The 113,198-nt window shown below is 65.9% G+C and carries 103 protein-coding genes, 2 tRNA genes and 1 pseudogene (2 of these 106 running past the window's edge); 56 read left to right on the top strand and 50 right to left on the bottom strand.

Going from position 1 to position 113,198, the window contains the following annotated elements:
• Both queF and WKB25_RS03320 read right to left on the bottom strand, forming a co-directional pair.
• Positions 1-780: the 5' portion of an NADPH-dependent 7-cyano-7-deazaguanine reductase QueF gene (queF, locus tag WKB25_RS03325; RefSeq protein ID WP_340568729.1), read on the bottom strand. It extends 39 nt beyond the left edge of the window; 780 of the gene's 819 nt are visible here — the first part of the coding sequence; its start codon is at positions 778-780; its stop codon lies off the left edge, out of view.
• A 601-nt stretch (positions 781-1,381) separates the two neighbouring features.
• On the bottom strand, positions 1,382-2,701 hold the full coding sequence (locus tag WKB25_RS03320; RefSeq protein ID WP_025874644.1) for a M20 family metallopeptidase: 1,320 nt from the start codon (positions 2,699-2,701) through the stop codon (positions 1,382-1,384).
• 186 nt (positions 2,702-2,887) lie between these two features.
• On the opposite strand from WKB25_RS03320, the gene WKB25_RS03315 reads away from it, so the two are divergent.
• The 10 genes from WKB25_RS03315 to WKB25_RS03270 all read left to right on the top strand — a co-directional run bounded on the left by WKB25_RS03315 (position 2,888) and on the right by WKB25_RS03270 (position 19,418).
• Complete coding sequence (locus tag WKB25_RS03315) at positions 2,888-4,126, top strand: efflux RND transporter periplasmic adaptor subunit (protein ID WP_340568728.1); 1,239 nt, start codon at positions 2,888-2,890, stop codon at positions 4,124-4,126.
• A gap of 74 nt (positions 4,127-4,200) precedes the next feature.
• Positions 4,201-7,434, top strand: a complete 3,234-nt coding sequence (locus WKB25_RS03310; protein ID WP_340568727.1) for an efflux RND transporter permease subunit — start codon at positions 4,201-4,203, stop codon at positions 7,432-7,434.
• Positions 7,435-7,465: 31 nt separating this feature from the next.
• Entirely contained in the window at positions 7,466-10,588 is a 3,123-nt protein-coding gene (locus WKB25_RS03305; RefSeq protein WP_340568726.1) for an efflux RND transporter permease subunit, read from the top strand.
• Positions 10,589-10,819: 231 nt separating this feature from the next.
• Entirely contained in the window at positions 10,820-12,877 is a 2,058-nt protein-coding gene (locus tag WKB25_RS03300; protein WP_340568725.1) for a TonB-dependent receptor, read from the top strand.
• A gap of 109 nt (positions 12,878-12,986) precedes the next feature.
• Positions 12,987-15,164, top strand: a complete 2,178-nt coding sequence (yccS, locus tag WKB25_RS03295; RefSeq protein WP_340568724.1) for a YccS family putative transporter — start codon at positions 12,987-12,989, stop codon at positions 15,162-15,164.
• Between the two features lie 161 nt (positions 15,165-15,325).
• Positions 15,326-16,123 (top strand): SDR family oxidoreductase, encoded by a 798-nt coding sequence (locus tag WKB25_RS03290; RefSeq protein ID WP_340568723.1) that lies wholly within the window; start codon positions 15,326-15,328, stop codon positions 16,121-16,123.
• A 136-nt stretch (positions 16,124-16,259) separates the two neighbouring features.
• A complete protein-coding gene (locus WKB25_RS03285; RefSeq protein ID WP_340568722.1) occupies positions 16,260-18,149 on the top strand; it encodes an MFS transporter in 1,890 nt (629 codons plus the stop codon).
• Positions 18,150-18,343: 194 nt separating this feature from the next.
• Positions 18,344-18,631 carry a CD225/dispanin family protein gene (locus WKB25_RS03280; RefSeq protein WP_049466559.1) on the top strand — a complete coding sequence of 96 codons (288 nt, stop codon included), beginning with the start codon at positions 18,344-18,346 and terminating at the stop codon, positions 18,629-18,631.
• 33 nt (positions 18,632-18,664) lie between these two features.
• Positions 18,665-18,949 carry a CD225/dispanin family protein gene (locus WKB25_RS03275; RefSeq protein ID WP_049466561.1) on the top strand — a complete coding sequence of 95 codons (285 nt, stop codon included), beginning with the start codon at positions 18,665-18,667 and terminating at the stop codon, positions 18,947-18,949.
• Between the two features lie 43 nt (positions 18,950-18,992).
• Positions 18,993-19,418, top strand: a complete 426-nt coding sequence (locus WKB25_RS03270) for a DUF2752 domain-containing protein (RefSeq protein ID WP_340568721.1) — start codon at positions 18,993-18,995, stop codon at positions 19,416-19,418.
• A gap of 466 nt (positions 19,419-19,884) precedes the next feature.
• Here WKB25_RS03270 and ampE read toward each other — a convergent pair whose 3' ends face one another.
• The 5 genes from ampE to WKB25_RS03245 form a co-directional block, all read right to left on the bottom strand.
• Positions 19,885-20,772 carry a regulatory signaling modulator protein AmpE gene (ampE, locus tag WKB25_RS03265; protein ID WP_340568720.1) on the bottom strand — a complete coding sequence of 296 codons (888 nt, stop codon included), beginning with the start codon at positions 20,770-20,772 and terminating at the stop codon, positions 19,885-19,887.
• 94 nt (positions 20,773-20,866) lie between these two features.
• Positions 20,867-21,799, bottom strand: a complete 933-nt coding sequence (nudC, locus tag WKB25_RS03260) for an NAD(+) diphosphatase (protein ID WP_340568719.1) — start codon at positions 21,797-21,799, stop codon at positions 20,867-20,869.
• 143 nt (positions 21,800-21,942) lie between these two features.
• Positions 21,943-22,335: an iron-sulfur cluster insertion protein ErpA gene (gene erpA / locus WKB25_RS03255; RefSeq protein WP_025874631.1), complete on the bottom strand. Its 393-nt coding sequence runs from the start codon at positions 22,333-22,335 to the stop codon at positions 21,943-21,945.
• Positions 22,336-22,366: 31 nt separating this feature from the next.
• Positions 22,367-22,831, bottom strand: a complete 465-nt coding sequence (locus WKB25_RS03250) for a polymer-forming cytoskeletal protein (protein WP_340568718.1) — start codon at positions 22,829-22,831, stop codon at positions 22,367-22,369.
• A 4-nt stretch (positions 22,832-22,835) separates the two neighbouring features.
• Positions 22,836-23,579 carry a DUF6776 family protein gene (locus WKB25_RS03245; RefSeq protein ID WP_340568717.1) on the bottom strand — a complete coding sequence of 248 codons (744 nt, stop codon included), beginning with the start codon at positions 23,577-23,579 and terminating at the stop codon, positions 22,836-22,838.
• A gap of 178 nt (positions 23,580-23,757) precedes the next feature.
• Here WKB25_RS03245 and WKB25_RS03240 point away from each other — a divergent pair, with 178 nt between their 5' ends.
• Genes WKB25_RS03240 through WKB25_RS03230 form a run of 3 tightly spaced genes read left to right on the top strand, consistent with a single transcriptional unit; the run spans position 23,758 to position 28,523 of the window.
• On the top strand, positions 23,758-24,375 hold the full coding sequence (locus WKB25_RS03240) for a DUF4126 domain-containing protein (protein ID WP_340568716.1): 618 nt from the start codon (positions 23,758-23,760) through the stop codon (positions 24,373-24,375).
• 44 nt (positions 24,376-24,419) lie between these two features.
• Positions 24,420-26,318: an EAL domain-containing protein gene (locus tag WKB25_RS03235; RefSeq protein ID WP_340568715.1), complete on the top strand. Its 1,899-nt coding sequence runs from the start codon at positions 24,420-24,422 to the stop codon at positions 26,316-26,318.
• A 36-nt stretch (positions 26,319-26,354) separates the two neighbouring features.
• Complete coding sequence (locus tag WKB25_RS03230) at positions 26,355-28,523, top strand: ATP-binding protein (protein ID WP_340568846.1); 2,169 nt, start codon at positions 26,355-26,357, stop codon at positions 28,521-28,523.
• Between the two features lies 1 nt (position 28,524).
• On the opposite strand, the gene bfr is transcribed toward WKB25_RS03230, so the two are convergent.
• From bfr to WKB25_RS03210, 4 genes are all read right to left on the bottom strand, one after another.
• Entirely contained in the window at positions 28,525-28,995 is a 471-nt protein-coding gene (gene bfr, locus WKB25_RS03225; protein ID WP_025874625.1) for a bacterioferritin, read from the bottom strand.
• A 140-nt stretch (positions 28,996-29,135) separates the two neighbouring features.
• The gene (locus WKB25_RS03220) at positions 29,136-29,345 is read right to left on the bottom strand and encodes a bacterioferritin-associated ferredoxin (protein WP_089237360.1); all 210 of its coding nucleotides are present in this window, start codon (positions 29,343-29,345) and stop codon (positions 29,136-29,138) included.
• Between the two features lie 135 nt (positions 29,346-29,480).
• Positions 29,481-29,705, bottom strand: a complete 225-nt coding sequence (locus tag WKB25_RS03215; protein WP_340568714.1) for a hypothetical protein — start codon at positions 29,703-29,705, stop codon at positions 29,481-29,483.
• Positions 29,702-30,325, bottom strand: a complete 624-nt coding sequence (locus WKB25_RS03210) for an RNA pyrophosphohydrolase (RefSeq protein ID WP_025874624.1) — start codon at positions 30,323-30,325, stop codon at positions 29,702-29,704. The genes WKB25_RS03215 and WKB25_RS03210 overlap by 4 nt, the downstream gene beginning before the upstream one ends.
• Positions 30,326-30,446: 121 nt before the next feature.
• Here WKB25_RS03210 and WKB25_RS03205 point away from each other — a divergent pair.
• Together WKB25_RS03205 and WKB25_RS03200 are read left to right on the top strand one after the other, a co-directional pair.
• Positions 30,447-30,523, top strand: a tRNA-Met gene (locus WKB25_RS03205).
• Between the two features lie 49 nt (positions 30,524-30,572).
• Positions 30,573-30,647: transfer RNA gene (locus tag WKB25_RS03200), tRNA-Gln, on the top strand.
• Positions 30,648-30,929: 282 nt separating this feature from the next.
• On the opposite strand, the gene rpsI is transcribed toward WKB25_RS03200, so the two are convergent.
• Positions 30,930-31,322 carry a 30S ribosomal protein S9 gene (gene rpsI, locus WKB25_RS03195; RefSeq protein ID WP_005411311.1) on the bottom strand — a complete coding sequence of 131 codons (393 nt, stop codon included), beginning with the start codon at positions 31,320-31,322 and terminating at the stop codon, positions 30,930-30,932.
• Positions 31,323-31,324: 2 nt separating this feature from the next.
• Positions 31,325-31,753: a 50S ribosomal protein L13 gene (gene rplM / locus WKB25_RS03190; RefSeq protein WP_025874623.1), complete on the bottom strand. Its 429-nt coding sequence runs from the start codon at positions 31,751-31,753 to the stop codon at positions 31,325-31,327.
• 197 nt (positions 31,754-31,950) lie between these two features.
• On the opposite strand from rplM, the gene coq7 reads away from it, so the two are divergent.
• Positions 31,951-32,595 (top strand): 2-polyprenyl-3-methyl-6-methoxy-1,4-benzoquinone monooxygenase, encoded by a 645-nt coding sequence (gene coq7, locus WKB25_RS03185; protein ID WP_340568713.1) that lies wholly within the window; start codon positions 31,951-31,953, stop codon positions 32,593-32,595.
• Positions 32,596-32,649: 54 nt separating this feature from the next.
• On the opposite strand, the gene sugE is transcribed toward coq7, so the two are convergent.
• The gene (sugE, locus tag WKB25_RS03180) at positions 32,650-32,970 is read right to left on the bottom strand and encodes a quaternary ammonium compound efflux SMR transporter SugE (protein WP_340568712.1); all 321 of its coding nucleotides are present in this window, start codon (positions 32,968-32,970) and stop codon (positions 32,650-32,652) included.
• A 166-nt stretch (positions 32,971-33,136) separates the two neighbouring features.
• Positions 33,137-33,931 carry an adenosylmethionine decarboxylase gene (gene speD, locus WKB25_RS03175; RefSeq protein ID WP_025874620.1) on the bottom strand — a complete coding sequence of 265 codons (795 nt, stop codon included), beginning with the start codon at positions 33,929-33,931 and terminating at the stop codon, positions 33,137-33,139.
• Positions 33,932-34,081: 150 nt separating this feature from the next.
• Between speD and crp the strand changes: the two genes are divergently transcribed.
• The gene (crp, locus tag WKB25_RS03170) at positions 34,082-34,771 is read left to right on the top strand and encodes a cAMP-activated global transcriptional regulator CRP (protein WP_025874619.1); all 690 of its coding nucleotides are present in this window, start codon (positions 34,082-34,084) and stop codon (positions 34,769-34,771) included.
• Positions 34,772-34,825: 54 nt separating this feature from the next.
• Positions 34,826-35,587, top strand: a complete 762-nt coding sequence (locus tag WKB25_RS03165; RefSeq protein ID WP_340568711.1) for a sulfite exporter TauE/SafE family protein — start codon at positions 34,826-34,828, stop codon at positions 35,585-35,587.
• 60 nt (positions 35,588-35,647) lie between these two features.
• Here WKB25_RS03165 and WKB25_RS03160 read toward each other — a convergent pair whose 3' ends face one another.
• The 7 genes from WKB25_RS03160 to WKB25_RS03130 form a co-directional block, all read right to left on the bottom strand.
• Positions 35,648-36,364 (bottom strand): haloacid dehalogenase-like hydrolase, encoded by a 717-nt coding sequence (locus WKB25_RS03160; RefSeq protein ID WP_099819691.1) that lies wholly within the window; start codon positions 36,362-36,364, stop codon positions 35,648-35,650.
• Positions 36,361-37,155, bottom strand: coding sequence for an indole-3-glycerol phosphate synthase TrpC (gene trpC / locus WKB25_RS03155; protein ID WP_340568710.1), 795 nt, complete (start codon positions 37,153-37,155; stop codon positions 36,361-36,363). The genes WKB25_RS03160 and trpC overlap by 4 nt, the downstream gene beginning before the upstream one ends.
• A gap of 74 nt (positions 37,156-37,229) precedes the next feature.
• Entirely contained in the window at positions 37,230-38,261 is a 1,032-nt protein-coding gene (trpD, locus tag WKB25_RS03150) for an anthranilate phosphoribosyltransferase (RefSeq protein WP_340568709.1), read from the bottom strand.
• Positions 38,262-38,277: 16 nt separating this feature from the next.
• Positions 38,278-38,865: an aminodeoxychorismate/anthranilate synthase component II gene (locus WKB25_RS03145; protein WP_088101793.1), complete on the bottom strand. Its 588-nt coding sequence runs from the start codon at positions 38,863-38,865 to the stop codon at positions 38,278-38,280.
• A 2-nt stretch (positions 38,866-38,867) separates the two neighbouring features.
• Positions 38,868-39,647: an SIMPL domain-containing protein gene (locus WKB25_RS03140; RefSeq protein ID WP_340568708.1), complete on the bottom strand. Its 780-nt coding sequence runs from the start codon at positions 39,645-39,647 to the stop codon at positions 38,868-38,870.
• Positions 39,648-39,714: 67 nt separating this feature from the next.
• A complete protein-coding gene (gene trpE / locus WKB25_RS03135) occupies positions 39,715-41,190 on the bottom strand; it encodes an anthranilate synthase component I (protein ID WP_180165224.1) in 1,476 nt (491 codons plus the stop codon).
• 177 nt (positions 41,191-41,367) lie between these two features.
• Positions 41,368-43,749, bottom strand: coding sequence for an XVIPCD domain-containing protein (locus WKB25_RS03130; protein ID WP_340568707.1), 2,382 nt, complete (start codon positions 43,747-43,749; stop codon positions 41,368-41,370).
• A gap of 39 nt (positions 43,750-43,788) precedes the next feature.
• On the opposite strand from WKB25_RS03130, the gene WKB25_RS03125 reads away from it, so the two are divergent.
• Positions 43,789-44,712: an ankyrin repeat domain-containing protein gene (locus WKB25_RS03125; RefSeq protein WP_340568706.1), complete on the top strand. Its 924-nt coding sequence runs from the start codon at positions 43,789-43,791 to the stop codon at positions 44,710-44,712.
• Positions 44,713-44,720: 8 nt separating this feature from the next.
• Here WKB25_RS03125 and yegS read toward each other — a convergent pair whose 3' ends face one another.
• The 4 genes from yegS to WKB25_RS03105 all read right to left on the bottom strand — a co-directional run bounded on the left by yegS (position 44,721) and on the right by WKB25_RS03105 (position 47,534).
• Positions 44,721-45,653 carry a lipid kinase YegS gene (yegS, locus tag WKB25_RS03120; RefSeq protein ID WP_340568705.1) on the bottom strand — a complete coding sequence of 311 codons (933 nt, stop codon included), beginning with the start codon at positions 45,651-45,653 and terminating at the stop codon, positions 44,721-44,723.
• A gap of 321 nt (positions 45,654-45,974) precedes the next feature.
• Entirely contained in the window at positions 45,975-46,457 is a 483-nt protein-coding gene (locus WKB25_RS03115; protein WP_340568845.1) for a GNAT family N-acetyltransferase, read from the bottom strand.
• Between the two features lie 12 nt (positions 46,458-46,469).
• Positions 46,470-47,147, bottom strand: a complete 678-nt coding sequence (gene rpe, locus WKB25_RS03110; RefSeq protein ID WP_180165218.1) for a ribulose-phosphate 3-epimerase — start codon at positions 47,145-47,147, stop codon at positions 46,470-46,472.
• Between the two features lie 57 nt (positions 47,148-47,204).
• Positions 47,205-47,534 carry a DnaJ domain-containing protein gene (locus tag WKB25_RS03105; protein WP_340568703.1) on the bottom strand — a complete coding sequence of 110 codons (330 nt, stop codon included), beginning with the start codon at positions 47,532-47,534 and terminating at the stop codon, positions 47,205-47,207.
• Positions 47,535-47,675: 141 nt separating this feature from the next.
• On the opposite strand from WKB25_RS03105, the gene WKB25_RS03100 reads away from it, so the two are divergent.
• The 8 genes from WKB25_RS03100 to WKB25_RS03065 all read left to right on the top strand — a co-directional run bounded on the left by WKB25_RS03100 (position 47,676) and on the right by WKB25_RS03065 (position 55,509).
• The gene (locus WKB25_RS03100) at positions 47,676-48,602 is read left to right on the top strand and encodes a phosphoribosylaminoimidazolesuccinocarboxamide synthase (protein WP_162291998.1); all 927 of its coding nucleotides are present in this window, start codon (positions 47,676-47,678) and stop codon (positions 48,600-48,602) included.
• 185 nt (positions 48,603-48,787) lie between these two features.
• Positions 48,788-49,273 carry an Mpo1-like protein gene (locus WKB25_RS03095; protein WP_049467559.1) on the top strand — a complete coding sequence of 162 codons (486 nt, stop codon included), beginning with the start codon at positions 48,788-48,790 and terminating at the stop codon, positions 49,271-49,273.
• Between the two features lie 331 nt (positions 49,274-49,604).
• Complete coding sequence (locus tag WKB25_RS03090; RefSeq protein ID WP_340568702.1) at positions 49,605-52,433, top strand: monovalent cation/H+ antiporter subunit A; 2,829 nt, start codon at positions 49,605-49,607, stop codon at positions 52,431-52,433.
• Positions 52,433-52,810, top strand: a complete 378-nt coding sequence (locus tag WKB25_RS03085) for a Na+/H+ antiporter subunit C (RefSeq protein WP_340568701.1) — start codon at positions 52,433-52,435, stop codon at positions 52,808-52,810. The genes WKB25_RS03090 and WKB25_RS03085 overlap by 1 nt, the downstream gene beginning before the upstream one ends.
• Positions 52,807-54,342: a monovalent cation/H+ antiporter subunit D gene (locus tag WKB25_RS03080; RefSeq protein WP_340568700.1), complete on the top strand. Its 1,536-nt coding sequence runs from the start codon at positions 52,807-52,809 to the stop codon at positions 54,340-54,342. The genes WKB25_RS03085 and WKB25_RS03080 overlap by 4 nt, the downstream gene beginning before the upstream one ends.
• On the top strand, positions 54,339-54,845 hold the full coding sequence (locus WKB25_RS03075; RefSeq protein ID WP_340568699.1) for a Na+/H+ antiporter subunit E: 507 nt from the start codon (positions 54,339-54,341) through the stop codon (positions 54,843-54,845). The genes WKB25_RS03080 and WKB25_RS03075 overlap by 4 nt, the downstream gene beginning before the upstream one ends.
• Complete coding sequence (locus WKB25_RS03070) at positions 54,842-55,126, top strand: K+/H+ antiporter subunit F (protein WP_025874598.1); 285 nt, start codon at positions 54,842-54,844, stop codon at positions 55,124-55,126. Before WKB25_RS03075 ends, WKB25_RS03070 begins: the two co-directional genes overlap by 4 nt.
• Positions 55,123-55,509 (top strand): Na+/H+ antiporter subunit G, encoded by a 387-nt coding sequence (locus WKB25_RS03065; RefSeq protein WP_089237394.1) that lies wholly within the window; start codon positions 55,123-55,125, stop codon positions 55,507-55,509. Before WKB25_RS03070 ends, WKB25_RS03065 begins: the two co-directional genes overlap by 4 nt.
• Before the next feature lie 110 nt (positions 55,510-55,619).
• Here WKB25_RS03065 and WKB25_RS03060 read toward each other — a convergent pair whose 3' ends face one another.
• Positions 55,620-56,579, bottom strand: a complete 960-nt coding sequence (locus WKB25_RS03060; protein ID WP_340568698.1) for a sodium:calcium antiporter — start codon at positions 56,577-56,579, stop codon at positions 55,620-55,622.
• Between the two features lie 73 nt (positions 56,580-56,652).
• Complete coding sequence (locus WKB25_RS03055) at positions 56,653-57,297, bottom strand: hypothetical protein (RefSeq protein WP_340568697.1); 645 nt, start codon at positions 57,295-57,297, stop codon at positions 56,653-56,655.
• A gap of 124 nt (positions 57,298-57,421) precedes the next feature.
• Between WKB25_RS03055 and WKB25_RS03050 the strand changes: the two genes are divergently transcribed.
• Positions 57,422-57,958: a hypothetical protein gene (locus WKB25_RS03050; RefSeq protein WP_340568696.1), complete on the top strand. Its 537-nt coding sequence runs from the start codon at positions 57,422-57,424 to the stop codon at positions 57,956-57,958.
• A gap of 200 nt (positions 57,959-58,158) precedes the next feature.
• On the opposite strand, the gene hmgA is transcribed toward WKB25_RS03050, so the two are convergent.
• On the bottom strand, positions 58,159-59,457 hold the full coding sequence (gene hmgA / locus WKB25_RS03045) for a homogentisate 1,2-dioxygenase (protein ID WP_340568695.1): 1,299 nt from the start codon (positions 59,455-59,457) through the stop codon (positions 58,159-58,161).
• Between the two features lie 78 nt (positions 59,458-59,535).
• On the bottom strand, positions 59,536-60,648 hold the full coding sequence (gene hppD, locus WKB25_RS03040) for a 4-hydroxyphenylpyruvate dioxygenase (RefSeq protein ID WP_251474013.1): 1,113 nt from the start codon (positions 60,646-60,648) through the stop codon (positions 59,536-59,538).
• A 129-nt stretch (positions 60,649-60,777) separates the two neighbouring features.
• Here hppD and WKB25_RS03035 point away from each other — a divergent pair, with 129 nt between their 5' ends.
• From WKB25_RS03035 to WKB25_RS03025, 3 genes are all read left to right on the top strand, one after another.
• On the top strand, positions 60,778-61,272 hold the full coding sequence (locus WKB25_RS03035) for a MarR family winged helix-turn-helix transcriptional regulator (protein ID WP_050815698.1): 495 nt from the start codon (positions 60,778-60,780) through the stop codon (positions 61,270-61,272).
• 541 nt (positions 61,273-61,813) lie between these two features.
• A complete protein-coding gene (locus tag WKB25_RS03030; RefSeq protein ID WP_340568694.1) occupies positions 61,814-62,041 on the top strand; it encodes a hypothetical protein in 228 nt (75 codons plus the stop codon).
• 19 nt (positions 62,042-62,060) lie between these two features.
• Positions 62,061-63,122: a PDDEXK nuclease domain-containing protein gene (locus tag WKB25_RS03025; protein WP_340568693.1), complete on the top strand. Its 1,062-nt coding sequence runs from the start codon at positions 62,061-62,063 to the stop codon at positions 63,120-63,122.
• A gap of 41 nt (positions 63,123-63,163) precedes the next feature.
• Here WKB25_RS03025 and WKB25_RS03020 read toward each other — a convergent pair whose 3' ends face one another.
• The 4 genes from WKB25_RS03020 to WKB25_RS03005 all read right to left on the bottom strand — a co-directional run bounded on the left by WKB25_RS03020 (position 63,164) and on the right by WKB25_RS03005 (position 67,650).
• Entirely contained in the window at positions 63,164-64,303 is a 1,140-nt protein-coding gene (locus tag WKB25_RS03020) for a hypothetical protein (protein ID WP_340568692.1), read from the bottom strand.
• A gap of 170 nt (positions 64,304-64,473) precedes the next feature.
• Positions 64,474-65,076 (bottom strand): thioredoxin family protein, encoded by a 603-nt coding sequence (locus tag WKB25_RS03015; RefSeq protein WP_340568691.1) that lies wholly within the window; start codon positions 65,074-65,076, stop codon positions 64,474-64,476.
• 19 nt (positions 65,077-65,095) lie between these two features.
• Positions 65,096-66,595: an oligopeptide:H+ symporter gene (locus WKB25_RS03010; protein ID WP_340568690.1), complete on the bottom strand. Its 1,500-nt coding sequence runs from the start codon at positions 66,593-66,595 to the stop codon at positions 65,096-65,098.
• A gap of 179 nt (positions 66,596-66,774) precedes the next feature.
• The gene (locus WKB25_RS03005; protein ID WP_340568689.1) at positions 66,775-67,650 is read right to left on the bottom strand and encodes a tryptophan 2,3-dioxygenase family protein; all 876 of its coding nucleotides are present in this window, start codon (positions 67,648-67,650) and stop codon (positions 66,775-66,777) included.
• Between the two features lie 325 nt (positions 67,651-67,975).
• Between WKB25_RS03005 and pdhA the strand changes: the two genes are divergently transcribed.
• Genes pdhA through WKB25_RS02985 form a run of 4 tightly spaced genes read left to right on the top strand, consistent with a single transcriptional unit; the run spans position 67,976 to position 71,864 of the window.
• Entirely contained in the window at positions 67,976-69,058 is a 1,083-nt protein-coding gene (pdhA, locus tag WKB25_RS03000; RefSeq protein ID WP_089237414.1) for a pyruvate dehydrogenase (acetyl-transferring) E1 component subunit alpha, read from the top strand.
• Entirely contained in the window at positions 69,051-70,118 is a 1,068-nt protein-coding gene (locus tag WKB25_RS02995) for an alpha-ketoacid dehydrogenase subunit beta (protein WP_089237416.1), read from the top strand. Before pdhA ends, WKB25_RS02995 begins: the two co-directional genes overlap by 8 nt.
• Before the next feature lies 1 nt (position 70,119).
• Entirely contained in the window at positions 70,120-70,473 is a 354-nt protein-coding gene (locus WKB25_RS02990) for an SH3 domain-containing protein (RefSeq protein ID WP_025874583.1), read from the top strand.
• Positions 70,470-71,864 carry a dihydrolipoamide acetyltransferase family protein gene (locus WKB25_RS02985; protein ID WP_089237418.1) on the top strand — a complete coding sequence of 465 codons (1,395 nt, stop codon included), beginning with the start codon at positions 70,470-70,472 and terminating at the stop codon, positions 71,862-71,864. The genes WKB25_RS02990 and WKB25_RS02985 overlap by 4 nt, the downstream gene beginning before the upstream one ends.
• 122 nt (positions 71,865-71,986) lie before the next feature.
• Here WKB25_RS02985 and WKB25_RS02980 read toward each other — a convergent pair whose 3' ends face one another.
• Positions 71,987-72,373: a VOC family protein gene (locus tag WKB25_RS02980; RefSeq protein ID WP_340568687.1), complete on the bottom strand. Its 387-nt coding sequence runs from the start codon at positions 72,371-72,373 to the stop codon at positions 71,987-71,989.
• A 355-nt stretch (positions 72,374-72,728) separates the two neighbouring features.
• Between WKB25_RS02980 and WKB25_RS02975 the strand changes: the two genes are divergently transcribed.
• Complete coding sequence (locus WKB25_RS02975; protein WP_340568686.1) at positions 72,729-74,201, top strand: S1 family peptidase; 1,473 nt, start codon at positions 72,729-72,731, stop codon at positions 74,199-74,201.
• A gap of 55 nt (positions 74,202-74,256) precedes the next feature.
• Here WKB25_RS02975 and WKB25_RS02970 read toward each other — a convergent pair whose 3' ends face one another.
• Complete coding sequence (locus tag WKB25_RS02970) at positions 74,257-74,964, bottom strand: YafY family protein (protein WP_340568685.1); 708 nt, start codon at positions 74,962-74,964, stop codon at positions 74,257-74,259.
• A complete protein-coding gene (locus WKB25_RS02965; protein WP_340568684.1) occupies positions 74,964-75,599 on the bottom strand; it encodes an NAD-dependent dehydratase in 636 nt (211 codons plus the stop codon). Before WKB25_RS02965 ends, WKB25_RS02970 begins: the two co-directional genes overlap by 1 nt.
• Before the next feature lie 105 nt (positions 75,600-75,704).
• Between WKB25_RS02965 and WKB25_RS02960 the strand changes: the two genes are divergently transcribed.
• Complete coding sequence (locus WKB25_RS02960) at positions 75,705-77,243, top strand: diguanylate cyclase (protein WP_340568683.1); 1,539 nt, start codon at positions 75,705-75,707, stop codon at positions 77,241-77,243.
• 95 nt (positions 77,244-77,338) lie between these two features.
• Here WKB25_RS02960 and WKB25_RS02955 read toward each other — a convergent pair whose 3' ends face one another.
• Entirely contained in the window at positions 77,339-78,265 is a 927-nt protein-coding gene (locus WKB25_RS02955) for a DUF808 domain-containing protein (protein ID WP_340568682.1), read from the bottom strand.
• Positions 78,266-78,465: 200 nt separating this feature from the next.
• On the opposite strand from WKB25_RS02955, the gene WKB25_RS02950 reads away from it, so the two are divergent.
• The gene (locus WKB25_RS02950; RefSeq protein ID WP_340568681.1) at positions 78,466-80,157 is read left to right on the top strand and encodes an AarF/UbiB family protein; all 1,692 of its coding nucleotides are present in this window, start codon (positions 78,466-78,468) and stop codon (positions 80,155-80,157) included.
• Between the two features lie 271 nt (positions 80,158-80,428).
• A complete protein-coding gene (locus WKB25_RS02945; RefSeq protein ID WP_340568680.1) occupies positions 80,429-82,534 on the top strand; it encodes a phosphoglycerol transferase I in 2,106 nt (701 codons plus the stop codon).
• A 566-nt stretch (positions 82,535-83,100) separates the two neighbouring features.
• Here the strand turns inward: WKB25_RS02945 and WKB25_RS02940 are convergent.
• Together WKB25_RS02940 and WKB25_RS02935 are read right to left on the bottom strand one after the other, a co-directional pair.
• The gene (locus WKB25_RS02940; protein WP_340568679.1) at positions 83,101-85,530 is read right to left on the bottom strand and encodes a DUF3772 domain-containing protein; all 2,430 of its coding nucleotides are present in this window, start codon (positions 85,528-85,530) and stop codon (positions 83,101-83,103) included.
• Between the two features lie 90 nt (positions 85,531-85,620).
• On the bottom strand, positions 85,621-85,869 hold the full coding sequence (locus WKB25_RS02935) for a hypothetical protein (RefSeq protein ID WP_089237451.1): 249 nt from the start codon (positions 85,867-85,869) through the stop codon (positions 85,621-85,623).
• Between the two features lie 182 nt (positions 85,870-86,051).
• Here WKB25_RS02935 and WKB25_RS02930 point away from each other — a divergent pair, with 182 nt between their 5' ends.
• The 3 genes from WKB25_RS02930 to WKB25_RS02920 all read left to right on the top strand — a co-directional run bounded on the left by WKB25_RS02930 (position 86,052) and on the right by WKB25_RS02920 (position 88,384).
• On the top strand, positions 86,052-86,546 hold the full coding sequence (locus tag WKB25_RS02930) for a lipocalin family protein (protein WP_340568678.1): 495 nt from the start codon (positions 86,052-86,054) through the stop codon (positions 86,544-86,546).
• 12 nt (positions 86,547-86,558) lie between these two features.
• Positions 86,559-87,767 carry an FAD-dependent oxidoreductase gene (locus WKB25_RS02925; protein ID WP_340568677.1) on the top strand — a complete coding sequence of 403 codons (1,209 nt, stop codon included), beginning with the start codon at positions 86,559-86,561 and terminating at the stop codon, positions 87,765-87,767.
• Between the two features lie 125 nt (positions 87,768-87,892).
• Positions 87,893-88,384 carry a hypothetical protein gene (locus WKB25_RS02920; RefSeq protein WP_340568676.1) on the top strand — a complete coding sequence of 164 codons (492 nt, stop codon included), beginning with the start codon at positions 87,893-87,895 and terminating at the stop codon, positions 88,382-88,384.
• 645 nt (positions 88,385-89,029) lie between these two features.
• Here the strand turns inward: WKB25_RS02920 and WKB25_RS02915 are convergent.
• Complete coding sequence (locus WKB25_RS02915; protein WP_340568675.1) at positions 89,030-89,212, bottom strand: hypothetical protein; 183 nt, start codon at positions 89,210-89,212, stop codon at positions 89,030-89,032.
• Positions 89,212-89,646 carry a PepSY domain-containing protein gene (locus WKB25_RS02910; RefSeq protein ID WP_312704628.1) on the bottom strand — a complete coding sequence of 145 codons (435 nt, stop codon included), beginning with the start codon at positions 89,644-89,646 and terminating at the stop codon, positions 89,212-89,214. The genes WKB25_RS02915 and WKB25_RS02910 overlap by 1 nt, the downstream gene beginning before the upstream one ends.
• A 148-nt stretch (positions 89,647-89,794) precedes the next feature.
• Between WKB25_RS02910 and WKB25_RS02905 the strand changes: the two genes are divergently transcribed.
• The 3 genes from WKB25_RS02905 to WKB25_RS02895 are packed head-to-tail and all read left to right on the top strand — an operon-like array spanning position 89,795 to position 92,060.
• A complete protein-coding gene (locus WKB25_RS02905) occupies positions 89,795-90,085 on the top strand; it encodes a PepSY domain-containing protein (protein ID WP_340568844.1) in 291 nt (96 codons plus the stop codon).
• On the top strand, positions 90,085-90,744 hold the full coding sequence (locus tag WKB25_RS02900) for a response regulator transcription factor (protein ID WP_340568673.1): 660 nt from the start codon (positions 90,085-90,087) through the stop codon (positions 90,742-90,744). Before WKB25_RS02905 ends, WKB25_RS02900 begins: the two co-directional genes overlap by 1 nt.
• Positions 90,741-92,060, top strand: coding sequence for a HAMP domain-containing sensor histidine kinase (locus tag WKB25_RS02895; RefSeq protein WP_340568672.1), 1,320 nt, complete (start codon positions 90,741-90,743; stop codon positions 92,058-92,060). The genes WKB25_RS02900 and WKB25_RS02895 overlap by 4 nt, the downstream gene beginning before the upstream one ends.
• A gap of 118 nt (positions 92,061-92,178) precedes the next feature.
• On the opposite strand, the gene WKB25_RS02890 is transcribed toward WKB25_RS02895, so the two are convergent.
• Both WKB25_RS02890 and speA read right to left on the bottom strand, forming a co-directional pair.
• Entirely contained in the window at positions 92,179-92,499 is a 321-nt protein-coding gene (locus WKB25_RS02890) for a DUF6122 family protein (protein WP_033832425.1), read from the bottom strand.
• 43 nt (positions 92,500-92,542) lie between these two features.
• Positions 92,543-94,432, bottom strand: a complete 1,890-nt coding sequence (speA, locus tag WKB25_RS02885; RefSeq protein ID WP_340568670.1) for an arginine decarboxylase — start codon at positions 94,430-94,432, stop codon at positions 92,543-92,545.
• A gap of 179 nt (positions 94,433-94,611) precedes the next feature.
• Between speA and speE the strand changes: the two genes are divergently transcribed.
• A complete protein-coding gene (speE, locus tag WKB25_RS02880; protein WP_191077689.1) occupies positions 94,612-95,466 on the top strand; it encodes a polyamine aminopropyltransferase in 855 nt (284 codons plus the stop codon).
• A 205-nt stretch (positions 95,467-95,671) separates the two neighbouring features.
• On the opposite strand, the gene WKB25_RS02875 is transcribed toward speE, so the two are convergent.
• On the bottom strand, positions 95,672-96,577 hold the full coding sequence (locus tag WKB25_RS02875) for an aspartyl/asparaginyl beta-hydroxylase domain-containing protein (protein WP_049465655.1): 906 nt from the start codon (positions 96,575-96,577) through the stop codon (positions 95,672-95,674).
• Positions 96,578-97,017: 440 nt separating this feature from the next.
• On the opposite strand from WKB25_RS02875, the gene WKB25_RS02870 reads away from it, so the two are divergent.
• Entirely contained in the window at positions 97,018-97,677 is a 660-nt protein-coding gene (locus tag WKB25_RS02870; RefSeq protein WP_340568669.1) for an RIO1 family regulatory kinase/ATPase, read from the top strand.
• A 113-nt stretch (positions 97,678-97,790) separates the two neighbouring features.
• On the opposite strand, the gene WKB25_RS02865 is transcribed toward WKB25_RS02870, so the two are convergent.
• Positions 97,791-98,129 (bottom strand): P-II family nitrogen regulator, encoded by a 339-nt coding sequence (locus tag WKB25_RS02865; RefSeq protein ID WP_032977217.1) that lies wholly within the window; start codon positions 98,127-98,129, stop codon positions 97,791-97,793.
• 158 nt (positions 98,130-98,287) lie between these two features.
• Here WKB25_RS02865 and WKB25_RS02860 point away from each other — a divergent pair, with 158 nt between their 5' ends.
• From WKB25_RS02860 to WKB25_RS02840, 5 genes are all read left to right on the top strand, one after another.
• Positions 98,288-98,539 (top strand): accessory factor UbiK family protein, encoded by a 252-nt coding sequence (locus WKB25_RS02860; RefSeq protein WP_180165170.1) that lies wholly within the window; start codon positions 98,288-98,290, stop codon positions 98,537-98,539.
• A gap of 125 nt (positions 98,540-98,664) precedes the next feature.
• The gene (gene arr, locus WKB25_RS02855; protein ID WP_340568667.1) at positions 98,665-99,099 is read left to right on the top strand and encodes an NAD(+)--rifampin ADP-ribosyltransferase; all 435 of its coding nucleotides are present in this window, start codon (positions 98,665-98,667) and stop codon (positions 99,097-99,099) included.
• A 169-nt stretch (positions 99,100-99,268) separates the two neighbouring features.
• Complete coding sequence (locus tag WKB25_RS02850; protein ID WP_340568666.1) at positions 99,269-100,960, top strand: hypothetical protein; 1,692 nt, start codon at positions 99,269-99,271, stop codon at positions 100,958-100,960.
• 593 nt (positions 100,961-101,553) lie between these two features.
• A complete protein-coding gene (locus tag WKB25_RS02845) occupies positions 101,554-101,910 on the top strand; it encodes a hypothetical protein (protein WP_033832433.1) in 357 nt (118 codons plus the stop codon).
• A 46-nt stretch (positions 101,911-101,956) separates the two neighbouring features.
• The gene (locus WKB25_RS02840) at positions 101,957-102,433 is read left to right on the top strand and encodes a cold-shock protein (RefSeq protein ID WP_340568665.1); all 477 of its coding nucleotides are present in this window, start codon (positions 101,957-101,959) and stop codon (positions 102,431-102,433) included.
• Positions 102,434-102,554: 121 nt separating this feature from the next.
• Here the strand turns inward: WKB25_RS02840 and WKB25_RS02835 are convergent, their stop codons facing one another.
• A complete protein-coding gene (locus WKB25_RS02835; RefSeq protein ID WP_340568664.1) occupies positions 102,555-102,995 on the bottom strand; it encodes a hypothetical protein in 441 nt (146 codons plus the stop codon).
• 365 nt (positions 102,996-103,360) lie between these two features.
• On the opposite strand from WKB25_RS02835, the pseudogene WKB25_RS02830 reads away from it, so the two are divergent.
• Positions 103,361-104,098, top strand: a pseudogene (locus tag WKB25_RS02830) (magnesium chelatase domain-containing protein); the annotation flags it as partial.
• Positions 104,099-104,160: 62 nt separating this feature from the next.
• On the opposite strand, the gene WKB25_RS02825 reads toward WKB25_RS02830, so the two are convergent.
• Positions 104,161-104,877, bottom strand: coding sequence for a hypothetical protein (locus tag WKB25_RS02825; RefSeq protein ID WP_340568662.1), 717 nt, complete (start codon positions 104,875-104,877; stop codon positions 104,161-104,163).
• Between the two features lie 130 nt (positions 104,878-105,007).
• Between WKB25_RS02825 and WKB25_RS02820 the strand changes: the two genes are divergently transcribed.
• From WKB25_RS02820 to WKB25_RS02810, 3 genes are all read left to right on the top strand, one after another.
• Complete coding sequence (locus tag WKB25_RS02820; protein WP_340568661.1) at positions 105,008-106,513, top strand: YifB family Mg chelatase-like AAA ATPase; 1,506 nt, start codon at positions 105,008-105,010, stop codon at positions 106,511-106,513.
• 183 nt (positions 106,514-106,696) lie between these two features.
• Positions 106,697-107,065 carry a hypothetical protein gene (locus WKB25_RS02815; protein WP_340568660.1) on the top strand — a complete coding sequence of 123 codons (369 nt, stop codon included), beginning with the start codon at positions 106,697-106,699 and terminating at the stop codon, positions 107,063-107,065.
• A gap of 36 nt (positions 107,066-107,101) precedes the next feature.
• Positions 107,102-111,445 carry an AAA domain-containing protein gene (locus tag WKB25_RS02810; RefSeq protein WP_340568659.1) on the top strand — a complete coding sequence of 1,448 codons (4,344 nt, stop codon included), beginning with the start codon at positions 107,102-107,104 and terminating at the stop codon, positions 111,443-111,445.
• On the opposite strand, the gene WKB25_RS02805 is transcribed toward WKB25_RS02810, so the two are convergent.
• Together WKB25_RS02805 and WKB25_RS02800 are read right to left on the bottom strand one after the other, a co-directional pair.
• Complete coding sequence (locus WKB25_RS02805) at positions 111,442-111,744, bottom strand: hypothetical protein (RefSeq protein ID WP_340568658.1); 303 nt, start codon at positions 111,742-111,744, stop codon at positions 111,442-111,444. The two genes, WKB25_RS02810 and WKB25_RS02805, sit on opposite strands and share 4 nt — an antisense overlap.
• Before the next feature lie 248 nt (positions 111,745-111,992).
• Positions 111,993-113,198: the 3' portion of a TonB-dependent receptor gene (locus WKB25_RS02800; RefSeq protein WP_340568657.1), read on the bottom strand. It continues 1,113 nt past the right edge of the window; the window shows 1,206 of its 2,319 coding nt (coding positions 1,114-2,319); the start codon falls outside the window, past its right edge; it ends in the stop codon at positions 111,993-111,995.

The following is a 113,198-nucleotide window of genomic DNA, read 5'->3' as shown; positions in this document are numbered from 1 at the left end:
GATGCCGTGGCTGGCGCGCCACGGGTTGATGTCCAGGCCACCGCGGCGGGTATAGCGGGCCTCCACTTCCAGCCACTGCGGCCGGCAGCGCGCGGACACCTCGCTGAAGATGCGCTCGACGCACTGCTCATGGAACTCGGCGTGCTCGCGGTAGCTGACCAGGTAGCGCAGCAGGCCCGCACGATCAATCCGCGGGCCGCGATAGCGCAGGCTGACGGTGGCCCAGTCCGGCTGACCGGTAACCGGGCAGTTGGACTTCAGCAGGGCCGAGACCAGGGTCTCCTCCACCAGCGCATCGGCGTTGGCCGACAGGTAGTCCGCCTGCGGCGGGCCATAGCAGTCGATGTCCACATCAAGGCCGTCGATCAACTCGCCCAGCGGCGACTCGCGCAGCGCCGGCAGCCCGAACGTGACCTGGACCGGGGCACCGGCGCAGGCCGACAGGTCGGCGATGAGGCGCTCGCGCAGGGCGTCGGCACTGTCCAAGCGGGTGCTGTTGAGCGAGTTCAGGTACAGCTTGAACGACTTCGACTCGATCAGCCGCGGCGAGGTGCACGGCACCTGCACGGTGGCGACGGCAACCTGCGGTTTGCCACGCGGGTCGAGCCAGCTCAGCTCGAAGGCGTGCCAGCGGTCGTGGCCGACGAACGGCAGCGCGGCCTCGTCCAGACCGATCTCGGCGCGGGCGCCGACGCGGGGGATGGGAAACAGCAGGCCGGGATCGTACTGCGACGGGTAACTGACCTCGCGACCGAGGCTGGAATCCTGTGGGGTGTTCATGGTGCCTATTGTATCGCGCGTGGAGCGGGCCTTCGGCCGGGTCGGCCAACGGCGGAGCCCCTCCGTGGTGGGTGGGTGGGTCGCGTACAGCCGGGATTCTGGGGTTGGCCGGGCGGGGAGGCTGGGCAGGGGGCGCTGCAAGTACGTCCATGCAAGCTCGGTCGCCGCATCCATGCGGCTCACGCCCCTGCCCAGCCTCCCCACCCGGCCTCTGACAGTTTCCTGCGCGCGGCCGCCACCACGGGAAAGATCAGGAAAATCAAAAGCAGGATCGAAAGCCGATCCTTCAGACATTCACTGTGTCTGCCATCCACGCATGGCGTGGATCTACTGTGTCGACCAAGGTCCACACCTACCAACAGCCGCGTGGTCGACACCCACCAGAAGCAGCACAGAACGCCGTTCCGACAGATCGCGGAAATCTGTCGAAGGCGGGGTGGGTCCGGTTGCGGGGGTGTCCGCGGCATGGATGCCGCGGCCAAGCCTCCATGGACGGATTCACGGCGTCCCCCGCAACCGGACCCACCCCGCCATCCCTCGGATAGCCAGCTTTTGACGTTGACGTTAGCGGGTGCAGGGCTGCAAGCCCTGCCGGTAACCCTCACCCCGCCGGGGTGCCGGCGCCATGCAGGTAATCCAGGCTCACCTGCAGCAGCGCGCGGAATCCGACATCCAGCGCCTTCTCATCCAGCAGGAATTTCGGCGAATGGTTGGCCGGCGCCGTCGCCGGGTCGATGCCCACGCTGGTCGAGCCGACAAAGAAGAACATGCCCGGCACTTCCTTGGCGTACAACGAGAAATCCTCCGCACCCATCTGCAGCGGCGGCTCATACACGTTGTCCTTGCCCACCACCGCCTGCAGGCTCGGCAGCATCTTCGCGGTCAGCGCCGGGTCGTTCACCGTGGCCGGGTTGCCTTCCGATTCGTAGATGTCGGTTACCGCCTTGGCGCCATGCGCGGCAGCGGTGTGATCGGCCACGTTGCGCAGATCGGCGAAGATCTGCTGGCGCATGCCTTCATCGAAGGTGCGGATGGTGCCGACCATCTCCACTTCATCGGGAATGATGTTGTAACGGATGCCGCCGTTGATCGCGCCGAAGGTCAGCACTGCCGGCTGCTTGGAGAGGTTGGCGCGGCGGCTGACGATGGTCTGTGCGGTGCCGATCAGATCGGCAGTAGCCACAATCGGGTCGACGCCATTCCACGGTGCCGAGCCATGCGTCTGCCGGCCGATCACCTTGATGCCGAAACGATCGGACGCGGCCATCAGCGGGCCACCGCGCACCGCGATCTGCCCTGCCTGCACGCTGGAGAACACATGCAGGCCGAACACGGCTTCCGGCTTGAAGTCAGCAAACAGGCCTTCCTTCAGCATCAGCGCGGCACCGCCCTCTTCCGGCGGCGGCGCACCTTCCTCGGAGGGCTGGAAGATCAGCATCACCTGGCCCGGCAGGTCCTTCTTCATCGCCACCAGCGCTTCGGCCACGCCCAGCAGGGTGGCCGTGTGTGCGTCATGGCCACACGCATGCATCACGCCTACGGTCTGTCCGCGGTACTGCGCGGTGGCCTTGGAGGCGAACGGCAGGCCGGTCTGCTCGGTCACCGGCAGTGCGTCCATGTCCGCGCGCAGGGCGATCTTCGGGCCGGGCTTGCCGCCTTCGATGATCGCCACCACGCCGTGGTGGGCGATGCCGGTCTTCGGCTTCAGGCCCATCGCACGCAGGCGCTTGGCGACCTCGGCGGAGGTGCGCTCCTCGCGGTTGGACAGTTCCGGGTGCTGGTGGAAATCGCGCCGCCATTCAACCACCTTGGCCTGCAGGCGCTGTGCGGCAGCGGTCACTTCCGGGCGCTGCGCGTCCTCGGCGTGGGCAAGGGCCGGCAGGGCCAGCAGCAGGGCGGACAGCAGCAACGAACGGCGCATCTCGATCTCCACGGAAGGGGTCTGCACCTGAATGTAGGACAACCTTGGCGTTACGGGAACCTCCAGCGTCGTCCATCTGTCTGAGCGCCCGTCCCATCCGTCATGCAGGAAACCCGGTGGGCCACAGGTATGCTTTGCGCATTGCCACCCGGGGTGCCACCCCGTCCAGCCCTCTTGGAGTCTTGAATGTCACGTGTTTGGAAGATCGTGCTGCTGGTCGTGGCGGTACTGGTGCTGGCCGTGGTCGGCGTGCGCGTACTCGGTGGCGGCAAGGACAAGGCTGCCGGGCAGCAAGCAGGCGCCGGCCAGGGGGGTGAAGATCCCGATGCGGGCCCGGTACCGGTGACCGTGGTCGATGCCACGCGCCAGGACGTGCCGGTGTATGCCAGCGCACTGGGCACGGTGACCGCGATGAACACCGTGACGGTCAGCCCGCAGGTGGGCGGCCAGCTGATGAGCCTCAATTTCCGCGAAGGCCAGGAAGTGAAGAAGGGCGACGTGCTGGCGGTGATCGACCCGCGCACTGCCCAGGCCAGCTATGACCAGGCCGTTGCATCCAAGCGCCAGAACGAAGCCCTGCTGGCCACCGCGCGCTCGAACTACCAGCGTTCGAACGCGCCGGAGTACCGCCAGTTCGTGGCCAAGACCGATCTGGATACACAACGAAACCAGGTGGCACAGTACGAAAGCGCGGTCGCCGCCAATGAAGCCAGCATGCGCTCGGCGCAGGTGCAGCTGCAGTACACCAGGGTCACCGCACCGATCACCGGTATCGCCGGCATCCGGGCGGTCGACGCCGGCAATGTGGTCAACGCCGGTACCGCACTGGTCACCCTGACCCAGATCCATCCGATCCACGTGCTGTTCAACCTGCCCGAGCGCCAGCTCGGCGACGTGCGCCAGGCGCAGGCTGCCGGCAGCGTGCCGGTCGCCGCGCTGGACCGCGCCGATTCGCACGTGCTGAGCGGCGACGGCAAGCTGGACGTGGTCGACAACCTGATCAGCGCCGACAGCGGCACCTTCAAGGCGCGCGCGGTGTTCGACAACACCGACAACGGCCTGTGGCCGGGCCAGTTCGTCAATGTGCGCATGCAGTTGCGCACCATCGGCGGCGGCGTGGTGATCCCGACCCAGGCGGTGCTGCGTGGCCCGGACGGCGAGTACGTCTATGTCGTGCAGGGCGACAACACGGTGAAGATGCAGACCGTGCGCAGTGGCGTGGAAGTGGGCGACAGCCAGGTGCAGATCGCCGAAGGCCTGAAAGGCGGCGAGCGTGTGGTCAGCGAAGGCCAGTTCCGCCTGAAGCCGGGCAGCAAGGTGACCGCGCTGAAGCCGGGCGAAACGCCGGCCGCACCGACCGAGGCCGAACTGAAGGCCGCCGAACAGAAGAGTGGCGGCGGTCGCCGCGGTGGTGGCCCGCGCTGAGCGCAGGCCCCTGCTCTTCCCCGCGCCGGCGATCCCGCCGGCGCTGCCATTGAAGTGCCAGCAAGGATCAGTCCGTGGGCTTTTCGACGATCTTCATCCGCCGCCCGATTGCCACCTCGCTGTTGATGGCGGGCTTGTTGCTGCTGGGCATCCTCGGTTACCGCAAGCTGCCGGTGTCGGCGCTGCCGGAAATCGATGCGCCCAGCCTGGTGGTGACTACCCAGTACCCCGGTGCCAACGCCACCACCATGGCCTCGCTGGTGACCACGCCGCTGGAGCGCCAGTTCGGGCAGATCTCCGGGCTGGAACTGATGACCTCCGATTCCTCGGCAGGGTTATCCACGATCATCCTGCAGTTCTCGATGGACCGCGACATCGACATCGCCGCACAGGACGTGCAGGCGGCGATCCGCCAGGCCACCCTGCCCTCGTCGCTGCCGTACCAGCCGGTCTACAACAGGGTGAATCCGGCCGACGCGGCCATCGTCACCCTGAAGCTGACCTCTGATACGCGGCCGCTGCGAGACGTCAACAACTACGCTGACTCGATCCTCGCCCAGCGCCTGTCGCAGGTGCAGGGCGTGGGCCTGGTGTCGATCGCCGGCAACGTGCGTCCTGCCGTGCGCATCCAGGTCAATCCGGCGCAGCTGTCCAACATGGGCCTGACCCTGGAAGAGCTGCGCAGCGCGCTCACCCAGGCCAACGTCAACGCGCCGAAGGGCTCGCTGAACGGCAAGACCCAGTCCTACAGCATCGGCACCAACGACCAGCTGGCCAGCGCCGCCGAGTACCGCGACACCATCATCAGCTACAGGAACGGCCGCCCGGTGCGGCTGTCCGACGTGGCCGAAGTGATCGATGGCGTGGAGAACGACCAGCTGGCCGCATGGGCCGATGGCAAGCCGGCGGTGCTGCTGGAAGTGCGCCGCCAGCCCGGCGCCAACATCGTGCAGACCGTCGAGCGCATCCGCGCACTGCTGCCGCAACTGCAGGGCGTGCTGCCGGCCGACGTGCACCTGGAAGTGTTCTCCGACCGCACCGAAACCATCCGCGCGTCGGTGCACGAAGTGCAGTTCACCCTGATCCTGACCATCGGCCTGGTGGTAGCGGTGATCTTCGTGTTCCTGCGCCGGTTCTGGGCCACCATCATTCCCTCGGTGGCGGTGCCGTTGTCGCTGGCCGGCACCTTCGCAGTGATGGCCTTTACCGGCATGTCGCTGGACAACCTTTCGCTGATGGCGCTGGTGGTGGCCACCGGCTTCGTGGTCGACGATGCGATCGTGATGATCGAGAACATCGTGCGCTACATCGAACAAGGCAAGAGCGGCAAGGAAGCGGCGGAGATCGGTGCGCGCCAGATCGGCTTTACCGTGCTGTCGCTGACGGTTTCGCTGGTGGCGGTGTTCCTGCCGCTGCTGCTGATGCCCGGCGTCACTGGCCGCTTGTTCCACGAGTTCGCCTGGGTGCTGAGCATCGCGGTGGTGCTGTCGATGCTGATCTCGCTGACGCTCACCCCGATGATGTGTGCCTACCTGCTCAAGCCCGATGCGCTGCCCGAAGGCGAGGACGCGCACGAGCGTGCGGCCGCGGCCGGCAAGCAGAACCTGTGGACGCGCACCGTCGGCCTGTACGAGCGCAGCCTGGACTGGGTACTGGAACACCAGCCCCTCACCCTGGCCGTGGCCGCTGCCGCGCTGGTACTGACCGTGCTGTTGTACGTGTTGATTCCCAAGGGCCTGCTGCCCGAACAGGACACCGGCCTGATCACCGCCGTGGTCCAGGCCGACCAGAACATCGCGTTCCCGCAGATGGAGCAGCGCACCAAGCAGGTGGCCGAGGCGCTGCGCAAGGACCCGGACGTGACCGGCGTGTCGGCCTTCATCGGCGCCGGCAGCATGAATCCCACGCTCAACCAGGGCCAGCTGTCGATCGTGCTGAAAGAGCGCGGCGAGCGCGATGGACTGGATGAGATCCTGCCGCGCCTGCAGAAATCCGTCGCCGGCATTCCCGGCGTGGCGCTGTACCTGAAGCCGGTACAGGACGTGACCCTGGACACCCGCGTGGCCGCCACCGAGTACCAGTACTCGCTGTCGGACGTGGACAGCGCGGAGGTTGCACTGCAGGCCAATCGCCTTACCCAGGCGCTGCGCCAGCGCCCGGAACTGGCCGACGTCGACAACAACCTGTCCAACCAGGGCCGCGCGCTTGAACTGAACATCGACCGCGACAAGGCCAGCGTGCTGGGCGTGCCGATGCAGACCATCGATGACACGCTCTACGATGCGTTCGGCCAGCGCCAGATCTCGACCATCTTCACCGAGCTCAACCAGTACCGCGTTGTGCTGGAAGTGGCGCCGCAGTTCCGCACCAGCACTGCGCTGATGGAGCAGCTGGCGGTCGCCTCCAATGGCGCCGGCGCACTGACCGGCACCAATGCGACCAGCTTCGGCCAGGTCACCTCCTCCAACTCGTCCACCGCCACCGGTATCGGTGCGCAGAATACCGGCATCACCGTCGGTGCGGGCAGCATCATCCCGCTGTCGGCGCTGGCCGAGGCCAAGGTGTCCAGCGCGCCGCTGCTGGTGAGCCACCAGCAGCAGCTGCCTGCGGTGACGGTGTCGTTCAACGTCGCCCCGGGCTATTCGCTGTCCGATGCGGTCAAGGCCATCGAAGAGACCAAGGCCAGCCTGGACATGCCGGCGCACGTGCATGCGCAGTTCATCGGCAAGGCCGCCGAGTTCACCGGCAGCCAGACCGACGTGGTGTGGCTGCTGCTGGCCTCGCTGGTGGTGATCTACATCGTGCTCGGCGTGCTCTACGAGAGCTACATCCACCCGATCACGATCATCTCGACCCTGCCGCCGGCCGGCGTCGGCGCGCTGCTGGCACTGATGGTCTGTGGCCTAAGCCTGTCGGTGGATGGCATCGTCGGCATCGTGCTGCTGATCGGCATCGTCAAGAAGAACGGCATCATGATGGTCGACTTCGCCATCGAGGCGCGGCGCACCGGCGCCAACGCGCGCGAGGCCATCCGCCGCGCCTGCCTGCTGCGCTTCCGCCCGATCATGATGACCACCGCGGCGGCCATGCTCGGCGCGTTGCCGCTGGCGCTGGGCACCGGCATCGGCTCGGAACTGCGTCGCCCGCTGGGCATCGCCATCGTCGGCGGCCTGCTGCTGTCACAGCTGGTGACGCTGTACACCACGCCGGTGATCTACCTGTACATGGAGCGCTTCTCGGAATGGCTTGCCCGTCGCCGTGAACAGCGCGCGCTGCGCGATGGCACGGTGCAGGAGCCGCAGGCATGACCCTGGCCCCGCACCTCCGGGGGTCTGCACGATGAACCTGTCCGGCCCCTTCATCCGCCGCCCGATCGGCACCGCGCTGCTGGCCATCGGCTTGTTCATGGTCGGCGTGATCTGTTACCTGCGGCTCGGCGTGTCGGCACTGCCGAACATCGAGATCCCGGTGATCTTCGTGCACGCCAGCCAGTCCGGTGCGGACGCGGCAACCATGGCCTCCACGGTGACCGCGCCGCTGGAGCGCCACCTCGGCCAGCTGCCGGGCATCGACCGCATGCGCTCGTCGAGCTCGGAAGGCAGCTCGCTGGTGTTCATGATCTTCCAGACCGACCGCGACATCGATTCGGCCGCGCTGGACGTACAGACGGCGATCAATTCGGCGCAGGCCGACCTGCCCTCGGGCATGGGCTCGCCGATGTACCAGAAGGCGAACCCGAACGACGACCCGGTGATCGCCATCGCGCTGACGTCGCAGACGCAGTCCGCCGATGAGCTGTACAACGTCGCCGACTCGCTGCTGGCCCAGCGCATCCGCCAGATCGGTGGTGTCGCCTCGGTGGACATCGCCGGTGCCTCGACGCCGGCGGTGCGCGTGGACGTCAACCTGCGCCTGATGAACGCGCTGGGACTGACCGCTGACGACCTGCGCAATGCCGTGCGCGCAGCCAACGTGACCTCGCCCACCGGCTTCCTCAGCGATGGCAACACCACCACTGCGATCATCGCCAACGATTCGGTAGCCCGCGCCGCCGACTTCGCCGACCTGGTGGTCAAGACCCAGGGCGATGGCCGGGTGATCCGCCTGAAGGACATCGCCAACGTCTACGACGGCCAGCAGGACGCTTACCAGGCCGCGTGGTTCGACCACAAACCGGCCGTGGTGATGTATGTGTTCACCCGTGCCGGCGCCAACATCGTGGAAACCGTGGACCGGGTGAAAGCGCAGATTCCCGCGTTGCGCGATTACCTGCAGCCGGGCACCACGATGACGCCCTACTTCGACCGCACCCCGACCATCCGTTCGTCGCTGCATGAAGTGCAGATCACCCTGCTGATCAGCCTGGCGATGGTGGTGCTGACGATGGCGCTGTTCCTGCGCCGGTTGGCGCCGACACTGATCGCTGCGGTCACCGTACCGCTGTCGCTGGCCGGTGCCGCGCTGGTGATGTACGTGATGGGCTTCACCCTGAACAACCTGAGCCTGCTGGCGCTAGTGATCGCGATCGGCTTCGTGGTGGACGATGCGATCGTGGTGATCGAGAACATCATGCGCCACCTCGACGAGGGCATGCCGCGGATGCAGGCGGCCTTCGCCGGCGCGCGCGAAATCGGCTTCACCATCGTCTCGATCACCGCCTCGCTGGTGGCGGTGTTCATCCCGCTGCTGTTCGCCAGCGGCATGATGGGCGCATTCTTCCGCGAGTTCACCGTGACCCTGGTGGCGGCCATCGTGGTGTCGATGATCGTTTCGCTGACGCTGACCCCGGCGCTGTGCAGCCGCTTCCTCAGCGCACACGACCACAAGGCGGCGCCGTCGCGCTTCGGCCGCTGGCTCGATGCCGGTCACGAGCGGATGCTGCGCGTCTACACCGTGTTTCTTGATTTCTCGCTGCGCCATGCGCTGCTGCTATCGTTGACGCCGTTGATCCTGATCGGCGCCACCATCTTCCTCTTCGGCGCGGTGAAGAAGGGGGCGTTCCCGCCGCAGGACACCGGCCTGATCTGGGGCCGCGCCAACTCCAGTGCGACGGTGTCCTTCGAGGACATGGTCAGCCGCCAGCGGCGCATCACCGACATGCTGATGGCCGACCCGGCGGTGAAGACCGTGGGCGTACGCCTGGGCAGTGGCCGCCAGGGCTCCAGCGCACAGTTCAACGTCGAACTGAAGTCGCGCAAGGAAGGCCGCCGCGAAACCACCGCACACGCACTGGCACGGCTGAGTGCGAAGGCCGACCGCTACCCGGACCTGCAGCTGCGCCTGCGCGCGATCCAGGACCTGCCCAGCAATGATGGTGGTGGCAACAGCCAGGGCGCGCAGTACCGCGTCTCGCTGCAGGGCAACGATCTGGCCGCGCTGCAGGAATGGCTGCCCAAGCTGCAGGCGGCATTGAAGAAGAACCCGAAGCTGCGTGATGTCGGCACCGACGTCGACAACGCCGGACTGCGCCAGAACATCGAGATCGACCGCGCCAAGGCCGCGCGCCTGGGCATTTCGGTCGGCGCCATCGACGGTGCGCTGTACGGCGCCTTCGGCCAGCGCCAGATCTCCACCATCTACTCGGACATCAACCAGTACAGCGTGGTGGTCAATGCGCTGCCGTCGCAGACCGCTACGCCTGCGGCGCTGGACGAAGTGCATGTGCGCGCACGTAACGGCGAGATGGTGCCGATCACGGCGGTGGCCAGGCAGGCGCCGGGCCTGGCGCCCTCGCAGATCACCCATGAAAACCAGTACACGACGATGGACCTGAGCTACAACCTCGCCCCCGGCGTCAGCATGGGCGAGGCCAAGGCCATCATCGACAGCACCGTGGCCGGCATGCGCATGCCCGGCGACATCCGCCTGGCCGACGACGCGGGCTTCGGCTTCAATTCCGACCCCAGCGACATGCTGATCCTGGTGCTGGCGGCGATCCTCACCGTCTATCTGGTACTGGGCATCCTCTACGAAAGCCTGATCCACCCGGTGACGATCCTGTCCACCTTGCCGGCGGCCGGCGTGGGTGCGTTGCTGGCGTTGTTCGGCACCAACACCGAACTATCGGTGATCTCGATGATCGCGCTGGTGCTGCTGATCGGCATCGTCAAGAAGAACGCGATCATGATGATCGACTTCGCCCTGGTGGCGCAGCGCGAACATGGACTGACCCCGCGCGATGCTGCCCGCGAAGCCAGCATCGTGCGTTTCCGCCCGATCATGATGACCACGATGGTGGCGATCCTGGCGGCGGTGCCGCTGGCGATCGGGCTGGGCGAAGGGTCGGAACTGCGCCGCCCGTTGGGCATCGCGATGATCGGCGGCCTGCTGTTCTCGCAGAGCCTGACCCTGCTCAGCACGCCGGCGCTGTATGTGATCTTCTCGTGCCTGGCCGAGCGCTGGAAAGCGCGGCGTGCACGCAGGCGTGAGGCAAAGCTGCTCAGGCGCGCGCAGCGGGCGTAGCAAGACCCATCCACGCATGGCGTGGAACTACCGGGTGCGGACCGTTGGTCCGCACGCCGATGGCATTTGACGCGCTGTAACGAAAAGAGAACAATTCTCATCCAGCCATGGTCCTGCGCCCCCTTGCGGCGCCCCGCTGCCGTTGCCGGCACGCCTGTGTGATCCCAGCCACCGACCTTTCCCCCCTGCATGGGCGGATGGCCCGTGGCCGCCCGCCGAGGATCTCCATCGATGTTGCCCATCCGCTCCCCCCGCCTGGCCGCGCTGGCCGTCGCGCTGTCCGCCGCCTGCACTGCCCACGCCGAAGCCCCCGGCGACGCCCGTAGTGCCACCGATCTGGACGCGGTCAAGGTCATCGCCGAGCGTACCCACACCGAGGCCGGCGCCCTCGGCGACCGCGCCCTGCGTGATACCCCGTTTGCGATCACCGCGGTCGGCCGTGAGCAGATCGAACAGCGCCAGGTCGTATCGCTGGGCGAGGCCTTCCTGCTCGATCCTTCGGTCACCACGCAGGTAAGCGCCTATGCCAGCGGCTGGAGCTCGCCGATCCGCAACCGCGGCATCGACCTGAACTTCGACAGCTACCGGGTCAACGGCCTGCAGGTCTCGTCCTGGGGTACCGAATGGCCGCTGGAAGTGATGGAACAGGTCGACCTGCTGAAGGGCCCCGGTGGGTTCCTGTACGGCTTCGGCGCGCCGGGCGGCATCGTCAACTACATCACCAGGAAGCCGACCGAGGTACCGACCTTCTCCGCCCAGCTCGGCTGGCGTGAGCAGGGCATCGTCAGCGGCGGCATCGACGTCGGCGGCCGCTTCGGCAACGAGCAGATGTTCGGCTACCGCTTCAACGCCTTCCAGGAAAAGGGTGAAACCTTCAACGGCGGCCATGTCGATCGCAAGGTCGGCGCGCTGTCGCTGGACGCGCGCCTGAGTGATGCGCTCACCTGGACCTTCGACGGCGTGTTCCAGTCGCGCGACCTGCGAGAGGAATCACCGCAATACTACTTCCGTGGCCTGACGTCGCTGCCGCGGCCGATCGCCGGTGATGTCGACAACAGCGTGCCCGGCACCTACTACGACACCCGTTCCAGCCTGCTGTCCACCGCACTGGACTGGCAGATCAACAGCGACTGGAAGGCCAGCCTGAGCTATGGCGTCACCACCTCGTGGAACGACGTCAACAAGATCTTCGCCTACATTGACGACCTCAACGGCGACTACGCCGTCAACGTCTACGAACTCGGCGGCAAGAGCGAGTGGAAGCTGGCGCAGGCCCTGGTGCAGGGCAGCTTCGGCACCGGCCCGCTGCGGCACCAGCTGGTGGCCGGCGTCAGCCACCAGACCGGGCTGGGCTGGGACCGTCCTTACGAGTTCAGCCTGATCGGCCGCGCCAACCTGTACCAGCGCCATGACATCCGCCACGACGCAGTCGGTTCGCGGGTGATGAGCCGTGGCAGCGAAACCGTGCAGAAGGCCGTGTTCGCCAGCGATACCGTCGACCTCGGCCATGGCTGGTCGGTGCTGGCCGGTTGGCGCTACAACGATTTCGAGACCAAGGGCGCCTACCACACCTATCCGGTCACCCCGACCTATGCGGTGATGTTCAAGCCCAGCGAGGCCGTCACCCTGTATGCCAGCTACATCGAGTCGCTGGAAGCCGGCGGCCGCGTGGGCAACAGCTACGTCAATGCCGGCGATGTGCTCGATCCCACCATCAGCAGGCAGTACGAGATCGGCGCCAAGGTTGAAGCCGATCGCTGGAACGCGAACGTCGCTGCGTTCCGCCTGGAGCGCGGCGCCAACATCGATCAGCTGACCGATGCAGGCAAGCGCCTGGTGCAGGATGGCATCACCCTGTACGAAGGCATCGAGGCCAGCGCCGACCTGCACCTGAGCGACGCGCTGACCGTCGGCGGTGGCGTGACCTGGCTGGACCCGACCTACGACAAGCTGTCCCCGGGCAACGCGGCGCAGGAAGGCAACCGCACCGTCGGTGCTGCACGCTGGAGCGGCGTGCTGCATGCCACCTACCAGCTGCCGTGGGTGGACGGGCTGGAGACCTATGCCGCCGTGCGCTACTACGGCGATGTCTGGTATGACGCCGACAACACCCTGAAGCTGCCTGACTACACCCTCGTCAACGCGGGCATCGGCTACCGCCTGCTGGCCTCCGGCCACCCGGTGACCCTGCGTGCCAGCGTGGAGAACCTGGCCAACCGCAGGTACTGGTCGAATGCCGGCGTCGGCCTGCCGCGCACCTTCGCGCTGAGCGTGCGGTTCGACATGTAAGCGGCCGGCACTACCGGGTATCGAGCGGAAAACCATCCACGCATGGCATGGATCTACCATTTCACGCGCGGCCCGCAATAATGGTGGTCGATCCTTCCGCCGAGCCTGCATGTCCGCACGCGAATCCCGCCTCAGCCGCCTGTGGGCCCACGAGAAGGCCAGCTATGGCCTGCGGGTGTTCATTGCCCTGACCGCAGCGCTGGCGGTGTGCTGGCAGCTGGATGCGCTCACCGCGCTGCCCGGCGTGTTCCTCGGCATCATCGCCAGCGCGATTGCCGAGACCGATGACAACTGGTGGGGCCGGACCAAGGCCGTGCTGCTGTCGCTGCTGTGCTTCTGCCTGGCGGCCGCTTCGGTGATATGGCTGTTCCCCTGGCCGTGGATCTTCATCACGGCCCTGGCGCTGTCCACGTTCGGCTTGACACTGCTCGGTGCACTCGGCGAGCGCTACGCGTCCATCGCCCAGGCCACCGTCACCCTGGCCATCTACACCATGATCGGCCTGGAACAGCATGGTGCCCACGACCTGCACAGTGCGCTGGACGCGGTCAGCCACCTGCTGGCGGGCGCGGTCTGGTACGGGCTGCTGTCGATTCTGTGGACCACGTTGTTCGCCAACCGGCCGGTGCGCGAGCGCGTGGCCCGCCTGTACGTGGAACTGGGCCGTTACCTGCAGCTCAAGGCCGCACTGTTCGAACCCGTGCGCGAGGCGGACCTGCAGCGCCGCCAGCTCGACCTGGCCGAACAGAACCGCCGCGTGGTCGGCGCGCTGAACGAGGCGAAGACGGCGATCCTGGCGCGTTTTGGCCGCTCCGGCCGGCCCGGCGTCAACTCCGGCCTGTACCTGCGCCTGTATTACATGGCACAGGATTTCCATGAGCGCGCCAGCTCCTCCCACTATCCGTACGGCGCGCTGGTCGATGCGTTCTTCCACAGCGACGTGCTGTACCGCTGCCAGCGCCTGCTCGACCTGCAGGGCCAGGCCTGTGCACGGCTGGGCGAAGCGATCCGGCTGCGCCGCCCGTTCGTCTACGGCGAGAGCAACCAGCAGGCCGGGCGCGATCTGGCCGATGCGCTGGCCTACCTGCGCGACCAGCAACGTCCGCAATGGCAGCGCCTGCTCGGCTCGCTGGACCTGCTGGTACACAACCTGCGCAGCATCGAGCGCCGCCTGCTCGATGCCGAACGTTCCGAAGCCAGCCTGGACAATGTCGACACCCGCCTGCGCGACAGCAACCCGCACACCCTGCGCGAAATGGGCGTGCGCCTTCGCCAGCAGCTCACCCCCGGCTCGGTACTGTTCCGCCATGGCCTGCGCATGGCGCTGGCACTGATCGCCGGTTTCGTTGCCATCCGTCTATTCAACGCACAGAACGGCTCGTGGGTGCTGCTGACCATCGTGTTCGTGTGCCGGCCCAACTTCGGCGCCACCCGCCAGCGCCTGGCCCAGCGCATCGTCGGTACGCTGGCCGGCCTGGTGCTGACCTGGGCGCTGCTGCAGCTGTTCCCCCGGCTGGAGATCCAGCTGCTGATCGCGCTGTTGTCGGCGCTGCTGTTCTTCTTCACCCGTACCGACCGCTATCTGGTCGCCTCGGCCGCCATCACGGTGATGGCGCTGACCTGCTTCAACCTGATCGGCGACGGCTTCGTACTGATCGTGCCGCGCATGGTCGATACGATCCTCGGCTGCGCGATCGCAGCCGCCGCCGCGTTCCTGATCCTGCCGGACTGGCAAGGCCGACAGTTGCACCGCGTGCTGGCGCGGGTCCTGGATACCGCCGCCCGTTATCTGGAATCGGTGCTGGGCCAGTACCGCAGCGGCATGCGCGACGATCTGGCTTACCGCATCGCCCGCCGCGACATGCACAACGCCGATGCCGCGCTATCCACCGCCCTGTCGAACATGCTGCGCGAACCGGGCCACGTGCGCCGCAACCTCGATTCGGGCTTCCACTTCCTGGCGTTGTCCAACACCCTGCTTGGGCACTTGTCGGCGTTGGGTGCGCACCGCGACCAGGTCGACAGCTACGCGGGCGATCCATTGGCGCTGGCCGCTGGCGAGCGGGTGCGCAAAGCGTTGCAGCAGCTGGCGTCTGCATTGACTGCGCAGCAACCGGTGTCTGAGGAAGACAACGACGCCGATCGTGCGGTGGCCGCAGAACTTGAGCAGCTCGATGAGACGATGCCGCCGAAACTGCAGTTGATCCGCACGCAGATGGCGCTGGTGCTGCGGATGCTGCCGAAGGTGAGAGCGGCGGCGAATGGCGCGGTGCGTGGTTTGAGCTGACGGCATCCACGCATGGCGTGGATCTACTGGAAGGGCTTCCACGCGTGGCGTGGATCTACTTGGGCGGCTGTCGGCCGTGCAACATCGTGTTGCGTCCACGAGGGCATTCCGATCACGCCCGGGCGCCGATACTGCCGTGTCGCCCTCGCAGAATCTCCCCCATGAAGATCGAACTCAACGACCGCACCGCGCTGGTCACTGCCTCCACCGCCGGCATCGGCCAGGCCATCGCACAGGGGCTGGCTGCGGCCGGCGCGCAGGTCATCCTCAACGGCCGCAGTGCCGACAGCGTGGAACGTGCGCGCCAGCGCCTGCTGGCTGCCATCCCCGCGGCCAAGGTGCTGGGCGTGGCCGCCGACCTGTCCGACGCCAGCGGCGTCGACACCCTGCTGGCCGGCCTGCCGGGGAAGGTCGACATCCTGGTCAACAATGCCGGCATCTTCGGCCCGCAGGATTTCTTCGAAACCGACGATGCCACCTGGGAGCGGTACTGGCAGACCAACGTCATGTCCGGCGTGCGCCTGTCGCGCGCCCTGCTGCCGGCGATGGTCGAGGCCGGCTGGGGCCGCGTGTTGTTCATCTCCTCGGAATCGGCACGCAACATTCCGGCCGACATGATCCATTACGGCGTCAGCAAGACCGCGCAGCTGTCGCTGTCGCGCGGCCTGGCCAAGCGCGTGGCCGGCAGCGGCGTCACCGTCAATGCGGTACTGCCCGGCCCTACGTTGTCCGACGGCTTTGCAACGATGTTCGAAGAAGAACGCGCGCGTACCGGCAAGCCGCTGGAACAGATCGGCCGTGAGTTCGTGATGGCCCATCGTCCTGCGTCGGTGATCCAGCGCGCGGCCACGGTCGAGGAAGTGGCCAACATGGTGGTCTACCTTGCCTCGCCACAGGCGTCGGCCACCTCCGGCGCGGCGTTGCGGGTCGATGGCGGCGTGGTCGACGATATCGTCTGAGGTGCTCAGGTGTGCGGACCAACGGTCCGCACCCACCCATGGGGTCTGAGTAGATCCACGCCATGCGTGGATGCATGCCGCCACGGTCCCGACAGATGGGCAGGAATGCTAGGCTGCGCCGGTCCAAGGAGGTTCCATGTCCGGTCACAACCAGTTCGCCCTGCTGCGCCAGCGCCGTTTCCTGCCGTTCTTCATCGTGCAGGGGTTGGGTGCCTTCAACGACAACGTGTACCGGCAGGCGATCATCGGCCTGCTGTTCTACCTCGGCGTGGCCGAGAGCGAGCGCACGCTCTACACCAACCTCGCGCCGGCGCTGTTCATCCTGCCTTACTTCCTGTTCTCTGCCCTGGCCGGGCAGATCGCGGAAAAGCTGGAGAAGTCGCGACTGATCGTGATCACCACCACCATGGAGATCGTGATCATGACACTGGCGGCGGTGGGCTTTCTCACCGAGAGCCTGCCGGTGCTGCTGGTGGCCCTGTTCTGCACGGGCCTGCAATCCACCCTGTTCGGCCCGGTGAAGTACTCGGTGCTGCCATCGGTACTGCGCCCGGAAGAACTGACCGGTGGCAATGGCCTGGTCGAGATGGGCACGTCGATGTCGATCCTGACCGGCATGATCGTCGGCGGCCTGGTGTTCACCCTGGCGGGCACCCATGGCCCCATCGTGGCCGCCACGGCGGTCATCGCGCTGGCGATCTGCGGCAACCTCGCCGCGCGCATGATCCCCAAGGTCGATGCCGGCGCGCCGGATCTGAAGATCAACTGGAACCCGATCCCCGAATCGCTGGCCGTGCTGCGCATGGCCAGGAAGCAGAAATCGGTACGCAACGCCATCCTCGGCGTGTCCTGGTTCTGGTTCGTCGGCACCATCCTCACCGCGCAGCTGCCGTCCTATGCGGTCACCAACCTCGGTGGCGAGCCCACCCTGTACATCTTCGCGCTGGCGCTGTTTTCGGTAGGCACCGGCGTCGGTTCGCTGCTGTGCGAAAAGCTGTCGGCGCGCACCGTGGAGATCGGCCTGGTGCCACTGGGCGCGTTCGGCATGACGGCGTTCCTGCTGGACCTGTACTTCGCACGCGCCGGTGAAGCCACCGCGCAGGGCCTGTCGGTCACCCAGTTCGTGCACCAGGCCGGCAGCATCCGCATCATCGTCGACCTGCTCGGCATCGGCCTGTTCACCGGCTTCTTCGTGGTGCCGCTGTTTGCGTTGATCCAGAGCCGCACGCCGAAATCGGAGATGTCGCGCGTGTTCGCCGCGCTGAACATCCAGAACTCCGGCTTCATCGTCGCTGCGGCGGTACTCGGCCTGCTCACCCAGCGCCTGCTCGGCTGGACCATCCCGCAGCTGTTCCTGGCATTGGCCATCGCCAACGCGGTGGTGGCGATCTACATCTTCACCATCGTCCCCGAATTCCTGATGCGTTTCCTCAGCTGGGTGATGGTGCGCACGCTGTATCGCCTGCGTCCGCATGGCATCGAGGACAACGTGCCCGATGAAGGTGCCGCGCTGCTGGTCTGCAACCACGTCAGCTACATGGACGCGCTGATCCTGTCGGCGACCATTCCGCGCCCGGTGCGCTTCGTCATGTACTACAAGATCTTCAACATCCCGGTGATGCGCTGGATCTTCCGCACCGCCAAGGCGATTCCGATCGCCGGTGCGCGCGAAGACCCGGCCTTGATGCAGCGTGCGTTCGATGAGGTCGATGCCGCACTTGCAGAAGGAGAGCTGGTGTGCATTTTCCCGGAAGGCGCACTGACCCGCGACGGCACGATGGCACCGTTCAAATCCGGCGTCGAGAAGATCCTTGAACGGCGCCCGGTACCGGTGGTGCCGATGGCACTGCGTGGCATGTGGTCGAGCATGTGGAGCCGCCGCGATACCCGTCTGGGCCGCATGCGCGTGCCGCGCCGGTTCCGGGCGACAGTGGAGGTGGTCGCCGCGCCCTCGGTGGATGGCCATTCAACCGATGCCGCCGCCCTGGAAGCGCAGGTCCGCAGCCTGCGTGGCGACCTCGCCTGACGCGCGGATCAAGCCGTAGCGAGCCCCGACAGCCGGCGCCCAGCGCCGGCCTCTTCTTGCCCCGTCAAGCGCCATAAGCGACGGGATCTGACTGTAACCGCATACATGCACCGCAGGTTGCGGTAGATTACGCACCCACAGGGGGGAGGTTCGGCCCGTTCGCACGGCCGGCCACCAAGGAATGGAGTCTTGCTTTGAATCAACCGCCACCGCTCAGCCGTCCGGTCTACATCCCCAACCATCTGGTCTGGGCGATCCTGACGACGCTGTTCTGCTGCCTGCCGTTGGGCGTGGTGTCGATCGTGTATGCCGCCCAGGTCGATGGTCGCAACGCGGCCGGTGACCTGCCGGGGGCCTATAGCGCGTCGCGCAAGGCGGGCTGGTGGGCGGTGGCTTCGGCCGTCGCTCTGCCGGTCCTGTTGCTGTTGTGGTTCGGGCTGTTCGGCGGCTTGGCCGCGCTGGGCGCTCTATCCGACCTTTGATTCACCACCACCACCCATCGAGGAGCTTGAACCATGAACACCACCACTGCGCAGGTCCCCAACAATCTGGTCTGGGCCATCCTGTCCACCCTGTTCTGCTGCCTGCCGGCCGGCATCGTGTCGATCGTCTACGCCGCCCAGGTCAACGGCAAGCTGGCTGCTGGCGACGTCGCCGGTGCCCGTGAGTCGGCCGACAAGGCCAAGAAGTGGGCCATCTGGTCGGCCATCGCCGCCGTCGTCGTCATGGTGCTGTACGTCATCGTGATCATGGCCGTTGGCGGCCTGGGCGCCCTGAGCGGCGGCAACGGCAGCTACTGATGCCCGCGACGGGATCCGGCCACGCGCCGGATCCCGCCTCCGCATGTCCGCACTTCCCGCTCGTTCCCGACTCACCCGCTGGGCTCCGCTGCTGGCCGCGTCCGGTCTGGCTGCGGGTGCCGCCGTGGTCCTGCGCCACGTCAATCCGTATGTCTCCGGCAATCCGCTGCCGGGCTGTCCACTGTACGCACTGACCGGCTTCTACTGCCCCGGCTGCGGCAGCACGCGCTGCCTGTATTCGCTGGTCCACTTCGACCTGCCTGGCGCGATGGCGATGAACCCGTTGCTGGTCGTCAGCCTGCCCTTCCTGTTCCTGATGCTGCTCAACACAGCTGGCGTGCGCCCGCGCGTGCTCGATCCGCTGATGCGGGTACTGGCCAGCCCCACGTTCTGGCTGTGGCTGCTGCCGGGCTATGCCGTGCTGCGCAACCTGCCGTGGGCGCCGTTCACCGCGCTGGCTCCGGTGTAGTTTCCCGCCAACGGCGCAGCCCCTCGTGGTGGTCGTTGAAGGCAGAAGCCATGGGGGTTGGCCGGGCGGGTGGGCTGCGTAGGGGCGTGAGCCGCATGGATGCGGCGACCGAGCTTACATGGACGTACTTGCAGCGGCCCCTGCGCAGCCCACCCGCCCGGCCACGGACAATTTCCGTGCGCGTTCACCACGGAAAAGAAAGAAAAGATCAAAAGCGGAAGCGGATCGCTTCGCTCTGCATCCACGCATGGCGTGGATCTACCGTGTCGACCAAGGTCGACACCTACCAACAGCCGTCGGAATCTGTCGGGGGTGGGGCGGTGTGGGGCTGCAGGACCGTTGGCGCCATGGGCCCGAGGCATGCCTCGGGCGGGTTGGGCAGGACGCCCAACCCTCAGCAACCCAGAGCCGCTTTGGCTTTGGCTTTGGCCTCTGCAGGTGCAGGGCTGCAAGCCCTGCAAAGCAGCTACGTCACCCAGCCCGCGATCACCAGCAGAGCCAGCACCGCCAGCCACAGCAGCAGCATCCGCCACACCAGGCTCATCGCATCGCGCAGATCCGGCAGACGCTGCCACACCGGCAGCAGGCCCGCTTCGGTGTAATCGTGCGCATCTTCGCGCAACTCGGCATTGACGCTGGCACGCGCCACCGCGCCCAGGAAACCAATGCCGCCGGCCAAGCGCTCACCATGCGCCTGCCGCCATGCCTTCCAGGCCGTGTCGAAGTTGCCGACCAGGGCCATCGAGAACGCCATCAACTGGGCAACGGGCCATTCAATCCAGCCCAGCAACCGCTGCGCCAGCGCCAGTGGCTCCACCGGCACGCGCGCGCGCATCGGGCTTTCCGCCATCAGTGCCAGCAGGCGATAGCCGAGGGCGCCCACCGGGCCCAGCAGCAGGAACCAGAACAGCACCGCGAACCAGCGCCGCAGTGCGTTGAGCACGGTCGCCTCGACCAGCGAAGGAACATCCTCGCGCAGGCTGCCACCGGCCGACTGCAGGTTGCGTACCGCCGCCTGCCGGGTCGGTGCATCGTCGGCATCGATGATCGCTTCAATGTCACGGTCCAGATCCCGCGGGCCCCAGCACCAGGCCAGCACGGCCACGCCCAGCAGCAGCGCCGGAAGGCCGAACAGCACCCCGCGCAGCAGCCAGGCGACCAACGCCATCAGCAGCAGTGGCGGTACGATCGCCAGCGCCACGCCGGCGGCCCCCTGCCAGGCCCGACCACCGTGCGCGTCCAGCCAGCCCAGCCAGCGCCGGAAGCCGTCGAAACGGCGCAGCGACGCGGCAGCGGCCGGGGCGACATGGCCGAGGGCCAGTGCCACCAACACGGCGACCAGGGTGGTGAACATGGCAGGTCTCCCTACGAGCAAGCGTTCGGCGTCGCTACCTTACCTGTCGCAGCGTCGCCGTCAGCGGTGAACCGTACTGTAACCGGCAGCGTGTTCAGGTGGCGGCAATGCTGGCGCCGCCGGACGCCGGTTGCTGGCGGTACCAATGCTCGATCAAGCCCCGCGAAATGGAGATCGGCGGTGACAGACGGATGCCTTCACCATCGTCCTCGACGTCACGTGCGAGGGCCGCGCCAACTTCCTCGGCGCTGAACCAGCGCGCGTCTTCCAGCTCACCGTCCACGGTCGGCACGTCGTCCTGTGCCTGCGCACGGAAACCGACCATCAACGCACCGGGGAACGGCCAGGGCTGCGAGCCCAGGTACTGACAGGCGGTCACCCGCACCTTGCTCTCTTCGTGCACTTCGCGCGCTACGGTCTGCTCGAAGGTCTCGCCCGGCTCGACAAAGCCGGCCAGCACCGAATAGCGGCGCGGCGCCCAGTTGGACTGGCGGCCCAGCAACAGCCGGCCCTGGTTTTCCACGGCGACAATCACTGCCGGATCGACGCGCGGGTAGTGCTCGGTCGCGCACTGCGGGCAGCGGCCGACGAAGCCGCCACGGGCGAACGCCACGGCCGTGCCGCAGACGCCGCAGAAGCGGGTGCGCGATTGCCAGTAGGACATGCCGCGGGCGTAGCTGAAGGCGGTCGCATCGGCCACGGTCCACAGCAGTGCGGCCTGGCGCAGATCGAGCCGGCGTGGCGCGGTGACGGTCACGCTGGCAGCTTCCACCGAGAACCACGCCTGCTCGCCACGCAGGCCGAGGAAGATCGCGACCCCGGGCCCGCCACCGACATCAGCGCCGGTCAGCGCCAGCGGCTGGTCGTCATCACCGGTGAAGGCAGTGCCATCCTGGTCCAGGACAAGAATGCGCGCATCGGGCCACAGGCGCGCCAGAGCATCGGCATCCTCGCGCATGGCATCGGCGCGCTCCAACGGTTCACCCACGAAGGCAAAACCGGAAAGCGGCGAAGGAGAAGTGAGCATCCAGCTAGCCTGCCGCCAATCGATGCGGGTGGCAAGGTCGGCACTGTGCGCAATCTGCTGTTGTGGTTGCAGGACAGGCCATCCACGCGTGGCGTGGATCTACCGGAGGCACCGCGCGGGGCGGATGCTGCCCCACGCCCTGCTTACATGCTGAAACTGCTGCCGCAGCCGCAGGTGGTCTTGGCGTTCGGATTGCGGATCACGAACTGCGCACCGGTCAGGCTCTCGGTGTAATCCACCTCGGCGCCCATCAGGTACTGCAGGCTGAGCGGATCGACCAGCAGGGTGACCCCGCTGGTCTGCACCGCCAGGTCATCGCCGGCACGGTTCTCGTCGAACTCGAACCCGTACTGGAAGCCCGAACAGCCACCACCCTCGATGTACACCCGCAACGACAGGTCGGGGTTGCCCTCGTCCTGGATCAGTTCCTTGACCTTGGCCGCAGCGGCCTCGGTGAAGTTCAGCGGCCGATCCAGCGACTGGTAGTCGGGCGCGGCAGCCGGCGTGGCGCCGGGGAGGGAGACGAGCGTGTTCATGGGCTCAGCATGGGGGCGCCGGCGATGGCTTTCAAGCCATCGCCTCGGCCAGCTTGCGGCGTGCCGCGGTGTCGCCCTTGCCGTCACCGGCTTCCCCGCTCTCCGGCGATGGCAGGGCCTGCATCGGGGCGCTGGCATGGATCAGCCGGCCGTTCAGCTGGGCGCCCGCGTTCATTTCCACTACCTGGTAATGAACGTTGCCGTTGACCCGGGCGCTCGGGGTCAGTTCGACCTTCTCGGTGGCATGCACGTCGCCGTCCAGGCGGCCACTGATGACCACCACCTGTGCACGGATCTCACCCTCGATCACGCCATGCTCGGCGAGGGTCAGGGTCGCCGCGCTGGCGCCTTCCTGGGCGATCACCTTGCCGTGGATGCGACCTTCCACGTACAGGCCACCACTGAATTCCACATCGCCGCGGATCACCACCTGGTTGCCGATCAGGGCATCCACCACCAGTTGGCCATCACGGCTGGATTTGCTGCTTCCGAACATCTGCCTACTCCCCTTTGCTGGCCGGTGCGCCGGCCTGTTTCCAGTCGAATACCTGCGTGGTGCCCCCCGCACCACTCCCCAATGTCACCTTCACCCGTTGCGGGGTGAAGTCAGCCGGCAGCATCACGCTGCCAGTGAGCTGCTGGAAGTACCGGAACGAGTAATCCTGTCCCGGCACCTTGCTGCGCTGGTGCAGCTCGTCCCAGCTGATGGTGGCCAGCTTGCCGTTCTTCACGCCTTCCACCGTGAAACGCATCTGCCCCTGGCTGATCGCGCCCCGGTTGAGGTTCTGGGTCAGCACCACGCTGTACTGCCAGGTGCCGGCCGATTCCGGGCTGAATTCAATCGAATGGGTGTTCAGGCCCTTGCGCTGGCTGGTCGAGCCCACCAGGCGTTCGTAGAAGGCGACGTCAGCGCGCAGGCCGGCGATCTCTTCATCGCGCTCGGCCAGCGAAGACTGCACTTCGTTGTTGGCGGCACGGCTGATGCGGTCCGACGCTTCCAGCGTGGCCTGCTTCTGCTGCAACTCGGTCAGCTGGGTCTGCAGGGTATCGGCGCGCTTCTCGGCCACCTGCACGCGCTGGCCCTGTTCACCGCGCGGCGCACCCAGCCAGCAGCCACCCAGCACCGCAAGCACCAGGCTGAGCAGCCAGATGCCGGCGATCATCAGCAGGCGACGGCGGTCGGCAGGTGGTTGCGGGGCACCGGGAAGGCGGACCTGCACACGCATGGGAGGGCGGTTGTTCATGGGTAGTCTCCGTGGCATCGCAGTGGCGACGCCAGTACGGCCCCTGGGGCAAACGACGGGCTAGTGTATGACAGGAACGGCAGGTTTCCCCCGTGCCGGCCGGCACCGGGCGGTGGCATTCAGCCACTCCATCGTCGATAGTGTGGCACCCCGCACAGTTCCGCCGCCGGAGCCCGCCATGACCGAAGCCCACCTGTTCGTGATCGGCATCCTGCTGGCCTGGCTGGCCGGCATCCGCGTCTACCTCACCGTATTCGGCGTCGGCATCGCCGGCCTGCTCGGCTGGGTCGACCTGCCACCGGCACTGCAGGCCACCGAATCGTGGTGGGTGCTGGGCACGTCGGCGGTGCTGGCCATCGCCGAATTCTTCGCGGACAAGATTCCCGGCGTCGATTCAGCCTGGGACCTGGTGCAGACCCTGGCGCGCGTACCCGCCGGTGCCTTCCTGGCAGCAGCGACATTGTCACCCGATGGCGACCTGGGCACCGGTGCACTGGTGGCCGGCGCGGGCGTTGCACTGGCCAGCCACGGCCTGAAGGCCGGCACCCGCGCCCTGCTCAACACATCGCCGGAGCCGGCCAGCAACTGGGTCGCCTCGGCGGCCGAAGATACCGTGGTGATCGGCGGGCTGGCGCTCGCGCTGGCGCATCCATGGATCGCGCTGGTAGTGGTGCTGGCCTGCAGTCTGGCCGGTGCATTGCTGGTCTGGCTGGTCTGGCGCACTTTGTGGAAGAGCGTGCGCTGGCTGGCACGTGGCGGCAGCGACGACGGACAACGGCAATCCGGTACCGGCTGATCGGCGGGCTTGTCGCATAATGGCGGCGAACACCAGGAGCATCGATGGCCGCAAACGAATCCGCCACGGGCCCCCGCCCGGGACGCGCTGAAACCCCTCCGGCCGATCATTGGCAACGTTGGGCCGCACCCTTGGCTGCGGCGGCGCCTGCCGAGGCACCGTCGTCAACGACTGTGCAGGTGCCGGCCTCGTCAGCACCCAGCGACAGTGCCCGACTGACCGCTCCGCCGCCGCTGCCCTCCGCCGCAGCACTGCCAGAGGCGGGCAACAGTGACATGCCGCCTGTCGACGCCGACTCGCCCTACCGCGTGCTGATCGTCGAAGACGACCGTGCCCAGGCGCTGTTCGCGCAGAGCGTGCTGCATGGCGCCGGCATGCAGGCGATCGTGCTCGGCGACGCCGATGGCGTGCAGCAGGCCATCCGCGAGCAACGCCCGGACCTGATCCTGATGGATCTGCACCTGCCCGGGCTGGACGGCATGCGGCTGACCGCGATGATCCGCCAGCAGCCCGGCATGCAGTTGCTGCCGATCGTGTTCCTCAGCGGCGACCCGGACCCGGAGCGCCAGTTCGAAGTGCTCGACTGCGGCGCCGACGATTACCTGAGCAAGCCGATCCGGCCGCGCCACCTGATCGCCGCAGTGGCCAACCGTATCCGCCGCGCACGCGCGCAGGCCGCGACCCTGCCGGGTGCCAACGGCGCACCGGCGACCAGCAACCCGGAAACCGGGCTGCCCACGCGCCACCACGTGCTGCAGCAGCTCAACACAACGCTTGCCCAGCACGAACGCGGAGGCGTGTTCTTCGTGGAAATCTCCAGCGCACTGGGCCTGCGCGAGCGCTACGGCTATGCGGCCTTCGAGCGGCTGATGGTGCAGGCCGGGCAGCGTCTTGCCGAGGCTGGCCATCCACACCTGCTGGCGCGCCTGAACGACAACAGCTTCCTGCTGCTGGCGCGCAACGCCGATGAGGAGAGCCTGGAAGCGATTGCCGGCACCCTGCGCGAGCAGTTGTCCGCGCGCGCCTTCGTGATCCGCGACGACGAGTCGGTGCACCTGCGTGGTGTGGTCGGCTACGCGCCGCTGTCGCCGGGTTTCGACGATGCCAGCAGCGCCCTGGAAGCGGTCGAACGCACCACCCTGCAGGCGCGCCTGCTCAGTGCCGGCGTGGCCGGCCATGTGCATCGCCAGATCACGACCGAACAGGAGCACCTGGCGCTGCTGGAAGGCCAGCTGGAGCTCGCTTACCAGCCGATCGTCGCCGTCGCCGGTGGCAGCAGCGCGCAGTACCAGCTGCTGCTGCGCCTGCGCCGGGCTGATGGCAGCGTGCTGACCGCCGGCCAGGTGATCCCGGCCGCCGAAGCCGCCGGGCGCATCGCCGACCTCGACCAGCAGGTGCTGGAGCATGCGATGGGCCTGCTCGACCTGTATCGCCACGCGACCCAGCCGCTGAACCTGTTCGTCTCGCAGTCGCTGCGTACCCTGCAGCGCGATGCCTTCGCCGACTGGCTGCTGGAATCGCTGCAGCAACGTCGCCTGCCCGGCAGCGCGCTGGTGATCGACGTGCGCCTGCCCGATGCGCTGATCCACACCGTGCCGTTGCAGCAGTTCTGCCAACGCATGGCCAGCGTCGGCGTGCGCTTCTGCCTGAGCCAGTTCGAACCGGGCAGCGAAGCCCTTGCCCTGCTCACCCAGCTGCCGCTGTCGTTCGTGCGCATGGCCGCACGTTTTTCCAGCAGCCACTCCAACCCGGATACGCGCGAAGAACTGCGCCGATCGATCGAGCAGGCGCATGCCGCCGGCCTGCAGATCATCGGCCAGCAGATCGAGGATCCGCAGGCAGCGGCCGCGATGTGGGTCGGCGGTGTCGATTACATCCAGGGCAACATGGTGCAGTCGGCCGGCAGCGACCTGAACTTCGACTTCCACAACGCGGTGCTCTGAGTGTCAACGACGGTCGCGCTGCTGGCGGTGCTGGCCATGGCCATCATCGCCCTGCTGGTACTGGGCCTGCGATTGCGTTCGCGTAGTCACGCGCTGGCGGCACTGCAGCGCGACCGCATCACCCTGATCAGCGAGCGCGACCAGCTGCGGCGCACCACCGAGCGCCAGGGGCAGCTGGAACATCAGCTGCTGCAGGCCAAGCAGGCGGCCGAAGCGGCCGTGCTGGCCAAGGGCGAGTTCCTGGCCACCATGAGCCATGAGATCCGCACGCCGCTCAACGGCATCCTGCCGATGCTGGAGCTGATCGCCCGTGGTCCACTCGGCGAGGACCAGCGGCAGATGCTGGCCACTGCCTCGGCCAGCTCGCAGCAGCTGCTGCGCATCGTCGATGACATCCTCGATTACTCGCGACTGGAAGCACAGGCACTGGAACTGGAAATCACCAGCTTCAACCTGCGCGAACTGCTCGACGGCGTGGTGCAGCTGCTGCAGCGTGCTGCCGAAGCCAAGGGCCTGACGCTGAGCCTGCAACTGGATCCGGCCGTGCGCCTGCCGGTACGCGGCGACCCGGTGCGCCTGCGCCAGGTACTGGGCAACCTGCTGGCCAATGCCATCAAGTTCACCGCACGTGGCCAGGTGCAGCTGCGCGTGCAGCGGCTGGGCGAAGGTCCCGCCCAGCACCAGCTGCGTTTCGAAGTGGTCGACACCGGCATCGGCATCGATGAGGCCCAGCAGGCGCGGCTGTTCCAGTCCTTCAGCCAGGCCGACGCGTCCACCACACGCATCTACGGTGGCACCGGCCTGGGCCTGGCCATCTGCAAGCGCATCACCGACCTGATGCATGGCGACATCGGCGTGCGGTCCACCCCGGGACAGGGTGCAACCTTCTGGTTCGAAATACCGCTGCTGAAGGTCCCCGGCGATCTGCCGGCGCTGGCACGCTCGCCGGCAGCGCTGCTGCTGTACACCGCCGATACCCAGCTGCAGCCACGCGTCGAACGCATCGCCGCGCACCACGGCCTGCAGGTACAGCTGCTGACCAGTATCGATGAGGCAATGGAACGCCTGCGCGCAGCACCACGCCCGGGCCAGAGCACACCGGCATGGCTGCTGATCGACGCGCGCCACCGCCGCAATGGCGAGGCGGCCCTGCAGCGCGCCTTGGCCGAGCGCGATGCCGACGACGCACTGCAGGTGCTGTGGCTGCAGGATGATCCGGTTGCAGCACGGCCGCGCCAGCAGCAGCTGCACAGCACATTCAACGATGCCGACCTGCACGCCCTGCTGGCACAACCAACCGCCACTGCACGTCCGGCAGCCCTGCTGGCCAGCGCCGAAGACGCCAGGCCGGCCGCCGCGCTGCCGCCACTGGATCTGCATGTGCTGCTGGTCGAAGACAACACGGTCAACCGGATGGTGGCCGAGCACCTGCTGCGGGTCTTCCAGTGCCGGGTGCGCAATGCCACCGACGGCGAGCAGGCCCTCGCACTGCTGCGCGAAGGTGGAATAGACGTCGTGCTGATGGACTGCCAGATGCCGGTGCTCGACGGCTACGGCGCAACACAGCGCTGGCGCGAGGAAGAAGCCGATGCGGGGCGCACGCGGCTGCCGATCATCGCGATGACTGCGAATGCCATGGCGGGGGATCGCGAACGCTGCCTGCAGGCAGGCATGGACGACTATCTGTCCAAGCCGATCGCGCGGGAGGCGCTGCATGCGTTGCTGCAACGTTGGGGCCGGGCATCCGCGGATCGCGCACATGCAGCGCTGCCGGAACCTGTGCAATTGCCCGCAGCGCCGAGCGCGCCCGACGGCGAAGGCCCGCGCGATGAACGAGCACGCTCGATCCCGATTCCACAGCCGGTGCTTGATCGCAGCGTGCTGGATGAACTGCATGCGGTGATCGGTGATGCCGCTGCGCAGATCGTGACGGTGTTCCTGGAAGACGCACCGCAGCTGGTGCAGCAGTTGCAGCAGGCAGCGCAGGGCAACGATATCGAACGCCTGCAGGCGCTGTCGCACAGCCTGAAATCCTCCAGCGCCAACGTCGGCGCGTTGTCGCTGTCAGCAGTGGCGCGGCGGATCGAACACGAAGCCCGCAGTGGCAGCCTGCAGCGCCCTGCCGTGGCAGTGGCGCTGCTGGTGGCGGAGTTCGCCCGCGCGCGCGTGGCGCTGACCGGCTACCTCGCCGGCCAGGCCCGCTGAATCACTCTTCGAGCTTGCTCAGCAGGTACTTCGGCTCACCGATGCGCTCGATCAGCTCCAGCTGGGTTTCCAGCCAGTCGATGTGCTCTTCTTCGGAGTCGAGGATCTTCACGAACAGCTGGCGGCTGACGTAGTCGCCGACCGAATCGGCGTAGGCCACGGCCTCGCGCAGGGTGACCACGCCATCGCGTTCCAGCGACAGATCGCACTGCAGGATCTCGGTCGGGTTCTCACCGATGCGCAGCTTGCCCAGCGCCTGGAAGTTCGGCAGGCCTTCGAGGAACAGGATGCGATCGGCGAGCATGTCGGCATGCTTCATTTCCTCGATCGATTCCTTGTACTCGTGTTCGGCCAGTTCCTTGATGCCCCAGTTCTTCAGCATCTTGGCGTGCAGGAAGTACTGGTTGATCGCGGTCAGCTCGTTGTAGAGGACCTTGTTGAGGAATTCGATGACCTTGGTGTCGCCCTTCATGGGGATGCTCCTGCACGCTGAAATCGCGGGCACTGTAACGCCTTGCGCGAGCACGTGAAGGAACGCGAATCGTGCGCATTGGCCAGTGCAGCCAGCAATGAAGACCAGGAGAGCGCGGCGTCAACGCGCCGCGAAACGACTCAGGCGACCTGCGCCAGACCCAGTACCGGCAGCGGCAGATCGTGGGTGGCACGCGCCTTGGCCAGCAGGTCGCCTGCCATGTCCAGGCAGGAACCGCAGGTCGCGCCGCATCCGGTACGCATGGTCAGCTCGGCCACCGACGTGACGCCATGGCTGGCGGCTTCGCGGATCTGGTGGTCGGTAACACCGTTGCAGATGCAGACGTACACAGGCGGGAACCAGGGCAACAGGCCAGTAGCGGCCTGATCGCTATTCCAATAGAAACGAGAATGGTTGTCAATCAGAGACCTGAACCATTCTCGATACGGTTCAGCGTCCAGCCGAACCCGCCCACCATAAGGGGGCTACAGACGCAGCAGGTAGTCCGCCAGCAACAGCGCCCCTGCACAGGTCGCGAAGGCGAGGCACGCCCCCGGCGCAAGCGGCATCCATGCGATGTCGCCGAGAACCACCACGCTCAACAACAGCCAGGGGAGGCTTGCCAAGCGGACAACCAGTCCTTGCCGGAAATAGCCGGCAGCGCTGCGTTGCGATCGATCGACCCGCTCGTTGCGCAGCCTGCGCGTCAAACCGCCCCCGGTTCACCCTTGGCTTTCCGCGGCCAGTACCCGCCGCGCATGGGTGTGCGCTTCCTGGGCCTGTCATGGCCGGCGGCGTGGCCTGGCATCCAGGCCTCGGCAGCGCTCTTGGGCATGGCACTGATGCCCTGCCCCGCCACCCCCTGGGCCAACGGCGCCAGATGTCGCAGCGCGCGCGCATAGACCCCACGCTTGAACACCACCACATGCTCCACCGGGTACCAGAAGTCCACCCAACGCCAATGATCGAACTCGGGCGAGTCGGTATGGTCCAGGCTGACGTGCGCCTCGTCACCGGTCAGGCGCAGCAGGAACCAGACCTGCTTCTGGCCGATGCAGACCTGGCGTTCATTGCGGCGGATGGCCCGCGCCGGCAGCTTGTAACGCAGCCAGCCCGGTGTCGCCCCAAGCACTTCAACGTGCTCCGGCAACAGCCCGGTCTCTTCCTGCAGTTCACGATACATGGCCTCGACAGGCGTCTCGTCGGTGTTCATGCCACCCTGCGGGAACTGCCAGCCATCCCGGCGCACACGTCGTGCCCAGAACACCTGCCCGTCCTGCCGCATCAGCACGATGCCGACGTTCGGTCGATAGCCGTCCGGATCGATCACGATGCGGACTCCTAAGAAAATCTACTGGTTGGGACTATCCCATGCCGTCTGTCGGGCCACAAGCACGATACAAAGGTGTTGACAGTCCTTGTACACATCAGCAGAATAGCGGGCTCACCAAGGCTATGTAGCTCAGCCGGTTAGAGCACAGCACTCATAATGCTGGGGTCGGTGGTTCGAGTCCACCCATAGCCACCACGTTGAAGTTGTTTTTCAATGTGAAAAGTGAGAAAATAGTTACACGTTTTGCCCCGTCGCCAAGCGGTAAGGCACCTGACTCTGACTCAGGCATTCGGTGGTTCGAATCCATCCGGGGCAGCCAAATTAAACGCAAAAGGCCAGATCGAAAGATCTGGCCTTTTGCGTTTAATTTGGTTACGCATTCCACCTTATCCCCGCGCCTTTCGGCGCACCCCCTTGAACATCAAAGGGGCTCTCCTCCAGACAGAACTCCGGGGTCGGGTATGCGGAACCACGAGGAGTGCCGGCCGCTGGCCGGCAACCTCGAAATGCACGCCCCCAGAACGACAAAAGCCCGGCCGAAGCCGGGCTTTTGCTTTTCCAACCAGCAGACCCCCGAAGGAGCCCGGCCAGGCGCAGTAAATCAGCGCTTGGAGAACTGGGTGGCGCGGCGGGCCTTGTGCAGACCGACCTTCTTGCGTTCGACTTCGCGGGCGTCGCGGGTCATGAAGCCAGCCTTGCGCAGCTCGGACTTCAGGGTCTCGTCGTACTCGACCAGAGCACGGGCGATGCCCAGACGGATCGCACCGGCCTGGCCGGTGGTGCCGCCGCCAGCGGCGGTGACCAGGATGTCGAAGCTCTCGGTGTTCTTGGTCAGCTCGAGCGGCTGGCGCACGATCATGCGAGCGGTCTCACGGCCGAAGAACTCGTCCAGCGGACGGCCATTGACGGTGATGTTGCCCGAACCCTTGCGCAGGAACACGCGAGCGGTGGAGGATTTGCGGCGGCCAGTGCCGTAGTTTTGAGTGATAGCCATGATTAGATATCCAGAACCTGCGGCTGCTGTGCGGCGTGCGGATGCTCAGTGCCGGCGTAGACCTTGAGCTTGCGGTACATCTGGCGACCCAGCGTGCCCTTCGGCAGCATGCCCTTGACGGCGGTCTCGATCACGCGCTCCGGGTGGCGCTCAAGCGCCTGGGCGAGGGATTCGGTCTTCAGGTTGCCGATGTAACCGGTGAAACGGTGATACATCTTGTCCTGCAGCTTCTTGCCGGTGACGACAATCTTTTCTGCATTGATGACGACCAGGTAGTCGCCGGTATCAACGTGCGGGGTGTAGACCGGCTTGTGCTTGCCACGCAGACGGCGGGCCAGCTCGGTGCAGAGACGGCCCAGGGTCTTGCCCTCGGCGTCGACGAGGTACCAGTCGCGCTGGACGGTCTCGTTCTTGGCAGTGAAAGTGCTCATGAAGAACTCTTGGTTAGGTCGGGCTCATTGCGGCGAAGGACTCGCCGGAACTCTGCCACGCGTTGTGAAAGGTGGAGCGTAAGGGGCGGCATTGTACGCAGCTTGGCTGGCGGGTGCAAGCCGGCCTCCGCCCCGGGTTGGCAGGGGGCCGGGGCCGGGCGAGAATCGGGGCCTCCCCCGCTCCACGCCGTGCCGCCATGACCGTGCTTCGCCAGACCACCCCGCTGGACCACCTGCTGACCGAGGCGCAGCGCGCCCTGGACACGGTGTTCGGCAACCCGCCGGCCAGCCGCCCCTATCCGGCCACGGACACCGGCGAGCCCGGCATGGACAGCGCGCAGCGTCGCCACGCGGCCGGGCTGATGCGGATCAACCATGTCGGTGAGGTCTGCGCCCAGGGCCTGTACTTCGGCCAGGCCGCGGTGGCGCGCGACCCGGCAACCCGCGAACATCTGCTGGAAGCGGCCCAGGAAGAGACCGACCATCTGGCCTGGTGCGCCACCCGCCTGGGCGAGCTGGACAGCCGCCCGAGCCTGTTCAATCCGCTCTGGTACGCCGGCAGCTACACCATCGGCACCCTGGCCGGGCTGCGCGGCGACGGCTGGAACCTGGGTTTCGTGGTCGAGACCGAGCGCCAGGTGGAAGCCCATCTGGACGAACACCTGGTCGACCTGCCGGCCGGCGATCTGCGCAGCCGCGCGGTCATCCGGGTGATGAAGGAAGATGAGGCCCGGCATGCCGAGCATGCGGAGCAGGCCGGCGCACGCCGCCTGCCATTCCCGGTTCCCGGCGCGATGGCGCTGGCCTCCAGGGTGATGAAGACCATTGCCTACCGGCTGTAAGACCGCCTGCCGGGCTTGATGGGGCTGCCGGCCAGCGGCCGGCACTACCCGGGCTTAGTTGGGTGACACCAGCTTCAGGCCGATGACGCCGGCCACGACCAGGCCCACGCAGGCCAGCCGCGCCGGCGAGGCGCTGTCGTTGAACAGATGGATGCCCAGCACCGTCACGCCCATGGCGCCGATGCCGGTCCAGATCGCATAGGCCGTACCGACCGGGATGCTCTTCATCGCCTGGCTCATCAGGTACAGGCTGATCAGGGCCGACACCACCGTCAGGGCGGTCGGCACGGGTTTGCTGAAACCTTCGGAGTACTTCATTCCAAGGGCGAATCCGATCTCGAACAGACCGGCCAGCAGCAGATAGATCCAGGGCATGGGTGGGGGCTCCTTACCTTTTTTGAGAAAAACGAAACGGCCCGGTGTTTTCACACCGGGCCGTAGGTCGGTACATCGCCGTGGAACTGAAGATTGCGCCAAGCGCAGGCTCCACGGGGCGGGGCGTCCCGCCTGGGTGGCGATGCCTGACGGCATCGCGCATGGGTCACTCAGCCAGGTTGCGGCCGTGGAACAGCTCTTCGATCTCACGACGCAGCAGCGCTTCGATCTTCATGCGTTCCTTGAACGAGATGTTCTTGGCCTTCTCCTCGAACAGGTACTGGTCCAGGTCGAAGTCCTTCAGGTGCATCTTCGTGTGGAAGATGTTTTCCTGGTAGACGTTGACGTCGAACATCTCGTAACGCGACTTGATGTTCTTGGCCAGGAAGTTCTGGATCGAGTTGATCTTGTGATCGATGTAGTGCTTCTTGCCCTTCACATCACGCGTGAAGCCACGGACACGGTAGTCCATGATCACGATGTCCGATTCCAGGCTCTCGATCAGGTAGTTCAGCGCCTTCAACGGCGAAATGACGCCGCAGGTAGCCACGTCGATATCGGCGCGGAAGGTGGCAATGCCTTCCTGCGGGTGCGTTTCCGGATAGGTGTGCACGGTGATGTGCGACTTGTCCATGTGCGCGACCACGGCATCGGAAATCAACTCCTTGCCGGCCTGCTTCTTGTCGATCACCGGCTCTTCGGAGATCAGGATCGTCACCGAGGCACCCTGCGGATCGTAATCCTGGCGCGCCACGTTGAGGATGTTGGCGCCGATGATCTCAGCGACATCGGTCAAGATTTGAGTAAGCCTGTCGGCGTTGTACTCTTCATCGATGTATTCAATGTAACGCTGACGCTCCTCTTCGGTGCGCGCGTAACACACGTCATAGATGTTGAAGCTCAGCGCCTTGGTGAGGTTGTTGAAACCCTGCAACCTCAGGCGAGGCAACGGCTTGACCACGGCGGTCGATTCCTGTGTAAGAAGGGAAAGGGGGAATTATGCGGCATAAGTGTCTCCAGGGGGAACGTGAAGACGCTCAGGTTCTGGCACACTGTTTGCCCTTAACAATTGCGCTGGTTAAGCTCCGCTATCGACCCCGTGAATCCGTTCATGCGCAGAGGGAGCGCCCCTATCGTGTCAACCGTGCGCCTAGCTAGCAGCCCATTGGCCTTGGACATCGCAACAATCGACCGCTTTCTGGCCCACAGCCACAGGCGGCGCTATCCCACCCGTACCGACGTCTTCCGACCCGGTGACCCGGCTGGCACCCTGTATTACGTCATCAGCGGCTCGGTTTCGATCATGGCCGAGGAGGAGGAGGACCGTGAGCTGGTGCTGGGCTATTTCGGCGCTGGCGAGTTCGTCGGCGAGATGGGCCTGTTCGTGGAGTCGGACCGCCGCGAGGTGATCCTGCGCACCCGGACTGCCTGTGAGCTGGCCGAAATCAGCTACGAACGGCTGCATCAACTGTTCCTCGGCCCGCTGTCGGCCGATGCCCCGCGCCTGCTGTACGCGCTGGGCCAGCAGATCTCCAAGCGCCTGCTGGACACCAGCCGCAAGGCCAGCCGCCTGGCCTTCCTGGATGTCACCGACCGTATCGTGCGCACCCTGCACGATCTGGCGCAGGAGCCGGAGTCGATGAGTCACCCGCAAGGCAGCCAACTGCGCGTCTCACGCCAGGAACTGGCCCGTCTGGTCGGCTGCTCGCGCGAAATGGCCGGCCGGGTGCTGAAGAAGCTGCAGACCGACGGCCTGCTGCACGCCCGCGGCAAGACCGTGGTGCTGTACGGCACCCGTTGACCACCGGTGGGTGCGGACCTTGGTCCGCACTCGTTCGCGCGCTAGGCTCGCCCCATGGAGCTGAGCAGCGAATTCTGGTGGTTCATCCTTATCGGCCTCGGCGCCCAGCTGGTTGATGGCGCGCTGGGCATGGCATTCGGGCTGGTTTCCTCGTCGGTGCTGCTCAGCATGGGGCTGCCTCCCGCACAGGTCAGCGCCAGCGTGCATACCGCTGAAGTGTTCACCACCGGGGCCTCCGGCGTGTCGCATCTGGTCGCCGGCAATGTCGACAAACGCCTGTTCTTCCGCCTCGCCCTTCCCGGCGCACTGGGCGGTGCACTCGGCGCGTACGTCCTGACACAGGTCCCTGGCGACCTGATCCGCCCGCTGATCTACCTGTACCTGCTGGTGCTGGCCATCATCATCCTGGCCCGCGCGGCCGGCCGCTGGATGCCCACGGGCGAGATCCGCCGGGTGCCGGTACTGGGATTCTTTGCCGGCCTGCTCGATGCCAGCGGCGGCGGCGGCTGGGGCCCGGTGGCGACCTCCACCCTGCTCGCCCGTGGCGGCCTGGCACGGACCACGATCGGCACGGTGAACGCTGCGGAATTCGTGGTCACGCTGACGGTATCAGCGACCTTCCTGCTGTCGATGGGGGTGCAGCACCTGCAGATCGTCGCCGGCCTGCTGATCGGCGGCATGATGGCCGCGCCGGTGGCGGCGGTGCTGGTGAAGCGGGTGAAGGAACGCTGGGTGCTGGTCGCGGTGGGCGTGCTGGTGCTGGGCATCAGCCTGTTCCAGGTGGGCCATGCACTGTTCGGGTATCTGTACCGCTGAGCGCTCGCCGGGCATGGCCCGGCGCTACCCGCGTGGGACCCGGTAGGCAGGCGGGATCGATTACGCCTTGTCGCCGCCGCGGTCTACGCAACCCCAGTTGAGGATGCGGGTGCCGGCCGGCAGCACGCGGCGGAAGAATTCCACCTTGGCAGGCTTCGGGTTGACCACCACCGGCGCTTTCGCCGCCAGCAGCAGCGGCAGGTCGGCAGTGCTGTCGGAGTAAGCGATATCGATGTCGCCGTAGCCGCGCTCGCGCAGCATGCGCATCTTCTCTTCGTTGTGGCAGTGGCGGGTCGGCCCTACCCCGCCCAGCCGCGGCCCCACTTCGGTGCCGATCACCGGCACGTCCTGGTGGGCGACGAAGGCCAGGATCGCGCGGGCAAGTTCCGGCGGTGCACCGGTGGCCACCACCACGCGATCGCCCTTGGCACGGTGCGCGGCGAACACCTCCAGCGCCTGTGGCAGCAGCTTGGCGCGCATCTGCGCCTCGTTGCGCAGCACGTAGGCATCGATCACCTTGTTGAACTCGCGCGCGCGATGCAGGCCGAAGCTGCCGATCCAGACGTAGACCGAGATACCGGCACGGCGGGTCGGCAGCATCGCCACCATCGGCCCGGCAATCGGGGTGACCAGCAACGCAGCCAGCATCCGCAGCGGGTTGCGCTTGATCAGCGAGGCGAACAGGTGGGTACCCGAATCGCCGTCATACAGGGTGTGGTCGAAGTCGAAGACCACCAGCGGCGCATCCTCGCGCGGCGTTGGATAGTACGTTTTCATGCTGCGAAGAATAGCTGACGCAGACCCTCACCCGGCTCTTCCACGCGCATGAAGGCCTCCCCCACCAGGAACGAGTGGATGCCGGCATCGCGCATCAGCGCCACATCCTGCGGGCCGAGAATGCCACTCTCGGTGACCAGCAGGCGGTCGCGCGGCACGGCCAGCCGCATGTCCAGCGTGGTCTGCAGCGACACCTCGAAGGTGCGCAGATTGCGGTTGTTGATGCCGATCATCGGCGCCGGAACCTGCAGCGCTCGCTCCAGCTCGTCGATGTCATGCACTTCCACCAGCACGTCCATGCCCAGCGACATCGCCAGTTCGGACAGCGTGGCCAGCTGCGTGTCGTCCAGCGCGGCGACGATCAGCAGGATGCAGTCGGCGCCGAGCACGCGCGCCTCAACCACCTGGTAGGCGTCGATCACGAAGTCCTTGCGCAGCACCGGCAGCGTGCAGGCTTCGCGCGCCTGCTGCAGGTAGGTGTCGGCACCCTGGAAGAAGTCGACGTCGGTCAGCACCGACAGGCAGCTGGCGCCGCCGAACTCGTAGCTGACCGCGATGTCGGCCGGGCGGAAGTCGGAACGGATCACGCCCTTGGACGGGCTGGCCTTCTTCACTTCGGCAATCACCGCTGGATCGCCATTGGCGACGGCAGCCTGCAGCGCGCGCACGAAGCCGCGCACCGGTGGCGCATCGGCCAGCGCGGCCTGCAGCTCCTCAAGCGGGCGCTGGGCGCGGCGCTGGGCTACTTCTTCGGCCTTGCGGGCCAGGATCGTCTGCAGGATATCGCTCATCGTCGTCGGGTCGGTGCTGGGGCGGTGAGGACGACCATTATCGGCCATCGGGTGGGTCAGGCTGAACCGCGCGCTCAGGCAACCAGCGCGCGAGTGGTATCGACATACTGCTGCAGGCGGGCACGGGCGCTGCCATCGGCGATGACGGCACGGGCACGGGCCAGGCCGTCGCCGATATCGCTGGCCACGCCGGCCACGTACAACGCCGCGCCCGCATTCAGGGCGACGATGTCCAGCGCCGGCCCCGGCTCGTTGTCGAGCACCGCGCGCAGCATGGCGATGGATTGCTCCGGGCCGTCCACGCGCAGGTTGCGGCTGGCTGACATGGAGATGCCGAAGTCTTCCGGATGGATCTCGTACTCGCGCACCTTGCCGTCGCGCAGCTCACCCACCAGGGTGCCGGCGCCCAGCGAGATCTCATCCATGTTGTCGCGGCCCCACACCACCATCGCGCGCTCGGCACCCAGTTCGCGCAGCACGCGCGCCTGGATGCCCACCAGATCGGGATGGAACACGCCCATCAGCACCGACGGCGCATTGGCCGGGTTGGTCAGCGGACCGAGGATGTTGAAGATGGTGCGCACCCCCATCTCGCGACGCACCGGCGCCACCACCTTCATCGACGGGTGGTGGATCGGCGCGAACATGAAGCCGATGCCGGTCTGTTCGATGGCCGCGGCCACCTGAGCAGGCTGCAGCTCGATCGCCGCGCCAAGTGCTTCGACCGCATCGGCGCTGCCGGACTTGGACGACACGCTGCGGTTGCCATGCTTGGCCACGCGCGCGCCGGCGGCAGCGGCAACGAACATCGCGCAGGTGGAAATGTTGAACGTATGCGAGCCATCGCCACCGGTGCCGACGATGTCGACCAGGTGGGTGGTATCGGTGACCGGCACGGCCAGCGCGAATTCGCGCATCACCGTCGCCGCGGCAGCAATTTCGTCGATGGTTTCCTTCTTCACGCGCAGGCCGGTGAGGATGGCGGCGGTCATCATCGGCGAGACATCGCCGCGCATGATCTGCCGCATCAGGTCGACCATTTCGTCGAAGAAGATCTCGCGATGCTCGATGGTGCGTTGCAGGGCTTCCTGGGGGGAGAAGCTCATCGGAATACTCCTTGGATCAGGCAGCCGGGCGCTGCAGGAAATTGCGCAGCAGGGCGTGGCCGTGTTCGGTGAGGATCGATTCGGGGTGGAACTGCACGCCCTCGACCGGGAACTGGCGGTGGCGCAGGCCCATGATCTCTTCGATCGAGCCATCCTCGTTCTCGGTCCACGCGGTCACTTCCAGCGCGTCGGGCAGGCTGTTCTTGTCGACCACCAGCGAGTGGTAGCGAGTGGCCTGGTAACCGTCCGGCAGGCCGGCGAACACGCCCTTGCCTTCATGGCGGATCGGTGAGGTCTTGCCGTGCATGATGTTGCCGGCGCGGATGACCGTGCCGCCGTAGACCTGGCCGATGCCCTGGTGGCCCAGGCACACGCCGAGGATCGGCGTGGTCGGGCCCAGGCGCTGGATCAGCTCCAGCGACACGCCCGCCTCATTGGGCGTGCACGGGCCGGGCGAGATGACGATGCGCTCGGGTTTCTGCGCGGCGATCTCGTCCACGCTCATCGCATCGTTGCGCACCACCTTCACCTCGGCACCCAGCGTCTGCAGGTACTGCACGAGGTTGTAGGTGAAGCTGTCGTAGTTGTCGATCATCCACAACATGGTTAGGTTCCGTCGCTTATCAGGAAAATGGCGTACACATTTTCGGTGTAGGTGATGGGGCCGGCTTCGATGGATTCGCGCGCGCGCGAGCCGGTTGTTTCAATGCTGGTCGGTGCCTGCGGAGCCGGCGGGCTTGGCGGCGTGACCATGTCACCGCTGCGGGGCCAGCTGCCTGCCTGCACGCCGTAGGCGAAGTTCGGGGCCACGTCGGAGATGCTGTAGAGGCCGGTGATGCGCGCGCCATAGGCCGTGGCAAGGTGCTTGGCGGAGGCGCGTGTCTGCGTTGCCGCTTCGGCCTTGAGTTCGCCACGCAGTGCGGCTTCCTTCGAGTAGCCAGGTCGCATGCTGCTGATCTGCAGGTCATCGCTGGCATCGACCGCGCGCAGGAAGGCCTGCAGGTCGCCGGTGGTGCCGAAGCTGCCCTTCAGGCGCCGGCTCACCCGTGTCCCCAGGTATTCCTGCTTGCCCTGCACGCTATAGCGGTAGTCCGGCTGGATGGTCAGGTTGTCGGCCACCACGCTTTCCGGCAGTGCATGGTTGCGCTTGAACGCACCCAGCACCGCATCGACATTGCCCTGCACGCGCGAGCGCGCTGTATCCGGCTGAAGATCGGTGGACTTGACCAGCAGTTCAACCGTGAACCGGTCCGGCATCACCGTTCGCGCGCCCTCGCCCTTCACCAGCAGGTGCGGTTGCGAGGGAATGGTGTTGGCCTGTGCCCATGCATCCGGGGCCATCGTGGCCAGCAGCGACGACCACAGCAGAACGCTCAGCAGCTTCATGCGGTACTCCTTGTCTTGAATGGAAACAGCGAAGGGTGCTGCGGCGCAGGCCACAGCACAGGGAAGCTCACAGGCCCTTGGCGGCCTGGGCGACGGCGCGAAACAGCGCGCGACCCTTGTTCATCGTCTCGTCCCATTCCTTGTCCGGGTCGGAGTCGTAGACGATGCCGGCGCCGGCCTGCACGTACAGGCGGCCGTCCTTGATCACCGCAGTGCGGATCGCGATCGCGGTATCGGCATCGCCGTGCCAGCCGATGTAGCCGATGCTGCCGGCGTAGACATTGCGCTTGATCGGTTCCAGCTCGCGGATCACTTCCAGCGCGCGGATCTTCGGCGCGCCGCTGACCGTACCGGCCGGGAAGGTGGCGCGCAGCACGTCGGCATAGCTCAGGCCCGGCTGCAGCTGCCCGGTCACTTCGCTGACGATGTGCATGACGTGGCTGTAGCGTTCGATCACGAACTGCTCGCCCACTTCGACGGTGCCTGCCTTGGACACGCGGCCGGCGTCATTGCGGCCCAGGTCGATCAGCATCAGGTGCTCGGCGCGTTCCTTTGGATCGGCCAGCAGCTCGACCTCCAGCGCCTGGTCCAGCTCCGGCGTGGCGCCGCGCGGGCGGGTGCCGGCGATCGGGCGCACGGTCACTTCACCGTCCTGCAGACGCACCAGGATTTCCGGCGAGGAGCCGACCACCTGCAGGTCGCCGACATCGAGGAAATACATGTACGGCGACGGGTTCAGTGCACGCAGCGCGCGATACACATCCACCGGGCGCGCCTTGAACGGCACGCTCAGGCGCTGGCTGAGCACCACCTGGAAGATGTCGCCAGCACGGATGTACTCCTTGCTGCGCTGGACCGCGTCGACGAAGCCTTCGCGGGTGAAACCGGAAACGAAATCGGACTCGTCCAGCACGTCGCTGGTCAGCGGTGCCGGATAGCCGGCACCCGGCGCGCGCAGCTTGGCGGTCAGTGCATCCAGGCGGGCCTGGGCCTGCTCGAAGGCGCCTTCGACACGCGGATCGGCATGCACGATCAGGTACAGGCGGCCCTTCAGGTTGTCGAACACCGCCAGCTCATCGGAGTGCAGCAGCAGGATGTCCGGGGTGCCCAGTTCGTCACGGCCGGCCGGCGAGGCCAGGCGCGGCTCGATGTAGCCGATGCATTCGAAGCCGAACCAGCCGACCAGGCCACCGGTGAAGCCCGGCAGGCCTTCCAGCTTGGGCACCGAGTGGGCGCTGCGCAGCGCCTCGACCTCGGCAAACGGGTCGGCCACCTCACGGGTTTCCACCACATCGCCGTGCTCGCGTACGGTCAGGGTGAGGCCGTGGAAGGCGTACACGCGGCGTGCCGGCAGGCCGATGATCGAGTAACGACCAAAGCGCTCGCCGCCTTCGACGGATTCAAACAGGTAGGTATTGGGGCCGTCGGCGAGCTTCAGATAGACCGAAAGCGGCGTGTCCAGGTCGGACAGCACTTCGCGGACAACGGGAATATGGGTGTGGCCTTCAGCGGCCTGCTGCTGAAACTGAGCGTGCGAGATCAAGACGACTTTCCTTCCGGGACACAGCGTTATGGGGACGGACGACGGCAACAGGCCACCATCGCCACCAACGGCGTGCGGAAGAAAGGGTATGCGGGGTCGTCAGGCTGGACACCCAATGACTGTATCGCAGCTTTGGCCGCAGGGAAACCCTTTGGCGACGGGCGGTTTGTCTTCGCCCTAGCCCATCCGCCGCGCCTGTTCCTGGCTCTCCTGCACCTGCTGCTGGGCCAGCGACACCCCCTGCGCCTGCTCGCGACTGGCGTTGATCGCGTCAATCTGGGCGGTGCTCGCGCTGAGCGGCTGGGCCATGCCCGCCGCCACCTCGACGTGGGCATGGCGGCGGTGCGCGGCGTTCAGGTCGGGCGTATCCACCGCGAAGGCGCGGCGGTGATCGTCGCTGAGCACCACGTGGGAAATGGACTCCAGCCCCTCGCGCTTGGCCTGCACGGCCAGTGCACCGGCGAGCTGGTCGCTCTGCAGGTTCGGCACGCGGTTGTGGGCGGCATCCAGGGCGTGCACGCCGGTCTGTGCGCCATTGAACAACCGGTAATCGGTGTGGCCAGGGTCATTGATGCCGGGCCCGCGCGCAGCGGGCTCTGCTGCCACGCCGGCCCGGCGGCCATCTTCCGGATGCTGTATGCGCTGGTGCTGCTCGACCAGCTTGCGGGCGGCGGCTTCCTGCTTGATCAGTTCCGAATCCAGGCTGGGAATGACGGTCTCGGCCATGCCATGGCGGGCCGTTGCCTCGCCAAATGCTGGACCGATGTTACGGATCAATCGCGCGGACTGGGCAAGATTGGAGAGCTTCACCGCATCCAATGGCAGGGCACCGGTGGGTACATGCGTTGCTGCCGCGGTGCCCACCCCCACACTGATGCCCCCGACCGTCGCCATGGCAGCTGGCGCTTGGGCGGTAACGCCCTTTACCTTCGATGCCACCAGGTCATAGCCGCGGTCCACATGAGCGCCGGCGGTGGCAAAACCGTTCTGCAGCTTGCCGGCCACCCACTGCCCGTCATGGCCGATGGCAGTGGCCGTCCGCTCGCCAAAGGCACGCGTTCCCTCGGCATCGGCATGTGCTTGTCGCGATGCATGCACCGCGCGTTGCTCGCCCGTAGTACGTGTCCTTTCGGCCTCTTTGGCCAACCTGTCGGCCGCGTCATCCAAACCGATCCGACCGGCCACCCACGACAGCGCGGATATGCCGTGGGAACTGGCCTGCGATTGCGCCCGATGCAGGGTCGCCTCGATGCTTCCAGTCAACTCGCGCCCGGAGGCGATCAAGGTGGTGGTCGCCCGGGTACCCACCTGGAGGGTAGTCGACCCCATGTTCACGATCTGGCCGACGGCCATGCCCTGGGTCCTCAGGATCTGCTCCGCGCCATCACCCGCCCTGTCCAGCACGTGCGCGCCGGCCGCACCCGCGCGCTCAACCTGTTCACCAATCACACGTCCTCCGCGCATGCCGTAGCCAGTGGCGTGCAGCACCGTGGACAGCGGTCCAGCCAGCTCTGCAACCTGGCTTGGCGCCGCTACCTGCGAACGATTGACGATATTGCCCTGTGCGTCGCGTGTCTTGGCCTCAAGCAGCAGTTCGGCACGGCCAGCGGCCACCGGGATATTGCGCAGAGCTTCCTGCCCCGGCTGTGTCGCCAGTTGTTCGATGAACTGCGCCGCGGACGTCTGCGCACCCGGTGGCATCATCTCGCGCAGCTTGTCGCCCACCAGCTTCTGCATGGCGGGCTCCTTCAGCAACATGCCCATTTCATTGGCAAGCACGCCATAGCCGCGACGCTGCTGCTCGCTCAGGCGCTGCATGCCGTTCTGCACGTCATTCAGCACCTCGCCGGTGGTCTGGTAGGTATGCACGCTTTGTTGCGGGTTGAAGGTGGGCAGACCATTTTCCTTCGCGAAACGTGCCGCAGTTTCCGGATGCAGGCCTGCCGCATTGAAGGTGGTGGCGCGTGCGCCAGTGACGGCCGACGCAGCCGAGGCCATGCCACCGCCGAGGGAGTGGCCGGCGATTTCGAAGTTGTTGCCAATGCGATCATTCAGCTGCGTGGCAAGTGACATGGCGCGATCGTAGTAGTCGCTTCGCATCCCAATGCCTTGCTGCCCATTGTTCAGAAAATCTTCGCCACCAGACTCGCGCCATCCATTCGGTGCAAGAGGGTCGACGATCTTACCGGTAGAGCCCTTGTAGACCACCACCGGCTTTGCGTCTGTACCGAAAAGCTCTTTGTCGGGAATATATATCTCCGCGCGGAATCCAGACTGCGGCGGTTGCAGAAGCTCGCGCAACTCTTCGTCAGACATGTTGATGCCTGCAGCGCGCAGCGCATCCGGATCGGAGCTGCCGCGCGTCCATCCCACGGGAGGCGCACCTTCGTGCTTGGCTGATTGATAGACATCAGCTGCGAGACCAGACATTTCACGTGCGTGATAGGTCTCCTGAAGACGATCAGCCTCTCTGTCATTGCCGCTTTCCCGCAGCTGTTGAACGAGAAGATTCTGCTCCTGGAGGGCGCGCACGCGCGCCTCGATGTCGGTTCCATTCATGGCAAACTCCATTGCGCCGGGCACGGGCTTGAGCACGCGATGCTTATCGATTATCAGAACTTTTTGCTAATGTCACGCTTCAGCCCAATCATCAGGATGATAATGCCCATTCACTTTCACAAACGTGTGCAGAAGGCCCTCCTCTCCGTGGCTTGTCTCACACTTTTGCTGATCAGCGGCTGCGCGGCATCATCGAGTCATGGAGCAGACCAGTACTTTGAAGGAAAGGCTCTGCAGCTGGCCATCGCCACTGAAAGCGGCGATTCAAAGGCTATTCACCGCCTCATCGGTGAAGAAGGGGTCGATCCGGACAAGACGTTCTCGCGCGAAGACGGGATTCCCATGGTCGCCTGGCCTCTACGCGCAGGCAATCTGGACGGCCTCCGCGCACTTCTGGACAACGGTGCAGATCCAAATGCCCGCGCCTACAAGGTCGTGGATGGCCGCAGACTTGGCTACAACAACGCCATGGTCTATGCCTCAAAGCTGGACGACCCGCGATACCTGCAATTGCTGCTTCAGCACGGTGGAGACCCCAACACGCGTAACTCAGCGGGCGAAACGTTGCTGTTTCAAGCCTTCATTGCGGGCAATCAGTGGGAAAACGTGAAACTGCTTATTGAGAATGGAGCGAACATCAATGAATCCAATCGCGGCACCGCCGACACAGTACTGAGCTGGTACACCACCCGGGGTGGATTCGAGCATGCCTATTGGCTGCTGGAACACGGGGCAGACCCTACGGTACTACTGAAATCCTCCATCGGGGCGCCCGATAGAATGCTGATCGCCGAGCACATCTTCTGGGGCATCACTACACCCGACCTTCTGCCATGGCAGAAGAAGTGCCAGCAGTGGCTCGTCACACGCGACATCCCTCGCCCCCCGATGCCGAAAGGCATCCGCGACAAACGTGAAGCCTTCGGCTTCCCCACGAAGGAAGAAGACATCCCCCTGCTGTAGTTCCTGTATCAGCGGCCGGAAAGCAGCACGCAGTCATCCGGCAGGTGCATCCGCACCCTGCCCGGCACGCATTCGATGCGGAAGCTGCGTGCCTGCACCGGTTCGCCGTCCAGGTTCAAGGTCAGCGGCTGCGGTGCGTCGATCTGCAGCCAAGCCAGCTGCGCGCGTGTAGCGACACGCTCGAGCGCCGCTTCCTTGCCACCGGTCAGCATCTGCCCAAGGGTGGCGGCGACTTCACCATCCAGCTCCGGCACCACGGTGACGTCCAGCAGGCCGTCATCGATCAGTGCCTGCGGACACAGCTGCTGACCACCACCCGCTTGGCGGCCGTTGCCGATACCCAGCGCGATGAACCCACCTTCCCACTGGAAATCCGGCCCGCTCAGGCGCGCGGTGATCGGTTCGATGCGCCCGAGCTTGGCGATACCGGTAATGACATACGCCAGACCGCCGAGCATCTTCTTCAAGCCGGCATCGGTTTCCACCGTGACCTGGGTGCCGAAGCCGCCGCTGGCGAGGTTGGCGCACCACCACGGCTTGCCGTCGGCATCAACACGCAGCAGGTCCATCGGATGCGGCGTACCGCTGGCAATCAGTGCGAAGGCCTCCTGCGGCTCCACCGGAATACCGGCAGCGGTAGCGAAATCGTTGGCGGTGCCCATCGGCACCAGCGCCAGCGAGGGCAGCGCCTCAGCCGGCTCGTCACGATGTGCCAGCGTCTCGGCCACCGCGCTCAGCGTGCCGTCGCCGCCGGCCGCCACGATCACGTCCACGCCGTGGTCGATGGCCTCGGCCACGTAGCGCTCGGCGTCACCGTCTTCCCAGGTCACCCGCACTTCCAGGTGCACGCCGCGTTCGCGCCAGTGGCCCACGGCATCGCGCAGGTCATCGTTGCCTGCGGACTTGCCGTTGAGGATCAGGCGCCAGCGCGGTGTGCTCATGCAGTTCTTCCAGGGAAAGGCGGCACAGGCTAGCAATCGGGCGTTCGGGGCCAGTGAAAGACGCTGGCAACCGTTCAGGTCAGGTAGTTGGGCTCGTCAATGCGGGATGTCATGCAGGTGTCATCGGTGGCCCGGAGAATGGAAGGCCATAGCAGGGACGACGGATGGAGGCAGGATCAGCCTCCCACGCATGCAGCAAGGCCACGCCAGTGTTTGGCGTGGTTTTTTTTTGCCTGCCAGGCGCATCCACGCATGGCGTGGATCTACTGTGCCCACGCACTGTCTTCAATAGATCCACGTCATGCGTGGATGCATTCCGCCTCAACCGTTGGCGAAATCGTGCAGCGCCTCACCTTCCAGCCGGTACACCGTCCACTCGTCCTGCGGCTTGGCGCCGGCTGCGGTGTAGAACTCGATGGCCGGCGTGTTCCAGTCCAGCACCGACCACTCGAAGCGGCCGCAACCTTCAGCCACCGCCTGCCGGGCGATGTACTTCAGCAGCGCCTTGCCCGCACCGGAACCACGCTTTTCCGGGCTCACGTACAGGTCTTCGAGGTAGATGCCCTTGCGGCCCAGCCAGGTGGAATAGTTGTAGAAATACACCGCGTAGCCGATGGCTTCGCCGTTCGCCTCGCAGACCAGCGCGCGGGCGGTGGCGTCGGCGCCGAACAGGCTTTCGGCGATGCCGATTTCATCGGTCTGCACCGAATGCTCGGCCTTCTCGTAGATTGCCAGTTCACGGATGAAGCGCAGGATCAGGCCAGCGTCGGCGACGGTGGCCGGGCGGATGTTCAACACGGCCACCGTGCTCATGGCTCAGCCCCGTGCCGCAGCGACGTTGGCGCGCATCTGCGCGATCACGTCCTGGTAGCTGGTCTTGGCGTTGAAGATGGCCGAGCCGGCGACAAAGGTGTCGGCACCTGCGGCAGCGATCTCACCGATGTTGTCGGCCTTCACGCCACCGTCGATCTCCAGGCGGATGTCACGGCCGCTGGCATCGATCTTCTTGCGCACCACGCGCAGCTTGTCCAACGCCGACGGAATGAACGCCTGGCCGCCGAAGCCCGGGTTGACCGACATCAGCAGCACCAGGTCGAGGTCGTCCAGCACCCAGTCGAGGATGTCCACCGGGGTGGCCGGGTTCAGCACGATGCCCGGCTTGCAGCCCAGCGATCGGATCAGCTGGATGGTGCGGTGCACGTGGCGGCTGGCCTCCGGGTGGAAGCTGATGTAGGTGGCGCCGGCCTCGGCGAAGTCCGGGATGATGCGGTCCACCGGCTCGACCATCAGGTGCACGTCGATCGGTGCGGTGACGCCGTGCTTGCGCAGCGCCTGGCAGACCATCGGGCCGATGGTCAGGTTCGGCACGTAGTGGTTGTCCATCACGTCGAAATGGACCCAATCGGCGCCAGCGGCCAGGACGTTGTCGACTTCTTCGCCCAGGCGGGCGAAGTTGGCCGAGAGGATGGAAGGAGCGATGAGGCAGTTGGACATGGCCGGGGCCTTCGGAACGGGGAAAGGGGTCTCCCGCCCGCAGGCGGGACTGTGGGGTCAGCGCTTGCGCAGGGTCTTGATGCGGTCGTAGGCGGCGTTGATGCGCCGCGACTTCTGCTCGGCCTGCTGCCGCAGCTCGGGGGCGGCACCGCCCAGCTTGTCGGGGTGGTACTGGGAGATCAGCTTGCGGTAGGCGCGCTCGACCTCGGCATCGGTAGCCTCGGAGGTCAGCCCCAGCTCGCGGTAGGGGTTCTCCTTGTTCAGGCGGAACCAGTCGCTGTCGAAGGCATGTCCCAGCAACAGGCCGACCACCGCGCCGAACAGCGGATTGGGCCGGAACAGCAGGGCCCCGGCGATGAAACCGAGCAGTTTTCCGTACCAGCGCATGGCGCTCCGGGGTCGGCCGACGAAATGGACGCTCATTTTACGTCACAGCGGGCCCGGACCGCTTTACACTAGGCCGCCCGCTGGTCAGCGGGCCCGCCGGGTCCGTTGGGCAGCCGTATCGACGAAGCCCCAGGAGTGCCCGTGCCAACCACGCTGTTGCAATCCGATCTCCCCGGCCTGCCCTTGCGCCACCGCGGCAAGGTGCGTGATGTGTTCGATATCCCGCGCGAGCGGCTGCCGGCCGGTACCCCGCCGGGGGATTACCTGTTGATGGTCGCCACCGATCGCCTGTCGGCGTTCGACGTGGTTCTGCCCGACCCGATCCCGGGCAAGGGCGAGATGCTCTGCCAGGTGTCCAACTTCTGGTTCGCCAAGACCGCGCACCTGATGCCCAACCACCTGACCGGCATCGATGTAGCCAGCGTGCTGCCCGAGGGCGTGGACGCGGCCCTGTACGCCAAGCGCGCGGTGGTCACCCGCAAGCTGAAGCCGGTACCGGTGGAAGCGATCGCCCGCGGTTACCTGATCGGCAGCGGCTGGAAGGACTACCAGCGCACCGGCAAGGTCAGCGGCATCGACCTGCCCGACGGCCTGCGCCAGGCCGAGCAACTGCCCGAGCCGATCTTCACCCCCTCGACCAAGGCTGCCGTTGGCGACCATGACGAGAACATCGACTTCGACGCGATGGTGAAGACGGTCGGTGCGGAGATGGCCGAGCGCGTGCGCGACGCCACGCTGCGCATCTACAAGTTCGCGGCCGATTACGCACGCGAGCGCGGCATCATCCTGGCCGACACCAAGTTCGAGTTCGGTACCGATGCCGACGGTCGCCTGTACATCATGGACGAGATGCTGACGCCGGATTCCTCGCGCTACTGGCCGGCCGACGAGTACGAAGTGGGCACCAGCCCGCCGAGCTACGACAAGCAGTTCGTGCGTGACTACCTGGAGACGCTGGACTGGGGCAAGACCGCTCCGGGCCCGAGCATCCCGGCCGAAATCATCGAGCGCACCCGCGCCAAGTACGCCGAGGCGCTGCAGCGCCTGGCCGGAATCAGCGTCGACTGATTCCCCTGCGCCCCAGCCGGTCTGGCTGGGGGCGGTTTCCTGCGCCCCCCCCTGCAGCCAGGCATGGCCTGGCTCTACTGTCGGTTGCCTGGGGTAGTGCCGGCCGCTGGCCGGCAACCTCGGCCGACCTGCAGCCAGGCATGGCCTGGCTCTACTGGCGGCCCCGGCCGGGGTATGCTGGCCGCATGCAGACCACCACCCAGCTTGCGCGTCCGATCGACCGCTATTTCGCCAGCTACTCCGACGACCACCGCAATGTGGTCAACCAGCGCATCCACGTGGTGGCGGTGCCGGCGATCCTGTGGTCGGTGGTGGCCCTGCTGTGGTGCGTTCCGCCGCTGATCACCTGGTTCCAATACGGCATCTGGTCGGCGTTCGCGATGTTCAGCGCCTGGTGCTTCTACAACAAGCTGTCGCGCCCGCTGGGCATCGGCATGCTCATCCAGTTTTTCGTGTTCGGCTGCCTGTGCCGGCTGCTGGAAGCGGAAATCGGCTTGCACAACCTGCGCTCGCTGGCCATCGGCGTATTCGTCGTCGCCTGGATCGCGCAGTTCATCGGCCACAAGTTCGAAGGCCGCAAGCCCAGCTTCCTGACCGACCTGACCTACCTGCTGATCGGCCCGGCTTGGGTGATGGCCAAGGCCTATCGCAAGCTCGACTGGCGCTACTGACCGGCGTCGCCGCATCGACGCCTTCGTTTCCTGAACGGGCAGATGCCATCACCCACGGTGGACGGCGCGCCTGCCAGCCTGCTGCGGCGACCTCCTCTCCGTGTCCCGCCCAGCGGCGGCGGTCCCTGTGCGACAGGGGCTGCGGTCTCCCTGCGTGGGCGTAGGGTGGGCCCGCCAACCGGTCATGAGGAGTGATCCGCGCGGCATGCTGCATCGCAGAAAAAATGAATCAGCGCACGTTACATGCAATTGATCGCTGTTCAATGGGTTTCGGCGACATTTGGCGGCCTGTTATGCTCCCTGACCTGCTCGTGAATCATGGATTCCCTGCATGCTCCCCAGCCTGCACCTGCTGCTGGCCCTGCCGTTCCTCATGGCAGTGGCTGTCGCAGCCTTCCCCCGTAGTTCGCGCTCGACTGCTGCCTGGCTGGCGGCGCTGGCGCCGTTGGGCGGGCTGGCGATCCTCGCCTGGCTGACCCCATCGGTGCTCGATGGCCAGGTGGTGCGGACGATGGTGCCGTGGCTGCCGCAGATCGGCCTGGACTTCACCCTGCGCCTGGATGGCCTGGCCTGGATGTTCGCCGGGCTGGTGCTGGGCATCGGTGCGCTGGTGGTGCTGTATGCGCGCTACTACCTGAGCCCGCAGGACAGCGCGCACCGCTTCTATACCTATCTGTTGCTGTTCATGGGCGCCATGCTGGGCATGGTGTTGTCGGGCAACCTGTTGCTGCTGATGATCTTCTGGGAAATGACCAGCATCAGCTCGTTCCTGCTGATCGGTTTCTGGTCACATCGCCAGGACGCCCGCGAGGGCGCGCGGATGGCGCTGGTGATCACCGGCGGCGGCGGCCTGGCCCTGCTGGCCGGCGTGCTGCTGATCGGCCGCATCGTCGGAAGCTTCGATCTGGACGTGGTGCTGGCCGCCGGCGAGCAGATCCGCGCCAGTGCGCTGTACCCCTATGCGTTGTTCCTGGTGCTGGCGGGCATCTTCACCAAGAGCGCGCAGTTCCCGTTCCACTTCTGGCTGCCGCACGCGATGGCCGCGCCCACGCCGGTGTCCGCCTACCTGCACTCGGCCACCATGGTGAAGGCCGGCGTGTTCCTGCTGGCGCGCCTGCATCCGGCGTTGGCCGGCAGCGATCTGTTCTTCTATACGGTCAGCGGCATCGGTGCGCTCACCCTGCTGATCGGCGCCTGGAACGCGATCTTCCAGCATGACCTGAAGGGCCTGCTGGCCTATTCGACGATCTCGCACCTGGGCCTGATCACCCTGCTGTTCGGCCTGTCCACGCCGATGGCGGTGGTCGCCGGCGTGTTCCACATCCTCAACCACGCCACCTTCAAGGCCTCGCTGTTCATGGCGGCCGGCATCATCGACCACGAGACCGGCACCCGTGACATGCGCAAGCTCGGTGGCCTGCGCAGGCTGATGCCGTTCACCAGCGCGCTGGCGATCATCGCCTCGCTGGCGATGGCCGGGATCCCGCTGCTCAATGGCTTCCTGTCCAAGGAAATGCTGTTCGCCGAAGCGCTCTCGGCCGGCGGCACCGACACCATGCGCATGGCGGTGTCGATCGCCGCGCTGCTGGCCGGTGTGTTCGGCGTCGCCTACAGCCTGCGCTTCGTGCACGACACCTTCTTCGGCAAGGGCCCGCATGGCCTGGACCGCGTGCCGCACGAGCCGCCGCGCTGGATGAAGGTGCCGGTAGAGATCCTGGTGGTGATCTGCGTGGCAGTGGGTATCGCCCCGGCACTGACGGTGGCGCCGGTACTGCACGCGGCGGCGGCCTCGATCCTCGGCAGCGCGATGCCCGAGTACAACCTGTCGATCTGGCATGGCTTCAACCTGCCGCTGGCGATGAGCGCCGCGGGCGTGGTCGGTGGCGTGGCCCTCTACTTCGGCCTGCGCAAGCTGATCGACCTGCATGGGATCACCAACACCACGCCGGGGCGCAACGTCTTCCACCACCAGCTGGACCTGCTGTCGGCCGGTGCGCAGCGGTTGACTGCCGGCATCGCAAACGGCAGCCTGCAGCGCATGCTGCTGGGCCTGGTGCTGGTGGCGATCATGGTTGCCGCCGCGCCCTACATCGCCAATCCGGCCTCGCCGGACTGGACCAAGCCGCAGCCGATACCGCTGCTGGGCTGGGCACTGTGGCTGGTGATGATGTCCTGCGCGGTGGCGACCCTGCGCATGTACAAGCAGCGCCTGCTGGCGGTGCTGCTGGTCGGCGGTGTCGGCCTGATGGTGGCACTGACCTTCGTGTTCCTGTCAGCACCGGATCTGGCGCTGACCCAGCTGCTGGTGGAGATGGTGACCTTGGTGCTGATGCTGCTGGGCATGAACTACCTGCCCGCACAGTCGGGCCCGGAGCGGCCGCGCTGGCGCAAGCGCCGTGATGCGCTGATCGCGATCGTGGCCGGTGCCGGCCTCGGCGCGCTGGCCTACAGCGCGATGACGCTGCCGCCGAACACCATGGCCGGCGAACTGCTTGCCCGCGCACTGCCCGAGGCGTACGGCCAGAACGTGGTCAATGTGATCCTGGTCGACTTCCGCGGTTTCGATACCTTCGGCGAGATCACCGTGTTCGGCATCGCCGCACTGGTCGTGCATGCGCTGCTGCGGCGCACGCGGATGGCGCCGGAGCAGATCATGCCCGGCCCGCCGATCAAGCTGCCGGTGCCGGCCGATCTGGCCCAGATCATGTTCCCGCTGACCCTGACGGTCTCCATCTTCCTGTTCCTGCGCGGCCACAACGCGCCGGGCGGGGGCTTCATCGCCGGCCTGGTGCTGGCGGTGCCGCTGCTGATCCAGTACGTGATCCAGGGCACCGCATCGGTGGAGTCGCGCTTCGGCTTCGACTACATCCGCTGCATCGGCACCGGCCTGCTGATCGCCATCCTCAGCGGTGGCGCCTCGATGCTGTTCGGCGTGCCGTTCCTGACCAGTGGTCACCTGGACCTGCACCTGCCGTTGATCGGTGATGTACCGCTGGCCAGCGCGATTGGTTTTGATATCGGCGTGTATCTGGTGGTGTTCGGTGGCGCGATGCTGATGCTGTCGATGATGGCCACCGTCAAACCCTCGCGGACGCGCACCGCGCGCAAGGGCGAGATCGACCTGCAACGCCGCTCGGCACGAACGGGGGAGATGCACTGATGGAACTGGCCCTGGCCTCTGCGATCGGCGTGCTGACCGCCATCGGCGTCTACCTGCTGCTGCGCGCGCGCAGCTTTGATGTGATCCTCGGCATGACCTTCCTGTCCTACGCCACCAACCTGTTGATCTTCGCCGGTGGCCGCGTGGTGCAGGGCAAGGCGCCGGTGCTGCAGGAAGGCGTGGAGAGCCACCTCGGCAACTACACCGATCCGCTGCCGCAGGCACTGGTGCTGACCGCCATCGTGATTGCCTTTGCGATGACCGCCGTCAGCATCGTGCTGGCCATGCGCAGCCGCAGCGACAACCACAGTGACCATGTGGACGCGCATGAGCCGGACGACGATGCACCGCCGCGCCGGGGCGAGGACCGCGCATGAATCATCTGGTGATCCTGCCGATCCTGGTACCACTGCTCGGCGCGGCGCTGTCGCTGTTCGTCGAACACCGCCGCTTTGGGCCGAAGGTGCAGCGTGCCGTGGCGTGGATATCGCTGGCCACGCTGGCGGTGGTGGTCGGCCTGTTGTTTGCCGACACCGCAGGTGGCGACATCCGCGTGTACCTGCTGGGCGACTGGCCGTCGCGGCTGGGCATCGCGCTGGTCGCCGACCAGCTGTCCGCCTGGATGCTGCTGACCACCCTGCTGCTGGCCATTCCCTGCCTGCTGCATGCGTGTTCGGGTTGGGACCGCCGCGCACCGCACTTCCATGCGCTGTTCCAGTTCCAGCTGGTGGGCCTCAACGGTGCTTTCCTGACCGGCGACATCTTCAACCTGTTCGTGTTCTTCGAGGTGATGCTGATCGCCTCCTACGGCCTGCTGCTCAGTGGCGGCCGTGGCCTGCGCATGCGCATCGGCCTGCACTACGTTGTGTTCAACGTCACCGCCTCGACCCTGTTCCTGATCGCGCTGGGCCTGCTGTACGCCTCGCTGGGGTCGTTGAACATGGCCGAGCTGTCGCAGCGCATTGCCGAAGTGCCCCCTGCGCAGCTGACCCTGGTGAAGGCGACGATGGGCCTGTTGCTGCTGGTGTTCTGTGCCAAGGCCGCGCTGATGCCGCTGTACCTGTGGCTGCCCGAATCGTATGCGCGTGCACCGGCGGCGGTAGCGGCGCTGTTCGCGATCATGACCAAGGTGGGCCTGTATGCCGTGCTGCGCATCCAGATGCTGTGGTTCGGCGAAGATGCGGGTGCCATGGCCGGCTATGGCCGCGACTGGCTGCTGTGGGCCGGCGTGGCGACGCTGCTGCTGGGTGGCCTGGGCGTGTTGGCCGCAGCGCGCCTGCGCGTGTTGATTTCGTATCTGGTGATCGTCTCGGCGGCGACGCTGTTCATCGCGTTTTCTGTCGGCACCCCGAAGGTGCTCTCGGCCGGCCTGTATTACCTGCCGCACAGCAGCTTCGTCGCCGCCGCGCTGTTCCTGGTTGCCGACCTGATCCGACGCCGCCGCGGCGGCGCCAGCGACCGCAAGGAAGTGATCGCACCGATGCCCGGCAAGGAGACCCCGGCCGTGCTGTTCCTGATTGCGGCGGTGTCGGTGGCCGGCCTGCCGCCGCTGTCCGGCTTCCTGGCCAAGGCCGCGCTGTTGGCCGGCATGCCCGACCATTACACCGGCGCGGTGTGGACGGCGGTGCTGGTCAGCAGCCTGCTGGTCATCATGGGCCTGACCCGCGGTGGCATCCGCCTGTTCTGGCGCGTGCCGCTGCCCGATCCCGACGCACCGCCACCGCGCAAGGCACCACTGCGCCGTGTCGAGCTGTTTGCCGCGTGCATCCTGCTGGCCTACGGCATCGGTATGACACTGTTCGCTGCCCCGCTGATGCAGCACACCGACGCCATCGCCACCCAGCTGCTGCAGCCGGGCGATTACGTGCAGCAGTTGCGCGCGACCACGCCGGAGATCCGCCAGCCATGACCGCCAAGCGTTCCCCGATTCGCCGCCTGCTGCCCTCGCCCGCGCTGAGCGTGATGGTGGTGGTGTTCTGGCTGCTGATGTCCGACAGCTTCACGCTCGGCCAGTTCCTGCTGGGCATGCTGCTGGGCGTGGTCATTCCGCTGTTCGCTGCGCGCCTGGACCGCGAGTTCGCCCGCATCGGCACGCTGCGGCCGCTGCCGAAGCTGCTGTTTGTGACCCTGTGGGACATCCTGATGTCCAACATCCGCGTGGCCATCCAGGTGCTGGGCCCGGAGAAGAACATCCACCCCGGTTTCATCTGGCTGCCGCTGGACATCGCCAACATCCACGGCATCGCCGCACTGACCAGCATGATCACCCTGACCCCCGGCACGGTGTCGGCCGCACTCAGCGACGACCGGAAGTTCCTGCTGGTGCACGTGCTGCACCTGGAAGACCCGCAGGAGCTGATCGACACGATCAAGCGCCGTTATGAAGCCCCGTTGATGGAGATCTTCCCATGACTGGATTCCAGATCATCCAGACCACCCTGGTGGTGTGCATGCACGTGGTCGGCCTGGCCATGCTGCTGGCCACCTGGCGCCTGCTGCGCGGGCCGACCGTGCCCGACCGCATCCTTGCACTGGATACGCTGTCGGTAACCGCCATCGCCGAGCTGATGCTGTTCGGCATGTACCTCAATTCAGCGATCTACTTCGAGGCGGCGTTGATCATCGCCATGCTCGGCTTCGGCAGCACCGTGGTGCTGAGCAAGTTCGTGCTGCGCCGGGACATCGTCGAATGATCACCTTCATCCAGATCGCGCTGTCGATCCTGCTGCTGTTCGGCTGCTTCTTCATCCTGGTCGGCGCGCTGGGGCTGGTGAAGCTGTCCACCTTCTTCAAGCGTCTGCACGCACCGACCAAGGCCAGCACGCTGGGCGTGGGCTGCGTGCTGGTGTGCTCGGTGTGTTACCACATCTTCCTGGGCCAGGACCCGCAACCGCGCGAGCTGCTGATCACCGTGTTCCTGTTCATCACCGCACCGATCAGCGCGCACCTGATGGCCAAGGCGGCGCTGTCGCTGCTGATGGAAACGCGCCCCACTCTGCCGGGCAACGAGCGTGCGGAAGAAGAACAACTGCCGCCGCCGGAACCGGAGCGGGAAGAGGAAACCACCGCGCGTTGACGGTGGGTGCCGACCGTTGGTCGGCACGACCCCGGATAACCGCCAGTAGAGCCAGGCCATGCCTGGCTGCGGGGGTTTGCCGAGGTTGCCGGCCAGCGGCCGGCACTACCTCAGGCCGCGCTGACCAGCGCGATTTCCAGCCCCAACCAGGCCACGAACGCGCCCAGCAGCACCGCACCTTCGATGCGGCTGATGCGCAGGTCGCCGCGCAGCATCGGGTACAGCACCAATGCGAACGCCAGCAGCGCCGGCAGTTCCAGGCGCACGAACGAAGCCGGCAGCGCCAGCGGCTGCAGCAACCCCATCGCACCGATCACCAGCATCAGGTTGACCACGCTGGAACCGAGCACGTGGCCCAGCACCATGTCGCCGTGACCGCGGCGCGCTGCCGCGACGGCGGCGGCCACCTCCGGCAACGCGGTGCCGATCGCCACCGGCAGCAGACCGACCAGCAGCGGCGTCCAGCCCAGCGCGGTGCCGAAATCAGCGGCGGCACCAACCACCAGGCGAGCGCCCCAGTACAGCGCCACTGCGGCGATCAGCAGGCGCAACACGTTCAACGGCAGGCTGGTGCGGCTCAGTGCCGACTCGGCGATGATCGCCTGTACCTCGGCGCTCTCATGGCGCCCGCGGCGCAGCAGCAGGAACTGCACCACGACGAACCCGGCCACCAGCACGCCAGCCTCCCAGCGCCGCAGGCGGCCATCGAGCCCGAACACGATCAGCAGCAGGCCCGCGGCCAGCAACGCCCACCACAGCACCGTCTGCAGGCGGGCACGCAACAACAGCGGCGCAGCAATGGCAGCCACCGCCAGGGTCAGGCCAAGGTTGACCACGCTGCTGCCGACGGCGTTGCCCAAGGCCAGCTCCGGCTGCCCCACCACCAGCGCGCGGGCATTGACTGCCAGTTCCGGCAGCGAGGTGGCGATGCCCAGCAACAGCAGGCCGGCGGTGAATGCGCTGGCACCGAAGCGCTGCGCCAGGCCGGCAACGGCTTTGACGATGGAGTCCCCGCCCAGGGCCAGCAACAGCAGGCCGAGCAGGAACCAGGCAATGGCAATGGCGATCATCGGGCGCTCCCCAGCGGTCGTGGCGCGATTCTACGCTCGGCCCACCCGCAGCGGGTGAGCCGAGGATGGTGGATCAGCCGCAGCCTTCGGCGTAGTCCACCTGCGGGGTCCTGCCGACCCGCCAGGCGCCGACCTTGCCGTCAGCGCCGAGGGCGAAATCGACGATCGCAGCGCCCTCCTGCGCCGGCCGCACGCGCAGGTGCTGGGCCTTGTCGTCGTACTTGTCCGGGCCGACGTCGGCGCGCTCGGGATACAGCACCTGCAGCTCGCCCAGGGTCATGCCGACCCGTCCACCACCGGGGGCGACGATGGACGGACTGCGTACGTCGTAGCGCACCAGCTTGCGCGCCTCGAACATCAGGCGCGGGTCTTCGGCGTCCTGCGGGCGCAGGAAGTAGCAGCCCTCATTGGCATCGTCGGCAGGCAGCGGCTTGCCAGCGGCATCGGTACCCAGGCCCTGCAAGGGCGTGCCGAAGCCACTGCGGACCTCGGCGATGCCGGCGCCCAGCGTGGCGCCGCCGAAGCCATCCAGGCGTGCCGGGCTGTCGCGGCGCGGGTCCACCGGCGATGCGGTGGCCAGATCGGCGTCGGCGGGAACGGAGGCATCCTTCGCCGGTGCGGTTGCGGCGGCAGGCGCGTCCGCCGCGGCGGTTTCGGGACTACGGTTGCAGGCGGCCAACGACAACAGCAGCAGGCCGGCAATCGGGAGGTGCTTCATTGGTGCGGATCCTTGGCACAGGGTGGGTGCACGCTACCCCAGCGCGCGTGCAGGTGCTGCATTGTCATCGCGGTTTCATCGCCCTCATTCAGGCTGGGCGAGCACCGACTTGGCTGTCCTCCCCATGCAACCGCGCAAGACCGACCTCGCCCGAACCGCGCTGCAGGCCCACCGCGCGCCGCTGGACATGCGCCAGCGACGGCTGCTGATTCTGTGCGATGGCCAGCGCAGCATCCCCGAGCTGACCGCACTGCTGGGGCAGGACGCGGCAGCGATGGTGATCCAGCTGATCCAGGCCGGATATCTGGTGACCGCTGCAGACGCTGCCGCCTCCACGCAACCTGCGCCGAGTGTGGCTGCTGCCCCGCTGGCGCCGTCAACCGCCGCAGCGTCCGCCGCGCCAGTCGAGCGACGCCGCTCACTGGTCGCCGCGCGCATCTATGTGCTGGGAATCCTGGAAATGCAGCGGCACCCCAACGCAGCAGCGTTGTTCCGCGACCTGCAGCAGGCGCGCGCCGAAGGCGAGGTCCTGCGGGTGATGCAATCGGCGCTGCAGGTGCTGCCGGCGCTGACCTCGGAAGGCTACTGCCAGCGCGTGCGGCAGCGGCTGATGGAGGCGCTGCCGGTGGAGCATTGCGACGCGTTCGCGGCCATCGCCTGATCCGGCGAACAGCATCCACGCATGGCGTGGATCTACTGCATCACGTGCCCGGATGGATCCACGCCAAGTGCGATATCGCGCCACCCAGTAGATCCACGCCATGCGTGGATGCAGTATCGCGCCACCCGGTGGTTCCACGCCATGCGTGGATGCAGTATCGCGCTTCCCGGTAGATCCACGCCATGCGTGGATGCGGACGATCAACGGAAATTGTTGCGCAGGCCGTTCCAGCACTGCTGGTAATCGCCCTGCCGGTGGCCCGCAGCCAGCGCCTGCGCGGTCGGGCGGATCACCCCGCGGGTCTCGAACATGAAGGCCATGGTGTCCTTGATCACGTCCGGCTTGGACAAGTCGGCACTGGAGGCCTTGTCGAAGGTCGGGGCATCTGGACCGTGGCCGCTCATGCAGTTGTGCAGCGACGCACCGCCCGGTACGAAGCCTTCGGCCTTGGCGTCGTAGGCACCATGCACCAGGCCCATGAACTCGCTGGCGATGTTGCGGTGGAACCACGGCGGGCGGAACGTGTTCTGCGCCACCAGCCAGCGCGGCGGGAAGATCGCGAAATCCATGTTGCTGGTGCCCGCGGTGTCGCTGGGCGAGTGCAGCACCAGGAAGATCGAGGGATCCGGGTGGTCGTGGCTGATCGAGCCGATGGTGTTGAAGCGGCGCAGGTCGTAGCGGTACGGCGCGTAGTTGCCGTGCCAGGCGACCACGTCCAGCGGCGAATGATCGATCGGGGCACGCCACAGGCGGCTGTCGAACTTGGCAATCAGTTCGAAATCGCCGTCGATGTCTTCGAACGCGGCATGCGGGGTCTCGAAGTCGCGTGGATTGGCCAGGCCGTTGGAGCCGATCGGGCCCAGGTCGGGCAGCTTCAGCAGCGCGCCGTAGTTCTCGCAGATGTAGCCACGGCTTGGGCCGTCAGGCAGCTCGACACGGAAGCGCACGCCGCGCGGAATCACCGCGATCTGCTGCGGTTCGATCTCGATCACGCCCAGCTCGGTCAGCAGCCGCAGGCTGCCCAGCTGCGGCACGATCAGCAGTTCACCGTCGGCGTCGTAGAAGTAGCGGCCGACCATGTCACGGTTGGCCGCGTACAGATGGATACCAACACCGGCATGCGCGTCGGGCGAACCGTTGCCGCCCATCGTGTACAGGCCTTCGACGAAATCGGTCGGCAGCTCCGGCAGCGGCAGCGGGCTCCAGCGCAGTTGGTTCGGCGAAGCGGGCTGCGCACCGAAATCGCACTGCAGCTGCGATTGCGCGAACGGAGTGAACTCACCGTGGGTCACCGCCGGACGGATCCGGTACAGCCAGCTACGGCGGTTGCTGCCGCGCGGTGCGGTGAACGCAGTGCCGGTCAGCTGCTCGGCATACAGGCCATGGGCCACCTTCTGCGGCGAGTTCTGGCCAATGGGCAGTGCACCGGGCACGGCCTCGCTGGCGAACTCGTTGCCGAAACCGGACTGGTAGCCGCGGGCGGTGATGGAGGGGGACATGGGAGTTCCTGGAAGCCTGGGGGAAGCCGCCGGGCATGGCCCGGCGCTACCGGTGAGGAGGGTGCCGCTGTGGAAACCTTACAGCACGCCGCGACGGATCTGATCGCGTTCGATGCTCTCGAACAGCGCGGTGAAGTTGCCTTCGCCGAAGCCTTCGTTGCCCTTGCGCTGGATGATCTCGAAGAAGATCGGGCCGATGCAGTTCTGGGTGAAGATCTGCAGCAGCTTGCGCTGGTGGGTTTCCGGGTCGGCGTCGATCAGGATCTTGTTCTTCGCCAGGCGGGCGACGTCCTCACCGTGGTTCGGCACGCGCTGGTCGATCACGTCGAAGTAGGTCTCCGGCGTGTCGAGGAAATCCACACCCTGCGCGCGCATGGCTTCAACCGTGTCGTAGATGTTCTCGGTGAAGCAGGCGATGTGCTGGATGCCCTCACCCTTGTACGCGTCCAGATACTCGTTGATCTGGCTCTTCGGGTCGGACGACTCGTTCAGCGGAATGCGCACGATGCCGTCCGGCGCGGTCATCGCCTTGGACACCAGGCCGGTCTTCAGGCCCTTGATGTCGAAGTAGCGGATCTCGCGGAAGTTGAACAGGCGCTCGTAGTAGTCGGACCACTGCTGCATGTTGCCGAAGTACAGGTTGTGGGTCAGGTGGTCGATGAAGGTCAGGCCGAAGCCCTTCGGGCGCAGCTCGGCGCCGGCGATCAGCTCGTAGTCGCCATCGAAGATGCTGCCGGCATCGCCGTAGCGATCCACCAGGTACAGCATGCAGTCGCCGATGCCCTTGATGACCGGCGCGTTGACCGCCTTGCTCTCCGGCTTGAAGGCGATGGCTTCAGCGCCATTGCCCAGCGCCGTCTGGTAGACCTCTGCGCCCGGCTTCTTGAAGCGGATGGCGAAGCCGCAGGCACACGGGCCGTGCTTCTCGGCGAAGTCCGCAGCGAACGAATCGGGGTCTTCATTGACCAGGAAGTTGACGTCGCCCTGGCGATAGACGGTAATCGGACGCTGCTTGTGCTTGAGCACCGCGCTGAAGCCCATCTTGCGGAAGTACTCGTGCAGCTCGGCACCACGGCCGGCCGGTGCGGCGAATTCGACGAACTCGAAGCCGTCGATGCCCATCGGGTTTTCGAAGGTGGTGACCTGCATGCCGGGGTTGGGATGCGAGGCGGACGGGACTGCGGTATTCATGGCGTGGCTCCGAATCGGTGCCGCATCGGCACAAACCAGGTGCGGGCGGGGTTGGACCCGGCGAGAATGCAGGGTACGGACCCAACACTTATAGTTACACTTGAAACCACCAGCAAGGTGCACCGCAACATGAGCCCCGCCGATCCCGCTTCCACCCGCCTGCGTGCCTCCCACGTCCTGCTCGACCTGGAACAGTTCCTGCCGTACCGGCTGAGCGTGCTGTCCAACCGGGTCAGCGGCAACATCGCCAAGCTGTACGGCGACCGCTATGGCCTGGCCATCCCGGAGTGGCGGGTGATCACCATCCTGGCGCTGTACCCCGGGTCGTCGGCCAGCGAGGTCTCCGACCGCACGGCGATGGACAAGGTGGCGGTCAGCCGCGCGGTGGCGCGCCTGCTGGAACGCGGTTTCATCAAGCGTGAGACGCATGGCGATGACCGCCGCCGTTCGGTGCTGGCGCTGTCGGCGGCGGGGTTCGAGGTGTACGAGACGATCGCGCCGATGGTGATCGAGATCACCCGCAAGCTGATGTCGGTGCTGAGCGAGGAAGAGGAGCAGGTGCTGGAGAAGCTGATCCTGCGACTGGCCGGCGATGGCCTGGAGCGGATGGGCGAAGGGGTCTGACCCCTTCGGGGCGGCGCCCCCCGCCGCCCTTGGTCGGTGTCGACCTTGGTCGACTCATGGATCCACGCCAGGCGTGGATGATGTCGCGGGCTGCGCTGTGAGGGGTCCGGCGCAGACGATTGATGATGTGCAAGGCGCGTTGTTCATGGCCCGCCGACGAACGGTCTTTCGGCCGGGTTCGACTCGACGTGTCGCGTTTACCACCTGATGTTTCGGCATCGGGCCGGTAGAGTCCTGATCGACAGAGCGGTTGTATCGAAATTCGCGCATCGAATGGCATTGCCTATTGGACGGCCGGTCCCATCGGCCCGAGGGTAGTCGCGCAGCGGAGCACCGCTGCCGGGGTTGAAAGCCCGTCCATCAAACGCGTAACGACGCTGCACCAATGGTGCCCATCTCACGGTGGGCGCCATTCTGCCGCCGGGTCTGCCTTATGGCGGGCGGTGCGTGGGGCCTGGTGCCCACCGTTTTCGCGTTTGAGCGGTCTTTCAACCACGCATCGCCTGCCGCCTTTCCGGCGGCCTCTCCCCGGAGCTTCGCCATGACACGCCCCAATCCCCCCACTACCGACCCCATCGACCGCGAAGCCGACCTGCAGCGCATCGATGAGGCGTTGGCCACGTTGGAAACCGTCACCCAGGCGTGGTTCGAACACCAGCGCCTCAAGGCCTGCCAGCCAGGCCTGCTGCTGTCGTTGAACCGGCTGCTCGACCTGACCAGTCTCGCCAAGGGTTATGCCAGTGCGCTGCGGGTGATTGCCGAACCCTGACCCCGCTGGAAGGCACCTCATGGATGACACATCGCCCCTCACCCTGCCGCATACCCACGATCTGCTGGCTGATATCCGGGAGCTGATATCCACGGCCCGCGCCGGGATGGTGAGGACCGTCAATGCCGAACTGACGCTGCTGTACTGGCGCATAGGACGTCGCATCCATGTCGATCAGATGGATGGACGCCGGGCGCGCTATGGAGAGGTCCTGTTCAAGCGCATCGCCAGGACACTGTCTGCCGAGTTCGGCGGTTCGTTCGGTGAAAAGAGCCTGCGCAGGATGGTGCAGTTCTCCATCGCATTTGCCGACGAGCAGATTGTCGTATCACTGCTACGACAATTGAGCTGGACCCATTTCATCGCGCTGATCCCGCTGTCTGATCCGCTCAAGCGCGACTTCTACGCCCAGATGGCCAGCACGGAAGGCTGGAGCGTCCGCATGTTGCGCCAGCGCATCGACTCGATGCTGTACGAACGTACGGCACTTTCCAGCCAGCCCGAGCAGACCATTGCCAATGAGCTGTCGGCGTTGCGCAGGAACCAGCAGCTCTCCCCGGGTCTGGTCCTGCGCGACCCGTACGTCCTGGATTTTCTCGGGCTGAAGGAATGCTGGGACGAGCAGGAGCTGGAAGGCGCCATCCTGCGTGAGATGCAGGGATTCCTGCTTGAACTCGGGGCAGGCTTCAGTTTCGTCGCCCGCCAGAAACGCATCCAGATCGACGACGATGACTTCCATCTCGACCTGTTGTTCTATAACCGCCGCCTGCGCAGGCTGGTGGCCGTCGAATTGAAGATCGGTGACTTCAAGCCAGCGTACAAGGGCCAGATGGAGCTCTATCTGCGTTGGCTGGATCGGTATGAGCGAGAGGAAGGTGAGGAGGCGCCGCTGGGCATCATCCTTTGCACAGGCAAGAAGGCAGGCCAGATCGAGTTGCTGGAACTGGACCGCTCAGGCATCCATGTGGCGGAGTACCTGACATCCCTTCCCTCCCGGGAAGTCCTCAAGCAACGGCTGCAGGCCGCCACGGAGCGTGCACGGCAGCGCATGGAGTTCACTGCTGCAGAGATCGACCGTTAGGGGGTCAACAGATCCACATCACGCGCGGATGGCCCACGTCCTCAGCTCAGATGCTTGCGCCGTGCATGGATCCACGGCACCGCCAGCGCGCCGATGGCACCGCCGGCAAAGCCCAGCGAGGCGGCAACGGTGGCCGCTTCAACCGCCCCCGGCAGTGCCAGCGCAGCGGTGACCAGCAGCAGCGATGGCAGGCCAACAAACGTCCCAAGGAAGAACGGCCAGCGCGGCGACCAGGTGTTCAACTGCAGCAGGCTGACCGGCTGCCATGCCTCGGATGCAGCGTCTTCGGCGATCTTGGCGACCACTCTGCCCAGATCCACTTCCGGCAGCAGCTTGCCCGGACGCGCGGCGGCAATCGCTTCGGCCACGGCTTCAACGGGCGGGAAGCTGCCCGGCCACGCCACCGGAGCAGGCACGCCATAGGCGGTCAGCAGTGGCACGCTCAGCCACGGCGCAACCAACGGGCGCAACCTGCGCCGGCCATGCACGCACCAGATCTGCGGCTGGCCATGCGCGGTCACGCTGTACAGCGCCAGCTCGCCCGGTGGCGGGTAGCCCAGCATGGTCACCCGCGCCGCCAGGCTGTCCTGGTCCATCGCACGCAGGAAGCCGGGGCGGCTGCGCCCTTCCTGCATCCAGGCCAGGCCCAGCGCGCCGACCAGATAGGCCTCGGCAACATCCTTGCTGCCCGCGTTGGCGCGGTCATCGCTGGCCAAGTACCAGGCCAGTGACTTCGGTTCGGGTACATCGACCAGGCCCCAGCGGCTGTCATCGCCCAGCACATGGCGCACCGGCAGGCGGGCCGGTGCGGTTTCACCACGCTCGCCGGGCTGCAGGAACGGCAGCACGCCCTGCACGAAACTGGACAGGTCGATCGCGCGCACGCCGTTGCCGTGCCATTCCGGCGGCAGCAGACCGGCCAATTGCCCTTCGGCGGCCAGTCGATCCAGCCGCGCCTTCTGTTCCACCAGCTTCTGCACCGCGCCCTTCAGCACCACGTTGTCGGGCAAGGCGATCTGCGGCAACCGATGCCGCGGCGGTGCGAGTTCAAGCGTTGCTGCGCCGGTGCCGGTGTCATCCAGCAGGGCTTCCTGCGGTGGCAGGCTCACGCCATCGCCTGCTCCGCCTTCGGCCAGTTCAGTGGCAGGTTCGTGCAGACGTTCGGCGTGATCGCTGTGCATGGGCGTTCCGGTAGGTTGCATCGACGGGTCGTCGACTGAAGTCCTTGCCGGTAACGGCGTGCGCACGCTGAAGTTGAGATGTGGAGTCGGAGAGTGTGACGGCGCGCGCAGTAGATCCACGCCATGCGTGGATGGCCGGGCAGCGGAGAGGCTGCCGGGCAGGCCCGGTGCTACCGGTCAGGCGCCCACTGCTTGAGGAACGCCATCACGCGTGCGGTCTGCACGGTCTTGCCCTTGTGCATCGCTTCGCTGGGCTGCGGCGCCAGCAGGGTGCCGTCGGCATCGATCACCAGCAGGCGCGGGTACTCGCCTTCGAACGGCGGGAACTGGCCCAGGAAGGCCGCGTTCGGGTTCTCGGCGCTGTCGTTGACCTTCACCCACACGAAGTGGGCATCACGGAAGCGGCGCAGATCGCCATTGCCTTCCACGGCTTCATCCAGCGCATGGCAGGGCTCGCAGGCGGCGTTGCCCACTTCCAGGATGATGCGCTTGTTGCCGCGCTGGGCTTCGACCTTGGCCGTTTCCAGGTCGGCAACGGGATTGCGGGCCGGGTCGAACTGCGCGCCAAGCCCGGCGATGGCGGCGATATCGGCCGCCGCCGGGGTGTTGCCCGAGGCCACCGGTTCGCTGGGGTCAGCGACCGGTGGCTCGGTGGGGCGGGTATCGAGGGGCTGCGTGGGTTCGGGGGCAGCGGGAGGTTGAGGCTGCGAACAGGCGCCGATCAGCGCCGCACACACCACTGCCACCACTGCACCACCGAACGTTGTACGCATGCCCACTACCCTCTCATTACTACTTCACGCCGTGCATCAGCTTGTTGATCAGCGGCGCGACCAGGAACAGGACCACACCCGAACCGATCAAGGCCCAGAAGCCGAAGGTATACCCCTTCAGGGCCGATTCGACCGTCATGCCGCCTTCACCACTGACCGCACCGGCGAAGATGCCCGACAGGTTGTTGCCGATGCCGGTGGACAGGAACCAGCCGCCCATGCCGAAGCCGACCAGGCGCACCGGGGCCAGCTTGGTCACCATCGACAGGCCGATCGGCGACAGGCACAGCTCACCGACCGACTGGATGACGTAGACCATGAACAGGGTCCAGAACGGGATCTTGCCGTCCACGACCATGGTCGACAGGGCGAACATCAGCAGTGCGAAGGCAGCGCCGTTGAACAGCAGGCCGAGGCCGAACTTGCGCGGGATGGACGGATTGGCGCGGCCCAGGGCCACCCAGATCCAGGCGATGATCGGCGCCAGGGTGATGATCGCCACCGAGTTGACCGACTGGAACCACGCGGTCGGGAAGGTCCAATCACCCAGCTGGCGGTTGACGATGTTCTCGGCCAGGAAGGTGAAGGAGCTGCCTGCCTGTTCGAAGAACATCCAGAACATGACGTTGAAGGCGAAGATGATCAGCATGGCGATCACGCGGTCGCGCTGCACCTTGCCCTCGCGGATGCCTTCCACCAGCAGCAGCACGGCCAGCGCGGCAAACATCACGCCGAGGATCCAGGCCAGCGCGGTGGCGCCGGTGGCGAGCAGGAAGTAAGCCACCGGAATGGCGAACAGCGAACCGACCAGCACCATGATGATGCGGCCGAAACCTTCAGCACCGACCGGCGGTGCACCGATGCCCTTCAGGCCGGCACGACCGATGTAGAACCACACCAGCGAGATCAGCATGCCCACGCCGGAGGCGATGAACACGACCTTGTACGACGGCATTTCCGAGGTACCGAAGACCTTGCGGGCCAGGTACTCGGTCAGCACCGGGGCGATCATCGCGCCGATGTTGATGCCCATGTAGAAGATGGTGAAGCCCGAGTCGCGGCGCTCGTCCTTCAGGCCGTACAGCTTGCCGACCATGGTCGAGATGTTCGGCTTGAACAGGCCGTTGCCGACGATGATCGTGGCCAGGCCGAGCTTGAAGATGTGCTCCTGCGGCAGCGAGATCATGAACAGGCCGACGGCCATGATGATCGCGCCGGTCAGGATCGAGCGCTGGTAACCCAGTACCCGGTCGGCCACGTAACCACCGAAGATCGCGGCGGCGTACACCAGCGCCAGGTAGGCGCCGTAGATGCGGCTGGCGTCGCCTTCACCGGCGGCGTTGCCGTTGTAGAACTGGGCAACGATGTACAGCACCAACGCCCAGCGGATGCCGTAGAACGCAAAGCGCTCCCAGAACTCGGTCATGAACAGCATCCACAACGGGCGCGGGTGGCCCATCGTGGTGTTGAAGTCCGGCAGCGCCGGCTCTGGGGTGTTCGCAGTGGCGTTTACGCTCATGCGGAATTCCTGGTTCGGTGGATGGAGGCACGTCCGATGTGCGGTGAAGCAACGCGCGAGGATCACCGACTTCTGGCGTTCACGTCAAATACACGCCGTTTGAGGCAGGTCGCGGCCTGCTCGCTGAACTTGCATCTGAAACGATCCAGCCAGCCGCGGGCGGCCAAGCTGAATGGGGATCAGGCCAGATCCGGCGGGGGCGCGACCTGCAGCGTGGTACGCACCTGGAACAATTCAGGGAAGAAGGTCAGTTCCAGCGCCTTGGCCAGGAAGCCCACGCCGGAGGAGCCGCCGGTGCCGCGCTTGAAGCCGATCACCCGCATCACCGTGCGCATGTGGCGGAACCGCCACAGCTGGAAGGCCGTTTCCAGGTCCACCAGGTCCTCGCACAGCGCGTACTCGCGCCAGTAGCGGTCAGTGTCCTGGTAGATGCGTTCGAAGACCGGCTGCAGTGCATCATCGGCCACATGCGGCTGGGTCCAGTCGTGCGCCTCGTACACCGCCGGCACGGCGTGGCCGAAGCGGGCCAGGTACTTCAGGAACTCCTCGTACAGGCTCGGCGCCTCCAGCACGGTGCGCAGCTGCGCCTGCCCGGCCGTGTCGTGCTCGAACACCTGCAGCATCTGCGCGTTCTTGTTGCCCAGCAGGAACTCGATGTAGCGGTACTGCAGCGACTGGAACCCCGAGGACGGGCCCAGCACGTCGCGGAAGCCCATGTATTCGGACGGGGTGAGGGTTTCCAGCACCGACCACTGTTCGGTCAGCTGGCGCAGCACCTGCTTGCTGCGCGCCAGCACCTTGCGGCACTGCCAGACCTCGTCGCGCTGCAGGAAACCGATCGCCGCACCCAGCTCGTGGCCCAGCAGCTTCAGCCACAGCTCGGAGGTCTGGTGCTGGATGATGAAGAGCATCTCGTCGTGATGCGGCGGATTGGACAGCGGCTGCTGCGCGCTGAGCAGCTGGTCCAGCCGCAGGTAGCCGCCGTAGGTCAGCCGTCCCTGCAGGTCGGTGTGGATACCGGCTTCGAGATCGCGTTGGTTGTTGTCGACGGGCATGGGCGGGACCAGATCGGGGGCGGCAAGGGTAGCGCGTTGCTGCCGCGCTGGCAGCCGTGATGACCGTACCGGGGCGTGTGGCAGGGCTGTGGAGCGATGGTTGCGCGTGGAACCGTTTGCGCCGTTCTACTGGCGCTCAGCCCAAGGCTGTTTGTGATGCTTTGCAGCAATGGCTGAATACGCTGAAGTTATTGGCATCAGGCACCCGGAAGGGGGTACAAAGGCCGGCAGGCCGTGCTGCGCCGCAGGAGAGCTTTTTCGTACGCATTCCTTAACATGGCGATTCATATCATTTGTAACTTCTCTGTCGAAGGTGCAGTACGCAATGACGGTTGCCGCTGAGTTCAAGATCGAATACCTGCAGTATCTGGACACGGACGGCACGCTCGTCCGCGATGACCTGCCCGAAGCCCTGCGCGACCCGCGCGCGTTGCTGCCGATGTTCAAGCAGATGCTGTTCGTGCGCGTGTTCGACGGCAAGTCGATCGCGCTGCAGCGCACCGGCAAGCTGGGTACCTACGCCGCCTGCCTCGGCCACGAAGCCGCGCATGTGGGCATCGGCGCATCGATGCAGAAGGACGATGTGTTCGCACCGTCCTACCGCGAGTACGGCGCCATGTTCATGCGGGGCGTGCGCCCGCACGACGTGCTGATGTACTGGGGCGGTGACGAGCGCGGCAACGACTACGGCGGCAATGCGGCCAAGGACTTCCCGTTCTGCGTGCCGATCTCCACCCAGTGCCTGCACGCCGCAGGCGCAGCGCTGAAGTTCAAGCTCAACAAGGAACAGCAGATCGCGGTGGCCGTGTGCGGCGACGGCGGCAGTTCCAAGACCGACTTCTACGCTGCACTGAATTCGGCCGGTGCCTACAAGCTGCCGCTGATCCTGTGCATCGTCAACAACGGCTGGGCCATCTCGGTCCCGCGTTCGGCCCAGACCGGTGCCGAGACGCTGGCACAGAAGGGCCTGGCTGGCGGCCTGCACTGCCTGCAGGTGGACGGCAACGATCTGATCGCGGTGATGGCCGCCATGCTGCAGGCGCGCGAACGTGCGCTGGCCGGCGACGGCGGCACCGTGCTGGAACTGATGACCTATCGCCTGTCCGACCACACCACCGCCGATGACGCGCGCCGCTACCGCGACGACGCCGAAGTGAAGGATGCCTGGCAGCGCGAGCCGATGCTGCGCCTGCGCAAGTACCTGACCAACGCCGGTGTCTGGAGCGAGGAAGAAGAAGCGGCCTGGACCGCCGAGTGCGGCAAGCGCGTGGACGAGGAAGTGAACCTGTACCTCAACACGCCGGTGCAGCCGGTCGAGGCGATGTTCGATTTCCTCTATGCCGACCCGCCGCAGGACCTGCTGGCCCAGCGCGCCCAGGCGATCGCCCTGGAGCAGCGCCATGGATGAGATCAAGAACGGCGCGTCCAGCGCGCACACCAACGCCGCCGACAGCGCTGCCGTCGCGCGCGGAGAACAGAACATGACCGACACCCCGATCACCCTCATCGAAGCCATCACCCAGGCACTTGCCTGGGAGCTGGAGCACGACAAGTCGGTGCTGGTGCTGGGCGAAGACGTGGGCGTCAACGGCGGCGTGTTCCGCGCTACCGCCGGCCTGCAGCAGCGCTTCGGCGCCGACCGCATCCTCGACACCCCGCTGGATGAAACCACCATCGCCGGCCTCACCATCGGCCTGGCCGCACAGGGCATGAAGCCGGTGGCCGAAGCCCAGTTCGATGGCTTCATGTACCCGATGGTCGACCACATCATCTGCCACGCCGCGCGCCTGCGCTACCGCACCCGTGGCCGCCTGCACTGCCCGATGGTGCTGCGCGTGCCGTGGGGTGGTGGCATCCGTGCACCGGAACACCACAGTGAAGCCAACGAAGCGATCTTCACCAATGTGCCGGGCCTGCGCGTGGTGCTGCCGTCCTCACCGCAGCGCGCCTATGGCCTGCTGCTGGCCGCGATCCGCGAGCCGGATCCGGTGATCTACATGGAGCCCAAGCGCATCTACCGCCAGTACAAGGAAGTGGTCGTCAACGACGGCGAAGCCTTGCCGCTGGACGTGTGCTTCGTGCTGCGCGATGGCACCGACGTGACCCTGGTGACCTGGGGCGCGCAGGTGAAGGAAGCGCTGGAAGCGGCCGACAAGCTGGCCGGCGAAGGCATCAGTGCCGAAGTCATCGACGTGGCCACGCTGCGTCCGCTGGACTTTGCCACCATCGCCGAGTCGGTGGCCAAGACCGGCCGCTGCGTGATCGTGCAGGAGGCCCCGAAGACCGCGGGCTTCGGCGCGGAAATCGCCGCACGCCTGGCCGAGGAATCGCTGTACGACCTGCTGGCTCCGGTCGAGCGCGTTACCGGCTACGACACCCACATTCCGCTGTTCCGCCTGGAGATGAAGTATCTGCCGAGCGTGGAGCGGATCGTGGCGGCGGCCAAGCGCGCGGTGGCGGCAGGCTGACATGCGGGCCCGCCTTCTCGGGGCTTACCGCAGCCAGTATCCCAACCCGCTCCGGTTCCGCACCGGCCAGATCGTCGAAGTAGGCGTACGTGACGAGGAATGGCCGGCGTTTGCCTGGGTGCGCACCAGTGATGGGCGCGCCGGATGGGCACCGGTAGCGTGGTTGCAGCTGTTGGACGATGGTCGCGCAGAAGCCCTGCGCGACTATGACGCCCGCGAGCTGGATGTGGAGAACGGCGAGATGGTCAAGCTTCATCACGAACACGGCGGGTGGTGGTGGTCCGAGCGCGCCAATGGCGCGACGGGCTGGTTGCCTGCCCGCGAACTGGAACTGCTGGAAGAGAACTGCAAATGAGCCAGACCAAGAACTTCAACCTGCCCGACCTGGGCGAAGGCCTGCCGGACGCGACCATCGTCGAGTGGTTCGTCAAGGAAGGCGATGTGATCAAGCTGGACGAGCCGCTGGTCTCGATGGAGACCGCCAAGGCCGTCGTCGAAGTGCCCTCGCCGTTCTCCGGCACGGTGTTGAAGCTGTCCGGCGCTGCCGGCGACATCATCCCGACCGGCGCGGTGCTGGCCAGCTTCGCGCTGGACCCGAACCTGCCACAGCGCGCTGACGGCCAGGACACCGGCCACAGCCACGGCCATGCCGCTCCGGCGGCTCCTGCCGCACCGACGCCGCCGCCGCTGCCGACCGCAGCCGCCCCGGTAGCTGCCGAAGAAGCCAAGCCGGCCGCCGCCGAGCGTGATGACGCCGGCACCGTGGTTGGCGCGATGCAGAGCTCCAACGCGGTGCATGCCGAACAGGCGCTGGCCGTCGGCGGCGTCAAGGCCGTACCGGCCGTGCGTGCCACCGCGCGCAAGCTGGGCGTGGACCTGAGCCGCGTGCGTGCCACCGGCACCGATGGCGCAGTGACCATGGCCGACGTCAAGCAGGCCGCTGCCGATGGCAGCGCGAAGATCGGCGCCGCACCGGCAGCGGTTGCTGCACCGGCTGCTGCCGCACCGGCTCCGGCGCAGGTGGCCGCGCCGGTACAGTCCGACGCACGCACCCCGCTGTCTGCCGCTGGCAAGCCGATGCGCACCCAGCCGCCCGGCGTGGTTGCCAAGGGCCAGCCGGAACCGCTGAAGGGCGTGCGCCGCAACATGGCCCGCGTCATGGCCGATGCGCACAGCAAGGTCGTGCCGACCACGCTGAACGACGACGCCGACATCCACGCCTGGCTGCCGGGCAACGACGTCACCGCGCGCCTGGTGCGCTCGATCGTGGTCGCCGCGCAGAAGGTGCCGGCGATGAACGCCTGGTTCGACGGTGAAGCGCTGACCCGCACCCTGCATGCGCAGGTGGACATCGGCATCGCCGTTGATACCGACGACGGCCTGTTCGTGCCGGCCCTGCGCAACGCCGACATGCTCGACGCCCGTGGCATCCGCGAAGGCGTGAACCGTCTGCGCGAGCAGGTGGAAGCGCGTTCGATCGCAGCGTCGGAACTGAGCGGCTACACCATCTCGCTGTCCAACTTCGGCATGTTCGCCGGCCGCTACGCGACCCCGGTCGTGGTGCCGCCGTGCGTGGCCATCGTCGGTGCCGGCCGCGCCCGCCACCAGATGACCCCGGTGATGGGCGGCGTGGAAGCGCACAAGGTGATCCCGCTGTCGGTGACGTTCGACCACCGTGCTGCTACCGGCGGTGAAGCGGCCCGCTTCCTGCGCGCGATGATGGACGATCTGGCGCTGGCCAGCTGATCGACCACCTGATCGGTGGGTGCCAACCGTTGGTTGGCACATGAACTGGAAAAACGCCGGGCATTGCCCGGCGTTTTTTGTGCGTCTTCATCCACGCATGGCGTGGATCTACTTCGCGCTGATCAATCGCGCGCGACCATGCCCTCGGCGCGGCTGTAGACACGCAGTCGGTGGCCATCGGGATCGACGCCGACGAAGGTGTGGCCAAATTCCAGCGCCACCGGTGCCTGGGTGATCTGCACACCGAGTGCGCGCCAGGCATCGTGCAACTGCTGCACCTCATCAGGATTGGCCACCACCATCGCCAGTTCGGCTGCACCCGCTTCGGCGCTCACCGGCGGCTGCACGTCATCGCGTTGCCACAGGCCCAGCGCGGCGCCATCGCCAAGCAGGAACAGGGCGAAGCCGGGCGACTGCTCGACCGGCGGTTTGCCGAGGATGCTGCTGTAGAACGTGGCGCTGGCGGCGACGTCGTGCACGTACTGCAGCAGGGTGCTGGGCTTGAACATGGGGAACCTCCGTTGTTGGGAGCATTCATGGTGGCCCTGCCCTGCTGACAGATTCTGTCAGTGGGCCAAGCAGATGAAATCGACCGGGTAGAGTCGATCGTCGTTCGAACATTTCGCGCATTGCGGGTGCTTCCACCATCGGATGGAGGAACAGGCGATCCACTGTGATCTCGTCATATGTCGCAAAGCCAAGTCATGGCGGGAGCTTTCGTCGGCGATGAACCTTCGCTCTTTTGGAGACCATCCCCGGAGCAATCAAAGGGAGACGCAGTTACCAACTGCAACTCACAGAAATGATTTAGAGTCAATGTAGATGGAACGTCACTTCACGTAATACACATGAAAAGGAAAGCTCATGAGTGCAATACGCAGATATCTGCCGTTATTGGCAGCCATCCTCACCGCCGCTCCCGCCTTTGCGGACGACGCCCCCAAGGATGTGGCAATACAGCACTACGCGGAAACTATGCACATAGGCACGTTCGAAGCCGCTCAACGAATGGATGCGGAACGGGCCGCCGGAAAGCTCAGCGCACGGCTTCAGAGGGAGAAGCCGGATACGTTCGCCGGCCTCTACATCGAGCATTCGCCTGAATTCAGAATCGTCGTGAGGTTCACCGGCGATGCCTCGGGCCAACTTTCCGCCTACACCAAAGATCGCCTCTACGTTGCGGAAAATGCGCCACGTTCTCTCGAGCTTCTCCGCGCCACCCAGGAGGAAGTGTCCGAGCAGCTCGTCAAGGCGGGCATTGAGTTTGCAGCCACGGTAAACATAAAGAGCTCTATCGTCGAGGTATATGTACGCGATCCCGATGCCGTACGCGCCAGACTTTCCAAACTTCTCTCTGTCGCCGACTTCATCCGCATAAAAGAGACCACAGGCTTCATAGAGCCAACAAATACTGTAGCGGGCGGGCGGCGACTGGAAGGTTATCAGCAGCAACTCTGCACAGCAGGCTTCAACGTGGTCGAAACTGCAACTCGCGAACTAGGCTTGGCCACTGCCGGTCACTGTGACAACGACAATTATCAACGCAACCCAACCGCTCGCATTCTATTCAAGAGTGAACGCAACAAAGGATCTTACGACGTTCAGTGGGGTGCACAGCGACGTGGCGGCGTCATCTTCTCCCAATCGAACGAGATCATTGTCGATGGGGCAAAACTGGCAATATCCGAAGAGGCGTCACTTGCCGACATGACACCAGGTACAACGGTCTGCAAGTTCGGCGTAACGACCGGTCGTACATGCGGATCCATCAAAGACGCAGAGTTCGCAGCCAGCTGGAATGGGGAAGCTGGTACCTACGTCCAGGTCGTCAGCCTTGACGGAACCGTGATGAATAGAGGTGGCGATAGTGGTGGCCCGGTCTATGCCGGCGGCACCGCCTACGGCCTTGTTCATGGCAGGGGAAAAGATGGCTCTCCATGGGAAAATGACCTTTTTTTCATGCCCATAGAGAGAATGTCCGCCTTGGGCGTCACTACCCTGACGAAGCCATTTCAGCTGGACAGTGTTCCGGACGTGTCTGGAACAGGCGCAAGTGTTACGGCCGCGATGAACTTTAGTGGGTATCCGCGGTTCCCGGTGTACATCAACCTCGAAATCGTAACGTGTCCTGCCGGATGGATCTGCAGGAATGGTCGCGCCAAAGTCGAAACAAACGTTCCCTCCCCCATCACCTTCACCTGGGGTTGTACACCCAGTAAACCTGGTGAACCCCAGGTTTCGAAAGTCAGGACATCCTTGGAGGATGCGTCGGGCCTCGTAACCCAGGCCATAGAATCGACGATTACCTGTACCCCCCCGGCCTCCCCCGGCACATAGCCCTCCAGCTGTGTAAGCCCACCCCGTTGATGCGTAGCGCCGTCCCTCGTTGTGTTTACGAACGGTCCAGCCAATCCGGGGCGATGCCCTGCGCCTTCTGCCAGCGCCGCAGCAAGGTGGCACGCGGCACCAGGTAGCACTCTTCCAACGCACGCACATGGCGGATGCGATCCAGGCGGAAATGACGGAAGTCCTCGCGGCCCTCGCACCACGCTGCCAGCATCGGCACCTCATCGAAGTACCCCAGTGCGAACGGCCAGACCACGCGCTCGGTACGCCGTCCCTGTGCATCTTCATAGGCGAACTGCAGCCGCTGCTGCGTGCCCACCGCTTCGCGCACGGCCTGCAGGCGCGCTGGGGGCACCTTCGCTGCCGTACGCGATGGGCCCACCCGCAAGCCATTGTCACGCAGTGACTCGCGGCGTGCCGCTGGCAGCACATGGGCGATGCGCGCCAACGCATCACGCGCGGCCTCGGCCAGCGCCGGCTCGGTGCGTGCCGCCACCCAGCGCAGGCCCAGCACCAGCGCGTCGATCTCGGCCGGCGGCAAGGTCAGCGGCGGCAGCACATCGCCCGGTTCCAGCTGGTAGCCGACGCCAGCTTCCCCGCGCAGGTCGGCGCCCTGCTCGCGCAGCGTTTCAATATCGCGGTACAGCGTACGCAGGCTGATGCCCAGTTCCTCGGCCAGCGCCTGCCCGGCCACCGGCCGGCGGTGGCGGCGCAGCACCTGCAGCAGCTGGGTCAGACGCAGCGCGCGCGACATCAGCCCACCAGATCGCGCGACGGCACCACGTGCTCGCCCGGTTGCGGCGCCAGTGCGGCCTCCACCAGCGCGTGGGCAATCACCGGTGCCGGATTGATCCGCCACGAACGTGGCAACACCGGCCCCAGCACGCCCAGCACCTGCAGCGCGAAGTGTTCGCCACGGCGGACCTCCTGCCGCTCACCGCCGATCAGCCCCGGCCGTACCAGCGTCAGCGACGGGAACCCCAACGCGCGCAGGTCGCGCTCCAGCTCGCCTTTGACCCGGCTGTAGAAGATCGACGAACGCGGGTTGGCGCCTGCGGCCGAGTTCAGCGCGAAGGCCTCGGCACCCTGTGCGAGGGCCAGGCGGGCGGAGGCCAGCGGATAGTCATGGTCGATGCGATGGAACGCCTCGCGGCTGCCGGCCTGGGCGATGGTGCTGCCCAGGGCGCAGATCACCGCGTCCACCCGGGCCCAGTCCGGTGCATCGGGCAGCCGGGCGAAGTCGAGCACCGGGTTGTGCAGTTTCCCGTGCGGCGCAGCCAGCGGGCGGCGGCTGGGCGCGACCACGGCACTGCAGCGGGGGTCGGCCAGCAGCAGCGACAGGGCGTGGCCTCCGACCAGTCCCGTCGCCCCCAGCAACATCACACGCATACACACCTCCACTGCGGCATCCTGTCGCCCATCCTATCGGTTCAAGCCACCGCCAGTTGCGCCGATATGCTGTGACCAGCCCCCTGCCACCCCAGGATTTGTTCCATGACGGACCAGCCCGACCCCCGCCCTGCCCCCGGCACCGCCATCGGACCGCCTGCGCGCGTGCGCGCGGTTGTCGATGACGGGCGCGGCGATCGGGTGGTACTGCAGGGCGGTAGCAGCGTGGCGTTGCAGCAGCTGTTTGCCGGGGCCGATGCACCCGAGCCGCTGCTGGCCGCCTTCGCCAATGGCATGGCCACCCTGCCGGGCGAGCTGGGCGACATGGGTGATCGCCTGCAATCGGCGCAGGCCAGCGCCGATTGGCCGCGCTATGGCCGGGCGATGCGGCAGCTTATCGACAAGTACATCCGCACCATCGACCAGCATTCGCCCGATGGCCAGCCCGACAGCCTGCGCCTGTCCGAGCAGTTGCGGTTGCTGCTGGGCGGCGCGGTGGTGGCGCTGCTGCAGCACGATCCCGACCTGCGCGAGCAGGCCCAGGCACTGGCCGTACGCCTGCGCCAGTGGCAACCGGGCGCGGCACTGGAGCCGATCGAACAAGGTGCGCGCGAGTTGGGTCACCAGATCGGCGTGCGCGCCGAGAGCTGGCAGGAACAGCAGGCGTTGTTGCTTGAGTTGTTCGCGCTGCTGCTGGAGAACGTCAGCGAGCTGCTGGATGACCGCAGCTGGCTGCAGGGCCAGATCGCAGCCGTGCGCCAGTTGCTGGCCGGGCCGCTGGAAGCCGAATCGGTCGAGCGCACCCGCGCCGAGCTGCGCGAAGTGATCTACAAGCAGGGCCTGCTGCGGCAGGGAATCGACGATTCGAAAGCAGCCATGCGTAGCCTGATGGGCGAGTTCATCGAGCGCATGGACGGCATGGCTGCCAGTACCGGTGAATACCACGACCGCATCGGCAGCTACGCGCTGCAGCTGCGCGAGGCGCGCAGCATCGCCGACCTCAACCACCTGCTGCAGGAAGTGATGCAGGACACTGGCAAAGTGCAGCAGCAGGCGGCGCAGGCACGTGATCACCTGGCCAGCGCGCGGCAGGAAGTGGAACGCGCCGAGCAGCGCATCAACCAGCTGGAACAGGATCTGCGCGCAGCCGGCGATCTGGCACGTATCGATCCGCTGACCCAGGCCCTGAACCGGCGTGGCCTGGATGAACTGCTGCAACGCGAACTGGCCCGCGCCGCACGCAACAACTCGCCGCTGGGGCTGGCGGTGATCGACCTGGATGATTTCCACCAGACCAACGACGAACACGGCCACGCCGGCGGCGACGCCCTGCTGCAGCACCTGGTGGCGGTGTGCCGCCTGCTGCTGCGTGCCACCGATGGCATCGCCCGGCTGGGCGGCGACGAGTTCGTGCTGGTCCTTCCCGAAACCCCTGGCGCGGACAGCATGGCCACGGTGCAGCGGCTGCAGCGCTCATTGGCGCATCGCGTGCTGACGCTGCAGGAGCGGCGCATCCCCGTGCATTTCAGCGCGGGCCTGGCGCAATGGCAGCCGGGCGACGATGCCGATTCGCTGCTCCGGCGCGCCGATGACGCGCTGTACGCGGCCAAGCGCCAAGGCAAGAACCGGGTGCAGGCGGGGTGATGATCCAACGTGCGGACTCTGTAGCGCCCGAGCCCATGCTCGGGCGGCGGCGCGGAGCGCCGTAGAGCAGCCGAGCGTGGGCTCGGCTCTACAGATTACTTGCCGCGCAGCTTCTGGAAGCCGGTCACCACCGCCAGCACGATCGCACCGGCGATGATGCCGACCACCATGTTGCCCAGCGCGTTGACCAGCCAGCCCCACTGGCCTTCACCGCCCAGCGCCTGCACCACGTGGTGCAGCGGTTCAACGTTGTGCACCAGGATGCCACCGCCGACCAGGAACATTGCCGCGGTTCCGGCCACCGACAGGAACTTCATCAGCCACGGTGCCGACACCAGCAGGCCGCGGCCGACTGCCGCCAGCGCCGCGCCCTTGCGCGACAGGTACAGGCCCAGGTCGTCCAGCTTGACGATGCCGGCGACCAGCCCGTAGACGAACACGGTCATCGCCAGCGCGATCACCACCAGGGTGCTGACCTGGTTGATGAACGACGCCGTGGCGACCACGCCCAGCGACAGCACGATGATTTCGGCCGAGAGGATGAAGTCGGTGCGGATCGCGCCCTTCACCTTGTCCTTTTCCCACGCGACCATGTCCACCTGCGCATCGGCCAGCGCCTTGCGCCGCTCGGCCTGGTGTTCGGCGTCCTCATCGGCGGAATGCAGGAACCGGTGCGCCAGCTTCTCCACGCCCTCGAAGCACAGGAAGGCGCCGCCGATCATCATCAGCGGCACGATCAGCGGCACGTTCCAGCCGCGGCTGTGCAGCCAGGCTTCCAGCGCGCTGATCGCCAGCGCCGCCGGCACCAGGATCACCTTGTTCACCAGCGAGCCCTTGGCCACCGCCCACACCACCGGCAATTCACGGTTGGCGTTGACGCCGGTCACCTGCTGCGCGTTCAGCGCCAGGTCGTCGCCCAGCACGCCAGCAGTCTTCTTGGCGGCGACCTTGGTCAGCACCGAGACGTCGTCGAGCAGGGAGGCGATATCGTCGAGCAGGGCAAACAGGCTGGCACCGGCCATGGGGGATCCAGTTGAGGGAATGAGCGGATTCTGACCGATACCGGGGCGGCTGAGGAAGCGGTCGGATTCACCGCGTGCCTACCGCCCCCCGGCGACACTGCAAAGTCCGATAGTGCCGTCCGTTGGCCGGCAACCGCGAAGCTCCGGATATTGCCGGCCAGCGGCCGGCACTACCTGTTCTAGTCGCATGGGAGTTCCACTTGAGCAAGCCGCCCACCGCCGCAGCCAATCCCCCGCTGATCCGGGGCATGAACCGGCGCAGCCAGATCCTGCGTCTGTTGATGCGCTACCGCCATTCCGGCGTGTTCTCCGGCATGAACCTGGACGCTGCGGGCAGCCACACCGACGTGCCACCGGACGGCAATCCCGAGCAGTTCGTCAGTGACCTGGAAGCGCTGGGGCCCACCTTCGTCAAGCTCGGGCAGATGCTGTCCACCCGCCCGGACATGGTGCCGGTGGAGTTCGCCACCGCACTGGAGCGGATGCAGGAGAAGGTGGCCGAGATCCCGGTCGAACGTATCCATGCCATCGTCGAGCAGGAGCTGGGCGCGCCGGTGAACAAGCTGTTCGCCGCATTCGATCCGCAGCCGCTGGGGTGCGCGTCCATCGCCCAAGTGCATCGCGCGGTGCTGCATGACGGCCGCGAGGTCGCAGTGAAAGTGCAGAAGCCCGAGGTGGCCGCGCAACTGCGTTCGGATCTGGAAGTGCTGCGCAGCTTCGCCCTGGCCGCCGACCACCTGACCCAGATCGGCCGGCGGGTGCGCCTGCGTGACTGGCTCAACGAGTTCTCCAAGACCCTGATGCAGGAGCTGGATTACCACGCCGAGGCCGAGAACCTGTCGCGCTTCGGCCGTCATCTGAAGCCGTTCCGGCGCCTGTGGATTCCGCAGCCACTGTGGGATTACTGCAGTCATCGCGTGCTGACCATGGAACTGGCCAGCGGCGTACGCGTGGATGCCATTCCCGATGTGCGCCGTACCGAAGAAGCGATGGACCCGCTGGCAGCGGCGCTGATCCGCGGTTACCTGGACCAGATCTTCGTGCACGGCGAGATCCACGCCGACCCGCACCCCGGCAATCTGCGGGTGATGCCCGACGGGCGCCTGGCGATCTTCGATCTGGGCATGGTCGCGCACATGCCGCCACGCCTGCGCGAGCGGCTGCTGAAGATCCTGTTCGCCGCCGTCGATGGCCGCGGCGAGGAAGTGGCCGATGACCTGATCAGCATCAGCACCCGGCTGGAGGCCTTCGATGAGGAGCGCTACCTGCGCGAGACCGGCCAGCTGATCGCACGCTACGCGGCCAGCGCGAATTTCTCCGAAGGGCGTGTGGTGCTGGACATGGTTCGCATCGCCACCTCGTCCGGCTTGCGCACGCCGCCGGAGCTGAGCTTGCTGGGCAAGGCGCTGCTCAACCTTGAAACCGTATGCCGCCTTCTGGCACCGGATCTGGATACCCGCCGTATCGTCGAGCGCCAGCTGCAGCATGTGATGCGCGCGCGCCTGAAAAAATCGCTGTCGGCCGCCAACCTGGCCAGCGAAGCAATGGAACTGCAGCAGTTGCTGCGCGATGGGCCGCGCAAGCTATCGGACATCATGGCGCTGCTGGCCGAGAATCGCCTGCAGATGAAGGTGACCGGGCTGGAAGAGTCGCGATTGATGGAGAACCTGCAGAAGATCGCCAACCGTGTTGCGGCCGGCATCATCAGCGCGGCGTTGATCATGGCGGCGGCGATGATGATGAAGATCGATACCGGCTGGCATGTGCTCGGCTATCCCGCCATCGCCTTGGTGCTGCTGTTGATCGGCGTGGTGCTTGGTCTGGGCATCGTCACCAGCGCATTGCTGTTCGATCGGCGTGCGCGTTCGCGCGAGGAACGTGGACATCGATAGCGTTGATGCGCTGTCGTATCCACGCGTGTCGCGGATCTACGAAAACAGCGCATTCATGCGATTTTTAATGCAATCGAGCGTGAGTTTTCACGCTCGATTTACGTTCGCGGCGTGATATCGCACGCGCGATTTCAACAAACATTTCAGTCAGGTTCGTGCATGCACTATCAGGTCATCGGCCTGTCATGCAGATGTGCTTGCAGCAGCGCCGGTCGGATGGACACGCGTCGGTACGACGTCCATCGCCACCCCGTCACTGCCGAAGCTGCCCATGCTCTGGATTCTGCTGCTGTCGCTGTTGTTGTTGTCCTGGTTGTTCCTCGCGTCCGCAAAGTGGGTGTGGTGGAAAGCCGGCTTGTTCTCGCTGTTGCTGCTGGCGCTCAGTGCCTGGTGGCTGATCGACAAGCTGTCCGGTGACGGACTCAACGCCGCTACCCTGTATCACCTGGGTGCGGACATGGAGGGCGCCGGTGTCGCCGACTTCAAGGGCTATATCGCCGGCTTCATCGTGCTGGCTGCCGTGTCGCTGCTGCCGCTGTTCGCCACGCGGGTGAAGCGTTGGCACCGCCCCACGGCCGGTGGTGCGTGGTTTGCCGGTTTCGCCGCGCTGTGGGTGGCCACGATCATGATCAGCCCACTGGCGCGCGATGGCCAACGCCTGTACCAGCAGCTGCGCCCGGTGGATTTCGCCCGTATCGCCCCCGAATACCAGGTACCCACGCAGGCCCTGCAGCGCCCACGCAACATCGTCTGGATCTACGGCGAGAGCCTGGAGCGCACCTATCTGGATGAGGCCGTGTTTCCCGGCCTGATGCCCAATCTCAACCGCTTGGCGGCCAGGTCGCTGGATGTACGCGGGCTTGCCTCGGCCGAAGGCGGCGGCTGGACCATCGCCGGTCTGGTGTCATCGATGTGCGGCGTGCCGCTGACCACCTCGCAGGGCGATGAGAACAGCATGGACCGGATGGGCAGCTTCCTGCCCAAGGCCGTGTGCCTGGGCGACTACCTGAAGCAGCAGGGCTACACCAACCATTATCTGGGCGGCGCCAACGGCCAGTTCGCCGGCAAGGGCCAGTTCCTGGCCAGCCATGGCTTCGATGAAGTGCATGACCTGGCGTGGTTCAAGCAGCAGAAGAAGATCGGTCGCATCCACTACTCGGCGTGGGGCGTGCATGACGACGTGCTGCTGGACACCGCCTACCAGCGCTTTGAGCAGCTGTCGCGGCAGGACGCGCCGTTCATGCTGACCACGCTGACCATGGACACGCACCACCCGGCCGGGCATCTGCCGGTGGCCTGCAAAGGCACGCGTTACCAGAGCCAGCACGGCAACATCGGCATGCTCAATGCGCTGAAGTGCACCGACCGCCTGATCTCGCAGCTGGTCGAACGCATCCAGGCCAGTCCGTATGGCAAGGACACGCTGATCGTGATCGCCTCCGATCACCTGGCCATGCCCAATGATCTCAGCCATATCCTGACCAGGCAGAAGCGCGAGAACCTGCTGCTGTTCCTCGGTGACGGCGTGACCCCGCGCCAGCTGGCGGCTGAAGACGGCTCGACGCTGGATTCCGGTGCCACCCTGCTCAGCCTGCTCGATCCGAACCTGCAGACGATGGGCTTTGGCCGGTCGCTGCTGGATGACAAGCGCGCACCGAGTGCCAGCGCCGCAGCGCGTCGCGATGGTGGCCGCGACTATCCGCAGTACCTGGCCTTCGCGCGCTCGCTGTGGCTGGGTGAACCCACCCGGCAGCTGAAGATCGACGGCGACGACCAGGTGGTGGTCGGCCTGCAGCACGTGCAGCCGCCGGTGCTGCTGGAGTACGACAAGGACTGGGACCTGAAATCGGTGTACCTGGAGAACACCTCGCGCCAGTTCGACGACGCGGACCCGGACAACACCTTGGCCTACGTCGATCGCTGCACCGCGTTCGAGGATGGCTCAGCCGACGGCGACTGGTGCGCGCTGCTGGTGAACCGTGACAACGGCATCAAGCTGTACCGCGATGGCCAGCTGCGCAACGGCATCGACGTGGATGCGCCGCTGGATGCGTTCCAGGGCCCTCGCCCCAGCGTGCGCCAGGCACACATGATCACGCAGAAGGGCCGCCGTACCCGCGCCGGCCAGTACATGCTGCAGCTGGTGGCGAGTACGCGCCCGGATCGCGGTTTCTGGATCGAAGCGGTGTCCTCGCAGCGCAAGGTAGTGCTGGCCCAGCAGTGGGTGCAGCCCGATGCCGACGGCAAGATCAATGTGTCCTTCGGCCTGGACCACGAAGTGGATGATCTGGAGATCCGCGCGTGGTTGAACCATGCCGAGAAGCTGGCAGTGGATACGTTCGCACTGGTGCCCTCGCGCGGGCGGCCGCGGGGATAAAGGGGTTTCGGCAGGGCTGCGCCCTGCACCTGCCGAAGCCGAAGCAACGGCAACAGCCGAAGCAAAAGCGGGTTTCCTGTGGGATGGCGGGGTGGGTCCGGTTGCGGGGGACGCCGTGAATCCGTCCATGGAGGCTTGGCCGCGGCATCCATGCCGCGGACACCCCCGCAACCGGACCCACCCCGCCTTCGACAGATTTCCGCGATCTGTCGGAATGTCATGGCCTGCTTTTGGTGGGTGTCGACCTTGGTCGACACGTAGATCCACGCCATGCGTGGATGCTTTTTGATCAATTGTCGAAATATTCGATTTCGATGGAGATTCATCCACGCATGGCGTGGATCTACCAGACATCGGGAAACTGTCGAAGGTGGGGCGGTGTCGGATTGCGGGGTGTCAGCCGCATGGATGCGGCTGCCAAGCCTACAAGGACGTACTTGCGGCGTCCCCGCAATCCGACACCGCCCCGCCACCCCACGGAATACCCGCGTTTGCTGTTGCTTCGGCTGTTGCCGTTGCTTCGGCCTCTGCAGGTGCAGGGCGCAGCCCTGCCGCCCCAACTCCTCTTACTGCTGCGAGTCTCGGGTGATGTGGATGTCGGTCGGCGTGGACAACGGAATATTCCGCTCGGCCAGGATCTGCAGCAGGCTGAAATACAGATCGCTGCGCGTGCCATACACCTGCCGCGGGCTGGCCACGTAGGCGAAGCTGTTGATGGTGATCTGGCCGCCGGCGATGCTGTCTATGTACACCGATGGCGCCGGCTGCTGCAGTACCGTGTTGTGGGCGCCATAGGCATCCAGCAGTGCCTGTCGCAGGCTCGCAACGTCGCTACTGGCCGGCACCGCGAACTGGATCTGGATGCGGCCTTGGTTGTTGCCCATCGTCATGTTGCGGATGGTCTTGGTGATCAGTTCCGAATTGGGCACGATCAGGGTGGACTTGTCGCTCACCTGGATCTCGGTCGAACGCACGTTGATGCGCTTGATATCACCTTCCTGGTCACCCAGCTTCACCCAGTCACCGATCTTCACCGGGCGTTCGGTCAGCAGGATCAGTCCCGAGACGAAGTTCTGGATGATCGCCTGCAGGCCGAAGCCGATACCCACCGAGAGCGCGCTGACCAGCAGCGCCAGGTTCTTCAGGTTCAGGCCCATCGCGGTCAGCGCCCACAGGCCCACCAGGATGATGCCGACGTAGCCGGCGATGGTGCTGATCGAATTTCGTGCACCCAGGTCGAGTTCGGTCTTGGGCAGGTAGGTATCGGTCAACCAGCGCTGCAGCAGCTGGGTCAGGCCCATGCCCACCAGCAGCACCAGCACGCCGGTGACGATGCGGCCCGGCTGCAGCGTCAGGTCCTTGTTGATCACAATGCCATTGGCCAGCGAGGCGATGCGTTCAACGATCGTGCCGATGTTGCCGAACGGTGCGGCCAGCGCCAGCAGGGCGATCAACACCACCAGGGTACGCAGCATCGCCGACAGCAGCACGCCCGCCTGTTCCAGCTTCGACACGCTCAGCCCGGTGCTGAGCAGGATGGTCTGGCCAACCTTGCTGTCAGCGTTGAGCAGCCAGGTGGAGAAATCGTCGACGAACTTGAACAGCAGGGTTGCGGCCAGCACCACGATGCTGCCGCCGATCAACTGCTGGTTCACGAACTTGGCGAAGTTCACATAGCCCATCAAGGTGGCGATGATCGCGGCCACCACGGCGATGTTTCCGGCTACCCGTGCCAGCACCAGCCAGCTGCTGCGGCGTACCGGAACGGCCGCGCCCTGGCCGTCGGCCTGTGCTTCCAGCTTCGCCTCGGCCTCGGCGGTCTGCCGCCGATGCAGGCGCGCCAGGGTCACCAGCATGGCCATGATCAGGCCCAGGTAGGTCAGCGCGATCACGCCGTCCAGCGCCACCGTGGTGACATCGCTGGTGCGCGTGGCGCGATCAAGTGCCACCAGCACCGTGCTCAGCCAGGCTAAGGCCGCAGCACCCCAGGCGTACTTGCGCAGTTTCAGCGCGGCAGTGTCATCGAGGTTCAGCAGCCGCCAGGAGGGCCGCTTGGGCACCAGCAGGCAGGCGCTGAGCGCGGAAATGAAGGCCGCCGCGAACGTCGCCGCCTGCACGCCTTCAGCCACGCTCTGCAGTCGCGGCGGAATCGCGCCGATGGCATCCAGCGCGGCCACCAGCACCACCACGGCGTAACCGGGCAGCAGAGTGCCCACCAGCAGCAGCCACATGGCCAGGCCGGAGCGGCGCAGGCGACCGTCGGGGGCGCGCTCGGACGCAGCGAACCGGCGCCCCAGCGCGCGCAGCCACAGGCGCAGCGGGAACATCATCACCAGTGCCGCCGCCAGCCCCAGCAGCAACGTGCCCCAGCCATGGGTGGCAATGGCCGTGGTCAGCGCGGCGCGGCCCTGCTGGGCCAAAGGAGTGACGCGGGCGATATCGTTCGGCAACTGGTCAGCCACCTGTCGCCACAGCGTTGGCGACAGTGGCGAGGCGACCTTGCGCCCCAGTTCCTCGGTGCGCTGCGCGTTGCGCTGTTTGTCGATGTCCGCGCTCAACTGCTGCGCACGCACGGCACTGGACTTGGCCTGGGCAATCGATGCCGCCAGGGCATCGCGCTGGCGCGTCAGCGTGCGCCGCTGCGCGGCCAGCTCCGGCGGTTCAGTGGTGTCCTTGGGCGCATCGCCCAGCTGCGTCAGCTGCTCGTTGAGCTGGTCCAGCTGCGGCTGCAGGGTCTTTTCCAGCGCCTCGGCATCGCGCTTGGCCTGTGACGCATTTTCCGAAAGCGTGCCCAGCGTTTCGGTGGCTTCGGCATCAACGCGCTTGCGCTGAACATCCTTCAGCGTGCTGTCGATCTGCGCCAGCTGCTGCTTCGGTGTGGGGTCGTCATCCTGGGCCAGCGCCGGCACAGCCAGCAGCAGCGTGCAACACAACAGCAGGCCCAACCACGGGCCACGCACCAGGATCGTTCGGAAGAAGGAAGACAAGCCAGCCATACCGTTTTGCGCGGACCACCGCGCCTGCGCGCGACTATACGGCAGGTACTGTAAACGGCGGATGCGCAGGCGCTGGCCGCCGGTCGCGGCTCAGTACTTCAGGCGCAGCTCTTCCACCTGCGGCTGCTGCAGCGCGTACCACTCCTGGAATTCTTCCTCGGTGATCTCATCCGGCGCGTACACCGCGATCGGGTGCCAGGCATGGTCGGTCGGCAACGGCTGGCGCGGCCCGGCGCGCAGGCTGTAGGCCACGCCTTCGTAGTCCACCAGATCGTCGACCTGCGGCCACTGCTCGCGGGCGAACTGGGTTTCACTCTTCAACAGGATCACCTGGTACATCGGCACCTCCACTGCGGTTGGATCGGAAAAACGCGACGCTGGCGGAAGCATACCGCTGCGCCGATAACGGCACGCGCTCCGCCCGGGCGACGGAACGTTCTGGACATGGCCCTCGCCCCGGCTTCACCCGCCCGTGGCAGCGCCCTCGTCATCGTGGAGGTCCTCTCCTGCCACGCCTGACAATGACCGACCTGCCACCCCTGAAGACCGTCACCGACCTCAAGCTGCCCCGCTACCTGGGCACCTGGTACGAGATCGCCCGCCTGCCGATGCGCCACGAGCCGGAGGGCTGCACCGACGTGTCGGCCCACTACCAGCTGCTCGACAACGGCAACGTGGGTGTCACCAACCGCTGCCGCATGGATGGCGAGGTCGAGGAAGCCACCGGTGAGGCCTGCGCCATCGACAACGACAGCGCGCGGCTGGAAGTCAGCTTCCTGCCCAAGGGCCTGCGCTGGCTGCCCTTCGCCAAGGGTGACTACTGGGTAATGCAGGTGGCGCCGGACTACAGCGTTGCCCTGGTCGGCAGCCCGGATCGCAAGTACCTGTGGCTGCTGGCGCGTGAGCCCCGGCTGGATGCCACCGTGCAGGACCATTATCTGGCTGCCGCCCGCCTGCAGGGCTTCGATCTGTCCGAACTGATCCAGACCCCGCATACCGGCCATCCCACTGCCTGAGCACGAACGCGCATGGACCTGAAGAGTGGCTACCCGTGGTGGGCGGTGCGCAACGGCCTGATCCAGGCCTTCCCGCCGCTGGAACAGGATCTGCAGTGCGATGTGCTGGTGGTCGGTGGCGGCATCACCGGCGCGCTGATCGCCGATGAGCTGTCGGCCCATGGGCACGATGTGGCGGTGATCGAACAGCGCGACATCGGCTGGGGCAGCACCGCAGCCAGTACTGCGTTGCTGCAGTACGAGATCGACACCCATCTGCTGGAGCTGGCCTCGCAGTACGGCGAAGACGCTGCGGCGCTGGCCTACCGGGCATGCGCCGCTGCGATCCCGGCCCTGCGCCAAGTGGCACGCGGCTTGAAGGATGTGGATTTCAAGCAGATGGACAGCCTATACCTGGCCAGTCGCCGCCGTGACGTACCGCGGCTGATGGCCGAAGGCGAGGCACGTCGTGGCATCGGCCTGGATGCGCGCTGGCTGGACCGAGACGCGCTGCAGGAACGTTTCAGCGTCGATGCCGGCGGTGCGCTGTTGACCCGTCAGGCTGCGCGCGTGGATCCGTACCGTCTGGCCTATGGCCTGCTCGAGCGCGTGCGCAAGCGCGGCGGCGTGGTCCACGACCGTACCGTGCTGCATGCCCTCACCCCCAGCGCGCGCGGCGTGACCGCCCGCACCGAATCCGGCATGCAGATCCACGCCCGCCACGTGGTGCTGGCGATGGGCTATGCCAACCAGCAATGGCTGGACCCGCGCGTAGCCCGCAACCGCAGCAGCTATGCCTTCATCACTGACCCGATCAACGCCGACGAGCTGGGTTGGTTGCAGCGCACGATGGTCTGGGAGAGCGCGCGCCCCTACCTGTACCTGCGCGCCACCGGCGACCGTCGGCTGCTGGTGGGCGGGCTGGACGACGCCATCGATGTTCCTGCCCGCCGCGATGGCCGGGTGGACAGCAAGGCCCGCAAACTGATGAAGCAAGTGCTGCAGTGGTTCCCGCACCTGCAGCCGACCCCGGCGTTCTCGTGGGCGGGCACCTTTGCCGAGACCGCCGACGGCCTGCCGTTCTTCGGGCCGCATGCGCAGTGGGGCCCGCGGGTGCAGTTCGCCATGGCCTACGGCGGCAACGGCATCACCTATTCGATGATCGGTGCCGAGCTGCTGCGCGCCGGGATCGAGCGGCGCAAGCATCCACTGGCGGCGCTGTTCGGGTTCGGGCGGTTGTAGCGTGCAGCCAGGCATGGCCTGGCTCTACCGCAAGCGGGCGCCGACAGGCATCATTCAAGCAACGCCTGCTAGCGTCGGCCTGTACCGCCGCGTGCTGCGCGGCCCCTCTCCGTTGGAGCGCCGTCATGATCCGCCCCCTGACCCTGCTGCTGTGCCTGGCCGCCCTGCCCGGGACCGCGTTGGCGCAGTCCGCCGCCGGCGCCACCGCGCCGCAGGCGTCCGGCCTGGACCTGTCCGTGCCGCAGACGCCGATGCGCTATCTCAACGATCCGACGCTGCAACAGGATCCGCCCGGCACGTTCTACGGCGACAAGACCGGCCCGCGCGTGAATGGCGACGGTAGGATCGCCGACGTGACGGATGACAAGGTCAAGGTGTCCGGCAGCTTCACCACCGGCATCGGCTACGCCAAGAATTACGGCAACACCCACTACAACGCCGCCACGCTCAACCTCAGCAAGAACTACACCAACGATGAAGGCAAGACCCGTGGGGTCAACGTCAACATCCACGTGAGCGAAGGCAAGGGCCCGGGCTTCTTCGGGCCGTATGGTGGTGGTGGCTACTACGGTGGTGGCCCCGGCTATTGGGACTACCCGCCGCCTTACGGCTGGTAATCCGCGCCTTGGGTGGGTGTCGACCTTGGTCGACGCGCTCTTCCGGCCCTGTGCCGACCAAGGTCGGCATCTACCGAAGCGCAGCTCAATCCAGCCAGCGGCAGGCTCTACCCGCCATCAATCGGTGGGTGTCGACCTTGGTCGACACGCTCTTCCGGCCCTGTGCCGACCAAGGTCGGCATCTACCGAAGCGCAGCTCAATCCAGCCAGCGGCCGGCTCTACCCGCCATCAATCGGTGGGTGTCGACCTTGGTCGACACGCTCTTCCGGCCCTGTGCCGACCAAGGTCGGCACCTACCGAAGCGCAGCTCAATCCAGCCAGCGGCCGGCTCTACCCGCCATCAATCGGTGGGTGTCGACCTTGGTCGACGCGCTCTTCCAGCCCTGTGCCGACCAAGGTCGGCATCTACCGAAGCGCAGCTCAATCCAGCCAGCGGCCGGCTCTACCCGCCATCAATCGGTGGGTGTCGACCTTGGTCGACGCGCTCTTCCGGCCCTGTGCCGACCAAGGTCGGCATCTACCGAAGCGCAGCTCAATCCAGCCAGCGGCAGGCTCTACCCGCCATCAATCGGTGGGTGTCGACCTTGGTCGACACGCTCTTCCGGCCCTGTGCCGACCAAGGTCGGCATCTACCGAAGCGCAGCTCAATCCAGCCAGCGGCCGGCTCTACCCGCCATCAATCGGTGGGTGTCGACCTTGGTCGACACGCTCTTCCGGCCCTGTGCCGACCAAGGTCGGCATCTACCGAAGCGCAGCTCAATCCAGCCAGCGGCCGGCTCTACCAGGTAGCTGTCGACCTTGGTCGACACGCCCACCCCAGCAGGCATCAATCCAGCCAGCCATCACGCTCGCTGTGCAGGATGCGGCCGTCATAACCACTCACGCGCACTTCCACACGCTGGTTGCGGGCATTCCGCGCTTCCAGCGACCACGTTGCACCATCGCGTTCCAGCGAATGGATCTCACGCAGCCCCTGCGACTGCGCCTTGGCCAGCACCTGCTCGGTGCCCAGCAGCGCGCGGCTGTCGTGCTCGTCGAAGATCTCGCCGGTCTTCGGGTCCACATACACCTCGCTGAAGCGACCATCGGCACGGCTGACATCGGCTTCCCACAGGCCATCATCGCGCTCGATCTCATGGATCTGGGTGTAGCCGGCCTTGCGCAGGGTCTGTTCGACCTGGGCCATGCCCAGCGGTGCGGCCTGGGCAGCGGGAGCGACGGCGAACGCAACGACAGTGGCGAGGGTGAGCGACTTCAACATGGGGGTTCTCCTGTTCGGTGCCGGACCATCCCGGCAACGCCACGATGCGCCGCGTGGTTAACAGCCACTTAGCCGGCGCTGTTAGCCAATGGTTAGTCAGCGGCCGCACACTCGTGCCTGTTCCCCATTCCCCATCATCCACGTGCCGATCCTGCCTTCCCTGTCCCTGCTGCTGGCACTGGCCAGCGCCCCGACCGCCCACGGCCCTTCCCAGGACCCGGCACAGCAGGTCGCGCGCCGGGCCGTGCAACAGGGCCGTTACGTGCCGCTGGAAAGCGTGGTGCGCGATGCGCTCAAGCGCCACCCCGGCCAGCTGCTGGAAGTGGAGCTGGACGATGGCGTGTACGAAGTGGAGATCCTGCGCGCCAACGGCGTGGTGGTGGAGCTGGACTATGATGCGCGCAACGGCAGGCTGTTGAAGACGGAGCTGGACGACTGATGCGCATCCTGTTGGCCGAAGACGATGGCGCATTGGCCGAGCGCCTGCAGCCGCTGCTGGAGCAGGCCGGTTACGTGGTTGAGGTGGTGGCCGATGGTCGCCAGGCCGAGGAGATCGGCCAGGTGGAAGACCTGCAGGCCGCCATCGTCGATCTGGGCCTGCCAGGGCTGGACGGCCTGAGCGTGATCGAACGCTGGCGCGGCAACGGCCGCGACTTTCCGGTGCTGGTGCTGACGGCGCGCGGACGGTGGCACGACAAGCTGGCCGGCTTCGATGCCGGCGCCGACGACTACCTGACCAAACCCTTCCAGGCCGATGAACTGGTGCTGCGCCTGCGCGCCCTGATCCGCCGCAGCCGCGGCCATGCCAGCCCGCGCCTGCAGTGCGGTCCGCTGCAGCTGGACGTCAATGCCGGGCGCTTCGACCTGGATGGCCAGGCGTTGGCGCTGAGCCCGCAGGAATTCCGCCTGCTGAGCTACTTCATCCACCACAGCGGCCAGGTGATCGGCCGCGACCGCCTGGGCGAACATGTGTTCGATGGCGGTCACGACCCGGATTCGAATGCGCTGGACGTACTGCTGGGGCGCGTGCGCCGCAAGCTTGGTGCGGACCTGATCCAGACCGTGCGCGGCCAGGGCTGGCGGTTGGCTGCGCCGTGAGCCGGCAACCGTCACTGCGACGCCGGCTGCTGCTGGCCGGCGGCATCGGCCTGCTGCTGGTCTCGGCACTGGCCAGTGCGCTGCTGGGCGAACTGTTCAAGCGCAGCGCGCGCGACCGCCTGGACAACGAACTGCAGCAGGACATGCTGACCCTGCTGGCGCAGGCCGAGATCGATGCCGACGGTCAGCTGCAGCTGCGCCAGGAGCCCAATGACGCGCGTTTCCAGCGTGTGTTCTCCGGCGCCTACTGGCAGATCGCAGATGGCAGCGGCAAGGTGCTGCTGCAGTCGCGTTCGCTGTGGGACGAGACGTTGCCCGTGGCCGCCAATGGCACGACCGAACGCAATCTGCCAGGGCCGCTGCAGCAGTCGCTGCGCGCGCGCGTGCAGCAGGTGCGCCTGCCACGTGCGAGCGAGCCCTATGTTGCCGTGGTCGCCACCGATCGCAGCGCACTGGACGCGGATGTCGCCGCGTTCCGCCAACGCAGCGCGATGGCGCTGGCCATCCTGGTCGCCGCATGGCTGGCGGTACTGGCCAGCCAGGTGCGTTTCGGCCTGCGCCCGCTGCAACGCCTCGGTACGCAGCTGGAGCGTGTGCGCCGCGGCGATGCACAGCGCATCGATACAGCGGGATTGGGCGCTGAAATCGCGCCACTGGGTGACGAGCTCAATGCGCTGCTGGACCACCAGCAACGAATGGTGGCGCGCGCGCGTACCAGTGCACAGGACTTGGCGCATGCGCTGAAAACGCCACTGAGCGTGCTCGCCGCCGAAGCTGATGGCGAAGGCCGCGCGTGGCGCACCACGCTGCGCGAACAGGGCGCGCGCATGCAGGTCAGCGTCGATCGCTATCTTGCCGCCGGGCTGACCGCCGACCATCGCGAACGCACGCCGGTTGCAGCGGTGGCGCAGTCGATGGGCGGGTTGATGGCCCGCGTGCATGGTGACCGTGCGCTGCAGTTCCAGGCCGAGGGTATTGCCAGCGACCTGCAGTTCGCCGGTGCCAGCGCCGACCTGGAAGAGATGCTTGGCAACCTGCTCGACAACGCCGGCAAGTGGGCGCAGCGGGAAGTCACAGTGACGGCGCGCGTGGACGAAAGGCAGTTGCGCATCGACGTGCGCGATGACGGTCCAGGTCTGGCAGCCGAGGCACTGGCGCAGGTCACCCAGCGCGGCGTGCGGTTGGATGAGCGCGAAAGCAGCAGCGGCCTGGGGTTGGCCATCGTGGGCGATATCGCCGCCAGTTATGGCGGGCGGTTGGCGTTGGAAAATGCGCAGCCCGGATTGCGCGCCACGTTGTGGTTGCCGATGGGGTGACGTGCCGCTGCGCTCGCCGGGCATGGCCCGGCGCTACCGGATCACGCGCCACCCGGTAGGTGTCGACCTTGGTCGACACGCATCAAGAGCGCCGACCAAGGTCGACATCTACCAAGCCTCAACGGTGATGCATCCACCAGCAGTCGATGGCATCCAGCACGATGTGGATCATCAAACCGATGCCCACCAGCCGCGTTTTCTTCGGCACGCACAGGCCCGCATACACGGCAATCGCCGGCGCGGTATGCAGTGGATGGAAGCCGATGCTGCAGCGGTTCGGGGCGTAGATCGGGTCGGCCAGCAGGTGGTCCAGATCGATTATCCAGCCCAGCAGCAGCAACAACCACGCCGAGGCGAAGCGCTTGCGCCAGAACAGCCATGCCAGCAGGGCTGGCACGGCGGCATGCAGGAACAGGTGGAAGATCGCGCGGGCGCTCATCAGCACCGGTAGCGCCGGGCCATGCCCGGCGTTCCCGTCACCCTCAGATCAGCGGTTCGTCGGACAGGTAGGTGTAACCGGTCAGGCCCGCTTCCAGCGCTTCGGACAGCTCCTGCGCGCGCTCCGGCGACAGGCCCGCCGATGCCACGCGGTCGGCGTAGGCCGCACGCAGGTCATCGAGCTTGTAGCCCACGTAATCCAGCATCACATCGGTGGTGTCGCCGCGACGCTGCTGGGTGATGGCGTAGCCATCGGCATCGGCCAGCACTTCCACCGCGTCGGTATCACCGAACAGGTTGTGGATGTCGCCGAGGATTTCCTGGTAGGCACCGACCATGAAGAAACCGATGCGGTAGCTTTCGCCGTGCTTGATCGCGTGCAGCGGCAGTGAGCTGTCCAGGCTTTCGTTCTCGACGTAGGTCTTGACCATGCCATCGGAATCGCAGGTCATGTCGGCGATGATGCCGCGGCGATCCGGCGCCTCGTTCAAGCGCTCGATCGGCACGATCGGGAACACCTGGTCGATCGCCCACGCATCGGGAATCGATTCGAACACGCTGAAGTTGACGAAGTACTTGTCGACCAGGCGCTCGTTCAGTTCATCCAGTGCCGGGCGATGGCTCTTCTCGTCGTAGCTCAGGCGCGCACGCACACCATGGGCGATGGCATAGAACAGATCGTCGATGCGCGCACGCTGCGGCAGGTCGATCTGGCCCAACGCATAGCTGGACAGGCCTTCAGCGTGGAAATGCTGTGCTTCCTGGAAAAGTTCCACCGCCGGACGCACGTCCAGTTCTTCGTGGATCTCGCGCAGGTGGCGGATCGAAGCCGGCTCGTCGTCGTGCTGGTCCGGCACGCGGCCTTCCTGCGCCTGTTCCACTTCAGACACGTTGGCGATCAGCACTGCGTGGTGCGCGGTCATCGCACGGCCGCACTCGGTGACGATGCGTGGCGGGGTCAGGCCGTGTTCTTCGCAGGCGTTGGCCAGCGGCTGCACGATGTTGCTGGCGTACGAATTCAGGCCGTAGTTGATCGAGCAGAAGCTGCGCGAACGGGTGCCTTCATAGTCCACGCCCAGGCCGCCGCCCACGTCGACGTGGGTGATCTTCGCACCCAGCTGTGACAGCTCGACGAAGTAACGGGTGGCTTCGCGCATGCCGTTGGCAATGTCGCGCACGTTGGAGATCTGCGAGCCCATGTGGAAATGCAGCAGGCTCAGGCAGTCGGCATATTCGGTATCGCGCAGCGACTTCCACAGGTCCAGCAGCTGGCGCGGGGACAGGCCAAACTTGGCCTTGTCGCCACCGCTGTTCTGCCACTTGCCGGCGCCCAGCGAGGCCAGGCGCATACGCACGCCCAGGCCGGGCTTCACGTCCAGCGCCTTGGATTCTTCCAGCACCAGCTTCAGCTCGGACGGCTTCTCGATGACGATGAAGGTCTGCAAGCCCAGCTTGCGGCCGATCAGGGCCAAGCGGATGTACTCGCGGTCCTTGTAGCCGTTGCAGACGATCAGGCCACCCGGGCGCGACAGCGCCAGCACGGCCATCAGTTCCGGCTTGCTGCCCGCTTCCAGGCCAAAGCCCTCACCGTGGTGGCTGGCCAGGGTGCCGGCCACGCCGCGGTGCTGGTTCACCTTGATCGGGTACACGGCGGTGTAGCCGCCCGGGTAGTCCCAATCCTGCTGGGCCTGGGCGAACGCCGCCTGCAGCTTGCCCAGGCGCTGGCCCAGGATGTCCGGGAAGCGCACCAGCAGCGGCAGCTTGGCGCCGGCCGCGCGCGCGGCATCCACCACCTTGGGCAGCGACACCACCGGGCCATCCGCCCCGGTCGGTCTCACCACCATGTGCCCGGCCTGATCCACGTCGAAATAACCATCCGCCCAGTGCGGGATCGAGTAGGTCTTGCGGGCTTGGTCGAGGGACCAATCGGTCATTGCAGTCGGCCTTGTGGCAAATAAAAGGGGGGGCATGATAACGCCTATATGCCCACAGGTTCGTTATCATGCGCGCCCGCGCCCGTGGCAGGTCTGAACCTGAACGGGCCGATCCGTCCGGATGCGTGGCACCCCGCCTTCAGCCCGGCTCCATCCCCTCCGAACAGGAATGCTTTCCCATGACTGACAACAGCAACTGGTACATCGAACACTTCGAGCGCACCGGCTCGGCCATCGGCTACCGCATCACCGGCAAGCTGGACGAAGTGCAGTCGCCGTTCCAGAAGATCGAGATCTTCCAGACCACCGACTGGGGCAACCTGATGACCATCGATGGGGCCATCATGCTGACCAGCAAGGACAACTTCTTCTACCACGAGATGATCAGCCACCCGGTGCTGTTCACCCACGCCGCGCCCAAGCGCGTGGTGATCATCGGCGGCGGCGACTGCGGCACCCTGCGCGAAGTGCTCAAGCACAAGGGCGTGGAGAGCGTGACCCAGTGCGACATCGACGAGCAGGTGACGGTGATGGCGCGCAAGCACTTCCCGGAACTGTGCGATTCCAACAACGACCCGCGCGCCGAGCTGATGTTCGACGACGGCGTGGCCTACATGGCCAACTGCCCGGCCGGCAGCGTGGACGTGGTGATCGTCGATTCGACCGATCCGGTCGGCCCGGGCGAAGGCCTGTTCAACAAGGCGTTCTACGAGAGCTGCTTCAAGGCCCTGAAGGACGACGGCATCCTGGTGCAGCAGTCCGAGTCGCCGCTGATGCAGCTGGAGCTGATCAACGAAATGCGCACCGAAATGGGCAAGGCCGGCTTCGGTTCGTTCAAGACCCTGCCGTTCCCGCAGCCGTGCTACCCCACCGGCTGGTGGAGCGTGACCCTGGCGCGCAAGGGCGACAGCAGCTTCGACTTCCGCCAGGCCGATTCGGCCGCCAAGACCTTCGACACCCTGTACTACACCGCCGCGCTGCACACCGGCGTGCTGGTGACCCCGCCGTTCGTGAAGGCGGCGCTGAAGGGCTGATCGAAACGCGTGCCAACCAAGGTTGGCACCTACCAAAACAAAAACCCGCGCTGGCGACAGCGCGGGTTTTTGCCTTCTGTAGAGCCGAGCCATGCTCGGCCGCTCTTCGGACAGGTTGCGGTAGACCAAGCCGAGCATAGGCTCGGCTCTACAACATGGCCCGCAGAGTCCTGTAGAGCCGAGCCCACGCTCGGCTGTTTTTCCCTTACAGCGCCCAGATGCCAGCGATCACCGCCACCACCAGGCCCCACTTGATCACCTGGTAGGCCACCACGCTGCGCTCGCGCAGGGCCTTGGCCTTCAGCCGCACCTTGTAGACGCTGCCGAAGGCCTTGTTGACGCCGCCGGTCGGGTCACCCGGCAGGTTCGGCGATGCACCACCGGCCAGCAGCGTAGACGCCACCAGGCGGTTGAACAGGCCAGGCAGGCCGAAGCGCAGCGGACGGGCGATATCGCAGAACAGGATCACCCGGTCATCGGGCGTCTCGTTGTGCGCGTGGTGGATATAGGTCTCGTCGAACATCATCCACTCGCCGTCGCGCCAGCTCTTCTTGATGCCGTCCACTTCGATGTAGCAGGCATCGTTGTTGGGCGTAGCCAGGCCCAGGTGCAGGCGCAGCGAACCGGCGAACGGATCGCGGTGCGGGCGCAGCTCGCTGCCCGACGGCAGCTGCGCGAACATTGCCGCACGCACGTCCGGCAGCGATTCCAGCAGCGCGGTGGTCTTCGGGCACATCGCCTTGGCCGACGGGTGCGAGGGGCCGTACCACTTCAGGTAGAAGCGCTTCCAGCCGCGGCGGAAGAACGAATTGAAGCCGGCATCGTTGAACGTGCTGGACGCGGCGATCGCCTGCGCATCGCGCAGCGCCAGCGCCTCGTCGCGGATCATCTGCCAGTTCTGCCGCAGCGGCTCCAGCTGCGGGAATTCCTTGCCCGGGTCCAGGAACGGCGTGGTCGGCACCTTCGAGAACATGTACATGACCACGTTGATCGGGGCCATGAAGCTGGAGTGGTCCAGCAACTGACGCGACCAGCGCGCACGGACCTTGCCACGGAAGTGGATGTACAGCACGCAGGACACGAACAGCGCCGCAAGTACGATTTTGATGATCAAAGCACTTTCCTCCAGCACGCGCCGGACAGGGAAACAGGGCGATGCGGCCGCAGGGCCGGCATCAGTGGGGGAACGCGGCAGGAGACGGGGACGTGCCGGGTGGGTGCGGCCGTCGATGTCGCGTGTAACAGCTTATGGTCGGCAGGCCGTGCGCCGGGGTCAAGCCAAGCGTGCGTGGGCCGCAGCGCTGTGCCGCGAGCGCTGCCGGCCATATTTGCAAGCCATTGAAATTAAATTGCTTTTCGCAAAGTGAGACAGAATTGTCCAAAAAAGCGCGACGAACTGTTCCAGCCACGACGCCGACATTTCTCCGACAAATCGTGGAATAGCGAACTTGCCGGTACTAAAATTGACTTAACGAAAGTTTAGCCAGTTCCCCCGTCGTACCGGTTCGCTTGACGCTTCAGCGCCGCCCACCGGGTCGCCCGAGACCCCACATGATCCCTTCCATTACCCCCTCCCCGTCCTGCGGCGATGACGCCGTGGCGCCGCTGCTGCTCAAGCGCGGCGAGCGTTTCCTCGCCCCCGATGTCTACCGCACCTGCCTGGACGGCCGTCCGGCGGTGGTGAAGGACTACTCCCGTTACCGTGGCACCCCGGTGTCGCCGATCGCCCGGCTGATGGTCCGCCGCGAGGCGCGCATGCTGCAGCGGCTGGGCGGCTGGAAGCACGCCCCGGCCCTGCTCGGCACCCTTGGTGGCCTGGCGCTGGGCATGGAATTCATCCCCGGCCAGACGCTCAGCACCGCGCAGGCCGTGGGCAATGAAGTGTTCGAGCAGTTGCAGCACGCGATCACCCGTCTGCATGCGGCGGGCATCACCCACAACGACCTGCATGGCACCAACGTGGTGGTCAGCGCCGGCGTGCCGGTACTGCTGGATTTCACCTCGGCCTGGCGCGTACCGCGCTGGCTGCGCCGCAACCCGCTGAGCCGGCAGCTGAGCCGCAGCGACATGAAGAACCTGCTGAAGATGCGCCAGCGCGTGACCGGGCAGGCGCCGAGCCCTGCGCAGGCGGCCATGGTGGCCGACCCTGGTTGGGTGGCGGCTGTACGCCAGGGCTGGAAGCGGTTCTACAAGTGGGCCAAGCGTCGGTAGACGCTTCGCTCTGCTGGGGGTCGAGCTTGCTCGACCGCTTTTCTGTAGAGCCGAGCCCACGCTCGGCTGCTCTTTGCACCAGCCGAGCGTGGGCCCGGCTCTACAAAAACGGCTTACAGCGCGTCCGCGTCCAGCTCACCGGTACGAATACGCACCACGCTGCCCAGGTCGTACACGAACACTTTGCCGTCGCCGATCTTGCCAGTGCCCGCCGCCTTCACGATGGCTTCCACCACCACCTCCACCTGATCGTCGGTCACCGCCACTTCCAGCTTCACCTTCGGCAGGAAGTCGACCACGTACTCGGCGCCGCGGTACAGCTCGGTATGGCCCTTCTGGCGACCGAAGCCCTTCACTTCCGTCACCGTGATCCCGGTGACCCCGCGCTCGGCCAGCGCTTCGCGCACGTCGTCGAGCTTGAACGGCTTGATCACCGCCATGACCATCTTCATCGTCTATCTCCTGTATTCCGGCGTGGAGGATAGCGCCTGAACGCGGCCGGTGCGAAACCCGCAGCGCCTGTCCGGCGAGTGGGGGCCAGCAGTATCCTTATCGCCGAACAGCCGTGGCCGCGCCGGATGCGCAGGCCCCCCACCCCACGGAGCACCCCATGATCGACCTGAACCAAATCGATGACCTCGCCCGTCGCCTCAGCGACCTGGTGCCGCCGGGCCTGCGCGAATCGCGCGAGGAACTGCAGGCCACCTTCAAGAGCGCGCTGCAGGCAGGGCTGGCCAAGCTGGACCTGGTGACCCGCGAAGAGTTTGAAGTGCAGCGTGGAGTGTTGCTGAAGACCCGCGAGAAGCTGGATGCGCTGGAAACGGCGGTGCGCGAGCTGGAAGGCCGCGGCAAGGCAGAATAAAAAAGGAGGCGCATCGCGCCTCCCACTTACAGAGTATTTCCCTGTTGGGGCCTTGCAGCAAGGCCCACCCGGCGCCCTAGACTCGCCGGCCTGTCGATCCGGCAGGACAAGTAGGGGTAGCGCCGATGGCGCAGGACACCGAATGGACACCCGTTTCGCATGACACCTGCGACCAGGTCGCCGTGCCGTTCTATCACGGCACCCGGGCCGATCTTGCGGTGGGCGAGCTGCTGAGCGCGGGCTTCCGGTCCAACTATCGCCACAGCCTGGTGATGAACCACATCTACTTCACCACGATTGCCAAGGACGCCGGGCTGGTTGCGGAGATGGCCCGGGGTGAGGGGCGACCGCGTGTGTATGTGGTGGAGCCGACCGGGCCATTCGAGGACCATCCGAATGTGACCAACAAGAAGTTTCCCGGGAATCCGACGCGGTCGTATCGGAGTGCGGAGCCGTTGCGGGTTGTTGGGGAGATTACGGTGTGGGAAGCCTACGATGCGGAGTTCGTTCGGCAGTTGCGGGCGTTTGTGGCGTCGGGGAGTGGGGAGATCATCAACTGATGAATAGAAGTGTCCGTGCTTTGGCAGGCGGACGATCAACGCAGCAGGTTTTCGAACGATGTCCGCTTTCGGCCAAGAGCGGACCTGCCTAACTCTTCTGCGCGGACCGCATCGGAGGAAGCAGTTGCTAACATTGCAAGCTACTCCTCCCTGGAAGGACGTCGCCCGCATGCCTTTCCTCCCGGCGTTCCGCCGAGTCGCAGCGCTGACGCTCGTGGCGTTGCCAGCCTGTCTGTTTCCTACCTTATCAGCGGCCAAGCCTGCTTCTGAGACCGGCGCCTTCATCCACCCCATCAACAATGCCGAAGACGCCCCCTTGGTAGAACTGGGCAGCAACGGCCTGCTGCGCTATGCCTTGTACTCCGAACGCGGTAGCGATCACGCGCGCAACATGGTCCCGGACTTCTCCCGCGCCGGCTATCAGGGCGGCGGCGTCAGTCTGCCCACCCGCTCCAGCATTCCTGTTATCGAGGTTCTTGAGCCAAACGCGGAGGGTGACGACTATCCCCGCATCCAGGCAGCCATCGACGCGGTCGCTGTGCGTGTCCAGGACAGCCGGGGCCTACGCGGCGCAGTCCTGCTGCGGCGCGGCCGCTATAGGTTGAGCAAGACGCTGACCATCCGGGCAAGCGGCGTGGTGTTGCGCGGTGAAGGTCGAGGTGCCGACGGCACAGTGATCCGCTCCGAAGTCAGCGATCGGCAGGGCAGGATTCTTGAAGTGGGCAGCAGCGAATCCGCAGTACCTCGCGCCGCTCTGGACCCACGCCGGACCGCCATCAACATGGACTACGTGCCGGTGGGCGCGATGCTGATCACGGTGAAGTCCGCAGCCGGCTATCGCGTGGGCGATACGGTGTCGATCGCGAGGGAACCCAATGCCCGCTGGGTCGGCCCCGAGGGCATCGATACCGCACGATACCGATGGACGCCCAGCGACTACGCTGTGTACAGCGAACGCGTCGTTACTGCCGTAGACCACGACACGATCACCCTGGATGCCCCGATCATGGATGCCATCGCGACGCGCTTCGGTGGCGGCAGCGTCTATCGCACGGATCCCATCCGTATCTCGCAGGTCGGCATCGAAGACCTCCGCCTTGAGGGTAACCCCGAGACCGGTACGGTCAACGGCACCACCGATTCCGGTCCCTTTACCGCACTCCGCCTGGGTGCAATCTACAACTCATGGGTTCGCGACGTGACCGTGCGTTATGTGTCGCATGGATTCGTGACCCGCAACGGCGCGCAGTTCAATACCCTGCAGGACATTGCCTATCTCGACCCGAGGTATGGCGAAACCCAAGGCGCTCGCCGCTATGTGTTCCTTTACGAGGGCAACGCCGCCTTCAATCTGATCCAGCGCTGCTACAACCAGGGCGGCAGGCATACCTTTGTCATCGGCGCACGGGTGCCCGGTCCCAACGTGTTTCTCGACTGCCTCGCCGTAGGTGACAGCAATGACAGTGGTCCACATCATCGCTGGTCCACCGGCACTCTGTACGACAACACCAAGGGATACATGCTGCGGGCACAGAACCGCCGGTACAGCGGAACGGGGCACGGGTGGGCGGGCGCGCAGCAGATGTTCTGGAACACCGAGCACGACATCTACGTCGTCCAGGCGCCGCCCTTCGCGATGAACTGGAGCGTGGGACAGGTTGGCGCTATTGCGCCTGGGAAGTTCCCGCCTGAGGAGCCTGCGGGGATCGTGCAATCGATGGGCCAGATGGTGACGCCTCGCAGCCTGTATCTGCAGCAGTTGCGTGATCGTCTGGGCGAACAGGCGGTGATCAACGTCACCACTGAAGCGCAACGTGACGGACGTATCTGGGACAGCCTGGCAGCTGGTGTGGGGGAATAGCGCTCGTTCCGGAGCGAGCCCCTGAGTAGGAAGCTTGGTCTTTGCCAATTCGGATGTCCGCTTCCGGCCAGAAGCGGACGTCCCGCCCCGGCTCCCCGCGCGTGCAAGTTGGCGGCATCTTCCGGTTCCACCTCATGGGCGTCCCGGCAGTATGGCTGAGCAAGCGATGTCGCAATTGCCATAACGCGAATCATCCTTCCGAGGAACTGGTCAACAAAACCCCATGAACACCGAAGCCCCTGTCCCCCAACGACTCTTGCGGCACGTCCACCCATGCGACAATGCCAAAAACGTCTCGGGCTCTGGCGGGATTGCCCCAACCCCTTGGCATTTCAAACAACATCAGGCAACTCTGGTAGAGCCACCGACAACGGGTGGCCGGGCGTCGAAAACCCGAGCTATTAGGAAGTTGTTTACGCTTGTCAGCCGGCACCACCACGCGTGGTGCCGGCTGGCAATCCGTCTGCCGGCTATGGCGGGCGGTGCGTGGGGGCCTTGCGCCCGCCGGTTGTCCTAATAGCCCGGTTTTCGAGCCACGCATCGTCCGCCACCTTTATCGGTGGCGGCTTCTGCCTGCTTGCACGGAGCCTGCCATGACCACGCCGCACTCCCCTCCCCCGCGCCCCATCCAGGAAGCGCCATCGCCCGCCCCTGCGCTGGACCCCAACAGCCTCATCGCCATCCTGCGCAGCATCGGCGCAGGCGCTGCGGCCGACGGTCAGCCGTGGCCCGAGCGACATCACCTGCGCAGCCGGCAGATGCAGTTGTCCGACGCCGACTGCGCGCTGACGGGCCAGCGCATCGTGCAGGAAATCCTGCTGGCGGCCGAGCGCACGCGCCAGAACGGTGAGCCCGACCAGTACGTGGGCGACCGGGTGATGGAGGGGTTGGTGATGGCCGATATCGCACTTACCGCCTTCATCCACGAACGGGTACGGCCACAGGACTGAGAGCGCGCTTGTGGGCGTGACGTTCTGTTTGCGTGCGGGGTGACGAATGAAGAAGCACGGCCTTGTCGCTGCGACGGCGTGCATCGTGATGATCGGCGCGGTATGGCCGGGATGGCCTGAGCCAGCGGGCGATCAGGTGTGGGCCTACCAGAAGCTGCAGCCAGTCGACTACCGGCTGCTGCACAGTGATGCACTCGGCTTCGTGACCGCCAAAGCAGATGAGGGCTTTGAACTGCACACGCGCTATGCCGGGGTGACGTCCTTCGAGATCCGCTGCAAGGGCGTCCTGGTGATGGACGTGGAGAACGCCCCCTCACGCGTGCTGATCCGGGTGCCCGCCGATGCACTTACGCGGGCACCGGATATCGAGCGCCTGCGCCTCAGTTTCGAGCGATGGTTGGACTACCACCAGAGCCAGGGCGCGTTGCTGGTGGAGAGTGCAGGAACATCGTGGATCGAAGCGCTGTTTGGGCGCTTCAGTGGGGCGGTCCCTGATGGGCAGCGGTGTCCAACTAGAGCTTGAACTCCAAATCGTCCTGTTACTCAAAATCGGGGAGACGTCGGCCTGACTACGTTGAGGGAGTCCAAGTTCGGACGAAGAGGGTTGCCGTTCGTTATCGAACTTGAGCGCCCGGACATCGGTCTCAGAACTTTACTCTGCTGTAAACGAGGTCCAGTTCTTCATCATGCATGACCCAGCGACCAGCATTGCCCTCCGGACACAGGTAGAACTTTCCGGCGTAATTTGACGCGCGCGACCAAGCGCTTCGGGCGAACTGGGGAAACCGCCGCATGACTCGCGCGTCCGGCATCTCCGGCCTGCTTGCCAGCGTGCAGTTTTCAGGAAAAGTAAGAATCCCGCTGGTTAAACGAAAGACCAACCAAGACTCATTGGTGTCCATGTCATGCGTCTCTTGTATGTTGACAGCATCCTCAGGCAACCACCCGGGCAACCACTTCGATTCACCGATTGCCTGTCTCGAAACGGCTTGGTTTCGGTCTGCATATTGAGTGCTTGCAACTTCCGAGCAGCCAGAAAGTGCGAGTGCCAGCGTGACCATCAGGAAGAGCTTGCGAGTGTTCATTGGAGGCATGCAAGTCATCAGTAGGGGAAATTTCCACCGGGACGATAGCTCCCGCACATCTGCGAGCAACTCCCAGCAGGGGTTATTCGTCCAGATGATCGTCCAAGGCGAACTGTGTACACACCGGTCTCTGTCCTAGTCACGCCAAGCTGGGCGTCCTGCAGTCCCATTGGCTCAACGAGCGAGATCCGAAGAAATGTCCTTGCTCGTGGGGAAAAAGGCAAGTCGGGAGCGCATTCATAGCCAACAGAGGGCGCGCTGCGTGGTGGGGAGGAATCCCACTAGCGGCTTCTCCAGCAATCCCCGATGGCTACCAGCAGATCGCCCGCCTCACCATCAAGCGCCCCCTCCGCAGGAATCCACACATGAGCCTGGCGCTGGTCCACAGCCGTGCCCGCGCCGGGGTCGATGCCCCGCTGGTGCGGATCGAGGTGCATCTCTCCGGAGGCCTGCCGGTCACCCAGATTGTCGGCCTGGCCGAGACCAGCGTGCGTGAGTCGCGCGAGCGCGTGCGTGTCGCCCTGCTCTGCGCGCGCTTCGACTTCCCGCAGCGGCGCATCACTTTGAACCTCTCCCCGGCCGACCTGCCCAAGGAAGGCGGACGCTACGATCTGGCGATTGCCTTGGGCATCCTCGCTGCCAGTGGCTAGGTTGATCCGCAGTCGGTGCTGCAGTACGAGTTCCTCGGCGAGGTGGGCCTGACCGGTGAGCTGCGCCCGGTATCCGGCGCGCTACCCGCCGCCATCGCCGCCGCCGAAGCTGGGCGCATCCTGATCGTGCCACTGGGCAACGCTGCCGAAGCTGCCCTCGCCCAGCATGCCGATGTGCGCGTGGCGCGCACTCTATTGGAATGCTGTGCCGGGCTCGGGAATCCACGTTTGCTGCCGCAGGTGGAACGCGTCGACACCACACCCCTGCCATTGCCGGATCTCGCAGACGTACGCGGGCAGGCGCTCGCGCGCCGGGCGTTGGAAGTGGCGGCGGCCGGTGGCCATCATCTATTGCTGATCGGCAGCCCGGGCTGCGGCAAGACCCTGCTGGCCTCGCGCCTGCCCAGCCGGCTACCGGATTCCGAAGAGATCGATGCCCTGCAGTTGGCTGCCTGAAATCGCGCATACGCAGATACCCGCTTGCGGGCGTCGAAAAAATCGCATGTCAAAGACTGTCACCATTCCGGATGATAGCGATCCTTGTACTCATACTGAATCAATCCTTGATTTACATATCGTACTGAACTTGCGCCAAGGGTGTTCTCGGCGAACGCCAAGGCCCCCTGAATCGAATCAAACATCCACTCATTTCCGAATGGAAAATCAGGATCTACCGCCTCGAACTCGTAGACGTCTAAAAATTCAGGGGTTCCATTGTCAAAAGCTTCGCAAAGGCGGACCCTCCAAGAGCCAAGACTACTGCGCTCGATAGAGACATAGCGAATCACGAGCTCATCTTGCTCATGCCCCTCAGGAAGCAACTGTTCAATGTCACGCCCAGCGGCAAGACTGCTTCTTACGTCCAGATCATTTAGATAGCGCACTTGTCCTCCAGGGGGGCGATTTCCCATCTCTTGACCACGCATTTTCCAGTGCAGACGTGTATCCGAAGCCCGCATCTTCTGCGTTACTCCTTGGTTTTTTAGGTTCGGATGAGCTCCTGGAATATTGTATTGGAATGGCAGTACTTCATGGATCGCCGATCCGGGCATCTGACCCGCATGATGAAGATCCAAAGGTACTTGCCGGCCGGCCATGTTCCGCGTTGGCACAAAATCCAGGGATGCGCTCTGCTTCCTAGAAGGCAAATCCCAGCAGTGCTTTGAGCTCCCCGCATACACGTCCGGAAGCGATGCCCTTCCGAGTATGGAAAAGGCGAATCGAGCGCGCATTCTCTGACCAGAGTCGAGCACGCTGCACAGCCTTGCAGGCCGGAATCCCTAGCCACTTCTCCAGCAATCCCCGATGGCTACCCGCAGGCGGCCGCCGCACCATCAAGCGCCCCTCCGCAGGAAATCACACATGAGCCTGGCGCTGGTCCACAGCCGTGCCCGCGCCGGGGTCGATGCCCCGCTGGTGCGGATCGAAGTGCATCTCTCCGGCGGCCTGCCGGTCACCCAGATTGTCGGCCTGGCCGAGACCAGCGTGCGCGAATCACGCGAGCGCGTGCGTGCCGCCCTGCTCTGCGCGCGCTTCGACTTCCCGCAGCGGCGCATCACCTTGAACCTCGCGCCCGCCGACCTGCCCAAGGAAGGCGGTCGCTATGACCTGGCGATTGCCTTGGGCATCCTCGCTGCCAGTGGCCAGGTCGATCCGCAGTCGCTGCTGCAGTACGAGTTCATCGGCGAGCTGGGCCTGACCGGCGAGCTGCGCCCTGTGTCCGGCGCGCTGCCCGCCGCCATTGCCGCCGCCGAAGCGGGGCGAATCCTGATCGTGCCGCCAGGCAACGCTGCCGAAGCCGCCCTCGCCCAGCACGCCGATGTGCGCGTGGCGCGCACCCTGCTGGAATGCTGCGCCGGGCTGGCCAATCCACGCCTGCTGCCGCAGGTGGAACGCGTGGACACTACGCCGCTGCCGCTGCCGGATCTGGCCGATGTACGCGGGCAGGCGCTCGCACGCCGAGCGTTGGAGGTGGCCGCCGCCGGCGGCCATCATCTGTTGCTGATCGGCAGCCCCGGCTGCGGCAAGACCCTGCTGGCCTCGCGCCTGCCCAGCCTGCTGCCGGATAGCGAGGAGATCGATGCCCTGCAGTTGGCGGCCATCACCTCGGTCAGCGGCGAAGGGCTGGACCCGAAGCGTTGGCGACAGCGGCCGTTCCGGGCGCCGCACCACAGTGCGAGCGCTGCGGCATTGGTGGGCGGCGGTAATCCGCCCTGCCCCGGCGAGATCTCGCTGGCGCACCACGGCGTGCTGTTCCTGGATGAACTGCCGGAGTGGAATCGCAGCGCATTGGAAACCCTGCGCGAACCGCTGGAGTCGGGTCACATCCGCATCTCCCGCGCGGCGCGCAGCGTGGTCTACCCGGCACGTTTTCAACTGGTGGCGGCGATGAACCCGTGCCCCTGTGGCTGGGCCGGCGACCGCAGCAACCGCTGCCTGTGCAGCGACGAGCGCATCACCCGCTACCGCGCGCGGGTATCGGGCCCGTTGCTGGACCGCATCGACTTGCACATCAACGTGAGCCGCATGGATGCGGTGGAGCTGCGCGAGAGCACGCCGCTGGGCGAGCCCAGCGCCAGTGTTCGCTCGCGGGTGGAAGCGGCACATGCGCGGCAACAGTCGCGTGGTGGCCTCAACGCGCACCTGCCGCCTGCTGCCCTGCGTGCGTGCACGCGACTAGCGGAAGCGGATCAGGCTCTGTTGGAACAGGCCATTGAGCAGCTGCAGCTCTCAGCGCGGGCAATGCATCGCATCCTGCGCGTGGCGCGCACCATTGCCGATCTTGCCGAAAGCGAGAGGATCCAGACCGCGCACCTGGCCGAGGCCATTGGCTACCGGCAGCTGGACCGGGGCAAGCCAGGCACCTAGCGCGCCACTGCATCCAAGAAGGAATCAGATTCATCTGATATCTGCCATGCCACCTGCGTCCTGACCATTTCCGCGAGCCCATACACTAGGAGACGCGGTTTGCTCAGGATGCTCATCATGGGCGGGCAGGAAGCCGCCCGTCAGCGGATATCACGGACGATAGGACGGCGCGGCCTCATCCGCATGGAATCGATCTACAGCGTGGACAGCGGCCTGTCGGTGCTGGAGTGGCGCAACTACGACCTGGTGGGAACGTTCCTGGCGGCTGGCCTCGGCAAGCGCCTGCAGGAGTCGTTCGTGCTGCGCGATGCCAAGGTACAGCTGGTGCTGTTCGGCATGGGGCTGAGCGAAGAAGTGGCCAGCATCCGCCTGCGCCTGCGCGCGCAGGGCCTGCCGTCGCCGATTCTGGTCCGAACCGACTTTGACAGCTACGACGAGTCGCTGTTCTGGCGATCGCTGACGGCGCACATGATCCTGCCGTCGGTGCAGGAGGGCGCTGTCCCCCTCCCCGCCACGGGCGACGCGTGCGACCATGCAGGGCCCAGTCCCTAGCGGTGCCTGCCTCGCCAGGTGCCCGCCCAGCCATTCATGAGCACTCCCCAGCCGCCGCACCTGCCGACCTCCAATGCATCCGCTCCGCTGACACCTGCGGCAACCGGCGGCGGATCAGTGGGTGAAACGAAGATGCGCGAAATCGCGGTGCGGATCTCGCAGTACTTCCGCGATTTCCTCGAGTCCGATTTCAAGCGCGCGCAGGCCCCGCGGCGCCGCATCGTGCTCACCAGCGATTCCGGCTTCCGCGCGGGCATGCGCACCGCGCCCTACCCGGCACTGGACAAGGAGCTGTGGAAGCTGCTCAGCCGCCCCTCCGGCGAGGAGCTGTCGTTCACCATCGGCCCGCGCAGCTATACCCGGCCGATCAGCGCGACGCTGCGCCGCATCGTCGAAGAGCAGGTCAACGCCATCACCGAGACCGCCATCGCCACGGTGCGCGTAGCCGTGCTGGACAAGGCACGTGCCAGCATGGCCGGTGCGCTGGAAGACCCGGAAGCCTGGGTGGAATCAGTGCAGGGCAGCCTGGTGGATGCGATGTGCGTGCAGGTGGTGCGGCCGCTGATCGCGCATCTGGCCGGTCCACTGCAGGGCCAGGCGTACTGGGTGATGGATTCGCTGCACGCGGCGGAATCGGACCTGGTCACCCGTTCCGTTGTCGATCTGTACCAGACGCTGCCGGAAGTGCTGGCACGCCTGCTGGCCACTGGCGACGAGCTGCCGCTGCAGCTGGCCTGCGAGCACCAGCTCACCCGCGACGGCACGATCAGCGCGCTGATGGCGTTCTTCGAGAACTTCGTGGCGGCGGACGCCTTCCATGAGTTCCGCGACCTGGAAACCTATGTCGCCACCGGCGATGGCCTGCAGCTGTATCTCTACGTGGGCACGCTCAAGTACGCGGGCGTGCAGTACCCGGTGTTCTACCTGCCGCTGGACGTGGTGCGGGCCAAGGATGGGTCCGGTTACACGCTGACGCTCAGCAACCGCCTGTTCGCCAATCGCCGAGCGATCGACTTCGTGCTGCAGGAGCTGGCCGTGGGCATGGCGCGCGAGTGGGTGTCGCCGATCCAGGAACGGATCCAGTACCTCGACCCGGCTCAAAGCCTGTTCGAAGTGGCGGCATCGCTGTTCCGCCAGGTGGCCAATGCGGTGGATCTGGGTGGCGAGGTCTCGCTGTCCTCGTCTGCCAGCGAGGCATCCACCGCCACCGTGGCGCTGTCGCCTGCGCTGCACCTGGCTGCGTTCGAGCGCGCTGACGAGGCGCTGCTGAATGATTTCGAAGAGATCATCGACCAGGCCCGCAATGGCGGGTCGAAGCTGGTGGACCTGTTCCACGGCATGGTGGAAGGCGTGCTGATGCGCAACCCCGAGCCGATCGGGGAACGGGTGGAATCGGCCTGGGATGCGCTGCCGCTGGTGGAGCGCATGGTGTTCGATTCGCCCATTCCGTTGAATGAGGAGCAGCGCAAGATCCTGCTGGCCGTGCGCGAGCCACAGGGTCGTATCGTGGTGGTCGAAGGCCCGCCCGGCACCGGCAAGTCGCACACCATCACCGCCATCGCCGCCGACTGTGCGTTCAACAAGAAGAGCTGCCTGGTGCTGTCGGACAAGACCGAAGCGCTGGACGTGGTGTACGACAAGCTGTCCGATGCGATGAGCCGGGTTCGCCACGATCGTGATTTCCCCAACCCGATCCTGCGGTTGGGCCAGCAGGCAGCGAACTTCAAGCGCCTCACCTCCACCGGCACGATCAGCCAGGTTTCGGCCTTCGCCAAGGCCATGAAGGCCAACCAGCCTGCACTCGAAAGCGAGCGTCAGGACACGGCGCAGGCACTCCGGCAGGCCATCTCCAGCACCGTGCAGACGCTGGGGCGTGTATCGCTTGCCGCCGTGAAGGCCATGCACGAACAGGAGGCGGAGCTGGGCGAGCGCGCCCCCGCAGTGCTGCAGCAGGTGCACGCGGTGATGGATGCCAACGTGCTGGCCGAGCTGGAAGCGGTGACCGCGCAGGCGGACGTGCTTGAAACCTATCTGGCCGACCTGTTCGGCAGCACCGACTACACCCCGGCATCGCTGGACCAGCGCATCCGCCGTGATGCGGTGACCACCGCCTTCCTTGCCGACCGACCGGTTGACGGCTGGGCGCTGTTCGAGTCGTTGGATGCCGACCAGGTGCGGCTGCTGGGCACGCAGCTGCTGCAGTACCAGCAGCTGAAAATGCCGGTGCTGGGCTATCTGCTGCGCGGCAATGCCGTGCGCGGGCTGGAACTGCAGCTCAACCAGCTGGGTACCACGCGGCCGCTGCTGCTCAAGCACGATGCCGCGGCGTTGCAGGCCATCGTGCAGGGCGCAAACGCGCTGCGCATGAAGCTGGAGGCCGAAGGCCTGGGCGCGCAGCTGCCGGCCAGCTACCGGCAGATCGCCCACGGCGCCGCGCCGGGACCGGGTGCGGCGGTTGCACGGCAGGCAATGACCCTGCTGGCGCGGCTCAATCCGGCCATCGTCGAGGCCCTGCTGGCCGAGCCGAAGGACGATCCCGCACTGTGGGCGCTGACCCTGCGCTTCCTGCAGGGCTGGATGGCCACGCGCAAGGCCTTCGTCGACGCGCCGCAGTACGACTACGTGGGCACCAAGACCAAGCTGGAGCGCCTGAACACCTCGGTGATGAATGCCCATGTGGATGGGCGCCTGATCAGCTTCATGGATCATCACCGCGCCGACGCGCGCGCTCTGGCTGGCGTGATCGCCAACCGGCAGAAGTTCCCGGTGGACAAGTTCGAGAGCGTGCGCGCGTCGTTCCCGGTGATGATCGCCAGCATCCGCGAGTTCGGCGAGTACATGCCGCTGGCACCGGACCTGTTCGACGTGCTGGTGATCGACGAAGGCTCTCAGGTGTCAGTGGCGCAGGCGCTGCCGGCGCTGCTGCGCGCGCGCAAGGTGGTGGTGCTGGGTGACTCCAAGCAGTTCTCCAACGTCAAGGCGGCCAACGCCAGCATCGCGCTGAACGACAAGTACCGCTCGGACCTGGTCAACTACTTCCGCGCCAACGTCAGCCAGCAGGCCGATGTGCTGGAACGGTTGGCCATGTTCGATGTGAAGCGTTCGGTGCTGGAGTTCTGCTCGCTCTCGGCCTCGTATTCGGTGATGCTGCGCAAGCACTTCCGCAGCTATGCCGAACTGATCGGGTTCTCGTCGTCCACCTTCTACAACCACCAGCTGCAGGCACTGAAAATCCGAAGCCAGCCACTGCAGGAGGTGATCCGCTTCAGCCAGGTCGATGCCAGCGGGCACCGCACCAGCCGCAGCAGCAACGACGCCGAAGCGGCGTTCATCGCCGAGCGCCTGGTCGAACTGCTGGATACGGAGGCGCCGCCTACCGTAGGCATCATCACGCCGTTCCGCGAGCAGCAGACGCTGTTGTCCAAGACGCTGTTCAACCATCCGCGCGGCCGCGAATTTGAAGAGCGGCTTCGCCTGAAGGTGATGACGGTCGACTCCTGCCAGGGTGAGGAACGCGGGCTGATCTTCTATTCGATGGTGGCGACCGCCGGCCAGGATGCGCTGAACTACATCTTCCCGGTCAGCCTGACCGGCGCGGTGGATGCGGTGGAGGACAAGCTGAAGGTGCAGCGCCTGAATGTCGGCTTTTCCCGCGCGCAGGAGGCGATCTGGTTCGTCCACTCGATGCCGGTGGATGCGTTCCGCGGTGCGATCGGCAATGCGCTGCGTTACTACGCCAGCCAGCTGGACCGCCCCGCGCCCGACGCCGCGCAGACCGACGCGCGCAGCCCGATGGAATCGAAGGTACTGCAGTGGCTTCAGCAGACGCCGTTCGTGTTGGAACATGGCGATGCGGTCGAGATCATTCCGCAATTCCCGGTGGGCGACTACCTGCGCCAGCTCGACCCGACCTATCAGCACCCGGCGTGGCGCGTGGACTTCCTGGTGACCGTGCAGACCGTGCGCGGCGCGCTGCAGATCGTGATCGAGTACGACGGCTTCGAGTTCCACTTCCGCCGCGACAAGCCGGTGCATGTGGGTAACCACGAGCGCTATCTGGTCGAGGCCGACGTCGAGCGCCAGCTCACGCTGGAAAGCTACGGCTATCGCTTCCTGCGCATCAACCGCTTCAACCTCGGCAGCGACCCGGTGCAGACGCTGTCCGATCGGCTCTATCGCCTGATTGAAGTGGCCGGCACGGAAATCCGTTCGGCAGCGGTCGATCAGGTGATCGAGCAGGTGCAGGGGCTGGAGTCGAAGGAAAAGAAGGTCTGCAGCCGGTGTGGGCAGATCCGCAGCCAGGAGGAGTTCTTCGACCCTGACCTGCGTGCCGGTGCCGGCGGCGTGGGACGGATCTGCATGCCCTGCAAGGCGGGTTAGGCGGTGCTGCCGGGTGCCACAGCGCGCACTGCCACCGCCGCCAGCCTGCGGCTGACCAGCGCGTAGAGTTCTTCCAGTTCGGCCGCGCGTGCGTCGGTCATGTTGTTACCGAACAGCACCCGCGACAGCGCGGCCTTGTGGGTGTCGTCGGGATAGCGCGCCCGCGCCCGGTATACGGTCTGCAGCACCAGCCAGGCGAGGCGGAAGCCGCCCCCGGGCAGCGGGCGGATCACGCGATCATAGACCTGCCAGAACTGGTACTCGGCCTCCAGGTCGACCGTCGGTGCGGCGAACGGCACCGGACGCGCACGTCCATGGGCGCGCCTGCGGACCGGAGGGAAACGGGGGTTCTGCTGTGCCATGCCTACAGGATGACCCAGCAACATTGTGGGAACCTTGCGTTGGTGCCACGAAATCAGTGCGGATCGTGCAAACAGCGGATGGGGTCGGAGCCCTTGGCGTGGTAAAGGGGTCCGACCCCGGTCATGGCATCCGCCGAGGCGCCGCGAAGTACATCCACGCATGGCGTGGATCTACGGGCAGAGGATTAGAACGACATCGAGGTGCTGAACATCACCTGCCGTGGTGCGCTGCGCTGCAGGGTCTGATAATCCCCCGAGAACGACGAACCGGCGATGGTGGCGGTGCCGATGTTGTTGCGGTTGAACAGGTTGCTCACGTCCAGCCGCAGCTCCAGCCCGGGCACTGGACTGTCCGCACCGAACCGATACGCAGCATAGGTGTTGACCTGCCAGAAGGCCGGCACGCGGATGTCGTTCTCGTAGGTGAAGGGCTGGCGCAGGTACGAAGTGCTGGTGGCACCAAAACGCCAGTCACCGAAGCGGGCGGACAGGTCGCTGACCAGCGAGATCTGCGGGTAACCCGGCTGTGCATTGCCCTTGATCGGGTACACGGTGTCGCCCACCACGAAATCGCTGTCGTAGTACGAGCGCGCCAGTGCGATGCCCTGGTAGAACTGCAGATGATCGGTGAGGTCGGCGGTGATGCCGAGGTCGGCACCGATCACGTGCATCTTCGGCATCAAACGCACGGTGTTGATCTGCGCGAACTGGGTACCGATGGCGGCCGACAGGAGGCGGTTGCGGATGTCGTTGTAGAACACATCGCCGGTGATCGTCAGCCGGTCGAAGCGATGCGACGCACCCACGGTCAGGTTCCAGTTCTTCTCCGGGCGCAGCGTGCCCGCCACGCGATCGAACTCTTCTTGGTCGGTGATGGTCCACGCCGAGGCGGTGTAGCCGATGTTGCCGCGCTGGGCGACGCGATAGCCGTTCATGGTGTTGGCCAGGTCGATGAAGGCATCGGTGGATTCGGTCGGGCTCCAGAACAGCGAGACATGTGGCAGGAAGTTGCTCTTCGCGCGCAGCGTGCCGTTCACCGGACGATCCTTGGCATCACCGAGGCCGCCGCCGCTGGTGCGGAAGTCCACGGCCTTGAAACCAACGCCCAGCTTCAGCGTGTCGTTCAACACGATGTCGTCTTGCAGGTAGAACTGGCGCGAGCGGGTCACCCAGCTCGACGCGTTGTCGGTCTTGAACGCGGGACCGTACACATCGAACGGACCGGTGGCCTTCAGCGGCGGGCCCTCGCCCAGCAGCGGCTGCTGGTACCACTCGGTCTTGGCCGCGGCCTTGCTCTTCTCCTGCCAGAAGCCGGTGGTGATGGTGTGCGCACCGGTCTCGAACTGCAGGTTGAACATGCCGCCCAAGCGGTTGAGCCGTGGCGTCTGCAC

Origin of the sequence: Stenotrophomonas sp. G106K1, assembly GCF_037969685.1 — a bacterium.
Taxonomy (GTDB): Bacteria; Pseudomonadota; Gammaproteobacteria; order Xanthomonadales; family Xanthomonadaceae; genus Stenotrophomonas; species Stenotrophomonas lactitubi.
This window is presented reverse-complemented; position numbering and strand designations above follow the sequence as displayed.

Excerpts from the sequence above, each read along its gene's own strand:
- WKB25_RS03320 (WP_025874644.1), bottom strand. The coding sequence starts at position 2,701 with ATGCGCCGTTCGTTGCTGCTGTCCGCCCTGCTGCTGGCCCTGCCGGCC.
- WKB25_RS03315 (WP_340568728.1), top strand. The coding sequence starts at position 2,888 with ATGTCACGTGTTTGGAAGATCGTGCTGCTGGTCGTGGCGGTACTGGTG.
- WKB25_RS03305 (WP_340568726.1), top strand. The coding sequence starts at position 7,466 with ATGAACCTGTCCGGCCCCTTCATCCGCCGCCCGATCGGCACCGCGCTG.
- WKB25_RS03300 (WP_340568725.1), top strand. The coding sequence starts at position 10,820 with ATGTTGCCCATCCGCTCCCCCCGCCTGGCCGCGCTGGCCGTCGCGCTG.
- yccS (WP_340568724.1), top strand. The coding sequence starts at position 12,987 with ATGTCCGCACGCGAATCCCGCCTCAGCCGCCTGTGGGCCCACGAGAAG.
- WKB25_RS03290 (WP_340568723.1), top strand. The coding sequence starts at position 15,326 with ATGAAGATCGAACTCAACGACCGCACCGCGCTGGTCACTGCCTCCACC.
- WKB25_RS03285 (WP_340568722.1), top strand. The coding sequence starts at position 16,260 with ATGTCCGGTCACAACCAGTTCGCCCTGCTGCGCCAGCGCCGTTTCCTG.
- WKB25_RS03275 (WP_049466561.1), top strand. The coding sequence starts at position 18,665 with ATGAACACCACCACTGCGCAGGTCCCCAACAATCTGGTCTGGGCCATC.
- WKB25_RS03270 (WP_340568721.1), top strand. The coding sequence starts at position 18,993 with ATGTCCGCACTTCCCGCTCGTTCCCGACTCACCCGCTGGGCTCCGCTG.
- ampE (WP_340568720.1), bottom strand. The coding sequence starts at position 20,772 with ATGTTCACCACCCTGGTCGCCGTGTTGGTGGCACTGGCCCTCGGCCAT.
- nudC (WP_340568719.1), bottom strand. The coding sequence starts at position 21,799 with ATGCTCACTTCTCCTTCGCCGCTTTCCGGTTTTGCCTTCGTGGGTGAA.
- erpA (WP_025874631.1), bottom strand. The coding sequence starts at position 22,335 with ATGAACACGCTCGTCTCCCTCCCCGGCGCCACGCCGGCTGCCGCGCCC.
- WKB25_RS03250 (WP_340568718.1), bottom strand. The coding sequence starts at position 22,831 with ATGTTCGGAAGCAGCAAATCCAGCCGTGATGGCCAACTGGTGGTGGAT.
- WKB25_RS03245 (WP_340568717.1), bottom strand. The coding sequence starts at position 23,579 with ATGAACAACCGCCCTCCCATGCGTGTGCAGGTCCGCCTTCCCGGTGCC.
- WKB25_RS03240 (WP_340568716.1), top strand. The coding sequence starts at position 23,758 with ATGACCGAAGCCCACCTGTTCGTGATCGGCATCCTGCTGGCCTGGCTG.
- WKB25_RS03235 (WP_340568715.1), top strand. The coding sequence starts at position 24,420 with ATGGCCGCAAACGAATCCGCCACGGGCCCCCGCCCGGGACGCGCTGAA.
- WKB25_RS03230 (WP_340568846.1), top strand. The coding sequence starts at position 26,355 with ATGGCCATCATCGCCCTGCTGGTACTGGGCCTGCGATTGCGTTCGCGT.
- bfr (WP_025874625.1), bottom strand. The coding sequence starts at position 28,995 with ATGAAGGGCGACACCAAGGTCATCGAATTCCTCAACAAGGTCCTCTAC.
- rpsI (WP_005411311.1), bottom strand. The coding sequence starts at position 31,322 with ATGGCTATCACTCAAAACTACGGCACTGGCCGCCGCAAATCCTCCACC.
- rplM (WP_025874623.1), bottom strand. The coding sequence starts at position 31,753 with ATGAGCACTTTCACTGCCAAGAACGAGACCGTCCAGCGCGACTGGTAC.
- coq7 (WP_340568713.1), top strand. The coding sequence starts at position 31,951 with ATGACCGTGCTTCGCCAGACCACCCCGCTGGACCACCTGCTGACCGAG.
- sugE (WP_340568712.1), bottom strand. The coding sequence starts at position 32,970 with ATGCCCTGGATCTATCTGCTGCTGGCCGGTCTGTTCGAGATCGGATTC.
- crp (WP_025874619.1), top strand. The coding sequence starts at position 34,082 with ATGCGCAGAGGGAGCGCCCCTATCGTGTCAACCGTGCGCCTAGCTAGC.
- WKB25_RS03165 (WP_340568711.1), top strand. The coding sequence starts at position 34,826 with ATGGAGCTGAGCAGCGAATTCTGGTGGTTCATCCTTATCGGCCTCGGC.
- WKB25_RS03160 (WP_099819691.1), bottom strand. The coding sequence starts at position 36,364 with ATGAAAACGTACTATCCAACGCCGCGCGAGGATGCGCCGCTGGTGGTC.
- trpC (WP_340568710.1), bottom strand. The coding sequence starts at position 37,155 with ATGAGCGATATCCTGCAGACGATCCTGGCCCGCAAGGCCGAAGAAGTA.
- trpD (WP_340568709.1), bottom strand. The coding sequence starts at position 38,261 with ATGAGCTTCTCCCCCCAGGAAGCCCTGCAACGCACCATCGAGCATCGC.
- WKB25_RS03145 (WP_088101793.1), bottom strand. The coding sequence starts at position 38,865 with ATGTTGTGGATGATCGACAACTACGACAGCTTCACCTACAACCTCGTG.
- WKB25_RS03140 (WP_340568708.1), bottom strand. The coding sequence starts at position 39,647 with ATGAAGCTGCTGAGCGTTCTGCTGTGGTCGTCGCTGCTGGCCACGATG.
- WKB25_RS03130 (WP_340568707.1), bottom strand. The coding sequence starts at position 43,749 with ATGAATGGAACCGACATCGAGGCGCGCGTGCGCGCCCTCCAGGAGCAG.
- WKB25_RS03125 (WP_340568706.1), top strand. The coding sequence starts at position 43,789 with ATGCTTATCGATTATCAGAACTTTTTGCTAATGTCACGCTTCAGCCCA.
- yegS (WP_340568705.1), bottom strand. The coding sequence starts at position 45,653 with ATGAGCACACCGCGCTGGCGCCTGATCCTCAACGGCAAGTCCGCAGGC.
- rpe (WP_180165218.1), bottom strand. The coding sequence starts at position 47,147 with ATGTCCAACTGCCTCATCGCTCCTTCCATCCTCTCGGCCAACTTCGCC.
- WKB25_RS03105 (WP_340568703.1), bottom strand. The coding sequence starts at position 47,534 with ATGCGCTGGTACGGAAAACTGCTCGGTTTCATCGCCGGGGCCCTGCTG.
- WKB25_RS03095 (WP_049467559.1), top strand. The coding sequence starts at position 48,788 with ATGCAGACCACCACCCAGCTTGCGCGTCCGATCGACCGCTATTTCGCC.
- WKB25_RS03090 (WP_340568702.1), top strand. The coding sequence starts at position 49,605 with ATGCTCCCCAGCCTGCACCTGCTGCTGGCCCTGCCGTTCCTCATGGCA.
- WKB25_RS03085 (WP_340568701.1), top strand. The coding sequence starts at position 52,433 with ATGGAACTGGCCCTGGCCTCTGCGATCGGCGTGCTGACCGCCATCGGC.
- WKB25_RS03080 (WP_340568700.1), top strand. The coding sequence starts at position 52,807 with ATGAATCATCTGGTGATCCTGCCGATCCTGGTACCACTGCTCGGCGCG.
- WKB25_RS03075 (WP_340568699.1), top strand. The coding sequence starts at position 54,339 with ATGACCGCCAAGCGTTCCCCGATTCGCCGCCTGCTGCCCTCGCCCGCG.
- WKB25_RS03070 (WP_025874598.1), top strand. The coding sequence starts at position 54,842 with ATGACTGGATTCCAGATCATCCAGACCACCCTGGTGGTGTGCATGCAC.
- WKB25_RS03065 (WP_089237394.1), top strand. The coding sequence starts at position 55,123 with ATGATCACCTTCATCCAGATCGCGCTGTCGATCCTGCTGCTGTTCGGC.
- WKB25_RS03060 (WP_340568698.1), bottom strand. The coding sequence starts at position 56,579 with ATGATCGCCATTGCCATTGCCTGGTTCCTGCTCGGCCTGCTGTTGCTG.
- WKB25_RS03055 (WP_340568697.1), bottom strand. The coding sequence starts at position 57,297 with ATGAAGCACCTCCCGATTGCCGGCCTGCTGCTGTTGTCGTTGGCCGCC.
- WKB25_RS03050 (WP_340568696.1), top strand. The coding sequence starts at position 57,422 with ATGCAACCGCGCAAGACCGACCTCGCCCGAACCGCGCTGCAGGCCCAC.
- hmgA (WP_340568695.1), bottom strand. The coding sequence starts at position 59,457 with ATGTCCCCCTCCATCACCGCCCGCGGCTACCAGTCCGGTTTCGGCAAC.
- hppD (WP_251474013.1), bottom strand. The coding sequence starts at position 60,648 with ATGAATACCGCAGTCCCGTCCGCCTCGCATCCCAACCCCGGCATGCAG.
- WKB25_RS03035 (WP_050815698.1), top strand. The coding sequence starts at position 60,778 with ATGAGCCCCGCCGATCCCGCTTCCACCCGCCTGCGTGCCTCCCACGTC.
- WKB25_RS03030 (WP_340568694.1), top strand. The coding sequence starts at position 61,814 with ATGACACGCCCCAATCCCCCCACTACCGACCCCATCGACCGCGAAGCC.
- WKB25_RS03025 (WP_340568693.1), top strand. The coding sequence starts at position 62,061 with ATGGATGACACATCGCCCCTCACCCTGCCGCATACCCACGATCTGCTG.
- WKB25_RS03020 (WP_340568692.1), bottom strand. The coding sequence starts at position 64,303 with ATGCACAGCGATCACGCCGAACGTCTGCACGAACCTGCCACTGAACTG.
- WKB25_RS03015 (WP_340568691.1), bottom strand. The coding sequence starts at position 65,076 with ATGCGTACAACGTTCGGTGGTGCAGTGGTGGCAGTGGTGTGTGCGGCG.
- WKB25_RS03010 (WP_340568690.1), bottom strand. The coding sequence starts at position 66,595 with ATGAGCGTAAACGCCACTGCGAACACCCCAGAGCCGGCGCTGCCGGAC.
- WKB25_RS03005 (WP_340568689.1), bottom strand. The coding sequence starts at position 67,650 with ATGCCCGTCGACAACAACCAACGCGATCTCGAAGCCGGTATCCACACC.
- pdhA (WP_089237414.1), top strand. The coding sequence starts at position 67,976 with ATGACGGTTGCCGCTGAGTTCAAGATCGAATACCTGCAGTATCTGGAC.
- WKB25_RS02995 (WP_089237416.1), top strand. The coding sequence starts at position 69,051 with ATGGATGAGATCAAGAACGGCGCGTCCAGCGCGCACACCAACGCCGCC.
- WKB25_RS02990 (WP_025874583.1), top strand. The coding sequence starts at position 70,120 with ATGCGGGCCCGCCTTCTCGGGGCTTACCGCAGCCAGTATCCCAACCCG.
- WKB25_RS02985 (WP_089237418.1), top strand. The coding sequence starts at position 70,470 with ATGAGCCAGACCAAGAACTTCAACCTGCCCGACCTGGGCGAAGGCCTG.
- WKB25_RS02980 (WP_340568687.1), bottom strand. The coding sequence starts at position 72,373 with ATGTTCAAGCCCAGCACCCTGCTGCAGTACGTGCACGACGTCGCCGCC.
- WKB25_RS02975 (WP_340568686.1), top strand. The coding sequence starts at position 72,729 with ATGAGTGCAATACGCAGATATCTGCCGTTATTGGCAGCCATCCTCACC.
- WKB25_RS02970 (WP_340568685.1), bottom strand. The coding sequence starts at position 74,964 with ATGTCGCGCGCGCTGCGTCTGACCCAGCTGCTGCAGGTGCTGCGCCGC.
- WKB25_RS02965 (WP_340568684.1), bottom strand. The coding sequence starts at position 75,599 with ATGCGTGTGATGTTGCTGGGGGCGACGGGACTGGTCGGAGGCCACGCC.
- WKB25_RS02960 (WP_340568683.1), top strand. The coding sequence starts at position 75,705 with ATGACGGACCAGCCCGACCCCCGCCCTGCCCCCGGCACCGCCATCGGA.
- WKB25_RS02955 (WP_340568682.1), bottom strand. The coding sequence starts at position 78,265 with ATGGCCGGTGCCAGCCTGTTTGCCCTGCTCGACGATATCGCCTCCCTG.
- WKB25_RS02945 (WP_340568680.1), top strand. The coding sequence starts at position 80,429 with ATGCTCTGGATTCTGCTGCTGTCGCTGTTGTTGTTGTCCTGGTTGTTC.
- WKB25_RS02940 (WP_340568679.1), bottom strand. The coding sequence starts at position 85,530 with ATGGCTGGCTTGTCTTCCTTCTTCCGAACGATCCTGGTGCGTGGCCCG.
- WKB25_RS02935 (WP_089237451.1), bottom strand. The coding sequence starts at position 85,869 with ATGTACCAGGTGATCCTGTTGAAGAGTGAAACCCAGTTCGCCCGCGAG.
- WKB25_RS02930 (WP_340568678.1), top strand. The coding sequence starts at position 86,052 with ATGACCGACCTGCCACCCCTGAAGACCGTCACCGACCTCAAGCTGCCC.
- WKB25_RS02925 (WP_340568677.1), top strand. The coding sequence starts at position 86,559 with ATGGACCTGAAGAGTGGCTACCCGTGGTGGGCGGTGCGCAACGGCCTG.
- WKB25_RS02920 (WP_340568676.1), top strand. The coding sequence starts at position 87,893 with ATGATCCGCCCCCTGACCCTGCTGCTGTGCCTGGCCGCCCTGCCCGGG.
- WKB25_RS02915 (WP_340568675.1), bottom strand. The coding sequence starts at position 89,212 with ATGCCTGCTGGGGTGGGCGTGTCGACCAAGGTCGACAGCTACCTGGTA.
- WKB25_RS02910 (WP_312704628.1), bottom strand. The coding sequence starts at position 89,646 with ATGTTGAAGTCGCTCACCCTCGCCACTGTCGTTGCGTTCGCCGTCGCT.
- WKB25_RS02900 (WP_340568673.1), top strand. The coding sequence starts at position 90,085 with ATGCGCATCCTGTTGGCCGAAGACGATGGCGCATTGGCCGAGCGCCTG.
- WKB25_RS02890 (WP_033832425.1), bottom strand. The coding sequence starts at position 92,499 with ATGAGCGCCCGCGCGATCTTCCACCTGTTCCTGCATGCCGCCGTGCCA.
- speA (WP_340568670.1), bottom strand. The coding sequence starts at position 94,432 with ATGACCGATTGGTCCCTCGACCAAGCCCGCAAGACCTACTCGATCCCG.
- speE (WP_191077689.1), top strand. The coding sequence starts at position 94,612 with ATGACTGACAACAGCAACTGGTACATCGAACACTTCGAGCGCACCGGC.
- WKB25_RS02870 (WP_340568669.1), top strand. The coding sequence starts at position 97,018 with ATGATCCCTTCCATTACCCCCTCCCCGTCCTGCGGCGATGACGCCGTG.
- WKB25_RS02865 (WP_032977217.1), bottom strand. The coding sequence starts at position 98,129 with ATGAAGATGGTCATGGCGGTGATCAAGCCGTTCAAGCTCGACGACGTG.
- WKB25_RS02860 (WP_180165170.1), top strand. The coding sequence starts at position 98,288 with ATGATCGACCTGAACCAAATCGATGACCTCGCCCGTCGCCTCAGCGAC.
- arr (WP_340568667.1), top strand. The coding sequence starts at position 98,665 with ATGGCGCAGGACACCGAATGGACACCCGTTTCGCATGACACCTGCGAC.
- WKB25_RS02850 (WP_340568666.1), top strand. The coding sequence starts at position 99,269 with ATGCCTTTCCTCCCGGCGTTCCGCCGAGTCGCAGCGCTGACGCTCGTG.
- WKB25_RS02845 (WP_033832433.1), top strand. The coding sequence starts at position 101,554 with ATGACCACGCCGCACTCCCCTCCCCCGCGCCCCATCCAGGAAGCGCCA.
- WKB25_RS02840 (WP_340568665.1), top strand. The coding sequence starts at position 101,957 with ATGAAGAAGCACGGCCTTGTCGCTGCGACGGCGTGCATCGTGATGATC.
- WKB25_RS02835 (WP_340568664.1), bottom strand. The coding sequence starts at position 102,995 with ATGAACACTCGCAAGCTCTTCCTGATGGTCACGCTGGCACTCGCACTT.
- WKB25_RS02825 (WP_340568662.1), bottom strand. The coding sequence starts at position 104,877 with ATGCGCGCTCGATTCGCCTTTTCCATACTCGGAAGGGCATCGCTTCCG.
- WKB25_RS02820 (WP_340568661.1), top strand. The coding sequence starts at position 105,008 with ATGAGCCTGGCGCTGGTCCACAGCCGTGCCCGCGCCGGGGTCGATGCC.
- WKB25_RS02815 (WP_340568660.1), top strand. The coding sequence starts at position 106,697 with ATGGAATCGATCTACAGCGTGGACAGCGGCCTGTCGGTGCTGGAGTGG.
- WKB25_RS02810 (WP_340568659.1), top strand. The coding sequence starts at position 107,102 with ATGAGCACTCCCCAGCCGCCGCACCTGCCGACCTCCAATGCATCCGCT.